Origin of the sequence: Kocuria sediminis (genome assembly GCF_009735315.1) — a bacterium.
In the GTDB taxonomy this organism is placed as follows: Bacteria; Actinomycetota; Actinomycetes; order Actinomycetales; family Micrococcaceae; genus Kocuria; species Kocuria turfanensis.
In genome coordinates this window covers 56,003-167,178 of record NZ_WOGU01000007.1, presented here as the reverse complement: position 1 = coordinate 167,178, position 111,176 = coordinate 56,003, and the positions used below count along the sequence as shown (strand labels likewise).

General features: G+C 69.9%; 115 protein-coding genes and 2 riboswitches (2 of these 117 running past the window's edge). Of the genes, 61 read left to right on the top strand and 54 right to left on the bottom strand.

The features are described 5' to 3' along the window. Both GMA12_RS10205 and GMA12_RS10200 read right to left on the bottom strand, forming a co-directional pair. Nucleotides 1-47, bottom strand: partial view of a hypothetical protein gene (locus GMA12_RS10205; RefSeq protein WP_156269413.1) — the 5' end (the start) only. The gene continues 109 nt to the left of window position 1, outside the view; only the first 47 of its 156 coding nucleotides appear in the window; it begins with the start codon at nt 45-47; its stop codon lies off the left edge, out of view. Between the two features lie 82 nt (nt 48-129). Next, entirely contained in the window at nt 130-768 is a 639-nt protein-coding gene (locus GMA12_RS10200) for a hypothetical protein (protein WP_156269412.1), read from the bottom strand. Nucleotides 769-928: 160 nt separating this feature from the next. Between GMA12_RS10200 and GMA12_RS10195 the strand changes: the two genes are divergently transcribed. From GMA12_RS10195 to GMA12_RS10185, 3 genes are read left to right on the top strand one after another with little or no spacing between them, the layout of a single operon-like run. Next, entirely contained in the window at nt 929-2,065 is a 1,137-nt protein-coding gene (locus tag GMA12_RS10195) for a Gfo/Idh/MocA family protein (RefSeq protein ID WP_156269411.1), read from the top strand. Between the two features lie 7 nt (nt 2,066-2,072). After that, complete coding sequence (locus tag GMA12_RS10190; RefSeq protein WP_162459711.1) at nt 2,073-2,423, top strand: nuclear transport factor 2 family protein; 351 nt, start codon at nt 2,073-2,075, stop codon at nt 2,421-2,423. A 41-nt stretch (nt 2,424-2,464) separates the two neighbouring features. Beyond that, complete coding sequence (locus GMA12_RS10185) at nt 2,465-2,830, top strand: YciI family protein (protein ID WP_156269410.1); 366 nt, start codon at nt 2,465-2,467, stop codon at nt 2,828-2,830. Nucleotides 2,831-2,841: 11 nt separating this feature from the next. Here the strand turns inward: GMA12_RS10185 and GMA12_RS10180 are convergent, their stop codons facing one another. Beyond that, complete coding sequence (locus GMA12_RS10180) at nt 2,842-3,627, bottom strand: hypothetical protein (RefSeq protein WP_156269409.1); 786 nt, start codon at nt 3,625-3,627, stop codon at nt 2,842-2,844. Between the two features lie 127 nt (nt 3,628-3,754). Here GMA12_RS10180 and GMA12_RS10175 point away from each other — a divergent pair, with 127 nt between their 5' ends. Next, the gene (locus tag GMA12_RS10175; protein ID WP_156269408.1) at nt 3,755-4,303 is read left to right on the top strand and encodes a CueP family metal-binding protein; all 549 of its coding nucleotides are present in this window, start codon (nt 3,755-3,757) and stop codon (nt 4,301-4,303) included. A gap of 27 nt (nt 4,304-4,330) precedes the next feature. Here the strand turns inward: GMA12_RS10175 and GMA12_RS10170 are convergent, their stop codons facing one another. Further along, nucleotides 4,331-5,776, bottom strand: a complete 1,446-nt coding sequence (locus GMA12_RS10170; protein ID WP_162459710.1) for an aldehyde dehydrogenase family protein — start codon at nt 5,774-5,776, stop codon at nt 4,331-4,333. A 178-nt stretch (nt 5,777-5,954) separates the two neighbouring features. On the opposite strand from GMA12_RS10170, the gene GMA12_RS10165 reads away from it, so the two are divergent. The 8 genes from GMA12_RS10165 to GMA12_RS10130 all read left to right on the top strand — a co-directional run bounded on the left by GMA12_RS10165 (nt 5,955) and on the right by GMA12_RS10130 (nt 14,004). Continuing rightward, nucleotides 5,955-7,553 carry a GMC family oxidoreductase gene (locus GMA12_RS10165; RefSeq protein ID WP_156269407.1) on the top strand — a complete coding sequence of 533 codons (1,599 nt, stop codon included), beginning with the start codon at nt 5,955-5,957 and terminating at the stop codon, nt 7,551-7,553. Nucleotides 7,554-7,703: 150 nt separating this feature from the next. Further along, nucleotides 7,704-8,579 (top strand): alpha/beta hydrolase, encoded by an 876-nt coding sequence (locus GMA12_RS10160; RefSeq protein ID WP_156269406.1) that lies wholly within the window; start codon nt 7,704-7,706, stop codon nt 8,577-8,579. A 76-nt stretch (nt 8,580-8,655) separates the two neighbouring features. After that, a complete protein-coding gene (locus GMA12_RS10155) occupies nt 8,656-9,156 on the top strand; it encodes a GNAT family N-acetyltransferase (RefSeq protein ID WP_156269405.1) in 501 nt (166 codons plus the stop codon). 59 nt (nt 9,157-9,215) lie between these two features. Continuing rightward, the gene (locus tag GMA12_RS10150) at nt 9,216-10,331 is read left to right on the top strand and encodes an FAD-dependent oxidoreductase (protein ID WP_156269467.1); all 1,116 of its coding nucleotides are present in this window, start codon (nt 9,216-9,218) and stop codon (nt 10,329-10,331) included. 43 nt (nt 10,332-10,374) lie between these two features. Further along, nucleotides 10,375-10,947, top strand: coding sequence for an NADPH-dependent FMN reductase (locus GMA12_RS10145; protein ID WP_156269404.1), 573 nt, complete (start codon nt 10,375-10,377; stop codon nt 10,945-10,947). 57 nt (nt 10,948-11,004) lie between these two features. Next, complete coding sequence (locus GMA12_RS10140; protein ID WP_156269403.1) at nt 11,005-11,145, top strand: hypothetical protein; 141 nt, start codon at nt 11,005-11,007, stop codon at nt 11,143-11,145. Between the two features lie 328 nt (nt 11,146-11,473). Next, nucleotides 11,474-12,946, top strand: a complete 1,473-nt coding sequence (locus GMA12_RS10135) for a GH1 family beta-glucosidase (protein ID WP_156269402.1) — start codon at nt 11,474-11,476, stop codon at nt 12,944-12,946. After that, entirely contained in the window at nt 12,943-14,004 is a 1,062-nt protein-coding gene (locus GMA12_RS10130; RefSeq protein ID WP_156269401.1) for a LacI family DNA-binding transcriptional regulator, read from the top strand. Before GMA12_RS10135 ends, GMA12_RS10130 begins: the two co-directional genes overlap by 4 nt. A gap of 30 nt (nt 14,005-14,034) precedes the next feature. On the opposite strand, the gene GMA12_RS10125 is transcribed toward GMA12_RS10130, so the two are convergent. After that, nucleotides 14,035-15,036, bottom strand: a complete 1,002-nt coding sequence (locus GMA12_RS10125) for a LacI family DNA-binding transcriptional regulator (RefSeq protein WP_156269400.1) — start codon at nt 15,034-15,036, stop codon at nt 14,035-14,037. Nucleotides 15,037-15,215: 179 nt separating this feature from the next. Between GMA12_RS10125 and GMA12_RS10120 the strand changes: the two genes are divergently transcribed. Genes GMA12_RS10120 through GMA12_RS10095 form a run of 6 tightly spaced genes read left to right on the top strand, consistent with a single transcriptional unit; the run spans nt 15,216 to nt 20,336 of the window. Then, nucleotides 15,216-16,184 (top strand): asparaginase, encoded by a 969-nt coding sequence (locus GMA12_RS10120; protein WP_156269399.1) that lies wholly within the window; start codon nt 15,216-15,218, stop codon nt 16,182-16,184. A 28-nt stretch (nt 16,185-16,212) separates the two neighbouring features. Continuing rightward, on the top strand, nt 16,213-17,100 hold the full coding sequence (locus GMA12_RS10115; RefSeq protein WP_156269398.1) for a polysaccharide deacetylase family protein: 888 nt from the start codon (nt 16,213-16,215) through the stop codon (nt 17,098-17,100). Between the two features lie 27 nt (nt 17,101-17,127). Beyond that, nucleotides 17,128-18,468 (top strand): MFS transporter, encoded by a 1,341-nt coding sequence (locus GMA12_RS10110; protein WP_156269397.1) that lies wholly within the window; start codon nt 17,128-17,130, stop codon nt 18,466-18,468. Next, nucleotides 18,465-19,244, top strand: coding sequence for an SDR family NAD(P)-dependent oxidoreductase (locus GMA12_RS10105; RefSeq protein WP_156269396.1), 780 nt, complete (start codon nt 18,465-18,467; stop codon nt 19,242-19,244). Before GMA12_RS10110 ends, GMA12_RS10105 begins: the two co-directional genes overlap by 4 nt. Before the next feature lie 20 nt (nt 19,245-19,264). Next, a complete protein-coding gene (locus GMA12_RS10100; protein WP_156269395.1) occupies nt 19,265-20,017 on the top strand; it encodes an SDR family NAD(P)-dependent oxidoreductase in 753 nt (250 codons plus the stop codon). Nucleotides 20,018-20,033: 16 nt separating this feature from the next. Further along, nucleotides 20,034-20,336, top strand: coding sequence for a hypothetical protein (locus GMA12_RS10095; protein WP_156269394.1), 303 nt, complete (start codon nt 20,034-20,036; stop codon nt 20,334-20,336). 55 nt (nt 20,337-20,391) lie between these two features. Here GMA12_RS10095 and GMA12_RS10090 read toward each other — a convergent pair whose 3' ends face one another. After that, nucleotides 20,392-20,706, bottom strand: a complete 315-nt coding sequence (locus GMA12_RS10090; protein WP_156269393.1) for a hypothetical protein — start codon at nt 20,704-20,706, stop codon at nt 20,392-20,394. Nucleotides 20,707-20,955: 249 nt separating this feature from the next. Here GMA12_RS10090 and GMA12_RS10085 point away from each other — a divergent pair, with 249 nt between their 5' ends. Beyond that, nucleotides 20,956-22,059 carry an oxidoreductase gene (locus tag GMA12_RS10085; RefSeq protein WP_156269392.1) on the top strand — a complete coding sequence of 368 codons (1,104 nt, stop codon included), beginning with the start codon at nt 20,956-20,958 and terminating at the stop codon, nt 22,057-22,059. A gap of 118 nt (nt 22,060-22,177) precedes the next feature. On the opposite strand, the gene GMA12_RS10080 is transcribed toward GMA12_RS10085, so the two are convergent. Together GMA12_RS10080 and GMA12_RS10075 are read right to left on the bottom strand one after the other, a co-directional pair. Further along, complete coding sequence (locus GMA12_RS10080; RefSeq protein WP_156269391.1) at nt 22,178-23,185, bottom strand: SDR family oxidoreductase; 1,008 nt, start codon at nt 23,183-23,185, stop codon at nt 22,178-22,180. 91 nt (nt 23,186-23,276) lie between these two features. Continuing rightward, nucleotides 23,277-23,753, bottom strand: a complete 477-nt coding sequence (locus GMA12_RS10075; RefSeq protein ID WP_162459709.1) for a DedA family protein — start codon at nt 23,751-23,753, stop codon at nt 23,277-23,279. Between the two features lie 132 nt (nt 23,754-23,885). Here GMA12_RS10075 and GMA12_RS10070 point away from each other — a divergent pair, with 132 nt between their 5' ends. Continuing rightward, nucleotides 23,886-24,287, top strand: a complete 402-nt coding sequence (locus GMA12_RS10070) for a hypothetical protein (protein ID WP_156269390.1) — start codon at nt 23,886-23,888, stop codon at nt 24,285-24,287. Here GMA12_RS10070 and GMA12_RS10065 read toward each other — a convergent pair. Together GMA12_RS10065 and GMA12_RS10060 are read right to left on the bottom strand one after the other, a co-directional pair. Next, nucleotides 24,284-25,171, bottom strand: a complete 888-nt coding sequence (locus tag GMA12_RS10065) for a GmrSD restriction endonuclease domain-containing protein (RefSeq protein ID WP_156269389.1) — start codon at nt 25,169-25,171, stop codon at nt 24,284-24,286. The two genes, GMA12_RS10070 and GMA12_RS10065, sit on opposite strands and share 4 nt — an antisense overlap. A gap of 99 nt (nt 25,172-25,270) precedes the next feature. Next, the gene (locus GMA12_RS10060; protein WP_156269388.1) at nt 25,271-26,029 is read right to left on the bottom strand and encodes a zinc metalloprotease; all 759 of its coding nucleotides are present in this window, start codon (nt 26,027-26,029) and stop codon (nt 25,271-25,273) included. A gap of 225 nt (nt 26,030-26,254) precedes the next feature. On the opposite strand from GMA12_RS10060, the gene GMA12_RS10055 reads away from it, so the two are divergent. The 7 genes from GMA12_RS10055 to GMA12_RS10025 all read left to right on the top strand — a co-directional run bounded on the left by GMA12_RS10055 (nt 26,255) and on the right by GMA12_RS10025 (nt 32,866). Further along, nucleotides 26,255-26,950 carry a dienelactone hydrolase family protein gene (locus tag GMA12_RS10055; RefSeq protein WP_162459708.1) on the top strand — a complete coding sequence of 232 codons (696 nt, stop codon included), beginning with the start codon at nt 26,255-26,257 and terminating at the stop codon, nt 26,948-26,950. 215 nt (nt 26,951-27,165) lie between these two features. Further along, nucleotides 27,166-27,726, top strand: coding sequence for a TasA family protein (locus GMA12_RS10050; protein WP_156269387.1), 561 nt, complete (start codon nt 27,166-27,168; stop codon nt 27,724-27,726). A gap of 89 nt (nt 27,727-27,815) precedes the next feature. Further along, the gene (locus GMA12_RS10045) at nt 27,816-28,406 is read left to right on the top strand and encodes a signal peptidase I (protein ID WP_370831093.1); all 591 of its coding nucleotides are present in this window, start codon (nt 27,816-27,818) and stop codon (nt 28,404-28,406) included. Between the two features lie 196 nt (nt 28,407-28,602). Beyond that, a complete protein-coding gene (locus tag GMA12_RS10040; protein WP_156269385.1) occupies nt 28,603-30,408 on the top strand; it encodes an Ig-like domain-containing protein in 1,806 nt (601 codons plus the stop codon). 137 nt (nt 30,409-30,545) lie between these two features. Continuing rightward, nucleotides 30,546-30,896: a hypothetical protein gene (locus tag GMA12_RS10035; RefSeq protein ID WP_156269384.1), complete on the top strand. Its 351-nt coding sequence runs from the start codon at nt 30,546-30,548 to the stop codon at nt 30,894-30,896. 19 nt (nt 30,897-30,915) lie between these two features. Then, nucleotides 30,916-31,617, top strand: a complete 702-nt coding sequence (locus GMA12_RS10030; RefSeq protein WP_156269383.1) for a response regulator transcription factor — start codon at nt 30,916-30,918, stop codon at nt 31,615-31,617. Further along, nucleotides 31,610-32,866 carry a sensor histidine kinase gene (locus tag GMA12_RS10025; RefSeq protein ID WP_156269382.1) on the top strand — a complete coding sequence of 419 codons (1,257 nt, stop codon included), beginning with the start codon at nt 31,610-31,612 and terminating at the stop codon, nt 32,864-32,866. Before GMA12_RS10030 ends, GMA12_RS10025 begins: the two co-directional genes overlap by 8 nt. A gap of 9 nt (nt 32,867-32,875) precedes the next feature. Here GMA12_RS10025 and dgoD read toward each other — a convergent pair whose 3' ends face one another. From dgoD to GMA12_RS10010, 3 genes are read right to left on the bottom strand one after another with little or no spacing between them, the layout of a single operon-like run. Next, entirely contained in the window at nt 32,876-34,024 is a 1,149-nt protein-coding gene (gene dgoD, locus GMA12_RS10020; RefSeq protein ID WP_156269381.1) for a galactonate dehydratase, read from the bottom strand. Nucleotides 34,025-34,037: 13 nt separating this feature from the next. Beyond that, complete coding sequence (locus GMA12_RS10015) at nt 34,038-34,664, bottom strand: 2-dehydro-3-deoxy-6-phosphogalactonate aldolase (protein WP_156269380.1); 627 nt, start codon at nt 34,662-34,664, stop codon at nt 34,038-34,040. Next, nucleotides 34,661-35,743 (bottom strand): 2-dehydro-3-deoxygalactonokinase, encoded by a 1,083-nt coding sequence (locus GMA12_RS10010; protein WP_162459707.1) that lies wholly within the window; start codon nt 35,741-35,743, stop codon nt 34,661-34,663. Before GMA12_RS10010 ends, GMA12_RS10015 begins: the two co-directional genes overlap by 4 nt. A 113-nt stretch (nt 35,744-35,856) precedes the next feature. Here GMA12_RS10010 and GMA12_RS10005 point away from each other — a divergent pair, with 113 nt between their 5' ends. The 3 genes from GMA12_RS10005 to GMA12_RS09995 all read left to right on the top strand — a co-directional run bounded on the left by GMA12_RS10005 (nt 35,857) and on the right by GMA12_RS09995 (nt 37,646). Beyond that, nucleotides 35,857-36,630: an IclR family transcriptional regulator gene (locus GMA12_RS10005; RefSeq protein WP_156269378.1), complete on the top strand. Its 774-nt coding sequence runs from the start codon at nt 35,857-35,859 to the stop codon at nt 36,628-36,630. Between the two features lie 106 nt (nt 36,631-36,736). Next, complete coding sequence (locus GMA12_RS10000) at nt 36,737-36,967, top strand: hypothetical protein (RefSeq protein ID WP_156269377.1); 231 nt, start codon at nt 36,737-36,739, stop codon at nt 36,965-36,967. A gap of 61 nt (nt 36,968-37,028) precedes the next feature. Beyond that, nucleotides 37,029-37,646, top strand: a complete 618-nt coding sequence (locus GMA12_RS09995) for a maleylpyruvate isomerase family mycothiol-dependent enzyme (protein WP_156269376.1) — start codon at nt 37,029-37,031, stop codon at nt 37,644-37,646. A 66-nt stretch (nt 37,647-37,712) separates the two neighbouring features. On the opposite strand, the gene GMA12_RS09990 is transcribed toward GMA12_RS09995, so the two are convergent. From GMA12_RS09990 to GMA12_RS09980, 3 genes are all read right to left on the bottom strand, one after another. Continuing rightward, the gene (locus tag GMA12_RS09990; RefSeq protein WP_156269375.1) at nt 37,713-37,877 is read right to left on the bottom strand and encodes a hypothetical protein; all 165 of its coding nucleotides are present in this window, start codon (nt 37,875-37,877) and stop codon (nt 37,713-37,715) included. Between the two features lie 231 nt (nt 37,878-38,108). After that, complete coding sequence (locus GMA12_RS09985) at nt 38,109-38,540, bottom strand: DUF1801 domain-containing protein (protein WP_162459706.1); 432 nt, start codon at nt 38,538-38,540, stop codon at nt 38,109-38,111. Nucleotides 38,541-38,717: 177 nt separating this feature from the next. Beyond that, entirely contained in the window at nt 38,718-39,560 is an 843-nt protein-coding gene (locus GMA12_RS09980; protein WP_156269374.1) for a hypothetical protein, read from the bottom strand. A 549-nt stretch (nt 39,561-40,109) separates the two neighbouring features. Here GMA12_RS09980 and GMA12_RS09975 point away from each other — a divergent pair. Further along, nucleotides 40,110-41,450 carry a serine hydrolase domain-containing protein gene (locus GMA12_RS09975; protein ID WP_156269373.1) on the top strand — a complete coding sequence of 447 codons (1,341 nt, stop codon included), beginning with the start codon at nt 40,110-40,112 and terminating at the stop codon, nt 41,448-41,450. A 78-nt stretch (nt 41,451-41,528) separates the two neighbouring features. On the opposite strand, the gene GMA12_RS09970 is transcribed toward GMA12_RS09975, so the two are convergent. The 4 genes from GMA12_RS09970 to GMA12_RS09955 all read right to left on the bottom strand — a co-directional run bounded on the left by GMA12_RS09970 (nt 41,529) and on the right by GMA12_RS09955 (nt 43,639). Continuing rightward, entirely contained in the window at nt 41,529-41,843 is a 315-nt protein-coding gene (locus tag GMA12_RS09970) for a DMT family transporter (RefSeq protein WP_162459705.1), read from the bottom strand. Between the two features lie 10 nt (nt 41,844-41,853). Continuing rightward, a riboswitch (guanidine-III (ykkC-III) riboswitch) is annotated at nt 41,854-41,921 on the bottom strand. Between the two features lie 72 nt (nt 41,922-41,993). Then, complete coding sequence (locus tag GMA12_RS09965; protein WP_156269372.1) at nt 41,994-42,488, bottom strand: SRPBCC family protein; 495 nt, start codon at nt 42,486-42,488, stop codon at nt 41,994-41,996. A 32-nt stretch (nt 42,489-42,520) separates the two neighbouring features. Then, entirely contained in the window at nt 42,521-42,847 is a 327-nt protein-coding gene (locus GMA12_RS09960; protein WP_156269371.1) for a GYD domain-containing protein, read from the bottom strand. 180 nt (nt 42,848-43,027) lie between these two features. Beyond that, complete coding sequence (locus GMA12_RS09955; protein WP_156269370.1) at nt 43,028-43,639, bottom strand: hypothetical protein; 612 nt, start codon at nt 43,637-43,639, stop codon at nt 43,028-43,030. A 102-nt stretch (nt 43,640-43,741) separates the two neighbouring features. On the opposite strand from GMA12_RS09955, the gene GMA12_RS09950 reads away from it, so the two are divergent. Beyond that, nucleotides 43,742-44,743: a GlxA family transcriptional regulator gene (locus GMA12_RS09950; protein WP_156269369.1), complete on the top strand. Its 1,002-nt coding sequence runs from the start codon at nt 43,742-43,744 to the stop codon at nt 44,741-44,743. Here GMA12_RS09950 and GMA12_RS09945 read toward each other — a convergent pair. Beyond that, on the bottom strand, nt 44,715-45,359 hold the full coding sequence (locus tag GMA12_RS09945; RefSeq protein ID WP_156269368.1) for a GNAT family N-acetyltransferase: 645 nt from the start codon (nt 45,357-45,359) through the stop codon (nt 44,715-44,717). The two genes, GMA12_RS09950 and GMA12_RS09945, sit on opposite strands and share 29 nt — an antisense overlap. A gap of 219 nt (nt 45,360-45,578) precedes the next feature. Further along, nucleotides 45,579-46,169 (bottom strand): GNAT family N-acetyltransferase, encoded by a 591-nt coding sequence (locus tag GMA12_RS09940; protein WP_156269367.1) that lies wholly within the window; start codon nt 46,167-46,169, stop codon nt 45,579-45,581. Nucleotides 46,170-46,313: 144 nt separating this feature from the next. Between GMA12_RS09940 and GMA12_RS09935 the strand changes: the two genes are divergently transcribed. The 4 genes from GMA12_RS09935 (at nt 46,314) to GMA12_RS09920 (ending at nt 49,488) form a co-directional block, all read left to right on the top strand. Beyond that, nucleotides 46,314-46,919: a TetR/AcrR family transcriptional regulator gene (locus GMA12_RS09935; protein WP_156269366.1), complete on the top strand. Its 606-nt coding sequence runs from the start codon at nt 46,314-46,316 to the stop codon at nt 46,917-46,919. Between the two features lie 25 nt (nt 46,920-46,944). After that, nucleotides 46,945-47,670: a VC0807 family protein gene (locus GMA12_RS09930; protein WP_156269365.1), complete on the top strand. Its 726-nt coding sequence runs from the start codon at nt 46,945-46,947 to the stop codon at nt 47,668-47,670. Nucleotides 47,671-47,862: 192 nt separating this feature from the next. After that, on the top strand, nt 47,863-48,414 hold the full coding sequence (locus GMA12_RS09925) for a hypothetical protein (protein WP_156269364.1): 552 nt from the start codon (nt 47,863-47,865) through the stop codon (nt 48,412-48,414). A gap of 36 nt (nt 48,415-48,450) precedes the next feature. Next, entirely contained in the window at nt 48,451-49,488 is a 1,038-nt protein-coding gene (locus GMA12_RS09920; protein ID WP_162459704.1) for an FAD-dependent oxidoreductase, read from the top strand. A 53-nt stretch (nt 49,489-49,541) separates the two neighbouring features. Here GMA12_RS09920 and GMA12_RS09915 read toward each other — a convergent pair whose 3' ends face one another. Further along, nucleotides 49,542-49,868 carry a GYD domain-containing protein gene (locus tag GMA12_RS09915; protein WP_156269362.1) on the bottom strand — a complete coding sequence of 109 codons (327 nt, stop codon included), beginning with the start codon at nt 49,866-49,868 and terminating at the stop codon, nt 49,542-49,544. 358 nt (nt 49,869-50,226) lie between these two features. On the opposite strand from GMA12_RS09915, the gene GMA12_RS09910 reads away from it, so the two are divergent. After that, nucleotides 50,227-50,460, top strand: a complete 234-nt coding sequence (locus tag GMA12_RS09910; protein WP_156269361.1) for a hypothetical protein — start codon at nt 50,227-50,229, stop codon at nt 50,458-50,460. A 207-nt stretch (nt 50,461-50,667) separates the two neighbouring features. On the opposite strand, the gene GMA12_RS09905 is transcribed toward GMA12_RS09910, so the two are convergent. Both GMA12_RS09905 and GMA12_RS09900 read right to left on the bottom strand, forming a co-directional pair. Then, nucleotides 50,668-51,699, bottom strand: coding sequence for a CNNM domain-containing protein (locus tag GMA12_RS09905; protein ID WP_156269360.1), 1,032 nt, complete (start codon nt 51,697-51,699; stop codon nt 50,668-50,670). Then, complete coding sequence (locus GMA12_RS09900; protein WP_156269359.1) at nt 51,696-53,105, bottom strand: hemolysin family protein; 1,410 nt, start codon at nt 53,103-53,105, stop codon at nt 51,696-51,698. Before GMA12_RS09900 ends, GMA12_RS09905 begins: the two co-directional genes overlap by 4 nt. Before the next feature lie 466 nt (nt 53,106-53,571). On the opposite strand from GMA12_RS09900, the gene GMA12_RS09895 reads away from it, so the two are divergent. Both GMA12_RS09895 and GMA12_RS09890 read left to right on the top strand, forming a co-directional pair. Further along, nucleotides 53,572-54,057 (top strand): GNAT family N-acetyltransferase, encoded by a 486-nt coding sequence (locus GMA12_RS09895; protein WP_156269358.1) that lies wholly within the window; start codon nt 53,572-53,574, stop codon nt 54,055-54,057. Nucleotides 54,058-54,164: 107 nt separating this feature from the next. Continuing rightward, nucleotides 54,165-54,437, top strand: a complete 273-nt coding sequence (locus GMA12_RS09890; protein ID WP_156269357.1) for a hypothetical protein — start codon at nt 54,165-54,167, stop codon at nt 54,435-54,437. A 357-nt stretch (nt 54,438-54,794) separates the two neighbouring features. Here the strand turns inward: GMA12_RS09890 and GMA12_RS09885 are convergent, their stop codons facing one another. Beyond that, nucleotides 54,795-55,751 carry an NAD(P)-dependent oxidoreductase gene (locus GMA12_RS09885; protein ID WP_156269356.1) on the bottom strand — a complete coding sequence of 319 codons (957 nt, stop codon included), beginning with the start codon at nt 55,749-55,751 and terminating at the stop codon, nt 54,795-54,797. A 476-nt stretch (nt 55,752-56,227) separates the two neighbouring features. Between GMA12_RS09885 and GMA12_RS09880 the strand changes: the two genes are divergently transcribed. From GMA12_RS09880 to GMA12_RS09830, 11 genes are all read left to right on the top strand, one after another. Further along, nucleotides 56,228-57,307, top strand: coding sequence for an Ldh family oxidoreductase (locus tag GMA12_RS09880; RefSeq protein WP_156269355.1), 1,080 nt, complete (start codon nt 56,228-56,230; stop codon nt 57,305-57,307). Continuing rightward, on the top strand, nt 57,304-58,350 hold the full coding sequence (locus GMA12_RS09875) for a DctP family TRAP transporter solute-binding subunit (protein WP_156269354.1): 1,047 nt from the start codon (nt 57,304-57,306) through the stop codon (nt 58,348-58,350). Before GMA12_RS09880 ends, GMA12_RS09875 begins: the two co-directional genes overlap by 4 nt. Next, nucleotides 58,347-58,961 (top strand): TRAP transporter small permease, encoded by a 615-nt coding sequence (locus GMA12_RS09870; RefSeq protein WP_162459703.1) that lies wholly within the window; start codon nt 58,347-58,349, stop codon nt 58,959-58,961. Before GMA12_RS09875 ends, GMA12_RS09870 begins: the two co-directional genes overlap by 4 nt. 5 nt (nt 58,962-58,966) lie before the next feature. Beyond that, on the top strand, nt 58,967-60,247 hold the full coding sequence (locus GMA12_RS09865; protein WP_156269353.1) for a TRAP transporter large permease: 1,281 nt from the start codon (nt 58,967-58,969) through the stop codon (nt 60,245-60,247). Nucleotides 60,248-60,278: 31 nt separating this feature from the next. Beyond that, entirely contained in the window at nt 60,279-61,583 is a 1,305-nt protein-coding gene (locus GMA12_RS09860) for an enolase C-terminal domain-like protein (protein ID WP_156269352.1), read from the top strand. A gap of 27 nt (nt 61,584-61,610) precedes the next feature. Continuing rightward, nucleotides 61,611-63,101 carry an aldehyde dehydrogenase (NADP(+)) gene (locus GMA12_RS09855; protein ID WP_156269351.1) on the top strand — a complete coding sequence of 497 codons (1,491 nt, stop codon included), beginning with the start codon at nt 61,611-61,613 and terminating at the stop codon, nt 63,099-63,101. Then, the gene (locus tag GMA12_RS09850; RefSeq protein WP_156269350.1) at nt 63,098-64,366 is read left to right on the top strand and encodes a fumarylacetoacetate hydrolase family protein; all 1,269 of its coding nucleotides are present in this window, start codon (nt 63,098-63,100) and stop codon (nt 64,364-64,366) included. The genes GMA12_RS09855 and GMA12_RS09850 overlap by 4 nt, the downstream gene beginning before the upstream one ends. Continuing rightward, the gene (locus GMA12_RS09845) at nt 64,363-65,067 is read left to right on the top strand and encodes a GntR family transcriptional regulator (protein ID WP_156269349.1); all 705 of its coding nucleotides are present in this window, start codon (nt 64,363-64,365) and stop codon (nt 65,065-65,067) included. The genes GMA12_RS09850 and GMA12_RS09845 overlap by 4 nt, the downstream gene beginning before the upstream one ends. A 29-nt stretch (nt 65,068-65,096) precedes the next feature. After that, nucleotides 65,097-65,849, top strand: a complete 753-nt coding sequence (locus GMA12_RS09840) for an SDR family NAD(P)-dependent oxidoreductase (protein WP_156269348.1) — start codon at nt 65,097-65,099, stop codon at nt 65,847-65,849. A 62-nt stretch (nt 65,850-65,911) separates the two neighbouring features. Next, the gene (locus GMA12_RS09835) at nt 65,912-66,763 is read left to right on the top strand and encodes a fumarylacetoacetate hydrolase family protein (RefSeq protein ID WP_156269347.1); all 852 of its coding nucleotides are present in this window, start codon (nt 65,912-65,914) and stop codon (nt 66,761-66,763) included. Between the two features lie 91 nt (nt 66,764-66,854). After that, entirely contained in the window at nt 66,855-67,151 is a 297-nt protein-coding gene (locus GMA12_RS09830) for a putative quinol monooxygenase (RefSeq protein ID WP_156269346.1), read from the top strand. 96 nt (nt 67,152-67,247) lie between these two features. Here the strand turns inward: GMA12_RS09830 and GMA12_RS09825 are convergent, their stop codons facing one another. The 8 genes from GMA12_RS09825 to GMA12_RS09790 form a co-directional block, all read right to left on the bottom strand. Then, complete coding sequence (locus GMA12_RS09825) at nt 67,248-67,442, bottom strand: hypothetical protein (RefSeq protein WP_156269345.1); 195 nt, start codon at nt 67,440-67,442, stop codon at nt 67,248-67,250. A 238-nt stretch (nt 67,443-67,680) separates the two neighbouring features. After that, complete coding sequence (locus tag GMA12_RS09820) at nt 67,681-68,631, bottom strand: helix-turn-helix domain-containing protein (protein WP_156269344.1); 951 nt, start codon at nt 68,629-68,631, stop codon at nt 67,681-67,683. A 132-nt stretch (nt 68,632-68,763) separates the two neighbouring features. Next, on the bottom strand, nt 68,764-69,762 hold the full coding sequence (locus GMA12_RS09815) for a 2-hydroxyacid dehydrogenase (protein ID WP_156269343.1): 999 nt from the start codon (nt 69,760-69,762) through the stop codon (nt 68,764-68,766). Next, nucleotides 69,759-70,958, bottom strand: a complete 1,200-nt coding sequence (locus GMA12_RS09810; protein ID WP_156269342.1) for a pyridoxal phosphate-dependent aminotransferase — start codon at nt 70,956-70,958, stop codon at nt 69,759-69,761. The genes GMA12_RS09815 and GMA12_RS09810 overlap by 4 nt, the downstream gene beginning before the upstream one ends. A 217-nt stretch (nt 70,959-71,175) precedes the next feature. Further along, the gene (locus GMA12_RS09805; protein WP_156269341.1) at nt 71,176-71,676 is read right to left on the bottom strand and encodes an NlpC/P60 family protein; all 501 of its coding nucleotides are present in this window, start codon (nt 71,674-71,676) and stop codon (nt 71,176-71,178) included. A gap of 5 nt (nt 71,677-71,681) precedes the next feature. Continuing rightward, a riboswitch (cyclic di-AMP (ydaO/yuaA leader) is annotated at nt 71,682-71,867 on the bottom strand. 477 nt (nt 71,868-72,344) lie between these two features. Continuing rightward, nucleotides 72,345-73,280 (bottom strand): alpha/beta fold hydrolase, encoded by a 936-nt coding sequence (locus GMA12_RS09800; protein ID WP_156269340.1) that lies wholly within the window; start codon nt 73,278-73,280, stop codon nt 72,345-72,347. Nucleotides 73,281-73,555: 275 nt separating this feature from the next. Next, nucleotides 73,556-74,341 (bottom strand): TIGR03084 family metal-binding protein, encoded by a 786-nt coding sequence (locus tag GMA12_RS09795; RefSeq protein WP_156269339.1) that lies wholly within the window; start codon nt 74,339-74,341, stop codon nt 73,556-73,558. Nucleotides 74,342-74,783: 442 nt separating this feature from the next. Next, entirely contained in the window at nt 74,784-75,995 is a 1,212-nt protein-coding gene (locus GMA12_RS09790) for a matrixin family metalloprotease (RefSeq protein WP_156269461.1), read from the bottom strand. Nucleotides 75,996-76,835: 840 nt separating this feature from the next. Between GMA12_RS09790 and GMA12_RS09785 the strand changes: the two genes are divergently transcribed. From GMA12_RS09785 to GMA12_RS09760, 6 genes are all read left to right on the top strand, one after another. After that, nucleotides 76,836-77,471 carry an excalibur calcium-binding domain-containing protein gene (locus GMA12_RS09785; RefSeq protein WP_162459702.1) on the top strand — a complete coding sequence of 212 codons (636 nt, stop codon included), beginning with the start codon at nt 76,836-76,838 and terminating at the stop codon, nt 77,469-77,471. A 42-nt stretch (nt 77,472-77,513) separates the two neighbouring features. Then, nucleotides 77,514-78,197, top strand: coding sequence for a class F sortase (locus GMA12_RS19290; protein ID WP_370831051.1), 684 nt, complete (start codon nt 77,514-77,516; stop codon nt 78,195-78,197). A 291-nt stretch (nt 78,198-78,488) separates the two neighbouring features. Further along, a complete protein-coding gene (locus GMA12_RS09775; RefSeq protein ID WP_206064671.1) occupies nt 78,489-78,968 on the top strand; it encodes a hypothetical protein in 480 nt (159 codons plus the stop codon). Beyond that, a complete protein-coding gene (locus GMA12_RS09770) occupies nt 78,965-79,495 on the top strand; it encodes a hypothetical protein (protein WP_156269338.1) in 531 nt (176 codons plus the stop codon). Before GMA12_RS09775 ends, GMA12_RS09770 begins: the two co-directional genes overlap by 4 nt. Nucleotides 79,496-79,991: 496 nt before the next feature. Beyond that, a complete protein-coding gene (locus GMA12_RS09765) occupies nt 79,992-80,342 on the top strand; it encodes a transcriptional regulator (RefSeq protein WP_156269337.1) in 351 nt (116 codons plus the stop codon). Nucleotides 80,343-80,364: 22 nt separating this feature from the next. After that, the gene (locus GMA12_RS09760) at nt 80,365-81,438 is read left to right on the top strand and encodes a DUF4192 family protein (RefSeq protein ID WP_156269336.1); all 1,074 of its coding nucleotides are present in this window, start codon (nt 80,365-80,367) and stop codon (nt 81,436-81,438) included. A gap of 305 nt (nt 81,439-81,743) precedes the next feature. Here GMA12_RS09760 and GMA12_RS09755 read toward each other — a convergent pair whose 3' ends face one another. From GMA12_RS09755 to GMA12_RS09735, 5 genes are all read right to left on the bottom strand, one after another. Then, nucleotides 81,744-82,151, bottom strand: a complete 408-nt coding sequence (locus tag GMA12_RS09755; protein WP_156269458.1) for a very short patch repair endonuclease — start codon at nt 82,149-82,151, stop codon at nt 81,744-81,746. Between the two features lie 427 nt (nt 82,152-82,578). After that, nucleotides 82,579-83,904 carry a DNA cytosine methyltransferase gene (locus GMA12_RS09750; protein ID WP_156269335.1) on the bottom strand — a complete coding sequence of 442 codons (1,326 nt, stop codon included), beginning with the start codon at nt 83,902-83,904 and terminating at the stop codon, nt 82,579-82,581. A gap of 10 nt (nt 83,905-83,914) precedes the next feature. Continuing rightward, complete coding sequence (locus GMA12_RS09745; RefSeq protein WP_156269334.1) at nt 83,915-84,679, bottom strand: DUF6339 family protein; 765 nt, start codon at nt 84,677-84,679, stop codon at nt 83,915-83,917. Then, nucleotides 84,676-85,629: a hypothetical protein gene (locus tag GMA12_RS09740; RefSeq protein WP_156269333.1), complete on the bottom strand. Its 954-nt coding sequence runs from the start codon at nt 85,627-85,629 to the stop codon at nt 84,676-84,678. The genes GMA12_RS09745 and GMA12_RS09740 overlap by 4 nt, the downstream gene beginning before the upstream one ends. After that, on the bottom strand, nt 85,626-87,494 hold the full coding sequence (locus GMA12_RS09735; RefSeq protein WP_156269332.1) for a hypothetical protein: 1,869 nt from the start codon (nt 87,492-87,494) through the stop codon (nt 85,626-85,628). Before GMA12_RS09735 ends, GMA12_RS09740 begins: the two co-directional genes overlap by 4 nt. 635 nt (nt 87,495-88,129) lie before the next feature. Here GMA12_RS09735 and GMA12_RS09730 point away from each other — a divergent pair. Beyond that, nucleotides 88,130-88,462 (top strand): transposase, encoded by a 333-nt coding sequence (locus GMA12_RS09730; RefSeq protein WP_156269331.1) that lies wholly within the window; start codon nt 88,130-88,132, stop codon nt 88,460-88,462. Between the two features lie 243 nt (nt 88,463-88,705). Next, a complete protein-coding gene (locus GMA12_RS09725) occupies nt 88,706-88,882 on the top strand; it encodes a hypothetical protein (RefSeq protein WP_156269330.1) in 177 nt (58 codons plus the stop codon). Between the two features lie 268 nt (nt 88,883-89,150). Here GMA12_RS09725 and GMA12_RS09720 read toward each other — a convergent pair whose 3' ends face one another. From GMA12_RS09720 to GMA12_RS19545, 4 genes are all read right to left on the bottom strand, one after another. Continuing rightward, nucleotides 89,151-91,505 carry a DUF262 domain-containing protein gene (locus GMA12_RS09720; RefSeq protein ID WP_156269329.1) on the bottom strand — a complete coding sequence of 785 codons (2,355 nt, stop codon included), beginning with the start codon at nt 91,503-91,505 and terminating at the stop codon, nt 89,151-89,153. A gap of 693 nt (nt 91,506-92,198) precedes the next feature. Next, nucleotides 92,199-94,064, bottom strand: coding sequence for an ATP-binding protein (locus GMA12_RS09715; RefSeq protein WP_156269328.1), 1,866 nt, complete (start codon nt 94,062-94,064; stop codon nt 92,199-92,201). Beyond that, complete coding sequence (locus tag GMA12_RS19550) at nt 94,048-94,524, bottom strand: ABC-three component system middle component 2 (RefSeq protein ID WP_370831042.1); 477 nt, start codon at nt 94,522-94,524, stop codon at nt 94,048-94,050. The genes GMA12_RS09715 and GMA12_RS19550 overlap by 17 nt, the downstream gene beginning before the upstream one ends. Then, the gene (locus GMA12_RS19545) at nt 94,521-95,594 is read right to left on the bottom strand and encodes an ABC-three component system protein (RefSeq protein WP_156269326.1); all 1,074 of its coding nucleotides are present in this window, start codon (nt 95,592-95,594) and stop codon (nt 94,521-94,523) included. The genes GMA12_RS19550 and GMA12_RS19545 overlap by 4 nt, the downstream gene beginning before the upstream one ends. 588 nt (nt 95,595-96,182) lie before the next feature. Here GMA12_RS19545 and GMA12_RS09700 point away from each other — a divergent pair. Both GMA12_RS09700 and GMA12_RS09695 read left to right on the top strand, forming a co-directional pair. Then, nucleotides 96,183-97,526: a hypothetical protein gene (locus GMA12_RS09700; protein WP_156269325.1), complete on the top strand. Its 1,344-nt coding sequence runs from the start codon at nt 96,183-96,185 to the stop codon at nt 97,524-97,526. A 470-nt stretch (nt 97,527-97,996) separates the two neighbouring features. After that, entirely contained in the window at nt 97,997-98,179 is a 183-nt protein-coding gene (locus tag GMA12_RS09695; protein WP_156269324.1) for a hypothetical protein, read from the top strand. A 71-nt stretch (nt 98,180-98,250) separates the two neighbouring features. Here the strand turns inward: GMA12_RS09695 and GMA12_RS09690 are convergent, their stop codons facing one another. Then, nucleotides 98,251-98,409, bottom strand: coding sequence for a hypothetical protein (locus GMA12_RS09690; RefSeq protein ID WP_156269323.1), 159 nt, complete (start codon nt 98,407-98,409; stop codon nt 98,251-98,253). 25 nt (nt 98,410-98,434) lie between these two features. On the opposite strand from GMA12_RS09690, the gene GMA12_RS09685 reads away from it, so the two are divergent. Continuing rightward, nucleotides 98,435-98,923 carry a hypothetical protein gene (locus GMA12_RS09685; RefSeq protein WP_156269322.1) on the top strand — a complete coding sequence of 163 codons (489 nt, stop codon included), beginning with the start codon at nt 98,435-98,437 and terminating at the stop codon, nt 98,921-98,923. Nucleotides 98,924-99,057: 134 nt separating this feature from the next. On the opposite strand, the gene GMA12_RS09680 is transcribed toward GMA12_RS09685, so the two are convergent. The 10 genes from GMA12_RS09680 to GMA12_RS09635 form a co-directional block, all read right to left on the bottom strand. Further along, nucleotides 99,058-99,894 (bottom strand): hypothetical protein, encoded by an 837-nt coding sequence (locus tag GMA12_RS09680; protein WP_156269321.1) that lies wholly within the window; start codon nt 99,892-99,894, stop codon nt 99,058-99,060. A 212-nt stretch (nt 99,895-100,106) separates the two neighbouring features. Beyond that, a complete protein-coding gene (locus GMA12_RS09675) occupies nt 100,107-102,455 on the bottom strand; it encodes a DUF262 domain-containing protein (RefSeq protein WP_156269320.1) in 2,349 nt (782 codons plus the stop codon). Further along, entirely contained in the window at nt 102,452-104,242 is a 1,791-nt protein-coding gene (locus GMA12_RS09670) for a DUF262 domain-containing protein (RefSeq protein ID WP_156269319.1), read from the bottom strand. The genes GMA12_RS09675 and GMA12_RS09670 overlap by 4 nt, the downstream gene beginning before the upstream one ends. Before the next feature lie 152 nt (nt 104,243-104,394). Further along, nucleotides 104,395-104,913, bottom strand: coding sequence for a hypothetical protein (locus GMA12_RS09665; RefSeq protein ID WP_156269318.1), 519 nt, complete (start codon nt 104,911-104,913; stop codon nt 104,395-104,397). Between the two features lie 61 nt (nt 104,914-104,974). Further along, nucleotides 104,975-105,961, bottom strand: coding sequence for a PH domain-containing protein (locus GMA12_RS18905; protein ID WP_240898751.1), 987 nt, complete (start codon nt 105,959-105,961; stop codon nt 104,975-104,977). Nucleotides 105,962-106,240: 279 nt separating this feature from the next. Further along, entirely contained in the window at nt 106,241-106,870 is a 630-nt protein-coding gene (locus GMA12_RS09655) for a hypothetical protein (RefSeq protein ID WP_156269316.1), read from the bottom strand. A 599-nt stretch (nt 106,871-107,469) separates the two neighbouring features. After that, nucleotides 107,470-107,733, bottom strand: coding sequence for a hypothetical protein (locus tag GMA12_RS09650; RefSeq protein WP_156269315.1), 264 nt, complete (start codon nt 107,731-107,733; stop codon nt 107,470-107,472). A 28-nt stretch (nt 107,734-107,761) separates the two neighbouring features. Further along, nucleotides 107,762-109,216: an amidase gene (locus GMA12_RS09645; protein ID WP_156269314.1), complete on the bottom strand. Its 1,455-nt coding sequence runs from the start codon at nt 109,214-109,216 to the stop codon at nt 107,762-107,764. Next, the gene (locus tag GMA12_RS09640) at nt 109,213-110,442 is read right to left on the bottom strand and encodes an amidohydrolase (RefSeq protein ID WP_156269313.1); all 1,230 of its coding nucleotides are present in this window, start codon (nt 110,440-110,442) and stop codon (nt 109,213-109,215) included. The genes GMA12_RS09645 and GMA12_RS09640 overlap by 4 nt, the downstream gene beginning before the upstream one ends. A gap of 58 nt (nt 110,443-110,500) precedes the next feature. Further along, on the bottom strand, nt 110,501-111,176 hold the 3' portion of the coding sequence (locus GMA12_RS09635; protein ID WP_156269312.1) for a hypothetical protein. 56 nt of this gene lie beyond the right edge of the window; only the last 676 of its 732 coding nucleotides appear in the window; its start codon lies off the right edge, out of view; the stop codon is at nt 110,501-110,503.

The following is a 111,176-nucleotide window of genomic DNA, read 5'->3' as shown; positions in this document are numbered from 1 at the left end:
TCGGCCTGGGACGGCTTGTTCTCGGCGGGGTCCGGGGTCTGCGTCATGACGGTCCTTCTTCCTCAGCAGGGTGATGGTCCGGTGCCACGCTACGCCCGCGCCCGGAGCGCCGACAAGGGGAGCGCGTCGCTACCCCGCCCGGCCGGTGACGACCGCGGCGAACAGCGAGGCCGGGATGAGCCCGACCCGGTGGGCGCGCTCCACCGCGGCGAACCCGTCGGGGATCTGCTCGTAGGGGAAGTGGATGAGGTCGGCGGCGAGCTCCCAGTGGTCGATCATCCCGCCGGCGTAGAGCTGGCAGATCGCCCAGGGGGTGTCCGCGGAGAAGCTCGGCTCGTCGGGCAGCACGTACTCGTCGGCGGGGACCCGCCAGGCCTCGAGGTCGTCCAGGGCCGCCGCGAGCTCCTCGAGGGTGTCGTAGTGCCCCGAGCGGTCGGGGTCCACGGTCCCGTTCGGGTTGGCGAGCTCGACGTCGTAGCCGCCCTCCGCCGCGGCGAACACGGACGTGGGCCCGGGCTCGCCGCCCACCCCGGCGTCCAGCGGCAGCTGGGACGGCAGCCACTCCCAGCCGTCGCCGAGCTGGTCCATCTCCAGGTCCCGGTAGGCCACCCAGCCGCGGGAGACCAGCAGCTCGTGGGCGTCGTCGTCCCACGTGCCCTGCGGGGTGCCCTCGATCTCCACGCCGCGGGCGCCGGCCGCGGCGTGGAACTCCCGCCGCTGCTGCTTCTTCTTGGCGGCGGCCTTCTTGCGGGCCTTGCTCTTGGGCACGGGACTCTCCTGGCGGTCGGGGACCGGCGACGGTCCTGCGGGGGCGTGCTCCCATGATGACCCACCCGGCCCGGACCGTGCGCGGGCGTTCCGCCCGTCCCCGCCCGCCGCTAGTCTGGCCGGGACCGCCCGCCCCGTTCCCGACCGTGAAGGACATCCCATGACGTCTCCCCGGACCGACCCCTCGACGAACGGCCCCGTGCGCTACGCGGTGGTCGGCCTCGGCCAGATCTCCCAGCAGGCGTTCCTGCCCGCCATCGCCCGGACCGGCAACTCCGTGCTGGCCGCCCTGGTCACCGGCACCCCGGGAAAGGCCCGGGAGCTCGCCGCCGAGTACGGCGTGCCCGCGTACTCCTACGAGGACTACCCGGCGCTGCTGGCCTCCGGGGACGTGGACGCCGTGTACGTGGCCACGCCCGTGTTCCGGCACCGGGAGTTCGCCGAGCCGGCCCTCGAGGCGGGCATCCACGTGCTGGTCGAGAAGCCGATGGAGACCTCCGTGGCGGACTGCCGGGCGATGATCGACGCCGCGGCGCGCGGCGGGGCCCGGCTCATGGTCGCCTACCGGCTGCACCACGAGCCGGGCACCCTCGAGCTGATCACCCGGGTCCGGGACGAGGCCCTGGTGGGCGAGCCCCGTCTGTTCACCGCGGTGTTCGCCCAGGACATCGACGAGGCCAACCACCGCGGCCACTCGGGGTTCTGGGGCGGGCCGATCCCGGACATGGGCAGCTACCCGCTCAACGCGGTGCGCAACCTGTTCGCGGCCGAGCCGGTCGAGGTGCACGCGATGGGCGTGCGGACGTCGGGCCGGGGCTTCGACTTCGACGACACCGTGGCGGTGACCCTGCGCTTCCCCGGGGAGCGGCTGGCGCAGTTCACCGTCAGCTACGCCACCGAGGCCACCGAGCAGTTCACCGTGGTGGGCACCGGTGGGGCGCTGGCGGCCCAGCCGTGCTTCGGCTTCGGCCCCGAGGTGGGCATCAGCTACACCGTGACCCGCGACGGCCGGACCGAGACCCGCACCCACGACCCGGTGGAGCAGTTCGCGGGCCAGACCGACTACTTCTCGGCGTGCATCCTGACCGGCGCCGCGCCCGAGGCCGACGGGGAGGAGGGGCTGCTGGACATCCGCGTGCACGAGGCGGTGCTCGCCTCCCTCGAGACGGGCCGGCCGGTGCGCCTGGAGCCGGCGGACCGGGCCGTGCGCCCCTCCGCGGACCAGGTGCGCACCCTGCCGCCCGTGGCGGAGCCCGACGACGACGAGCTCGTGGCCCAGCTGCCGCAGAACGGCTGAGGGCCCGGTGACGCAGGCACCGACCAGCGCGGAGGTGGTCCGCGAGCTCTTCGACGCCTACCTCGTACAGGACGAGGAGCGGGCGCGGGAGCTCGTCGGCGACGGGTTCCGGTTCACGTCCCCGCAGGACGACCACATCGACCGGGACGCCTACTTCGCACGCTGCTTCCCGACGGCCGGCCGGGTCGCCCGGCAGGAGCTGCAGGAGGTGGCCGAGGTGGCGCCCGGGCTGGTGTTTGTCCGGTACGAGTACGAGCTGCGCGCCGGCGGGACGTTCCGGAACATGGAGGCGATCACGGTGCGCGAGGGCCGGGTGGTGGACGTCCAGGTCTATTTCGGGGGCCCGCCCCGACCGTAGACTCCGAGGACCATCCGACGCCCCAGGGAGGCTCGCCCACCATGAAGCACTACCTGCTCAGCATCGAACAGCCCGACGGCGGACCGGCGGCTCCCGAGGTCCTCGAGCCCGTGATGCGCGACGTCGCCGCGTTCAACGAGGAGCTGAAGGCCGCGGGGGCGTGGGTCTTCGCCGGGGGCCTGGACCGGGCGGAGGCCTCCGTCGTCGTGCGCTTCCACGGCGCGGACGTGGTCACGACCGACGGCCCGTACGAGCGCGAGGACGAGCACGCCGGAGGGATCTGCATCGTCGCCGCCCCCGACTACGACGCCGCCATCGAGTGGGGCCGGAAGCTGGCGCGGGCGACCACCCTGCCGGTCGAGGTGCGGGAGTTCCAGGGCGCGCCGGAGGAGCACCTCCCGGGCTGAGGGGCCGGGGGTCAGCTGCCGATCCGGCGGGCCTGCTCCTCCCACGCGGCGTGGGCGTCCCGGGACCCCGTGTGCCGGTGGAGCTCCCGCAGCGCGCGCAGCGCGGCGTTGCGCTCCTGGGCCAGGGAGTCCGCGGCGGCCTGCGCGGCGGCGTCCGCCCGGGCCTGCGCCCGCGCGGCGGAGATGGCACCCATGATCGCCTCCACGGCCGCGGACCCGCCCGCCAGGTAGGCGGCCCGGACCTCGGGGTCGGCGTGGAAGAGGTACCGGTCGTCCCGCTGCCCGTGGTGGGTGTCGAACTCGTCGTCGGTCAGGTCCGAGATCATGGCGGCCACCCGGTCCAGCCGGGCCTCGACCTCCTGGTGCAGGGGTGTCCGTCCGGCCGCGTCCCGGACCGACCACAGGGCCCGGCCGTGCAGCCGGAGACGGGCCGGGTCCCAGTCCGCCCGGGGGGCCTCGGCCAGCCGGGCGGCGACGAACGCCGCGTCCGCGGCCCGCTGCTGGGGCGGCAGGAGCCCGAGCTGCCGGTGCATCCAGGCCGCGCGCATGTCCTCCGCCCCGGCCCGGCGGGCGAGTTCCACCGGCCGGTGCCTCACCCGCCGTCCGGCCGCGCCCGGGCGCAGGGCCCGCAGGGTGGTGCGCACCAGCAGCACGACGAGCAGCAGGCCGGCGAGGACCAGCGCGGTGGCGGCCACGATCCGCAGATCGGTCAGGACGGACGACACGACGGACACGACGGTGGCCCCGGTGACCAGCAGCGCGACGCCGGAGCCGTCGCTGCCCTCGGTGCTGTTCATGGCGGATCCCCCCGAATCCCGCAACCGCTTGACCCCGCAGTGTAGTCGCTCCCACCGGCAGGCGGCTGGGGAGAACCCGGCCCGGATCGCGGTCCGCCCGCCGGGGGCCCTCGATAGGGTGGGCGGCATGAGGTCCTGGGTGCTGTCCGTGTCCGCCGCCGTCCTGCTGCTCGCCTCCGGGTGCGCGGGCGGGAGCGCGGAGGGCGAGGCCCTGCTGCGCGAGCACGGGCTGGAGGGCGCGAGCGCCGAGGAGGTCGTGGAGCGGCTCGACCGCACCCACGAGGACCGGGCGGCGGGACTGGCGGGCTCGGTGACCTACGACGAGGTGGTCCTGACCGACGACGGGTCCGAGGCCGTGCTGCCCCTGCCGGAGGACCGGTTCTACCTCGCGGTCGCCCCGTGGACCACCACCACCCACGAGTGCTTCCACCACAGCCTCTCCGGCTGCCAGGGCGAGCTCGTGGGCGAGGAGTTCGACGTCCGCGTCACCGACGACGCCGGCCGGGTGCTCCTCGACCGGACGCTCACCAGCTACGAGAACGGGTTCGTGGGCCTGTGGCTGCCCAAGGACATCACCGGCACCCTCGAGATCACGTCCGACGCCGGGACGGCGACCCAGCAGGTCAGCACCTCCGCCGACGACCCGACCTGCCTCACCACGATGCGCCTGGCCTGACCCCGGCTCCCCGCCGGGCGGACCCGCTCAGGAGGCGATCACCTTCGGCACGCCGAGGGCCTTGAGGCCCTCCACGCCGAACTCCACGCCGAACCCGGAGCTCTTGATCCCGCCGAAGGGCATCCGGGGGTCGACGGCGCCGTGCTTGTTGATCCACACGGTGCCGGCCTGGAGCCGGGCGGCGACCTCCCGCGCCCGGTCTGGGTCCGAGCCCCACACCGAGGCCCCCAGGCCGACGTCGAGGCGGTTGGCCATGCGGACGGCCTCGTCGACCGAGGAGTACTTCACGATCGGCAGGGCCGGGCCGAACTGCTCCTCGGTGACCAGGGGGTTGTCGTCGTCGACGTCGGCCACGAGCGTGGTGGGGTAGAAGTACCCCGGCTGCCCCGCGGCCGGCTCGCCGCCGATCAGCACCCGGCCGCCACCGGCCCGCGCCTGCTCCACGAGGTCGGCGACGATCTCGAACTGCGCCCGGTTCTGCAGGGGACCGAGGACGTTGCGCTCGTCCCGCCCCTGGCCCATCGGCATGGCCGCCGCGACCCGGGTGAGCGCCTCGCACACGGCGTCGTGGACGTCCTCGTGGACGTAGAGGCGCTTGAGCGCGGCACAGGTCTGGCCGGTGTTGATGAACGCGCCCCAGAACAGGCCCTCGGCGATGGCCTCGGGGTCCGCGTCCGGGAGCACGATGCCGGCGTCGTTGCCGCCCAGCTCCAGGGTGAGCCGGGTCAGGGAGTCGGCGGCCGAGCGCATGATGGCCTTGCCCGTGGCGGTCGAGCCGGTGAACATCAGCTTGTCCACGCCCGGGTGCTGCGACAGCGCCTCGCCGACCTCCCGGCCCCCCGCCACCACGGTGAGCACGCCCTCGGGCAGCACCTGGTTGAGCACGTGGGCGAGCCCGAGCACGGACAGCGGGGTGTACTCGGAGGGCTTGGCCACCACGGTGTTGCCCATCCGCAGGGCCGGGGCGAGCTGCCAGACCGAGATCATCATCGGCCAGTTCCAGGGGCTGATGGCCCCGACGACGCCGATGGGCTCGTAGCTGAGCACGGCCCGGCCGGACTCGTCGTCGAAGAGCGTCTCGGGCTCCAGCGGCAGCGCCGCCGTCGCGCGCAGCCAGGCCACCGCGCCGCCGACCTCGAACAGGGCGTTCGGCCCGTTCTGCACAGGCTTGCCCTGCTCGCGCGAGAGCAGCTCCGCGAGCGCGGCGGCGTTCGCCTCGACGGCGTCGGCGGCCCGGAGCAGCAGGGCCACGCGCTCGGCGTCCGGGACGGCGGCCCACTCCGGCTGCTTCCGGCGGGCCCGGTCCAGGGCACGGTCCAGGTCCTCGACCGTGGACTCCGGGGCCCGGCCCACCAGCTCCCCGGTGGCCGGGTCGAGGATCTCCCGGCCGTCCGGGGCGGTGACGGCCGCCAGCAGCTCGTCGAGGCCGAGGGCGGTGGGGGTGTCGGTCGTGGCGGCGGGTGCAGTGGTCACGGTGGCTCCTTTGGAAGGACGGATGCGGTGCTGCCCCCATGGTGACCCGGGACACACCGGGCCGGCTTGACCGTGCGGGCACGGCTGTTGACCCACAGCGCGGATTCCCGCGCTGTGGATCAAGGGCCGTGCGCGCCGGGACAACTCCCCGTCACGTGCTCCGGATCACACTGGGGCCATGAGCAACGAGACCGCCAAGACCTACGTCGTCGTGGGCGCCGGCACCGCCGGCAGCATCCTCACCCGCCGCCTCCTGGGCGCCGGCCACGAGGTGATCCTCCTGGAGGCCGGGGGCACGGACCTCAACCCGGCCATCCACCAGGTGTCCCGCCTGGGCGAGCTGTGGCACTCGCCGGAGGACTGGGACTACTTCACGGTGCCCCAGCGGCACGCGGACGGCCGGGTGATCCACTGGCCGCGCGGGCGCGTGCTCGGCGGCTCCCACGCCCTCAACGCCACGATCTGGGTGCGCGGCGCCGCCCAGGACTACGACGCCTGGGCGGCGGACGGCTGCCCGGGATGGGGCTGGGAGGACGTGCTGCCCTGGTTCCGGGCGCTCGAGACCTACGTCCCGCCCGCCGGGACGGTCCCCGGCGGCAGCCGCGGCACCGACGGGCCGGTGCCCGTGGTGCAGGACTACCCGCTCAACCCGGTGTTCGCGTCGATCATCGAGGCGGCCGAGGAGGTGGGCGTGCCGTACAACGAGGACTACAACGGCGGCACGCTGGACGGGGTCTCCCAGCAGCAGATCAACGTCCGGGACGGGCGGCGGTTCAACACCTGGATGGCCTACGTCAAGCCGGTGGAGGACCACCCGCGGCTGAGCCTGCGCACCGGAGTGCTCCTGCAGCGGGTGCTCGTCGAGGACGGGCGCGCGGTCGGCGTGGCCGTGCTGCCGCTCACCGATCCGGGCGCCGCGCCCGAGGAGATCCGCGCCGACGAGGTGGTCCTGTGCGCCGGGGCGCTCGACTCGCCGAAGATCCTCCTGCGCTCGGGGATCGGCCCTGCCGCCCACCTCGCCGACGTCGGCGTCCCGGTGGTCCACGACCTGCCCGGGGTCGGCGCGAACCTGCACGACCACCTGCTGGCCCCGGTCATCGCCGAGGCCACGGCCCGGACGATCGAGCACCCCGAGTCCGACTGGTCGGTCACCCAGACGCACCTGTTCTGGCGCTCCCGCCCGGACCTGGACGCGCCCGACACCCAGCCGATCCACTTCTCCGTCCCGATGTACGACGAGGGCATGGAGGGGCCGATGAACGCGTTCACGCTGCACGCCGGGCTGGTCCGCCCCCGGTCCCGCGGCACCGTGCGCCTCACCGGGCCGGGGGTGTCCGACCCCGTGGAGCTCGACCCGAACATCTTCGACGACCCGCGCGACCGCGAGGCGCTGCTCGCCTCCCTGCGCCAGGCCCGCGAGATGGTGCGCACCCGCCCCCTCGCGCAGGACTGGGGCGCCGAGGAGCTCTACCCCGGCCCCCAGGTGCGCACCGAGGAGGAGGAGATCGCCTACCTCCACCGGTTCGTGACCACCTACCACCACCAGGTCGGCACCTGCCGGATGGGCACCGGCCCGGACGCGGTGGTCTCCCCGGAGGACCTGCGCGTGCACGGCATCGACGGCCTGCGGGTGGTGGACGCCTCGGTGATGCCGCGGGTGCCCAGCGGCAACACCAACGCGCCCACGGCGATGATCGCCGAGCGCGCCGCGTCCCTCATCACCGGCGGCAGCACCACCCTCGCCGCCGCGGCGGCCGCCGTGGGCGCCGAGGGCTGACGGCCGGCGGACCGGGCCGCCGCGCCGGCGCCCCGGTCCGGGCCGGCCCGCCTACACTGGCCGCGACGGGCCGCCCGGACCGAGGGCGGCCCGCCGGCGCGGCGGTGCCGCGCCGGAGGAGTGGGCCGCCGGGCCCGGAGGGGACGATCGATGAGCCTGCGGATGGACCTGACCGCCCGGGCGGTGGCCGCGCGCGCCCGCCTGAGCCCGTTCCGGGACGTGGACCAGCTGCGGGGCCGGCCCTATCCGGAGCCCGCGGCGGTGCCGAAGGACCTGCGGCGCTCGCACGAGCTCACCCGCGAGGAGGTGGCCGGGCGCCCCGTGCTGCGCCTGACCCCGCGCGCGGGTGCGGACGGGTCCCACCTGATCTACCTGCACGGCGGGGCGTTCGTGAACCCGCTGCTGCCCGCGCACTGGTGGATCATCCGCGAGGTCGTCAAGAACACGGGCACCACGGTCACGGTGCCTCTCTACCGGCTCGCCCCGGAGGGCTGCGCGGACGAGGGCTACGAGTTCCTCGCCGCGGCCTGGGCCGACCTCGTGGCCCGGCCCTCCGTGGACCGGATCGTCGTGGCGGGGGACTCCGCCGGCGGGTGCCTGGCGATCGGGCTGGCCATGCTGCTGCGCGACACCGGGCTGCGGGCCCCCGACCACGTCGTCGGCTTCTCTCCGGCCCTGGACGTCACCGCGACCCACCCGGCCGTGCGCGAGATCGATCCGCACGACCCGATGCTGAGCACGGACGAGGTCGTCCCGCTGTGCCAGGCCTGGGCCGGGGACCGCTCGCTGACCGACCCCCTGGTCAGCCCCGTCCACGGGGACGTGGACGGCCTGCCGCCGGTGCACCTGGTGCAGGGCGGGCGGGACATCCTCGCCGCCGACGCCCTCGGCTTCGCCCGGGCCCTGCAGCGCGCCGGCAACCCCGGCCGGCTGCTCTACGAGCCCGGCGCCTTCCACGTCTACGTGGGCGCGTGGTGGACCCCCGAGGCCCAGCGGGCCATCCGGCACGTGCGCTCGCTGCTCTGAGCACCTTCCGCCGGATCCGCCCCGGGCCGGACGCCGGTACGGGTCCGGCCCGGGGCGGTCCGGTAGTCTGCCGGTCATGTCACAGATCCGGAAGTCCCGCCCCGAGGACGTGCCCGCCATCCTCGGGATGGTGCGGGACCTGGCCGTGTACGAACGCGAGCCCGACGCCGTGCGGATGACCGAGCAGCAGCTGGCGGAGGCCCTGTTCGGGGAGCACCCGGCGGTCTTCGCCCACGTCGTGGAGGACGAGGGCCGCCTGCAGGGCTTCGCCCTGTGGTTCCGCACCTTCTCCACCTGGGAGGGCGTGCACGGCATCCACCTGGAGGACCTCTACGTGCGCCCCGAGGCCCGCGGCGCCGGCCACGGCAAGGCGCTCCTGCAGGCCCTGGCCCGGCACGCGGTGGCGCAGGGCTGGGCCCGGGTCGAGTGGAGCGTGCTGAACTGGAACGAGCCGTCGATCGGCTTCTACCGCAGCCTCGGCGCGCTGCCCCAGGACGAGTGGTCCGTCTTCCGGCTCACCGGGGACGCCCTGCACCGGGTCGGCGCCGCGCGGGAGCACGAGCCCGACCGCGCCTGACCGCCCCGGCCCCGTCGGTCCGGAATAGCGCACGACCGCCCGGCGTTCCTCGATCAGTGATGCGTCAACGAACGGGGAGTGCCGTGCTGAAGGTCGTGGTCGTCGGGGCCGGGCAGGCGGGGCTGTCCGCGGCCCATCACCTGCGCCGCCGTGGGCTGGTGCCCGAGGAGGACTTCGTGGTGCTCGACGCCAACCCCGGGCCCGGGGGAGCGTGGCGGCACCGCTGGCCCTCGCTGACCTTCGGCGGGGCCCACGGCATCCACGACCTGCCGGGCATGCCCCTCGGGGTCCCCGATCCGGCCGAGCCCGCCTCCGCCGTGGTCACCCGCTACTACGGCGAGTACGAGCGCCGCTTCGGACTGCCCGTGCACCGTCCCGTGGCCGTGCGCCGGGTGGAGTCCGTCTCCGACGGCGGGCCGCTCGACGTGGTCGCGGACACCGGGACCTGGCGGACGCAGCTGCTGATCAACGGCACCGGCACGTGGGACCGCCCGCACTGGCCGTACTATCCCGGCCGGGAGCTCTTCCGGGGGCGGCAGCTGCACACCCACGACTTCCGCTCCGCGGGGGAGTTCCGCGGCCGGCACGTGGTGGTCGTGGGCGGAGGCACCTCCGCCGTGCAGTTCCTGCTGCAGCTGGACGCGGCCGGTGCCACGACGACGTGGGTCACCCGCCGCCCGCCGCAGTTCACGCCGCGCCCCTTCGACGCCGAGTGGGGCCGGGACGTGGAGCGACGGGTCGATGCGCGGACCCGGGCCGGGCTGCCCACGCAGAGCGTGGTCTCGGCCACCGGCCTGCCCCTCACCCCGCAGTACCGGGCCGGGATCGAGGCCGGCGTCCTGGTCTCGGCCGGGCCGCTGCGGGAGCTCACTGCCGACGGGGTCCGCCTGGCCGACGGCCGGGAGGTCCGCGCCGACGCGATCCTGTGGGCCACCGGCTTCCGGCCCGCGCTGGACCACCTCGCCCCGCTCGGGCTGCGCGAGCCCGGCGGCGGGATCCGGACGGACGGAGTGCGGGTGCTCGCCGACCCGCGCGTGTTGCTCGTCGGCTACGGGGCCTCCGCCTCGACCCTCGGCGCCACCCGGGCGGGACGGGCGGCCGCGCAGGAGGCCGTGCGGCTGCTGGACGCCGGCGCGGCCCGGCGCCGGGAGCCCGTGCCCACCACCGGCGGCTGATCCGCCCCACACCAGTGCCCCACCCCAGGTAGGAGGAACCGTCATGGTCCGCATCGGCATCATCCTCGGCAGCACCCGTCCCCGCCGCAACGGGGAGGCCGTGGCGCAGTGGGTGCTCACCCACGCCGCCCGTCGCGACGACGCACAGTTCGAGCTCCTCGACCTGCGCGAGCACGACCTGCCGCACCTGGACGAGCCCGTGCCGCCCTCGGCGGGCCGGTACCAGCACGAGCACACGAAACGGTGGGCGGCCACGATCGACGGCTTCGACGGCTTCGTCGTCGTCACCCCCGAGTACAACCACGGCGCTCCCGGGGTGCTGAAGAACGCCTTCGACCACCTCTACGCCGAGTGGAACAACAAGGCCGTGGGCTTCGTCTCCTACGGCTCCGCCGGCGGGGTGCGTGCCGTGGAGCAGCTGCGGCAGGTCGCCGGGGAGCTCATGCTGGCCGACGTGCGCCAGCAGGTCGCCCTGTCCCTGCGCACCGACTTCGAGCACTACAGCACCTTCGCTCCGGCGGAGCACCACCTGCGCACGCTGTCCACGATGCTGGACCAGGTGATCGCGTGGTCCACCGCGCTGGCGCCGCTGCGCGCCCCGGCCGGCGGCGCCTGACGAGCGCGGCGTCGTCGTAGGCTGAGCACATCCAGCCGTCTCGACGAAGGAGCACCCGTGAGCGACCAGCCGACTTCCAGCCCCGACCCGATCGAGGACGCGGCCAAGATCGACGACGCCGACATGACCACCGAGATGACCCCGGTGCCGCACGAGCACGGCGACGCGAAGAACGAGGAGTCCGACCCGGAGGACTGATCCCGCACGTCCGTTCCCGCACGGCATCCCGTCCGTGCGGCGGCCCGGGAACGCCCCCGGAGAGCAGCCGCTCTCCGGGGGGCGTTCCCGTGTCCGCCGGTGGGCTCCCGCAGGAGGTGGGGGCGCTCGCCCCAGCGTGCCGGGCACAGTGCGCCGCCCGACCCTCGGGTCGCGAGGATGCTTGACACCGTGATGAGCGCCACGCACAGTGGACGGCGGAGTGGGAGCGCTCCCATGAACCCGGCGCCCCACCCGTCGTCCCGCTGCCGCTCCTCGTGGCGACCGGATGCCACCCCGTTCCCGGACCCGTGCAAGGAGCAGTCACAGGATGAGCACCACACCGCTGTCGTTCCCCGACCACTTCGTCTGGGGCGCGGCCACCGCCGCCTACCAGATCGAGGGCGCCGCCCAGGAGGGCGGCCGGCAGGACTCCATCTGGGACGTCTTCGCTCGCGTTCCCGGGGCCGTCGTCGACGCCCACAACGGGGACGTCGCCTGCGACCACTACCACCGGACCGCGGAGGACGTGGCGCTGATGCAGGAGCTGAACCTGCAGGCCTACCGCTTCTCGACCTCGTGGGCCCGGTGCGTGCCGGACGGCGTCACGCCCAACCCCGAGGGCATCGCGTTCTACTCCCGCCTGGTCGACCAGCTCCTCGCGGCGGGGATCCAGCCGTGGCTCACCCTCTACCACTGGGACCTCCCGCAGGCCCTGGAGGACCGGGGCGGCTGGACGAACCGGGAGACCGCCCACCGGTTCGCCGAGTACGCGGCCGTCATGCACGAGGCCCTCGGGGACCGCGTGCGGATCTGGACCACCCTCAACGAGCCGTGGTGCTCGGCCTTCCTGGGCTACGCGGCCGGGGTGCACGCCCCGGGCCGGCAGGAGCCCCGGGCGGCGCTCGCCGCGGCCCACCACCTGCTGCTCGGGCACGGCCTGGCCGTGCAGGAGCTGCGGCGGCGCGACCCGGAGGCCACCCTTGGGATCACCCTGAACCTCACGGTGCCCGATCCGCTGGACCCGGCCAGCGCGGCCGACCGCGACGCGGCCCGCCGCATCGACGGGCAGTTCAACCGCATCTTCCTGGACCCCCTGTTCCGGGGGGAGTACCCGGCCGACGTCCTCGAGGACGTGCGCCACCTCGGCCTGGCCGACCACGTCCGGGAGGGCGACCTCGGCGTCATCGCCGCACCGCTGGACGTGCTGGGCATCAACTACTACCACGGGGAGGCCGTGACCACGGCAGCGCCGGACGCCCCCTCCGCGCCGGAGGGCCACGCCCCGCTGAGCCGTCCCGTCTCCTCCCCGTACGTCGCCGCTGACCGCGTGCAGTCCGTGCCGCGGGGCCTGCCGGTCACCGGGATGGGCTGGGAGGTGCAGCCCGAGGGGCTGCGCCGGCTGCTGAACCGGGTGCAGGACGAGTACACCGGCCCCGCCGGCATCCCCGTGTTCATCACGGAGAACGGTGCGGCCTACGACGACGCCCCCGACGCCTCGGGCTTCGTGGACGACCAGGACCGGCTGCACTTCTTCGACGCCCACCTGCGGGCCGTCAAGGACGCCCTCGACGACGGCGTGGACGTGCGGGGATACCTCGCCTGGTCCCTCATGGACAACTTCGAGTGGGCGTGGGGCTATCACCAGCGGTTCGGCCTGGTCCGGGTGGACTACGAGACCCAGCGCCGCACGCCCAAGGCCAGCGCCCGCTGGTACGCCTCCGTGGCCGCGGCCAACGCGCTTCCGGCGGCGCCCTCGCAGGAGTCCGGGCCGCTCGAGGGCGTCGCACCGTCCGGTCGATGAGTGCGGCGCGGAACCGGCCGGGCCACCCCGGCACAGGGCGGCCCAGCCCCACCCTGGAGGACATCGCCGCCGCGGCGGGCGTGTCCCGGTCGACCGCCTCGCGTGCCGTCAACGGCGGTGACCGGGTGAGCCCGCAGGCGCGGGCGGCCGTGGACGCCGCCGTCGTGGAGCTCGGCTACACGCCCAACCGCGCGGCCCGGAGCCTGGTCACCCGGCGCACCTCCTCGATCGCCCTGGTCATCCCGGAGCCGGACGTCCGGGTCATGGCGGACCCGTTCTTCGCCGTGATCCTCACGGGCATCACCGACGCCCTCCGGGAGACCGACGTGCAGCTGGTCCTGCTCATGTCCCGCACCGGGGACGACTCCGGGCGGGCGCTGCGCTACCTGCGCGGCGGGCACGTGGACGGCGCCATCGTGGTCTCCCACCACCGGGACGATCCGTGGGCGACGTCCCTGCCGGGGACCGGCCTGCCCACCGTGTTCATCGGCCGCCCCTGGGAGGCCCCACCCGGGGTCCCCTACGTGGACACCGACAACTACCAGGGCGGCCGGCTGGCCGCCCAGCACCTCGCCGCCGGCGGCCGCACCCGGGTGGGCACGGTCGCCGGCCCGGCGGACATGACCGCGGCCGCCGACCGGCTCGCCGGATGGCGGGAGGGACTGCGCGAGGCCGGCCTGGCCGAGGGGCCGGTGGTGCACGCGGACTTCACCACGGCCGGGGGTCAGGAGGCCGCGCTGCGGCTCTTCGAGGAGGCCCCGCAGCTCGACGGCGTCTTCGCGGCCTCGGACCTCATGGCCCTCGGGGTCCTCGAGGCCGCGCGCCGGTGCGGCCGGTCGGTGCCCGAGGACGTCGCGGTGGTCGGCTACGACAACCACGCCCTCTCCGCCACCGCCGTTCCTCCGCTGACCACCGTCACCCAGCCGATGTCGGCCATGGCCGGCACGGCGTGCCGGCTCCTGCTCGAGGAGATCGACTCCCCGGGGGCCCGCCCGGCGCCGGTCGTCCTCCCGGCGGAGCTGGTCGTGCGGGGAAGCAGCGGCCACCGCGCCGAGTAGCGCCGACGCCGGCCCGGGCAGTCCAGGTGGCTACGTGCTGGTGCGCACGATCAGCTCCGGCGGCAGGCGGCGGCTCTCCACGGCCCGGCCGTCCAGGACGTCCATCAGCATCTCGAAGGCGCAGCGGCCGATCCGGTGCATGGGGGAGCGCACGGTGGTGAGCCCGATGCTCTCGGCCAGGGGCGTGTCGTTGAAGCCCACCAGGGCGATGTCCCCCGGCACCTGCAGGCCCTGCCGGGTGAGCACCCCGAGGGCGCCGATCGCCGCGAAGTCGTTCACGGCGAAGACGGCCTCCGGCAGGGTGTCCCCGGCCAGCAGCCGCTCCGCGGCCCGGGCGCCCGCCGGGGCGTCGAAGCCTCCGCCCACGACCTGCTCGGCGGGGATCGAGACGCCGTGCTCCCCGAGCACGTCGAGGAAGCCCGCGCTGCGGTCCTTCGACGTGGAGGTGCGCGGATCGCCGGCGATGAGCCCGAACCGGGTCCGGCCCGTGGCGAGCAGGTGCTCGGCCACCATGCGCCCGCCGGCATAGTCGTCGCAGGTCACGGAGTGGTGCGGTGGGGAGCGCCGGTTCATCAGGGTGAAGGGGACCCCGCGCTCGGCGAGCTCGGCGAGATAGGGGTCCTCGAACCGGGCGTCGCCGAAGATCAGCCCGTCGGCGCGGCGGTCCAGCAGCTTCTCCGCCTTGACCCGGTGCGCGGGCGCCTCGTCGAGGGAGTTGGAGACCACCGTGAAGTACCCGTGCTCGGTCGCCGCCTCGTCGACACCCTCGTACATGGTGGCCAGCACGTAGTCCTGCAGCCGCGGCACGATGACCCCGATCAGGTGCGACTTGGCGGTGCGCAGGGACGCCGCGTAGGGATTGCGCCGGTAGCCCCGCTCCCGGGCGAGGGCGAAGATCCGGTCCTTGGTCTCCTGCGAGGCCCACTTGGAGTCCGGTCCCTTGGGGTCGTTGAGCACCCGGGAGACGGTCGAGGCGTTGAGGCCCAGCTCCTCGGCCAGTGCCTTCAGGGTGATGGCTGTGCGCGCGCCCATGGTCAGGCACCTCCTCGGCTCCCCAGAGTAGTAGATGTTAATTCTGTGTGAATGTGTTGCCAGTCACGTCCGGCACTGTCTACTGTCGTCCCCAACACCTTACGCAAACGATTGCCGCACACGTTTGCTCCCTCGTGTCGTCCCGGGCAGGGGTGACGGACCGACCGGAAGGACACTCCTTGGCTCACGTTCAGCTCCTCGGCACCGGGGGCACCATCGCCTCCCGCGGCAACGGTGCCGGAGGCTCCGTGGCGACCGACACCGCGGCGGACCTGATCGGCACCGGCTACGGAGCGCTGGGCGTCACGGCCCGCGACGTCCTCACCACCGGCAGCTACCGGCTGGGCCTGCAGGACCTGCGGACCATCGCGGAGCACGTCCGGGAGGCGCTCGCCGATCCGGGCACCGACGGGGTGGTGGTCACCCACGGCACGGACACGCTCGAGGAGACGGCGTTCCTGCTGGACCTCGTCCACGACGACGACCGTGCGGTGGTGCTCACCGGCGCGCAGAAGGCGGCGGACAGCCCCGATCCGGACGGGCCCCGCAACGTGGGCGAGGCCGTGCTCGCCGCCGCCGACGCACGGCTGCGCGGCACCGGAGCGCTCATCTCCTTCGACGGCACGGTCCGCTCCGCCCGCGGGGCGCGCAAGGCGCACACGACGGCGAGCAGTCCGTTCCGCGGCGGGGTGGAGGTCGCGCACATGGCCGGCACCGAGCTGGTCGTCACGGCCGCCCCGGCCCGCCGGGAACCGCTGCCCCTGCCCCCGGCGGCCTTCGACGACGTGCGTGCGGAGATCGTCACCGCCTATCCCGGTGCGACCCCGGACCTCTTCGACTTCGCCGTGCGCTCCGGCGCCGAGGTCGTGGTCCTGGCCGGGTCCGGGGTCGGCAACGCGGGCCCCGGCTTCGCCGAGGCCGTGGGACGCGCCGTCGACGCCGGGTGCGCGGTGGTGCTGAGCACCCGCGCCCCGTGGGGGCCGGTCGTCCCGCTCTACGGCAACGGCGGCGGGACCGACCTCGTCGCCGCCGGCGCGATCCCGTCCGGTGACCTCAACCCGTTCCAGGCGCGCATCCTCGCCGCGCTGCTCGTCTCCCTCGGCATCGCGCCCGACCGCATGCCCGAGGCCTTCCGAACCCACCTCTGAACACCACCCGCACCACACAGGAGGAAACATGTCCAAGAAGATCTACGTGTCCGTCGGCATCGACGTCGACGCCGTCGGCGGCTGGCTCGGCTCCTACGGCGGCGAGGACTCCCCGGGGGACATCTCCCGCGGTCTGTTCGCCGGCGAGGTCGGCGTGCCCCGGCTGCTCCAGCTCGCCCAGCGCCGGGAGATGCCGGTGACCTGGTTCTGGCCCGGCCACTCCGTCGAGACGTTCCCGAAGGAGTTCGACGCCGTCGTCGCCGCCGGCCACGAGATCGGCGTGCACGGCTACTCCCACGAGAACCCCATCGCGATGACCCGCGAGCAGGAGACCGAGATCCTCGACTACTGCACCGACCTCATCGAGCGGCGCGCCGGCAAGAAGCCGGTCGGCTACGTGGCGCCCTGGTGGGAGTTCTCCGGGGTGACCAACGAGATCCTGCTCGAGCGCGGGTTCCTCTACGACCACTCGCTCATGCACGACGACCACACCCCGTACTACGTCCGGGTCGGTGACACCTGGACCAAGATCGACTACGACGCGGCCTCGGCCCACGAGTGGATGAAGCCCCTGGTGCGCGGGGAGGAGACCGACCTCATCGAGATCCCCGCCTCGTGGTACCTGGACGACCTCCCGCCGATGATGTTCATCAAGTCCAGCCCGAACAGCCACGGATTCGTGTCCCCGCGGGACATCGAGCAGCTGTGGAAGGACCAGTTCGACTGGGTGTACCGGGAGATGGACTACGCCGTCTTCCCGCTCACCATCCACCCCGACGTCTGCGGGCGCCCGCAGAACCTGCTGATGCTCGAGCGCCTCTTCGACCACATCCAGGGCCACGACGGCGTCGAGTTCGCCTTCATGGAGGACGTCGCCCGCGACTTCGCCTCCCGCAATCCCCGCAACGCCGGCTGATCCGGCTCGTCCGAAGGAACCACCGCCATGTCCTCACTGCGCTCGAACACGACGCCCTCCGGCGTCGAGCCGTGGAACGTCAAGATCACGCCGAAGACGATCCGCCAGGTCTCCGTCGTCTGCTTCATCGCCTGGGTGGCCTCCGTCTACGACTTCACCCTCTTCGGCACGCTGCTCCCGGTCATCGCCGAGGAGTTCGGCTGGTCGGTGGCCGAGTCCACCGCCATCAACACCTATGCCACGATCGGCGTCTTCCTCGTCGCCCTCGCCGTGGGCACCATCATCGACCGGATGGGCCGCAAGAAGGCACTGATCGTCCTGATGCTCGGCGGCGCGCTGGCCTCGGGGTTCACCGGCGCCGCCATGGGCGCGGTCAGCCTCGTCATCATCCGTTCCTTCTCCGGCTTCTCGATGTCCGAGGAGGTCGTCAACGCGGTCTACCTCAACGAGATGTACAAGGAGGCCAAGAGCCGCGGCCTCATGTACTCCCTCGTGCAGGGCGGGTGGCCGGTCGGCGCGCTCGTCTCCGCCGGTCTGTCGGCGATCACGCTGCCGATCATCGGCTGGCGGTGGTCGTTCGTGGTCGCCGCGGTGCTGTCGGTCATCGTGGTGCTCCTGGCCCTGCGCCTGCCGGAGTCCCCGACCTTCGCCGCCATGCGGGAGGTCCGGCGTCGCCGGGCGGCCGGCGACGTGGCGGGAGCACACGCCCTCGCCGCCGAGCACGACCTCGAGGAGGGGGCCCACCACCACACCGGCGTCAAGGACGTCTTCACCCCGGAACTGCGCCGGCACACGACCTGCCTGTCCCTGGCGTGGTTCTTCAACTGGTTCGCGATCCAGGTGTTCTCCGTCCTGGGCACCACGATCCTGGTCGAGGCGAAGGGCGTGTCCTTCGACAACGCCCTGATCATCCTCGTCCTCTCCAACGCGGTGGGCTTCGTGGGCTACGTCTTCCACGGCTGGCTGGGCGACAGGATCGGCCGCAAGCCGACCGTGGTCCTCGGCTGGATCGCCGGCGGCGTCGTCAGCCTCGCCATGCTGCTGGGTCCGGGCACCTCCGGCTACATCATCCCGCTGTACGCCATGACGCTGTTCTTCCTCACCGGTCCCTACGCGGCCCTGCTGTTCTACATGGGCGAGTCCTTCCCGCCGCAGGTGCGCGGCATGGGCGCGAACGTGGCCCACGTGATGGCTCCGCTCGGCGGCATCGCCGGCTCCGGGCTGCTCACCATCCTGCTCACCGCCGGGGTGGACACGGTCTGGGCCGCGATCATCACCGGCTCCGGCGGTCTGATCCTCTCGGCGCTGTGCATGGCCGGGACCCGCACCCTGAAGGACGCCCACCTGAAGACCACGGTGATCGCATGATCCGCGACGACGGTCTCGAGGGAAAGGTCGCCGTGATCTCCGGCGGCGGCAGCGGGATCGGCCGGGCCCTGGCGGCGGCCTATGCCCGGGCCGGGGCGCACAGCGTCATCGGCTATCTCCCCGCGGACCCCCACGACGCCACGGACACCGTCCGCGCTGTGGAGGCCGCCGGCGGCCGGTGCACGGCCGTGCCCATGGACGTGCGCCGCTTCGAGGACACCGAGGCGCTCGCCCAGGCCGCGCTCGACGAGTTCGGCCGGCTGGACATCGCGGTGGCCGCCGCCGGGATCCTGCGCCGTGCCGCGCTGGCGGACATGACCGACCAGGCGTGGGACGACATGATGGCCGTCGACCTCTCCGGGGTGATGCGCGTCTTCCGCTCCTGCAGCGCCCGGATGACGAGCGGCGGGGCCATGGTCGCGACGTCGTCGATCGCGGGCGGGGTCTACGGCTGGGAGGAGCACTCCCACTACGCCGCGGCGAAGGCCGGGCTGCTCGGCCTCTGCCGGTCCCTGGCCGTGGAGCTCGCGCCGCGCAAGATCCGGGTCAACACGGTGATCCCGGGGCTGATCGAGAGCCCGCAGTCCCTGGACTCCGTGAACTCCCTGGGCCGGGAGGGGCTCGACGCGGCGGGCTCGATCATCCCGTGGGGGAGGGTGGGCAACGTCGACGAGGCGGCGCGCACGATCCGCTTCCTCACCAGCGACGACTCGGCCTACGTCACCGGCCAGCAGCTGATCGTCGACGGCGGACTCACCGTCCGCTGGCCGAGCTGAACCGTCCAGGAAAGGCAGACATGCAACAGCAACTGACCGGCAAGGTCGCCGTCATCACCGGCGGCGGCAGCGGCATCGGCGCGGCCATCGCCCTGCTCTTCGCCCAGGAGGGCGCCGACGTGGCCGTGCTGGACCGCGACGGGCAGCACGCCCGGGCGGTCGCCGAGGAGGCCGGAGCGTTCGGCGGGCGGACCGCAGCGCTCGCCGTGGACGTCACCGACGGCGAGGCCGTGCGGGCGGCGATGGACCGGGTGGCCGAGGAGCTCGGGGGGATCGACGTCCTGGTGAGCGCCGCGGGCATCCTCGACGAGACGCCCCTGCTGGAGATGAGCGAGGCGACGTTCGACAAGGTCCTCGCCGTGGACCTCAAGGGCGTGTTCCTGGCCGCCCGCTGGGCCGCGCCCCACATGGTGGCGCGCGGCGGTGGGCGGATCATCAACATCGCCTCCCAGCTGGGCATCAAGGGCGGCACCGGTCTGACGCACTACGTCGCCGCCAAGGCCGGGGTCATCGGCATGACGAAGGCCATGGCGCTGGAGCTTGCCGAGCACCACGTCCTGGTGAACGCAATCGCCCCGGGGCCCGTCGTCACACCGCTGATCGAGGGGCTGTCCGAGGACTGGAAGGCGGCCAAGCAGGCGGAGCTGCCCATCGGCCGCTTCGGTCAAGCCCACGAGATCGCGCCCACCGCGCTGCTGCTGGCCTCCTCGCCGGGCGGGGACCTCTACACGGGGCAGACGCTCGGGCCCAACAGCGGCGACGTGATGCCGTAGCCCGAAGGAGTCCCCCATGTGCGCAGGATGCCCGGGTGGCCGGGCCGTCTCGCCGGCCACCGCCCACCTCAACCTCCACGGCGGCAAGCGGGCGGTGCTCGCCGCGCTGCGGCGGGAGGTGGGCCCCCGGGCCACGATCACCCTGTTCGGGGACCGGTGGCTGCTGCGGTCGCGGACCGGGGCGCAGCAGGTCCTCCCGGACCTCGAGCACCTCGTGGCCGAGCTCGCCGAACGCGGTCTGCTGGACCGGAGCGCGGTGCCGGAGGACGCGGCGGGGGCCGATCTCGTGGCTGCCCTGGTCACGGCGCCCGGCCCCTGAGCGGTCGACAACCCACTGCCGGCGGGGCCGGCCTCCGCGCGGAGGCCGGCCCCGGTCAGGCCGCCGCGCCGAAGGCGGCGGCGCGGAGGCCGGACAGGTGCGGCGCGTGCTCGGCCAGCTCCTGGAGGTAGCCCAGCTCGGCGAGATCGCGCAGGGCGGCGTCGAGCTGCTCCGGGGTGAGCTGGGCGTCGCGGGCCACGGCGTCGAGCGAGGGGGCCTCCTCGGCCGTGACGTGCTCGGTCAGGGCGTCGAGGACGACCACGGCGTCGACACTCACGTGCTCGTCGTGGATGGCTTCGGCGAGCAGCCGCTCAGCGGCGTAGAGGCTGGCGGCGAACATGTGGGGAAGTGGGGTCTGCATCGTGGACATCACACTTGCAACAATAATGCTCCTCCATGAAAATCCGCTGAATCCGGGCGAGGGGCCGGCCTCCCGGCGGAATGCCACGCCCGGCACGGGCGTTCGCTCCACCGTGGGGCCCAGACCGTGGGGCCCAGGAGGTGCTGGCGGCCCCACCCACGACCGTGTCGACGGCTCGAGGCCGTGGAGTTCGACACCGCACAGACCCAGATCGCACAGATCCAGATCTCACCACCCGAGACATCGAAGGAGATGCCCATGCAGGAGTTCGCCCCGCTCTGGTCACCCGTCCGGATCGGCGCCACGGAGGTGGCGCACCGCGTCGCCCTGGCCCCGATGACCCGCATCAGCGCCACCGAGGACGGCCGGGCCACCGACCGGATGGTCTCCTACTACGAGACCTTCGCCCGCGGCGGCTTCGGGCTGCTGATCACCGAGGGGATCTACCCCGACACCGCCTACAGCCAGGGGTACCTGCACCAGCCGGGCATCGCCACCGTGGAGCAGGCGAAGTCCTGGGCCCCCGTCGTCGACGCCGTGCACGCGGCCGGGGCGCGGATCTTCGCCCAGCTCATGCACGCCGGCGCCCAGACCCAGGGCAACCGGTACGTGGACTCCACGGTGGGGCCCTCCGCGGTGGCGCCCAAGGGCGAGCAGCTCGGCTTCTACCGCGGCGAGGGCCCGTTCCCCGTGCCCGAGGAGATCACCCCGGAGCAGATGGACAGGGTCCGGGACGGCTTCGTCACGGCCGCCCTGCACGCCCAGGACGCCGGCTTCGACGGGGTGGAGATCCACGGCGCCAACGGGTACCTGCTGGACCAGTTCCTCACCGACTACCTGAACCGGCGCACCGACAAGTACGGCGGCTCGCCCGAGAACCGGGTGCGCTTCGCCGTGGAGGTCTGCCGCGCCGTGCGCGAGGCCGTGGGGCCGGAGATGACCGTGGGGATCCGCATCTCCCAGGCCAAGGTCAGCGACACCGAGCACCGGTGGAGCGGGGGCGCCGAGGAGGCCCGGGTGATCTTCTCGGCCCTGGGCGCCGCGGGCGTCGACTTCATCCACACCACCGAGCACCGGGCCACCGCCCCGGCCTTCGGTGAGGACGGCGAGTCGCTGGCGGCGCTCGCCAAGGAGCACTCCGGGGTCACCGTGATCGCCAACGGCCACCTCGACGACCCGGACGCCGCGGCCGCGCTGCTGGGCACGGGCGCGGCCGATGTCGTCGCCCTGGGCAAGGGGGCCCTGGCCAACCGGAACTGGCCGCACCTGGTGCGGGAGGGCCGGGAGCCGGTGCCGTTCGACGGCGCCGTGCTCGGCCCGCTCGCGGACATCAAGGACGAGGAGCTGTCCCTGCGGGGCTGATCGCTGACTTCAGCACGGCACCGGGCCGGGCGCAGGGCGCGCCCGGCCCGGCCCCGTCCCCGGAACGTTCCCCGGAACGCTCCCCGGAGCGGGGACGGGCGCCGCCCCGGGCGAGGATTCAGCGGCCGTCCCGGCGGTCGAGGACGAGGGCGACCGTGGCGAGGGCGGCACCGGCCAGCAGGGGCTTGGCGCGGGGGTGGGTCTGCAGCCAGGTGTAGGCGCTGAAGCCGTGCGCCCGGGAGCCGAAGTCCCCCTCGGCACGGTTGTCGTCCTCCCGCGGGGCGTACAGGGTGCCCGGAGCGCCGCCCGGGGCGGGCGTCGAGGTGGTCTCCAGCGGCACGGCCCGGGACAGCGCCGCGTCCATCAGCCGCGGCGCGAGGGCCTGGACGGCGGACATGATCCGCCCCGCCCCGCCGGCGTACAGGTCCCGCACCGGGTGCTCGGCGGCGTAGAGCACGCAGTCGGCCACCACGGAGGGCTGGTAGACCGGCGGCGGGCCGGTGGGCTCCACGTCCAGGGTGTGGGCCGCGCTGGTGAAGAACGGGGTGTTGATGGTGGCCGGCTTGACGCTGGTGACCGAGATCGGCGCGCCCTCGGCCATGAGGTCCCGCCGGAGGGCGTCGGTCATGCCCTCCACCGCGTGCTTGGAGGCGGCGTAGGCGCTGTGCCGGGGCAGGGCGACCCGGCTCTCCACGGAGGAGACGGTGATCAGGGCGCCGCCGCCCGTCTCGCGCAGGCGCGGCAGCGCGGCCAGGGCACCGTGCGCCTGGCCGAGGTAGTTGATCTCCATGAGGCGGCGGAACTCCTCGGGCAGGGTCTGCTCGAAGGGGGCGTGCACGAGCACGGCCGCCACGTTGACCCAGGTGTCGATCCGCCCGTAGGCGGACACCGCCGCCTCGGCGACGGCCTGGACCTGGTCGAGGTCGACGACGTCGCACACCACGGAGGTGGCCCGGCCGCCGCGGTCGGTGATCTCCTGGACGAGGGACTGGAGTCCGGGCTCGCTGCGGGCCGCCACGACGAGCGCCGCCCCCTTCTCGGCCAGGCGCAGGGCGGAGGCGCGGCCGATGCCGCTGGAGGCGCCCAGGACGACGACGACCTGGTCCGCGATGGGCTTGAGCTGCATGATCGGGGCTCCTGTCGGTGGGTGTGGATCCACCGTAGAGAGTCGCCGCGGGAGACAGCAAGTGTGCTGATGAAATGTGCCAGGGAGACGTCTACCGGTCCGCGGCGCGCCGGGCGCTGCAGCGGACATGGGCCGCACGGGCGGCGGCCAGCAGGGCCAGCAGGGCGACGACGAGCACGACGGCCCACGGCTCCCGCAGCCAGGCCCAGACCACGGCCATCCCGACCGTCCCGTAGATGATGCCCCAGATGAGCGTGCCCACCAGCATCGCGGGGATCCAGCGGCGCAGGGGCATGCCGGTGACGGCGGTGGTGAGGATGACGGCGGTCTGCAGGCCCACGGTGAGGAAGCAGGCGGGCACGGCCAGCACGCCCCAGCGGTGCACGAGCCGCTGGGCCCGCCGGTAGAGGGCGGTGTCCATCAGCCGGCGGACACGGTCGGAGCGCCGGCTGCCGCCGGTGGCCGCGGCGCGGCCCAGGGCGAAGACGGCCGTGGTGCGCACGATGCCCACGGCCCAGAAGAACAGGATCGCGGCACCGAGGGGGAGGGACTCCATCCAGGCCTGCACCGGTCCAGTCTAGGGAGCGGAGCTGACAACACCCGACGACAGGATGTCAGCACGGACCGCCCCGCCCTGGGATACCCTCGCCTCAGATCCGGCCCTTCCGGGGCGGTCACCAGCACAGGAGGACGCACGAGCATGAGCGTGGAGATCGACGACCGGGGCACGGTGACCTCCGGCGGGCGCCCCGTGGACTACGCGACGGCCTACGGCTGGGCCGTCGACTCGCCCGAGACGATCACCGACCTGGTCCACGACACCAAGGCGTTCGTGACCGTGATCGCCGCCGCCGAGCACGCGGGCCCGGAGGAGCAGTCGGCCGCCGTCCGGGAGGCCTTCGCGGCCGGGGTGCCGCGGGCGCCGGGCGCCACCTGGTCCGCCGCGGCATCGCAGGAGAGCGCGCCGCAGGGGACCGCGTCTCCCGAGCCGGCGGCGCCGGAGACCGGACTGCAGGAGCCCGCGGCCCCGGAGGCCGAGCCGCAGGAGCTCCCGACCGAGGAGATCACGCCGCAGGAGCCGGCAGCCGAGCAGCACCGCTAGTCCTCGCAGGCCACGCCTGTCTCTCCGCCGCGGTCCAGCGCCGGGCGGTAGCCGGGCTCGTCCGCGCGCAGCGGTGCGGCACCGGCCTCGCGCACGGCGTCGCAGTCCGGGTAGTACACCTTGTCCGGGGCGGACGGTCCGGGGGCGGACGGTCCGGGGGAGGGCGCATCGGCCCGGGCCGCAGGGGCGTGGTCGGGCAGGTCCTGCTCGGGGCACCCGGCCAGGACCTCGGCCATGGCCGCCTTCTCCTCGGTGGTGACGAAGAGCTCGTAGCGGGTCTTCACCGCGATCTGACGGGCCACGTACGGGCAGCGGAACGCCTCGTTCGGCGGCAGCCATCCGGCGGCGTCCGAGGCGGACTTGTCCCCGTTGGCGGGCCCGTCCACGGCCAGCAGGTTCAGCGGGTCGTTGGCCAGCGCCTGCCGCTCGTCCGCGCTGAGCCGGTCCGCGCCGGTGACCCACGCGTTCTTGAGCGCCACCACGTGGTCGATCTGCACGTCGGCGGAGGTCAGCGGACCGCGGCGGAAGTCGATCGTCGTCCCCGTGTAGGGGTCCTCCAGCGTCCCGGAGAGGACGGTGCACCCGTCGTCGCCGAGCACCACACCGGTCAGGTCCCGGGCCAGGACGTCGTTGCGGGTGTCGCAGCCGTTGCCGTCGGGGTCGGCCCAGTCCCCGAACTGCGCGAGCCGGTCGTAGTCGTCGCCGGTGCCGGCCTCCTCGACGGGCAGCGCCTCGAGGGCCCGCCCGGCCGGGGAGGCGTCCACGGTGGTCCGGGCCGGGGCGGTGCACCCGCTCAGCAGGGCGAGGGCGAGCAGGGCGGCCACCACCCAGCGGGCCGGGTGCCGGCCGGCCCGGCGGGCCGAGGGGTCGTGCGCGTGCTGCATGGATCTCCTGGGAACGGCGCGCCCTCACCGGACGCGGATGGAGGTCCATTCTCCCTCGTCAGCCGACCTGTCACAGGCTGGAGTGCCCGCCGGCCGGGATCACAGCTGCGGGACGCACCGGCCGGAACCGAGCTCGGCGAGGCCGGCCCGGTCGCCGGCGGCGAGCGTCGTGGCCTCACCCGCCGGGTGCATCATCTGGGCGGGGTCGTCCACGTGGGCGAGCCCGACCACGTGCGCCAGTTCGTGCACGATCGTCGCGCGGACGTGGTGGGCGCCGCCGGGCGCCTGCAGGATGCGCGTCAGGCCCGGGGCGTCGAGGGTGACCTGCCCGGTGACGTAGACGAGCGGTTGCCCGGGCGCTCCCCGGGGCGTGCTGCCGCCGAGGCCCACGACGTCGCCGGCCAGCGCCGGGACCTCGTCCGGGTCCGACCAGGCGATGAGCACCGGCGCCCACCTCCGGCCGTACCGGTCGGGCTGATAGGGCTCCCGCTGGGCGTCGGGACCCTCCGTCGTCGTGCCGTCGTGGACGAACTGCAGGCCGGTGGCCGCGGAGATCTCGGCCACGGCCTCCTCCACGAGCTGCTGCCCTCCGGGCGGGGCGCCGTCCGGACGCACGACCCAGTGCACCGGCCGGCAGGGGTCATAGGCGACCATCTCCTGCTCCGGGTCGGGCGAGTCCATGAAGCGGTAGCCGCCCTCCTCCGCGACGACCGGCGGGGCGCCCAGCGGGGCCCGGGCTGCCTCCACCCCGGGCGGCGGCGCGGAGGCGTTCGGCAGGTACGGGCGGAGGACGGGCAGGGCGTAGCGGTCGACGAGGCCGGGGGCGCACCAGAGCATGATCAGCAGCACGATCCCCATCGCCGGGCTCGTCCGCCACACCCGGCTGCGTCGCCGGGGAAACCGGTGCGGCGTGGTGCCACAGTGCTCGCGCATCGTCCCCGACTCCAGTGCTCGGTCCGTCCGGCCCCACCGACCGTACTGAAGTGTACGAAAGCAAACGAGGATGCCGGCCTTCCCGTCAGAACATGACGGACCGCCTGCCTACACTGGCCGGGTCCGGCACCCCGACGAAGGAGCACCGCAGTGGAGCAGACCCCGCACCAGAACGTCACCTTCCCCTCGGCCGGAGGCCAGGCCCACGGCTACCTGGCCCTGCCGGAGGCCGGCCGCGGCCCCGGCGTCATCGTGGTCCAGGAGTGGTGGGGGCTGACCGACCACATCCGCGACGTGGCCGACCGGCTGGCGGCGGAGGGCTTCGTGGCCCTGGCCCCGGACCTCTACGGCGGGTCCATCACCCACGACGCCGAGGAGGCCGCCGCGATGATGGCCCGGCTGCCCGAGGAGGAGGGCGCCCGCCTGCTCGGCGGAGCGGTGGACTTCCTGCTGGGACGCGAGGCCGTCACGAGCGCCACCCTGGGCACCATCGGCTTCTGCATGGGCGGCGGATTCGTGCTGGCGCTCGCCGCGGACCAGGGCGAGCGGATCAGCGCGGCAGTGCCGTTCTACGGCGTCGGCCAGGGACTGCCGGACGCCTACCAGGGGCTGCGCGCGGCCGTGCAGGGCCACTACGGCCGGCAGGACAGGTCATACCCGGTCGAGAAGGCCGAGGCCCTGGAGGAGCAGATCCGACGGGAGTCCGAGGCCCCGGTCGTGGAGTTCCGCTTCTACGACGCCCCGCACGCCTTCCACAACGACGAGAACCGGCGCAACTACCGGCCCGACGAGGCCAGGCTGGCCTGGGGACGCGCGGTCGCGTTCCTGCGCGAGCACGTGCGGTAGTCGTCGACGACGGCTGTCCCCCGAGGCGCCCACACGGGGAGACGCTGGGGCGGCCCTCTGTTGCCAGGCTGTGGAAAACGGTCTCCGCCGCGTGAAGACGTGGTGGAACTGCGGCCTCCGCGAGGGGAACCTGTGGCCGGACGGTGGAACGGCGCTCCGTAGCGTGGAGCACAACAACTCGCCGCAGCGCTCCACCTGAACGAAGGGCTCTCCCCATGACCGCCACCGCCGTCGCCGCCGTCTCCCGCCCCCGCCGCTACCGCGTCCTGGTTCCCCTGGCCGGCCTCGCCGCCGCCGCCGCGCTCGCCGTGGGGTCCGGTGCGGACTTCACCTCCAACTCCGTGAACTCCGCCAACGCCTTCACCACCGGCACGCTGACCCAGACGAATTCCAAGGCCAACAGCGCCATCTTCAACGTCGACAACCTCAAGCCCGGCGACACGGTCAACGGCTCGGTCACCATCACCAACTCCGGCAGCCTGGGGGCCGGCTTCAAGCTGAAGGAGACCGCGACGAACGGCTTCACCACGAAGTCCAACCTCAGGCTCACGATCACCGAGTCCGGTGCGAGCGCCCCGGTGTGGACCGGCACCTTCGGCGAGCTCACCGCCGCCGGCCCGCTGACCCTGGGTGACTGGACCCCGGGCCAGGCCAAGACCTTCGTCTTCAGCGTCACGCTCGCCCAGTCCGCCGACAACACCGAGCAGGGCAAGACCGCCACCGCCACCTACAGCTGGGACGCGGTGCAGGCGGCCGCGGAGACCTACAACCGCTGATCCACCCGCCGGGACGGTCCGGGAGGACCGCCCCGGCGTCCGTTCTGTTCACCGACGACGGCGGGGCGATCCCGCAGCAGGAGGCCACCGTGCGCGCACTGCGGACCGTGACCCGGGTGCTCTCCCGGACCGTCCTGAACCTGGCGTCGCTCGTTGTGCTGGCGCTGGCACTGGCTATGCTCGTGCCGGGCGTCCTGGGCTACGAGCGCTACGTCATCACGGGCGCCTCGATGTCCGGGACCTTCGAGAAGGGCACCCTGGCCATCGAGAGCGAGGTGCCGGTCGCGGACCTGGCGGTCGGGGACGTCATCACCTATCTGCCGCCGCCGGACTCCGGCCTCACCGGGCTGGTCACCCACCGGGTGCTCTCCGTCGAGCCCTCCGAGACCGGTCCCGTGTTCCGCACCCAGGGGGACGCCAACGCCGACCCCGACCCGTGGACCTTCCAGCTGCCCGGCCCCACCCAGGCGCGGTTGGAGTACGCCGTCCCCCACCTGGGCTGGGTGTTCATCGCCCTGTCCGACCCGCAGACCCGTCAGCTGGTCATCGGGGTCCCCGCCGCGGCGATCGCCCTTCGGTGCCTCGTCGAGGTCGTGCAGGTGCTGCGCCGCCCCCGGACCCGCGCCGGTCGCCCAGCGGGCACCGCCTCCCGGACACGAGGCTCCGTTCCCGCCGCCTGACACCGGAGAGGGAAACGCCCCGGGACGAACGAGCGCTTCGACGCCCTGGTCCCGGTCGCGTGCTCCTCCACCGCGGAGGTGTTCCCCAACTGTGGGCGGGGCCGCCGGAATTGTTCCGATGCTGTTGCCCGCCGCTCTCTAGCGTGGGAACCGACCACTCCACCTCGACCGCCGCCTCCGGGAGCCACTGATCGCCATGACCGCACGGACCGTCCTGACCGCCGTCCTCGTCGTCGTGCTCGGTGCGCTCCTGGGTCTGTCCGCCACGGTCGCGCACTCCTCCGCCGCCTTCACCAGCGCCTCCCGCACCGGCCAGAGCACCGTCCGGGCCGCCGCCGACTGGACGCCCCCGAAGGTCACGATGACCGCCCCGGCGTCCACGGTGACCGGCACGGTGACGCTGAGCGCCACGGCCACCGACGCCGAGTCCGGGATCACCGGCGTGGAGATCCAGTACCAGCCCGCCGCCGGCGGGACGTGGGAGACCGTCTGCGCCGACACCGCGGCGCCGTACAGCTGCTCCTGGGCCACCGCCGGTGTGGCGGACGGTTCCTACGCCCTGCGGGCGGTGGCCACGGACCAGGCCGGCTACAGCGCCGCCTCGAGCAGCGTGAACACGCTCGTGGCCAACACCTCGACCGTGTTCCTCGCCGACCCCGGGGACGCCCTGCGCGGCTCCGTGCAGCTCACCGCCACGGTGGTCCACTCCGGCACCTCCACCCCGGCCGTGAGCTTCGAGTACATCGCGAGCGGCTCGACCAACGGCAAGTGGAGCACGGCGTGCACCGCGCCGTCCGGCCAGTACTCCTGCTCGTGGAACACCGCCGGGCTGACCGGCGACTACGACCTGCGCGCGGTGGCCGTGACCGGGAGCACGACTACCGTGTCCGCCACCCGCACCGAGGTCCTGGTCGACAACACCGCGCCGACCGTGACCATGACCGACCCCGGGTCCCCGCTCAGCGGCACCCGCACCTTCGCGGCCACCGCCGCTGACGCGCACTCCGGGATCGCCCAGGTCGAACTCCAGTACGCGCCGACCGGCAGCAGCGCCTACCAGCAGCTGTGCGTGGTCGCCGAGGAGCCCTACAGCTGCCGCTTCGACACGACGCGCCTGGCCGGCGGGACGTACAGCTTCCGGGCGGTCGCCACCGACGCCGTCGGGAACAGCACCACCTCCACCGCGGTGACCAACCGCACCGTCGACAACACCGTGTCCTCCGCCTCGCTGGAGGACCCGGGCGCCTACCTCAGCGGGATCCAGACGCTGAGGGCCGTCGCCAACTCCACCGCAGGCATCAGCTCCGTGCAGATCCAGTACGCGCCGACCAAGGGCGCCACCTTCACCACCATCTGCACCGACACCACCGCCCCGTACAGCTGCGACTGGAGCACCGCCTCCGTGGCCGACGGCACCTACGACCTGCGCGCGGTCCTCAAGGACACCCAGAACCGGGAGACCGTCTCCGCCGTCGTCGCCGCCCGGCAGGTGGACAATGCTCCGCTGCGCGGGGCCGACGTGCAGACCGCCAACGGCGGCACCACGGTGGGCCGGCTCGACGCCCGGGACACCATCACCTACACGTACACGGGACAGATCGCCCCGGCCTCGGTCATCCCGGGCTGGGACGGCGCCCAGGCAACCTCGGTGGTCGTGACGCTCAACGGCACCAGCACCGGTTCCGTCCTCACCGTGGGCCGCACCGCCGGCGCGGTGAGCAACCTGGGCTCGGTGAACCTGCGGCAGACCTACATCCGCAGCGGACGGACCGCCACGTTCAACGCCACGATGACCACGAGCACGGTAGTCGTCAACGGGGTCACCCGCAGCACGGTCACCGTCACGCTGGGCGCGGCCATCAGCGGCGCCGGCAGCCTGCGCACCACCTCCACAGGGGCTGCCATGGTGTGGACGCCCTCGGCGGCGGTCGTGGACCTGGCCGGCAAGCCGGCCTCGACGAGCCCGGTCACCGAGACCGGCGTCCTGGATCGGGAGTTCTGATGCGGACCGTGCCGAGGACCACGTCGCGGGTCGCGTCCGGGGGAACTCCGCCGACACCGCCGCGGGTCACGTCGCAGACCACGTCGGGGCTGTCACCGAGAGTCGGGCCGGGTTCGGCGTCGAGGAACCGGACCGCGGTGCCGGCCGCCCTGGTGCTTGCGGCCGTCCAGCTCGGCCAGGCCGTGCTCCTGCGCATCGAGGCCGGTTACCTCAGCGTGCTGCTGGTGCTCGGCGCCGCCCTGTGCGCCGCGGCCGCCGCGGGACTGCGCCGGCGCTGGGACTTCACGGCCCGCTTCGCCCTGGTGACGCTGGCGGCGCTGACCCTGCTGGCGGAGGGCCTGCTGCTCGTGCTCGGGCTGCCCGGCGTCGGCCACGCCGTGGCGCGGGTCGGCCTTCCGGCCACGGCAGGGGCCGCCCTGCTGGGCGCCGTCGTCCTCCTCGTGACGCTGGAGCGGGACCGGCGCGCAACACTGCGGGCATTCCCATGAGAATGGATATTCTTTTGCCATGGCACACACCCTTCTGCTGGTGGAGGACGACGACGGCATCGCCCTCCCGCTGACCCGCGCCCTCGAGCGGGAGCAGTACGCCGTGGAGCGGGTGGGCACGGCGCAGGCCGCGCTCGACCGGATCGCCGCCGCACATCCGCCCCTGGTCGTCCTGGACCTCGGCCTGCCGGACGGGGACGGGCTGGACGTGTGCCGTCAGGCGCGCGAGGACGGATTCACCGGTGCCGTGCTGATCCTGACGGCCCGCGGCTCGGAGATCGACCGGGTGGTCGGCCTCGACGTGGGCGCCGACGACTACCTGGCCAAGCCGTTCAGCCTGGCCGAGCTGCTGGCCCGCGTCCGGGCGCTGCTGCGCCGGCAGGCCGCCGCACCGGCCCCCGCGGCCCAGGACGCGGCGCCGTCCCACGGGTTGCGGGTGGACCCGCAGTCCCGGCAGGCCTTCGTCGCGGACACCGCCCTGCCGGTGACCGCGAAGGAGTTCGACGTCCTGGCCGAACTGGACGGCGTGCGCGGCAGCGTGGTGACCCGCGAGCAGCTGATGGACCGGGTGTGGGACGAGAACTGGTTCGGCTCCACCAAGACCCTCGACGTCACCGTCGCCCGCCTGCGCCAGAAGCTGCACACCTCCGGCGCGCCGGCCCAGATCGTGACCGTGCGCGGCATCGGCTTCCGGCTCGAGGAGGACCCGGCGGATGCGTGAACGGCTGATCGCGGCGCTCGTGGGGCTCACGATCGCCGTGATCACCCTGTTCGCCGTGCCGCGCGCCTACATGGTGGCCGACGAGGTCCACAGCACCGTGACGCGCCACACCGAGCACTCCGCCGGCCTGGTGGCGGCCGTGCTCACCGAACGTTCCCGTGCGGGCGGCGCGATCTCCGACGCCGACCTGGCCGGGCTCGTGGGCGCCGGGGAACGGCTGGTGCACCGTGACCCGGACGGCGCCGTGCTCGCCACCGCGGGCACGATCGGGGACCACGCCGCGGATATCGTGGCGACCCGCACCCTGCCGGACGGCACCGTGGTGGAGCTGACCCGCACCGGCCCGGCCGTGACCGACCGCATCACCGACGCCGTGATGCCCGTGGTGCTCCTGGGTCTCGCCCTGGTGGGCCTCGCCGTCGTGGCCGCCGTGGTGCTGTCCCGCCGGCTGGCGCAGCCCTTCCAGCGGCTGGCCGACGCCGCCCGGCAGCTGGGCGACGGCACCTTCCGCCTGCCGCGGCTGGACTCCTCGCTGCCGGAGGCCCGGGCCATCGGCGCGGCCCTGCACGCCAGCTCGCGGCAGCTGGAAGCCCTCCTGCGCCGCGAGCGCCAGTTCGCCGCCAACGCCTCCCACCAGCTGCGCACCCCGCTCACCGCCCTGCGCCTGGAGCTGGAGGACCTCACTTACTGGCCCGAGACCACCCCGGCGGCGGCCGAGCAGCTGCACCGGGCGCTGGGGGAGCTGGACCGGCTCGGGAGCACGGTGAGCGAGCTGCTCGATCTCTCCCGCGGCCGCCGCCTGGACCGCCCGGTGCCGGTGGACCTGGCCCTGCTCACCGCGGAGACCGCCGAGCGCTGGAACGCCCAGGCCGGTGCGGAGGGCCGGGCCGTCAGCGCCATGGCGCCCCAGCCGGCCCGGGCCCGCACGAGCCCCGGCCCACTCCAGCAGATCCTGGACGTGCTCATCCACAACGCCCTCGTGCACGGCGCCGGTGACGTCCGCGTCCGGACGCACGACGCCGGGACGCACTGGGCGCTCGCGGTGCAGGACGAGGGCCCCCGCCCCGCCGACCGGCGCATCTTCGACCGCCACGTCACCACCCGCGCCGACGGCGAGGGCATCGGCCTGGCCGTGGCCGCCGAGCTGGCCGAGGCCCTCGGCGGGAGTCTCACGCTCGAGCAGACGCCGACGACCACCTTCCTGCTGCGCCTGCCGCAGCATCCGGCGCGCGTGCCGGCCGCCGGCTGAGGCGCCGGCTCACCACTCCGCGAAGGAGCCGTCGGCGTGGCGCCAGACCGGGTTGCGCCAGCGGTGGCCCTCCCGGGCCCGTTCCAGGACGTACTCCTCGTTGACCTCGATGCCCAGTCCGGGCCCGCCGGGGATGCGGACCATGCCGTCCTCGTAGTCGAAGACCGACGGGTCGGCCAGGTAGTCCAGCAGGTCGTTGCTCTCGTTGTAGTGGATGCCCAGGCTCTGCTCCTGGATGAAGGCGTTGTAGCAGCCGGCGTCGATCTGCAGGCACGCCGCGAGGGCGATGGGGCCCAGGGGGCAGTGCAGGGCCAGGGCGACGTCGTAGGCCTCGGCCATGTGGGCGATCTTGCGGGCCTCGGTGATGCCGCCGCAGTGGGAGGGGTCGGGCTGGATGATGTCCACGGCGCCGGAGGCGAGGACGTCCTTGAAGTCCCACCGGGAGAACAGCCGCTCGCCCAGGGCGATGGGCGTGGACGTGCTGCGCAGGGGGTCGAGGAAGCCGCCGACGTTCTCGCTGAGGACGGGCTCCTCGATGAACATCAGCCGGTAGGGCTCGAGCTCGCGCAGCAGCACCTTGGCCATGGGCTTGTGCACGCGGCCGTGGAAGTCCACCCCGATGCCGATGTCCGGCCCTACCGCCTCGCGGACCGCCCGCACGCTCTCCAGGCACAGGTCGACCTTGTCCCAGCTGTCGACGTACTGCAGCTCCGCGGTGCCGTTCATCTTCACGGCGCTGAAGCCGCGCTCGACGGCGGCCCGGGCCGCCGCGGCGGTCTCGGTGGGGCGGTCCCCGCCGATCCAGGAGTAGACGCGGATGCGGTCGCGGACCTTCCCGCCGAGCAGCTCGTGCACCGGCACCCCGAGGGCCTTGCCCTTGATGTCCCACAGGGCCTGGTCGATGCCGGCCAGGGCGCTCATCAGGATGGGCCCGCCGCGGTAGAACCCGCCGCGGTACAGCACGGTCCACAGGTCCTCGATGTTGCGGGGGTCCTGGCCGAGCAGGTAGTCCGAGAGCTCCTCGACGGCGGCGGCCACGGTCGCCGCCCGGCCCTCGACGACCGGTTCGCCCCAGCCCACGACGCCCTCGTCGGTCTCGATCTTCAGGAACAGCCACCGCGGGGGAACGGTGTAGGTGGTCACGCCGGTGATCTTCATGGGGTCTCCTCGCTCACTTCTCGGGGTGCTCGCTCGCCGAGCGCCAGGCCCGGACGAGGGCCTCGGCGCGGGCGGACAGGTCGGGCCCGGACACGCCGGGCCGGTAGAGGGACGAGCCGATGCCCGCCCCGCCGGCCCCGGCGGCCACCCAGTCCCGGAGGTTCTCGGCGTCGACCCCGCCCACGGGCAGGAACTCGACGTCCGCCGGGACCACGGCCCGCCAGGCCGTCATCCCGGCGATCCCGACCGCGTCGGAGGGGAAGAGCTTGAGGCTCCGGGCGCCGGCCCGGATGGCGGCGAAGGCCTCGGTGGGAGTGGCCACGCCGGGGTAGCTGCGCATGCCGAGGCGGACCGTCTCGGTGATGACCTCCGGGTCCATGGCCGGGGACACGACGAGGCCGGCCCCCGCGGCACGGGCGGCCCGGACCTCCTCGACCGTCAGGACGGTGCCGGCGCCCACGGCGCAGTCCTGCGGGAGGTTCTCGCGCAGCACCCGGACGGAGTCCAGGGGGTCGGGGGAGTTCAGCGGGACCTCGAGGGCGCGGAAGCCCGCCGCGTACAGCCGGTCCCCGACCTCGGGGGCCTCCTGCGGGGTGAGGCCCCGCAGAATGGCGACGAGGCCGGTGGGAGTGTGAGTCATGCCGTTCCTTTCGCGGGGGGATCGAGAAGGCCGGCGGCGAGCGCGATGCTCCGCAGGCCGTGGGTGACGACGTCGCCGCCGACCACCGGGGCGTCGACGCCGAGCTGGTGCAGGGCGCGCTGATAGCGCCGGCACAGCTCCGGCTCCCCGCACAGCAGAACCTCGGCCGGCCGGTCGCCGGGCGAGCCGCCGGAGCCGGCGGCCAGCCAGTCGCGCACGCAGGAGGCCACCTCGGCGCCGATCATCAGCCCGGAGATGTAGTCGTCCACCTGTTCGGCGGCCAAGCGCCCGGTCAGCGGCAGGGTCCGTGCGGAGAAGAGGGTGGCCAGGATCCCGCCGCCGGGGTCCGCGCTCAGCGACGTCCGGACCCCGCGGTCGAAGGCCTCCAGATCGGGTGCGTCGGGGCGGCGGGCCAGCCGGCCGAGGATGCTGTGCCGGGTGACCAGGCCGTAGACCTCACCGGTCATCACGGTGAGGAAGTCGAGGACTCGGCGTCCCTCCACGCGCACCCACTTGGTGTGCGTGCCGGGCAGGACCACGACCGTCCCGTGCTGCTCGCGGGTGTCCGCGTCGCCCTGGGCGGACTCGAGCACGCCCAGGATCTGGGTCTCCTCCCCGCGCATCACCTGGGGCAGCTCGCCGTCCGTCAGCAGGCCCGGCACCACGTGCACGGGCCCACGGCGGGTGGAGATCGCCGTCAGCGCCCCGGCCAGGGCGCCGAGGTCCTGGGGCAGGCGCTGATACGGCACGTCCGCCCAGCCCTGGTTGCTGCCGACCATGCCGGAGGCCAGCACGGGGACCGACGGGTGCGCCTCCAACCACGGCCCGCACATCCGCTCGAACTCCTCCTCGAAGGCCGCGCGACGGTCCTGCGCGGTGGCCAGCCCGTCGGTGACGGCGAGGATGCCCCGGCCCGCCGGTGCGGTGTCGAGGACGGGGCCGGTGCTGTCGAGCAGGTAGGCCCGCGCCGAGGTCGTCCCCCAGTCCAGGGCGACGAGCCGGGAGGCGCCCGGGCCGGCCGCGGACGGGTCGGGGGTCGACGGGTCGGGGCCGGTGGGGTCGAATGAGAGCTGGGGCACACTCGGAGTGTGCGACATGCATCTCACTATGTCGAATGGCGTCGTACATATCGGGACATGGCGGTGTCGCCCAGGTCCGGGCAACGGCAGGATCGCCTCCTAGACTTCCCTGCATGACCTCCGAGAGCAGCCCGCCCCGGGCACCCGTTCCGCAGGGGACCCTCACCCTCGCCCGCGGCCTCGACATCCTGCACGCCGTCGCGGAGGGCGCGCACGACCTGAAGGGCGTCGTGGACGCCACCGGCATCGGGCGCAGCACGGCGCACCGGCTGATCCAGCTGCTGGAGCAGCGGGGCTTCGTCCGGACGGTCCACGGCACGTCCTACACGCTGGGGCCGCAGCTCATCGACTACGGCTTCCGCGCCCTGCACCAGCAACCCCTGCCGGTCCTCGCGCGCCCGGTCCTGGAGCGGCTGGCGGCCACGGTGCAGGACACCGTGCACCTGGCCGTGGAGGACGCCGGGCAGGTGCTCTACCTCGACAAGATCCCCGGCTCGCGGGGAGCCGAGATGCGCTCGCGGATCGGGCACCGGATGCCGCTGACCCGCACGGGCATCGGCAAGTCCCTGCTCCTGGACGAGCCCCACCGGTGGGCGGAGCAGTACACCGCGGAGCACCCGGGGGCGCACTCCCCGGAGGAGCTCGCCGCGTTCCGCCGGACGATGCAGGACTACGCCGGCCAGGACAGCACGATGGACCTGGAGGAGAACGAACCCGGGATCCGCTGCGTCGCGGCCCCCGTCCGCGACGCCCGCGGCGCGGTCGTCGCGGCCATCAGCGTCTCGGCCACGCAGCCGTACATGCCCGCCGAGCGCATGCAGGCGCTCGTGCCGGTCGTGCGGCAGGCGGCGCAGGCCATCGGGCGCGAGCTCGGCCGCAGCGCGTGACCCGGGCCGCGCCCGCGGGCGGGCACGCGCGGTCCCGGTTCCCCGGGCGGCACCGTCAGGGCGGGTCGGTCGCCGGGGCCTCGGGCGCGGTCCCTAGGGTGGAGGAATGAACGACGGGAAGACTCCGCAGCCCGCCGGCTCGCCCAAGGAGCAGCTGCTGGCGGCCGTGTGCCTGGGCGGTCTCCTGCCGCTGCTGTCATGGCTGCTGGACAGCCACCTGGTGGCGCTCGTCTGCTCGCTGGCGCTGAGCTTCGTGATCTCCGGCCTGCTGCGGCAGCGCGCGCTCCTGCGCCGCGGCACCGACCCGCACACCGACCCGGAGCCGCCCACGACGTAGAGCGGGCACGGCGCCGAACGGCCTCGTCCGGTGGCGTCCCGCCGAGAGCAGAGGAGTCCGCATGACCGAGATCTGGCCCGTGGTGCACGCCGAGCGCCAGGCGCTGGCCCGGGACCTGGAGCACCTGCCGGGGCCGCAGTGGGCCACCCCGTCGCTGTGCCCCGGCTGGGACGTCCACGACGTGCTGGCCCACCTCGTCGACGACGCGAGCACGACGCGGCCGGGCTTCCTGTGCCGTCTTGCCGCCGCCGGCCTCGACTTCGACCGCTGCAACGCCCGGGGCATCGCCCGGCAGCGCCGTGCCGATCCGCGCGCGACCCTGGCCGCCTTCCGCGCGGTCAGCGACCGGACGACGAGCGCCCCGGCGGCGCCGGCCACCCGGCTGGTCGAGGCGTTCGTGCACGGGGAGGACATCCGGCGGCCCCTCGGCATCCGTCGCGACTATCCGCCCGCGTCCGTCGCCGAGGCCCTGCGCCACCAGCTGCGGACCAGCGTGCGATTCGGCGGGGGAAAGGAGCGCGCCCACGGGGTGCGCCTCGTGGCCACCGACGCCGGACTCGAGGCCGGCACGGGCCCGGACGTGCGCGGGACTGCCGTCGCCCTGCTGCTGGCGGTGTCCGGGCGCGCGGTCGAGCAGGGGGAGCTCACCGGCCCGGGTGCCGCGGCCCTCGTCCGCTGAGTGCGGCGTGCCCGCCCCGGCTGCCGGCCCGCAGCGCGGTTGCCGCCGTCCGGGGCGGCCGTGGGGTCAGCTCCGGCGCAGCGGGCGCTCCAGGATGCCGGTGGAGACCGCGACGAGGACGGCGCCCCCCACCAGCAGCGCGGCCCACCCGTACGCCTGGGCTCCCAGAGCCAGCACCACGCCGTTGGCGATGAACAGCGCCACGGCCACCACCGTCAGCCACTGCGCCACCCGGTCCTCCCGCACTTCCCGAACCCCCGCCACTGCGATCCCCTTCGTCGTCTCTTCCACGGCTGCGATCGCAGCCCGGTTCACCCCCAAGTTAGGTGCCGACCGGGTTATATGTCTCTGGACTTAAGTCCAGAGCTCCGGGCACCCGCGGAAACATCGGGCCTGGTCAGCGGGAAGACGCGAACATGACGAAAGATTGCTCCACGGCCTCGACGGCGCCGTGGCCTCGCCTCAGTCCGAGGAGCCGCCGTCGCGGGCGCGCCCGCCGAAGGTCCCGCGGGTGACGGCGCGGTACGAGGCGGCGACGATGTCCTCGAGCACGCCGAGGTCGATGCCGTCGAGGTCCTTGACATAGAGGCACCCGACGCCCGTCGTGTGGGGGCCCAGCCGGGCCAGCTGGTCGGGGTAGGCGCTGACGCCGTCGAACAGGTAGATGGTGGTGGCGGCCCGGCGCGGGGCGAAGCTCGCCGCCGGGGCGTCGCCCTCGTGGCCGCTGGCGTAGCGGTAGTGGTACTCGCCGAAGCCGACGATCGTGCCCCACATCGTGGGGGTCTCTCCGGTGGCCCGGGCGAACAGCGGGAGCAGCCGCTCGGCGTCGGTCCGTCGTCTCCGGGGCGTGACGCCTTCGAGGAACTCCTCGACCGGCTGGGGGGTCTTCTCCACGGTGACTCCTCGGACGGGGGCGGTGCGGGGCGGGCCGCCCCGGGCCGGCGGCGTCGCCGGTCCCAGGGTCACCGTACGCCGCGCGGCGGACGCGGAAGGGCCGGCCGGACGGAGACCAGGGGCGGCAGACGTGGTGGCCACGTCTGCCGCCCCTGGTCTCCGGGCGCCGGGTCCTGCTTACGGGGCGGCGGGGGCCGCTCCGGCGTCCGTGCCGGCGGCGCCCTGCTGGGCCGCCCCGGGGTCGAGCTGGCCGGTGTCGGCGCCCGTCTGGCCGCCGTCCAGCGGCTGGCTGCCCGTGCCGGCGGCCGCGTCGTCGGAGGTGGTCGTGTCGTCGCCGGTCACGGCCCCGCTGGTCGGGGCGGTCTCGCCGGGCACCACCTCTTCCGCCGTGGGGGCCGTGGTCGGCACCTCCGCCGGGTCGGCACCCTCGGCCGGGGCCAGCTCTCCGGTGGCCGGCGCCTGCTCGTCGGCCGGGGCAGGGGGCGTCACGCTGCGCACGGCCACGGACTCGGAGCCCGTCACGGTGCGCTGGATGGTGCCCGTGCCGCCGGAGAGCTCGGTGCCGGTCAGCGCCTGGATGCCGAAGACCGCGGCGACCGCCAGCCCGATGATCACCCCGGTGCTCACGAGCACCTGCTTCAGCGGCAGCCGGAAGCGCTGCCCGGGGGCCTCGTCCTCCACGGCGCTGCTGCCGTGGGTCTCGGGGATCCGCAGGCCGTCGCGGGTGAGGATGCGCTTGGTCACCACGGTGCGGACCTTCTGCAGGCCCTGTCGGCTCCGCTCGAGCGAGGTGGAGTAGATGACCACGGCGATGCCGGAGACGATGCTCGTCAGGGCGGCGCCGAGGACGGTGCCGACGACGCTGAGATGGCCGCCGATCACGGACATGGTCGCGGCGGTGGCGGCGCCGGCGAGCAGGCCCGGGACGTTCAGGGCCGAGCTCTTCTTCTCGGGCTTCTCGTCGGTGGGGGCCTGCTCGTCGGTGGGCGCGGTGCTGGTCTGTGGTTTCTCGAGGGTCATGCTGATGTCCTGGTCCGGTCGCGGGCTGGGGGGCCGGATCCCCGCGACGTCGCTCGGGTCGGCCGCATCCATTATCCCGGTTGACCTGGGATAACACAGCATGAGTGGGCATCCTCACACCCTGGGCGCGAGCCGGGCGCAACGTGGCGTCACAGCGCCTGGTCAGCGCCGGACCGGGCGCTGACCGTGGTGGTGCCGCCGCCGGAGGCGGCGCCATCGGGCCCGCCGAGGCCGCCAGGTGCGTCATCTTCCGATGCCGGGTAACGATCCGGGACGGGGGCAGAGGCCGGTCCCCGAGGCAGTCCTACGCTGGACGGAGCGGTCCGCCCGGGGTCGGTCCTGGGCCGGGGCGCATGATCTGCGGGGCCCGGCACCGGCCCGCCCCGCCCTCGATCCCGGTGTCCGCGCGGGTGGCCAGGAGCTGCCGCCGCCGTGGTGCGCGCCGCAGGGGTCGGCATCGTCGCCCACGACGACAGAGCCCGAAGCACCGCCGCCAGGGCGGAGGGGCCGCGCAGACGGCGTGCTCCGCCGACCGGGAGGAGAACACCGATGTCATCACCCATCCGATCCACACGCCGCCCGTTCGTCGCCGCGCTGGCGGCGGTGCTGCTCCTCGGGGCCGGCGGCGCCGTCGGCGTGCCGTCGGCCGCCACAGGACCCGCGACTGGACCCACGGCCGGACCCGCGCCCGGATCCACGGCGCTCCCCGCGCCCGCCGCTCCGGAGGCCTGTGTCACCGACGTCGACCGCGTCGTCAGCACCGATCCGTCCCCGCAGGCGGCGGAGCCGCTGCCGCCGGAGCTGACCGCGAGGCTGGACGCCGCCGCCCGGCGATCCTTCGGCCAGATCTCCGCCCCCGGAGCGGTCGTCGGGGTCGCCTCCCCGGAGGGGACCTGGACGCAGGCCTACGGGGTGGCCGACCCGGCGACCGGGGAGCCGATGGACGTCGGCGTGCACACCCGCATCGGCTCCGCCACCAAGCCCTTCACCGCCACCCTGGTGCTGCAGCTGGCCGAGGAGGGCAGGTTGTCCCTGGACGACCCCATCGGGGACTACGTCGAGGGCATCCCCAACGGGGACCGGATCACGCTGCGCCAGCTCGCGGACATGACCAGCGGCATCGCCAGCTACTCCCGCAACGAGGCATTCCAAAGAAGTCTCTTCGCGGCCCCGGAGACGGTCTACACGCCCGAGGAGCTCGTCGCCTACGGCGTGGCGGAGTCCCCGCTGTTCGCCCCGGGGGAGCAGTTCGACTACTCGAACACCAACTACGTCCTGCTGGGACTGGTCGTCGAGCAGGTCACCGGACAGCCGGTCGGGGAGGTGATGGAAACCAACATCTTCGACCCGCTGGAGCTCGACGAGACCGTCTGGCCCGGCGCCTCCACCGAGCTGCCCGAGCCCTTCGCCCGCGGCTTCACCCTGCAGGGCGACACCGCGACCCCCGAAGCCCCGGCCGACGCCACCCACTGGAGCCCCACCTGGGCCTTCACCGCGGGGAGCCTGATCTCGGACATGGACGACCTGCTGACCTTCGGCCGGGCCCTGGGCACCGGACAGGGTCTGCTGGAGGCCGACAGCCAGCGGGAACGTCTCACGTCCTTCGCACCGCCGGAACGAGGCTACGGACTGGGCTTCGGGTGCATCGACGGCTGGGTCGGGCACACCGGGGAGCTGCCCGGCTACAACACCACCGTCTACTACGACACCACCACCGACACCACCGTGGTCGTGCAGGTCAACAGCGACATCGCCTCCGGAGACTGCCCCGAGTCCCCGGTGCTGGCCGACGACCCGAGGACGCTGCCGTGCTCGGGGCCCGCCACCCGCATCTTCGCCGAGCTCTCCACCGCTCTGGGCCACACCTTCACACCCAACCCGCAGCAGTGAGCACGGGCGCTGCCCGTCCGGCGCGGTCGTGTGTCGCGGCTGCCGTCCTGCGGCGGCGACGGGCACCGCGGTGCGGCCTCAGTGGGTCAGCTTCAGCCCGAGGACACCGCCGATGATCATCAGCAGGAACACGATCTTGAGCGCCGAGACCAGCTCGTCACCGGTGGCCATCGCGTAGGCGACGGTGAGCACCGCGCCGATGCCCACCCACACCGCGTAGGCGGTGCCCACGGGCAGGTCCCGCATCGCCCAGGCCAGACCGGCCATGCTCGCCGCCAGGGCTCCGGCGAACACCGCGGACGGGCCGAGCCGGGTGAAACCCTCGGACCTGCCCAGGGCGGTGGCCCACACCGCCTCGAGAATCCCGGAGAGCACCAGAACGAACCATGACACGACAGCCTCCTGCGGGCCGTCTTGTCGCTCGCCGGGTACAGCACCCCTCGTCCGGGAGCCCGGGATCCCGGGCTCGTTCCCACCGTCTCACCCCCGGACGCCCGGGGCAACGTCAGACGGATCACCACCCGCGTGCCCGCGCGGACAGCTTCACGACGACCGCGCCGTCTCGGCCTCGACCAGGCGCTTGAGCCGCCGCAGGCTCTCGCGCAGCCCCTCGTGCATCGTGGTCATCCGGTCCGGGTCCCGGCCCAGGGTGCCGATGATGAACCAGCCGATCCGGCCGACCGGGCGGGCCACCTCGTAGGACTCCGTCACCCGGGTGCCGGTGCCCTCGGGCTCGAAGCGGTAGCGCCACACGATCGTGCCGGCGAACGGCTCGGTGCGCGCGAAGGCGAACTCCCGGCCGGGCTCGGCGGCCATCACGATCGGTCTGTTGTGCCAGGAGAACCTCGAGTCCTCCGGGGCCCGGTTGCGGGCCCGGAACCGGGCGCCGACGTGCGGGCCGCCGTCGTCGAGCCAGACCACCTCGTCGACCTCGGGACTGTACTCGGGGGTGCGGGTGACGTCGGCTACGACGTCGTAGACCGCCTGCGGCGGCGCCTCGATGTGCACGGACTCCTCGGCACGGCCCAGGGTCTGCATGGTGGTCCTCCGTGGTGGGATGGCGGGGCAGGTCAGGTGCCGGGCGGCCGGTAGTCGACCTGCGCGGCACGGCGCAGGGCGTCCAGGGTGTCCTCGACGCTCATCAGGACGGTCGTCTCCCACGAGCTCATGGCCCCGCCCCCGTTGATGGCCAGGGCCAGTGCGGCCATGGAGACGTTGTCGGGCGCCTCCCACAGGAGGTAGCCGTCGTGCGCGCCGAAGGCGTACCAGAATCCGTGCAGCGTGCCCCCGACCGAGGCGATGTTGGTCCGCGCGGCCTCCCGGCGGTCCTCCGGGTGGGCGATGAGCCGGGCCCAGGTCTCCGGGGTGTACGTGAACTTCGACAGATACAGCGGCATCGTCCCGTCCTTCCGGTGTCCCGGGTGGAGTCGCGGATCCACCCGGGGAGTGCGTCGACCGTAGGCACCCGGCGACGGCACGCCCAAGGGCGGCGGCCGGATCGTCGCCGGCCCGTGACTCTTCGCGCCTTCGTGTCGGCGGAGCTCGGTGCGGCGAGCGGTGGGCAGCGGGCGGTCCGATCAGGCGAGCGCGAGCACGAGCATCCCGACCCCGAGGGCGAGGTCCAGGGCCGCGCACCACTCGGCCAGCGACCGCGAGACCACGGCGTGGCGGCGCCAGTGCACGACGTCCCACACCCCGTGGCCGATCAGGCCGGCGGCGATCAGCACGCGCCCGGCCTCCGGGGCGAGCCACAGGGCACCGAGTCCGAGCGCCATGAAGCCGACGGCGGCGAACGGCTGCCAGCGCCAGGGCCCGGGCCGCGAGAAGGCGCCCCGGGCGGCGCCGACGGCGACGGCGCCCACCGCGACCGCGGTCATCGCGGCCAGCTCGAGGACCGGCCCCGACGAGACGAGCCGGGCGGTGACCACGGCGGCGACCAGGACGCCCAGCACCGGCCAGGACCAGCCGGGACGGACGAGGGCGGCAATCACCACATACGCCGTCGTCGCGAGCACCAGCACCAGGAGCACGGCCGTGATGCTGTTCGGATCGTCCGTGGCGAGGTTGAACGCGGCGAACGCCACGCCGAGGATCGTGGGCCACCGCCGTGCCAGCGCCCGCACGAGCCGGGACGCCGGTGCGGTCGGCGTCGTGGACGAATGGGTCGCGGACGGGGAACGGGAGCTCATGCCACGACGGTAGGACCGGCCGGACGTCACGCCCCGTGCTCCTGCTCCGCCGCGTCCGGATTCCTGGGATACTCGTCCCACCGATGCTGACGGGAGACCCCGATGGCCGATCGTTCCACGGCGGTGCTCGCCTACGAGGGGGCGGAGCTGCTCGACATCGCCTGCATCACCTCCCCGCTGGCGCTGGCCAACCGGATCGGCCGGTTGCCCGATCCCTACCGGGTGCAGGTGCTGAGCCTGCACGGGGCTCCGATCCGCTGCCAGACGGGCCTGACGCTGCAGGCCGACGGCGCCCTGGAGCGCGTCCTCGGGCCGGTCGACACCGTGATCGTCGCCGGCGGTGTCGGCCACCACCGGGCCGCCGCCACCGCGCCCCTCCTGCGGCACGTGCGACGCCTGGCAGCCACCAGCCGGCGGGTCGCCTCCGTGTGCACGGGTGCCAGCGTCCTGGCCGCCGCCGGTCTGCTCGACGGGCGGCGGGCCACCACGCACTGGTACTTCGCCGCCGACCTCGCCCGCCGCTATCCGCAGGTCACGGTGGACCCGGACCCGATCTACATCCGGGACGGGCGGATCGCGACGGCGGCCGGGGTCACCAGTGCCCTGGACCTGACGCTGTCCTTCATCGAGGAGGACCACGGGGTGCCGCTGGCCCGCCAGGTGGCCCGCAACCTCGTGACCTACCTGCAGCGGCCGGGCAACCAGGCGCAGATGAGCCTGTTCACCGGGGTGCCCGGGGAGGGCAACGACGTGGTGCAGGCGGCGATCGGGTTCATCAGCACCCATCTGGACGAGGACCTGTCCACGGCCGCCGTCGCCGGCCACGTCGGGGTCAGCCCCCGCCACCTCACCCGGCTCTTCGACGCGCACCTGGGCCGGCCACCGGCCCGTTTCGTGCGGCAGGCCCGCACCGACGCCGCCGCCCGACTCCTGGAGTCCAGCGCGCTGCCGGTCGCGGCGATCGCCCAGCGGTGCGGGTTCGGCTCCGCCGAGGCGCTGCGGCAGAGCTTCGTGAACCAGTACGCGCTCTCGCCCACCGAGTACCGGGCCCGATTCACCCGCCCGTCCCGTCCGGTCAGCGCGCGGCCGGCGGCCGGCGCATGAACCAGGTCGGCAGCCCCAGGGCCGGGGCCTGCCCGACCACCTCGTACCCGAAGCGGCGGTAGAACACCACGTTGGCCGGCTTGTCCGTCTCCAGGTAGCCCACCTGCCCGGTCGCGTCGAGCCGGCGGCAGTGCTCCCGCAGCACGGCGGTCCCGAGTCCTCGGCCCTGCAGGTGCGCGTCCACCGCGACGGGCCCCAGGTGCACGTGGGGCTCCGCGGGGTCGTGCGCGGCCCACACCCCGGTCCAGGCCCGCACCCGCAGCGCGGTCCGCGGGCCCAGGCGCGCCAGGTGCGGGAGCATCCGGAGCAGCCGCCGGGTCGTCAGCCGGCAGGTTCCCGGCGGGGCCTCGGCCGCCACCGCCACGAGCGCGCCCTGCCGGGTCACGCCCAGCAGGTGCAGGGCCGGCGACGCCGCCAGCAGGGCGCGGATCACCCGGGCGTGGCAGCGCAGCCGCCGGTCCGGGTCCGGGCCGTAGGCGGCGTGGTGGACGGGGTTGTCCCGCATGCCGCGGGCGATCAGCCCGACCGCGGCCGGCAGCTCCACCGGCCGCAGTGCACGGACCTCGGCCCTGGGGTCGCCGCTCCGGGCGGGACGCTCCCCGCGGGTGGTGCTCATGGCCGTCTCCTCGTCTCACGGTGTGCTCGGCGGAGCCGGGCGCCCGGCGTGGCGGGCGCTCCCGGTCCACGGCACCGACGGTACGGAGCGTCCCGGCCGCTGGCATCCGTCCGGCGGCGACGGACGGTGTCGCCGCCGGACGACCCCGGCCGCCTCCTCCGGGCGACCGGCGCGGAACCGGAGCCGGTGACCCCGCGTCCTGGTCCCTCCGGGCGCCGGTCAGCGCAGCGACCGGCGCATGAGGACGCGGGGGAACCCGTTCAGCGTCGAGGTGGTGTCGGCGGCCCAGGTGAAGCCGGCGCGCTCGAACATGGCGCGGGTGCCGACGTAGGCCATCGTGGTGTCGACCCTCCGATCCCCGTTGTCGACCGGATAGCCCTCGATCGCCGGCGCCCCGTGGCCGCGGGCGTGCTCCACGGCGCCGTCGAGCAGGGCGCGGGCCACACCCCGGCCGCGTCGGCCACCGCGCACCCGGAAGCACCACACGGTCCAGACCGGGAGGTCGTCGACGTGGGGGATCGTCCTGCTGTGGCTGAAGGTGTGCAGCTCGGCCCGCGGGGCGACGCCGCACCAGCCGACCACGGTGTCGCCGTCGTAGGCGAGGACGCCGGGCGGGATCGGGCGGGCGCACAGCTCCTGCACCTTCCGGGCCCGCTCCCGAGCGGTGAGTGCGCGGTTCTCCCGGGACGGCAGCCGGTAGGTGAGGCACCAGCACACCGTCGAGTCGGGGTTCCGGGGGCCGAGGACGGTGGCGACGTCGTCGAACCGCTCGCTCGTGGCCGGCCGGATGGTGAACGGGGTGGTGTCCATGGCCCATTCTCGCGCGGGCGCGGGCCGCGGGGCATCCACCAGCGGGAAGGAGACGATCCCGCCGTGCCGGTGTGGCCGGATCGTGATCTGCAGACCCTGGTCTCGATTGACCGGGCGTACGAGAATTTGACCATGCGGTCAGACATGGAACGGGACAGCCTGGGAACGTTCACGGAGCGGGCCCGGCGCGAGCAGATCCTGGCGTGCGCGGTCGGGGCGATCGCGGAGCTGGGCTACGCCCGGGGCTCCCTGGCGGAGATCGCCCGCCGGGCGGGGGTCAGCAAGGGCGTGGTCTCCTACTACTTCCCGGGCAAGGACCACCTGCTCGAGCAGGTGGTGGCCGACGTCTACACCCGGGCCGGGACGGCCATCGCCGCGGCGACCGCCGGGCGCAGCGGGGCGGCGTTCCTGCGGGCCTATCTCGAGGCCAACCTCGGCTTCCTGGCCGCCCACCCGGCGGACATCCGGGCCGTGACCGAGATCGTGATGAACCTGCGCGGACCGGACGGCGCTCCCCGGTTCGCCCCGACCGGGGAGGACCCCGTGCTCGGCCACCTGGAGCAGATGCTGCGGGACGGCCAGCGGGCCGGGGAGTTCCGCGACTTCGACGCCCGCAGCATGGCCGTGCTGCTGCGCGGGGCCGTGGACACCGCCTCCGGACGGCTGGTCACCGATCCCGGCTTCGACCTCGCGGCCTACACCCGGGAGCTCGTGGCCACGGCCGAGCTCGCCACCCGCAGAGCGCGCTGAGCGCACCGTCCCCGAGGAGGACGCCATGAGCAGTGCACGATCGTCAGCCCCCGACGACGCCCCCGACGACGCCGTCGGCGGCGCGCCTGATGTCGCGCCCGACGACGACGCCGCGTCACCGGGCCGGTGCAGCAGCGCCGCCTGGTGGCTGGGGGTGGACCTGGTCCTGCCCTTCGCCCTCTACTACGGGTCCCGGCTGGCCGGGGCGGACGCGTGGACGGCCCTCATGCTCGGCGCCGTCGGGCCCTTGGCGCGGGTGGTGATCACGGCCGTGCGCGCCCGGCGGCTGGAGCGGCTGGGCCTGTTCACGCTCACCGTGCTCGCAGCGGGCACCGTCGTCGGACTGCTGAGCCCCGACCCGCGGCTGCTGCTGGCGCGGGAGAGCTGGCTGACCGCCCTGGTGGGGGGATGGATCCTCGCCTCCCTGCTGGGGGAGAAGCCGGTGCTCTACGAGGCCACGCTGCGCCTGATGCCCGCCGAGGCCGCCGCGGGGTGGCGCCGGGACTGGGAGACCAGCCCCGGCTTCCGCCGGCTGCTGCGCCGGATGACCGCCGCCGTCGGCGCCGCGTTCCTGCTCGATGCCGCGGCCCGGGTGGTGATGGCCTACACGCTGCCCGTCGACGTGGTGCCCGCGGCCAGTGTCGGGCTGCTCGTGCTGCTGCTCGTGGCCGTGATCCAGGGCGGAAAGGCCTACGGCCGCCGGCACCTGGTCCCCGGCACGGGCCAGGGCGCTTCCGGCGACCGGGTCTGAGCCCGCAGCCGCCCCGTCGTCGCCCTCTGTCCGCGGCCGCCCCGGAGGCGACGGGCCGCGTCGCCTCCGGGGGACCCGCGGGGCCGTCGGGCGGCGATGGAGGTGCCGCCTCCGGCCCGATGTTCGCGGAGGCGGTGCTCCGTAGCGTCGAGGTCAGCTCGAACTGACCGCCGCTCGTGAAAGGAGCACCCCGTGCAAGCCCTGCGCCGCCTGGCCCTGCCCGTTCTCGTCGTCCACCTGTGGGTGACGATGACCCTGTTCGGGGCCATCGTCCTGGAGACGTTCATGGTCTACCCCAACGTCTTCGCCGATCCGCCGGCGTCCCTGGAGCTGACGATGGAATTCCTCGCCGTCAGCGGCCCGGCCGACTTCTTCCCGCCCCTGGGCTTCGCCGCCTGGGTCCTGGGTGCGGCCGCCCTCGTCCTGAACTGGCGGCTGCCCGCCGTCCGCTGGTGGGTGCTGCTGAGCCTGGCCATGTTCGTGGCCGAAGGGGTGGTCTCGATGCTCTACTTCTGGCCGCGCAACGACATCATGTTCGTCGAGGGCGCCGCCGTGCACTCCGCCGAGCACCTGCGCCAGGTCGCCGCCGAGTTCACCACCTGGCACGGCCGCTCCCGGATGGTCTTCAACACGGTCGCGGCCGGAGCCGCCTTCACCGCGTGCGCCGCGGCCTACCGGCACCGGATCCTCGCCCGGGCGGCGGCCGGGGAGCACCACCCGCAGACATCGCCGGCGCGGGCGTAGACACTGAACAGGACACCACCGACCGGAGGAGGCGCCGTGCAGGGATCAGCCGTCGTCCTCGGGGCCGGCATCGCCGGCCTCGCCACCGCCCGCGGGCTGCTCCGCGCGGGCTGGACGGTCCACGTGCTCGAGCGCTCGCCGGGCCTGCCGGGCACCGGCACGGCCCTGGGCATGTGGCCCGAGGCCATGCACGCCCTGGACCGGCTGGGGGTGGGGGACGAGGTCCGGAATGCCTCCGTCGAGCAGCGCGGCGGGCGGCTCCTCCGGCCGGACGGCACCGAGATCGCCCGCCTGGACCTCGGCCGCCCGGTCCGGCTGGTGCCCCGGCCTGCCCTGCTGGGAGCACTGGCCGCGGCGATGCCCCCGGGAGTCATCGCGTGGAACACCCCGGTCGCCGAGCACGCCGAGCTGCCCGCGGCCGACGTCGTCGTCGCCGCCGAAGGCATCCACAGCCCCACCCGCACTGCCCTGTTCGGCGCCGCCCCGCGGCCGCTGGGCACCGTCGCCTTCCGCGGCACCGTGCCCGGCCCGGCGGACGGGGTCACGGAGACCTGGGGGCCCGGGCGGCTCTTCGGCATCACCCCGCACGACGCCGGGAACACCAACTGGTTCGCGAGCATCCGCGCCGACCTCCTGCCCCCGGGAACGTCCTCGGACGGCGCCGCCCAGCTGCTGCGTGAGCTGTACGGGGACTGGCACGCGGAGGTGCGGCGCGTGCTGGACGTCCTCGAGGACGCCCCGATCGACCGGCGCACGCTGCTCGACGTCGCCCCGCCGCCCTCCTACGTCAGCGGACGGACCGCGCTCCTCGGCGACGCCGCCCACGGCATGGCCCCCAATCTCGGCCGGGGCGCCTGCGAGGCCCTCCTGGACGCCACGGCCCTCGTCGAGGCGCTGACCGCGGCACCGGACGTGGCCGGTGCCCTGCGCCGGTACGACGACGCCCGCCGCCGGCCGGCCACCCGCACGGTGCGCCTGGCGCGCCTGGCCAACACCGTGAGCACCGCGCAGCACTTCCTGCCCGTGCGCAACGCGGTCCTGGCCGCGGCCTCGGGCCTGAGCCGGTTGGGGTAGTCGCCGGCGACCGGCCGTGCGGGCGACCGCGTGGACCGGTGCACCGGGACGGTTCAGGTGCCGGGCGGCCGGTACCGGACCTGCTGGGCCCGGTGCAGGGCGTCCAGCGTCTCCTCGACGCTCATGAGCACCGTGGTCTCCAGCGAGCGCAGGGCCCCGCCCCCGCTGATGGCCAGTGCCACTGCGGCCATGGACACGTTGTCGGGGGCTTCCCAGAGGTTGTACCCGTCGTGCTCGCCGAAGGCGTACCAGAATCCGTGCAGCGTCCCACCGACCGATTCGATGTAGGCCTGAGCGGCCCGGCGGCGGTCCTCCGGGTGCTGGATCAGCCGGGCCCAGGTCTCCGGGGTGTAGCTGAACTTCGACAGATAGAGCGGCATCGTCCCGTCCTTCCGGTGCCCGAGGGTCTCCGGTGGCTGTTCCGCCGGGGTCCCCGAGTGCGGCTGCCCCGACCGTAGGCACCCGGCGGGAGGCGGCCCAAGGGCATCGACCAGATCGTCGCCGGTCCGTGACTCATGTCGTCTCCGTGTCCCTGTCGCACATCGTGAGGTCAGTCTGCCGTCGGTCGCTCGTGAACCGACCTCGGTGACGACCGGCCGGGCTCGTCGTGACGAGGGGAGTAGGGCCATAGCCGTCCGCGCAAGAGGGGACGTCCTGCCGGTCTCTTCCACCGAAAAACATGCCGCTGACGTGGGACGATAATGTCCGACCCCCGTTTCCCCACGTCTGGAGATCCCCATGGAAATCATCCCTGAGGGCCGGCCCCTCCATGTGCTGGCCGTCCTGCTCGGCATGCTGCTGGGCGTCAAGGCCCCGCCCGGGTCTCGGCGCTCGCTCGCCGGGTGGACGCTGGCCGCGGTCGCCGCCACCGCCTACGCGGCTCTGGTCGCGCGGGACCGGGACCGCAACGCCCAGTGGTGGTTGGCGCGCACAGCGTACGACCGTTGGGGTGCCTCGTGCCCGTGCTGCTGACGCCTCCCGATTCCCTGCGGGTCCCCGCCGACGGCGAGCTCGGAGGCTCGCTCTCCAGCGAGCTTGGACCGTCCGGCCCAGCAATGGCCGAGGCCAGGCAGAGCCGTCCTGGACACCTTCTGACCGGCGCCGCTGCGGTGACGCGGTCCCCGGCACGGTCGTCGGAACCGCACCGGGGACCGCGTCACCCCAGGTCGGAGCCCTGGATCAGCCCGGCCGGCCCGCCGGGGTGAGCTCCATGGGCAGCACGCGCCGCAGGACGTCGGAGAGGGTGATCACCCCGACGAAGCGGCCGTCGTGCCGCACGGCGGCGAGCTGCTCGCCGGCCTCCCGGATCCGGGCCAGGGCCTCGTAGACCGGGGTGTCGGCCTCGAGCACGAACGCCGGGCGGGACAGCTCCCGCACGGGCCGGCCCGGCGGCTCGAGCAGCGTGTCCCGGACGTGCACGACGCCGGGAGCGCCGACCTCGGGGTTCCCCACGAGGATGCGCAGGTGCCCGGTCCGGGTGGCGGCCTCCTGCACGTCGGCGGCCGTGGCTTCTGCGGGCACCGTGGTCGGCGGACCGTCGTGGGCGATCAGCGCCTCGACGGTGAGCTTCTCCAGCTCCAGGACGCCGGAGACCTGGGTGCGGAAGGAGGAGTCGAGGGCCCCGACGGAGGCGGAGTGCTCCACGAGGTGCTGGATCGTCTCGGCGTCCTGGCCGCCGACGGCCGCGCGGTCCACCGGGGTGACCCCGCTGGCGGCGACGAGCCGGTTGGCGATGGCGTTGACCCAGACCAGCAGCGGGCGCACCAGCCAGATGAAGCCGCGGGAGGGCACGCCGATGAGCTTGGCCGAGGTCTCCGGGTTGGCGATCGCCCAGGACTTCGGCGCCATCTCGCCCACCACCAGGTGCAGGAAGGTGACGAACAGCAGCGACAGGGCGAAGGCGGCGCCGTCGGCCAGTCCCTCGGGGGCGCCCCAGGCCGCGAACACGGGGCTCAGCCACGCGTCGACGGCCGGCTTGGTCACCGCGCCCAGGGCGAAGGTGCAGGCGGTGATGCCCAGCTGCGCGCCGGCGAGCATGATGGTCAGCTCGTTGATCCCGCGCAGCGCGGCGCGGGCGGAGCGGTTGGTCGCGGCCTCGGCCTCGAGCCGGTGGCTGCGGGCCCCCAGCAGGGCGAACTCGATGACCACGAAGAACGCGCTGAGCACGATGAGCAGCGCGGTGGTGACGGTGACGATCAGCGGGTCGGTCATCGGTCCTCCTCCCGGGTGGTGTGGGTGGTGCCACCGGCCGGGGCGGCGCCCGCGGCGGTGGTCTCCACGAGCCGCACGAGCAGCTCGCTGGGCACGTGCCGGGACAGCTCCAGCACCTCGACGTCGAGGACCCGGTGCACGGGGTCGTCCAGGACGAGGTCGCGGGGGTCGTCGGGCAGCTCCACCCGCATCACGTCCCCGGCGGCCGGCAGCTCACCGCGGTGGGCGATGAGCAGGCCGGAGATGGTCTCGTAGTCGCCGTCGGGCAGCTCGTGGCCGACGGCGCGCTCGACCTCGTCGACGTGGATGTCGCCGTCCATCCGCCAGGTGTCCTCCTGCTCGGCGGTGATGACGGCCGGGGGTTCGTCGTCGTGCTCGTCGGTGATCTCCCCGACCAGCTCCTCGGCCAGGTCCTCGACCGTCAGGACGCCGGCGAAGCCGCCGTACTCGTCGATGATGCAGGCCAGCTCCTGGCGCGACTCCGTCAGCCGGGCGAGCGCGTCGGGCAGGGACATGAGCGTGGGCAGCACCAGCGGGGGCGCCATGATGGCGGCCACGGTGGCGTCGTCGGGCGCGCTGCTGCGCAGCAGATCCGCGAGCTGGACGACGCCGAGGGGCTCCTCGGTCTCGGAGATCACCGGGTAGCGGGTGTGCTCGGCGGCCATGAGGGCGCGCAGCTCGCCCACGGTGGTGTCCGGGGTGACGGCGCCGACCTGGGAGCGGGGGATCATGGCGTGCTCGACGTCGCGGTCCGGGAAGTCGATGATGCGGTCGATGAGCACCGAGAGTCCCTCGGGCAGGTCGCCGCTCTCCCGGGAGTCGGCCACGATGCGCTCGAGGTCCTCGACGGTCGCGGTCGTGTCGACGTCGTGCACCGGCTCCACGCGCACCAGCCGCAGCAGGGCGTTGGCGGCGTGGTCGAACACGGTGATCAGCCAGCCGAACAGGGACAGGTAGATCGTCGTGGAGCGGGCCAGGGCCCGGGCCATCGGCTCGGGGTTCGCGATGGCGAGGTTCTTCGGGTACAGCTCACCGAAGATCATCTGCACGACGGCGGCCACGACCAGGGCGGCCACGGTGCCCACCGAGATGCTCAGCGCCGCGGGGACGCCGGTGCTGCCCAGCAGCACGGCCAGGGACTCCCCGACCAGTGGCTCGGCGACATAGCCGACGAGCAGGCCGGTGACGGTGATGCCCAGCTGGGCGCCCGAGAGCATGAACGAGGTGCGGCGGGTCACCTTCAGCGCACGCTGGGCGGCCTTGTCGCCGGCCTCGGCGCGCGCCCCCAGACGGGCGCGGTCCACGGACATGTAGGCGAACTCCTGGGCCACGAAGTAGCCGTTGGCGGCGATGATCGCGAGGATCACCACGATGCCCAGGAGCAGGGTGAGGAGCGCTCCGATCATCGGGGGCTCACCCCTGGGGAGGACGAGCCGGGCCGGAGCCTGCGGCGGTGGTCAGCTGTTGCGGGAAAAGGACAACTGTCGCCCGGGTCGTCGGACGACCCGGGTCTCGCAGGCGATGGGCCCATGACGGTGGAACACACACTCCAGTGGTCGGGGATGCAGATGCGCCGATCAGTCTATTTGCCCGCGCACGGCCGGACGGGCCCCAGCGTCGGATTCGAAGTGGATCCCCAGGTTCGGCCGCGCGTGCCCATGCTGCGCGCGTCGGGTCACAACCGGCAGTCCAGGTCCCGGTGTCACCCCGCGGCCGTGGTGCCACGGGCCTGATCTACGCTGGAGGCGTGATGTGCCCCGCCGCCGTGCGCACCCGCTCCTGAGCGTGCCGAGGCCCCGCCGCCTCGGGAACGAGCCCTCCCCGTGACCCGGTTCCGGATCACGGGTTCCCTCACGCTCCAGGAGACGGACCATGCACCTTCGCACCTTCCGCGCCGACGACCTCGAGGCCCTGATCGACCTCACCGTCCGCGCCTTCCGACCCATTCAGGACGGCATCCGGGACCAGCTGGGCCCCGAGCTGTTCGCCCGGCAGAACGGCCAGTGGCAGCAGGACTACCGCGACACGCTGACGGAACTCACCGGTCCGGAGCACCGGCACCGGTTCCTCGTCGCCGACCTCGACGGCGAACCCGCCGGCTACGCCGCCTGGGACGTCCACCCCGGCCCCGCAGGCCCGCAGGGGGAGATCATGCTTCTCGCCGTGGACCCCCGGCACCAGCGGTGCGGGCTCGGCCGCGCCCTGATCGACGCGGCCTGTTCGGCCATGCGCGCCGCCGGGTGCGTCGTCGCCTGGGCGAGCACCGGCGGCGACGATGCGCACGCTGCCGCCCGGGCCGCCTATGCCGCCGGAGGCTTCACCCCGCTGCCCACCGTGTTCTACAGCCGCGTGCTGTAGGCCGCTGCCGTGCCCGTCCGGGGAGCACAGCGCCGCCCGGACGGTCACGAGCTGCCGACCCGGAATTCACCATTGCGCACCCGCCGTGCGAGGCGCACAGTGTCTGCATGACGACGGGGAGACAGCTCGGGTTCGTGCTGGCGGTCGTGGTCGCCGCTGCCGCGCACCTCGTGGCCGGGTACTTCTACGTGGCCAGCGGGCTGATGGCCCCACTGTGGGCCGTGGTCCTGCTGCTCGTCTGGTGGGTCGTCCTCACCGGCGTCGGCGTGCGGCTGGTGCAGCGCCGGTCCTTCCTGGTGCTGCTCGTGCCCGTCGTGGCCGCGGTGACGTGGTTCGGGCTGATGTGGTTCGGCGGGGAAGTCCTCGGCTGGACGCCCTGACAGCGCGGTCCCCCCTGAGCGACCGGCGCGGCACATCCACGACTGCCGCACGAGTCCGACACTCCGGGAGCGGAGATGGCTGGAGGCGGACGTGCCCCCCAGCACGGTCCGCCTCCAGCGCTTCCCCCTCAGGGTGAGGCCGGCCGCGGCGCCACCTCGTGGACCCCCTTGTCCGACGGGCGGTGCGACACGGCCACGGGTGACCAGAAGTGCCTCTGGTCAGGCACTGGTCTTTCCCCACGACCACCATGAGGGATCGGCCGCCGGGCCCGCAAACAGGCCCCGAATATGACGCACTCCACAGGCAACATTGGGTTGCGCCCGGAAATCGCCCGGTGGCACCGTCCGTGCGGTCGGTCAGCGGGCGGTCCGCTCCCGGCCGACCCGATTGGTGAACTCGCCGCCCTGCGTCAGCGCCCGGAGGTTCTCGAGCAGCAGCCGCGCGGCCCCGATGGGCCGGCCACCGGCCATGTGCGGGGTGATGGTCAGCCGGGGCGCCGACCACAGGGGGGACTCCGCGGGCAGGGGCTCCTGGGCGGCGACGTCGATCGCCGCGCCGGCGATGGAGCCGCTGCCGAGGGCGTCCAGCAGTGCGTCCTCGTCGACCGTCGATCCCCGGCCCACGTTCACGACGAGGGCGCGCGAGGGCAGGGCGTCGAGTCGCTCACGGTTCAGCGCCCGCTCCGTCGCCGGGTCGTGCGGCAGGATCAGGACGAGCACGTCCGTCTCCGGCAGGTGCTCGGGCAGCTGCTCCGGGGTGACGACCGGATATCCGCCGCGCTCGCCGGCGCTGCGGGCCACGCCGGTGACCTGAGCGCCCAGGGCGGTGCACAGACCGGCCAGGTGCTGCCCGATGGCGCCGAACCCCCAGATGAGCACGCGCGCGTCCAGGAGCGTGGTGACCCGATCCTCGGGGTGCAGCGGTTGCAGGCCGCCCAGCCGCGGATCCCAGGAGTGCTCCTCCTGGGACCGGGCCGCAGCCGGCAACTGCCGTACCAGATGCAGCATGAGCGCCAGCGCGTGCTCGGCCACAGGCAGGGTGTGCAGGCCGACGCCGGCGCAGATGACGGCGTCCTCGCGGAACCCGGCCTCCAGCACGCTGTCCGGACCGGCCGCCAGCGCCTGGACCAGCCGCACGCGGGAGAGCCGGCGGGCCGTCTCCTGCAGGGCGTCGAGCGGGGTGCCCCAGACGACGAGGACCTCCGCGTCGGCATGCTCCGCCGGGACGGGGACCGCGGAGTCGTAGCGGACGACCTCGTGGCCGGTGAGGTCCGCGGGGTCGATGTCCGTGGTGTCGGGAATCAGGATCTTCATCGGGCCGGGCTCTCCTGGTCGGGGTCGGGCGGTCCGCCGTGCGGCGGGACGCGCGGCAGGTACTGGGGTCCACGGTACGGGCCGTGGGGTCCAGCATCTCGAAACCCAGGTCCTGGATCATCCGGCGGCCGCCGGGGCCGAGCTCGACGACCAGGACCTCCGCGTCCTGGTGGCGGGCCGTGGTGGCGATCTCCACGGGCTGTTGCCGATGGGGAGGTGGCCGCCTGCATGGTGCGGGCCTCCCCGGAAGTCGTTCGAGGCGTCAATTGCCGTCGTGTTCTTGTGATCCACGGCCCATATCCTGTAGGAATATCCAAAATCCTATAGAGGCGCCCGGGAGTAGTCAACGGTGCAGCGCACGCTGGGCCGCTGAACGCCGTGGATGACCGGCAACTACCGACCGCGCGTCACATCATTGCCTATGAGTCACATCACATATAGGATCCAGCTAATCCATATATTCAAGGAGGGTGACGATGTCCGCATCCGCGGAGTTCGACGTCCAGGGCCTCATTCGCCTGGCTTCCCAGGTCCTCGTGGCGCACGGCGTGCCGGAGACCGATGCCGACCTGACCGCACGCTCGCTGGTCCAGGCGGACCAGCGGGGTATCTACTCCCACGGCCTGCTGCGGTTGCCGCTCTACGCCGAGGCGCTCCGGCAGGGGGGGATCAACGCCGCCCCGGCCATGACCTGGACGCGTGACACCGGCAGCGTCGCGGCCCTGGACGCCGACGCGGCGCTGGGGCAGGTGGCCATGCAGGCGGCCGTGGACTACGTCCTGGAGCGCGGTGCCGCCCACGGCATCGCCGCCGTGGCCGTCAGCAACAGCAGCCACTACGGCGCGGGCGCCTTCTGGAGCGACCAGCTGGCGGCCGCCGGCTTCCTGACCGTGCTGACCTCCACCACGGGCCCCGTGGTGGCCCCCCACGGCGGCACCGAGAAGGTCCTGGGCACGAACCCGCTCACCCTGGGCGCTCCCAGCGCCGGGGAATGGCCGCTGACCGCCGACCTCGCCACCAGCAACGGCGCCTACGGGAAGGTGATCGCGGCCCGCAACGAGGGCACCCAGCTGCCCGAGGGGTGGGCCGTCGACGCCGAGGGCCGGCCGACCACGGATCCCGTGGCCGCGGCCGCAGGATCCATGATCCCCTTCGGCGGGCACAAGGGCTCCGCCGTCTCCGTGCTGCTCGAGGCCTTCTCCGCCTCCCTGACGGACGCCACCTACGCCTTCGAGACCGTCGACATCTGGTCCAACCCCGCCTCGCGGATGAACAACGGGCACCTGCTGATCGGTCTCGACACCGCCGCCTTCGGCGGGCGGGAGCACACGCAGGAGCGGGTGCGGACCCTGCAGGAGCGCGTCCGCGGCTCCGGCCCCGGGGGCCGGCCCGTCCTGGCCCCGGGCGACCCGGAACGCCTCCGCGAGCAGGAGCACGCCGCCACCGTGGCACTCCCCGCGTCCACCGCGGAGCAGCTGGCGGAGCTCGCCGCCCGTCTCGACCTCGATCCCGTCCCCACCACAGCACCGACCGTCTCCGAAAGGACCCAGCCATGACCCGCAAGACCTCGCTCGGCCGCTCGAGCACCTCCCGACGTGGCACGGCCGCCGCCCTCGGCGTCGCCGCCACCGCGACCCTGCTCCTCACCGGGTGCGGCGTCGGGGAGCCGGTGGACCGCAGCACCGTGGCTGCGGCCGACCCCGACGCCACGACCCTCCGCCTGGCCCACGTCTACGACGCCGGCCACCCGGTCGAGGAGTGCGGCGTCAGCACGCTCAAGGAGGAGCTGCAGGGCAGCGGTCTCCAGGTGGACAGCTTCCCAGCTGCCCAGCTCGGTAACGAGGCCGAGTCCCTCGAGCAGGTGGCGAACGGCAGCCTCGACATGGCCATCGCCGGCCCGTCCTTCCTGGGCGTGTGGCACAAGCCGGCCGAGGTCCTGGACGCCGCCTACCTGTTCGAGGGTGTTGACCAGTACGTCGAGACGGTGGAGGGCGAGACGATGACGTCGGTCTTCGACGACCTCTACGAGTCCTCCGACATCAAGGTGCTCTCCAGCTGGTACTACGGCACCCGCCACGTCACCGCCAACAAGGAGATCTCGGGCACCGAGGACTTCCAGGGCCTGAAGATCCGCACCCCGAACGCCCCGCTGTACCTGGAGAACATCAAGGCCATGGGCGGCACCGCCACCCCCATGGCCCTGGACGAGGTGTACCTGGCCCTCCAGCAGGGCGTCATCGACGCCCAGGAGAACCCGATCCCCACCATCGCCACCTCCAAGTTCAACGAGGTCCAGGACTACATCAACCTCACCGGCCACATGGTCCAGGGCGTCCACATCACCACCGGCCGCACGGTCTACGAGGGGCTCACCGAGGAGCAGCGCACCGCGCTGGACTCGGCCATGGGCGCGGCGGCGGACGCCACCCGCCAGTGCATCGAGGAGCAGGAGCAGTCCGTCCTGGAGGAGTGGAAGAACGGCGACGGGATCCAGGTCAACGAGAACGTCGACCGGGAGGCCTTCGCCGCCGCCGCCGAGGAAGCCATGCTCGAGCAGCCCTGGGGCGACGTCTACCAGCAGATCAAGGACCAGCAGTGAGCGAGCGCGCAGAGGCGGACCTCACCCCGCCGCACGAGCACAACCTCGCCTCGGGGCTGCACGTGCCGCAGGAGCCGGACGAGCCCGACTACCTGGAGCAGCGCAGCACGCTCTACCGCGGCCTCGTGGTGGCCGAGCGCGTGGCCTCCTGCTCCTTCCTGGTGGCCACGCTGGGCCTGATCGTCCTCCAGGTGGTCAGCCGATACATCTTCAGCACGCCGTTCACCTGGACCGAGGAGCTGGCCCGCTTCGCGCTGCTGTGGTTCGCGTTCGTCTCGGCCGGGTTCGTGATGGCCCGGCGCATCCACATCGCCGTGGACCTGGTGGCCAGCAAGCTCAGCCGCCGAGGCGCGATCGTGATGGACACCTTCGCCCTCGTCACGGTGGTCGTGGCCTCCGGGATCATGGCCTGGGCCGGAGCAGGGTTCGCCGCCGGTGCGGCCCGGCTCGCCGCCCCGGCGACCTCCCTGCCCATGAGCGTGGTCTACGCCTCGGCGGTGGTGGGCTTCGGGCTGATCTGCCTGCACGCCGTGCTGCACGTCTACCTCAACATCCGGCATCCGGAGCTGGTGCCGGAGGCCATGGAAAATCTCGAGCGGGAAGCGGTGTAGGACCCATGACTCTTCTGCTGATGCTGATCGGGCTGCTGCTGCTGCTGGCCCTGCGCGTGCCCGTCTCCTTCGCGCTGCTGATCCCGTCCCTGGTCTACGTCGTCTCCGAGCCGTCCCTGACCATGGGCACCGCCGTCCAGCAGACGGTCTCCGGCGTGGACAGCTTCGCGATCCTGGCCGTGCCGATGTTCATCCTGCTGGGCAACCTCGCGAACGTCTCCGGGGTCACCGACAAGCTCTACGACGCCGCCGTGGCGGCCATCGGCCACCTGCGCGGGAGCCTCGGCTACGTCAACGTGGCCACCAGCTTCGGCTTCTCCTGGATGAGCGGCGCGGCCATCGCCGACGCCGCGGCCATGGGCCGGGTACAGGTGCCGGCCATGGTCCAGCGCGGCTACAAGCCGGAGTTCGCCCTCGGGGTGACCGGGGCCTCGAGCCTCATCGCCCCGATGATCCCGCCGAGCATCCCCGCGATCATCTACGCGGTGACCGCCGGCGTCTCGGTCGGCGCGCTGTTCATGGCCGGCATCGTCCCGGCCCTGGTGCTCGTGGCCGCCCTGTGCACCACGGTGTGGTTCCTGACGCGCAAGCAGGAGGAGCTCCGGCTGCCCCGCTCGAGCTGGGGCACGCGCGGGAGGACCGCGGTCGCCGCACTGCCCGCCCTGGGCTCGGCGGTCGTGATCCTCGGGGGGATCCTCAGCGGCGTCTTCACCCCCACGGAGGCCAGCGGGATCGGCGTCATCTACATCCTCGTCCTGGCCCTCGCCTACAAGGCGCTGACGTGGCGGAAGATGTACCGCACCCTGCTCACCACCGTGGAGACCTCCGGGTCCGTGCTGCTCATCGTGGCCGCCGCGGCCCTGTTCGGCTGGGTCCTGGCCCGCGAGCAGGCCCCGCAGGTCGCCGCGAACCTCATCCTCGACCTGACCAACCAGCCGATCGTCTTCCTGATCCTGGTCAACGTCCTGCTGCTGATCGTCGGGTGCGTGCTCGAGCCCACCGCCGCGATCCTGATCCTCGTCCCGGTGCTCGCCCCGGTCGCCGAGACCTTCGGGATCGACCCGATCCACCTCGGCATCATGGTGATCTTCAACCTGCTGATCGGGCTGATCACCCCGCCCGTGGGCCTGGTGCTGTTCGTGCTCTCCAGCGTCACCAGGGCCTCGGTGCCCACGGTGATCAAGGGCATCCTGCCCTTCTTCGTCCCGATGGTGATCACGCTGCTGGTCATCACCTTCCTGCCCGTGATGACCGTCGGCCTGCCGACGCTCCTCGGCTTCCTCTGAACCTCCACCGCACGTCGTAAGGAACTCCCTGATGTCCAGAATCGCCTCCGTCCGCACCACCGACGTCCGTTTCCCCACCTCCCTCGAGCTCGACGGCTCCGACGCCGTCAACGTGGACCCCGACTACTCCGCCGCCTACGTGGAGGTGAGCACCGACGAGGGCGAGACCGGCTACGGCCTGGTCTTCGACTGCGGCCGCGGCAACGAGCTGATCACCGCCGCCATGGACAGCTACGGGGAGCTGCTCGTCGGCCGGGACACCGACGAGCTCGTCAACAACCTCGGCGACGCCTCTCGCCGGCTGGTCCACGACTCGCAGCTGCGCTGGCTGGGCCCCGAGAAGGGCGTCTCCCACATGGCCTGCGGCGGCCTGGTCAACGCCCTGTGGGACATCCGGGCCCGCCGGGAGCAGAAGCCGCTGTGGCTGCTGCTGAGCGAGATGTCCTCCGAGGAGCTGATCAGCGCGGTGGACTTCACCCACATCCGCAACGCCCTCACCCCCGAGGACGCCGCCGGGATCCTCGCCCGCGCCCAGGAGGGCAAGGCCGAGCGCATCGCCGAGTTGAAGGAGCGCGGCTACCCCGCCTACACCACGACCCCCGGCTGGCTGGGCTACAGCGACGAGAAGCTCGTGCGCCTGTCCAAGGAGGCCGTCGAGGCCGGCTTCGGGATGATCAAGCTCAAGGTGGCCGGCAGCATCGAGGACGACCGCCGCCGCCTGGGTCTGGCCCGGGAGGCCGTGGGCCCGGACGTGCGCATCGCCATCGACGCCAACCAGCGCTGGGAGGAGCAGGAGGCGATCGACTGGGTCAACCAGCTGCAGGACTTCCACCCCTACTGGATCGAGGAGCCGACCAGCACCGACGACATCCTGGCCCACGCCGCCATCCGCAAGGGCGTCCACCCGGTCAAGGTCGCCACCGGCGAGGCCGTGCACAACCGCATCATCTTCAAGCAGCTGCTGCAGGCCGGGGCGATCGACGTCATGCAGATCGACTCCACCCGCGTGGCCGGGGTCAACGAGAACATCGCCAACCTGCTGCTGGCGGCGCAGTTCGACGTCCCGGTCTGCCCCCACGCCGGCGGCGTGGGACTGTGCGAGCTGGTCCAGCACTTCTCCTTCTTCGACTACGCCGCCGTCACGGGGTCCATGGAGAACCGGATGATCGAGTTCGTGGACCACCTGCACGAGCACTTCGCCGAGCCCGTGGTGGTCGCCGACGGCCGCTACCAGGCACCGGCCCTGCCCGGCATCGGCGCGGAGATGCTGCGCCCCTCGGTCGAGCGCTGGACCTTCTCCTCCGGGGCCGGCTGGCAGGACGTCCTGACCCGCTGACCCCCGTACCTCTTCCAAGGAGTCACCATGAACACCGCCCTCAGTCCCGCCACGACCGCCGCCGAGGTGGACCGCGCCGCCCGGGCCGCCCACGAGGCGTACCTGATCTCCGCCGACCAGACCCCCGCCACCCGAGCCTCTTGGCTCACCGCCCTGGCCGAGGCCCTGCGCGCCCACGACGACGAGCTCGTGGGCCTGGCCGCGGAGGAGACCCACCTCGCCGAGCCCCGGCTGCGCGGGGAGCTCAAGCGCAGCGCCTTCCAGCTGGAGCTCTTCGCCGAGGAGGTCCGCACCGGGGTGGTCCTGGAGGCCGTGGTCGACCACGCCGACCCCGACTGGGGGATGGGGCCGCGCCCGGACATCCGCCGGGTCAACGTGCCCCTGGGCGTGGTGGGCGTCTTCGGCGCCTCCAACTTCCCGTTCGCGTTCAGTGTCATGGGCGGGGACAGTGCCTCTGCCCTGGCCGCCGGGTGTGCCGTGCTGCACAAGATCCACGGCGGGCACAAGCAGCTCGCGCTGCGCACCGCCGAGGTCGTGATCGAGGCGCTCGCCCAGGCCGGCGCCCCGGAGGGGCTGTTCGCCGTGCTCGACGGCCGGGAGGCGGCCACCGCACTGGTGGACCACCCCCTGGTGAAGGCTGTCGGCTTCACCGGCTCAACCGCCGGCGGCCGCGCCCTGTTCGACCGGGCGGCTGCCCGGCCCGAGCCCATTCCCTTCTACGGGGAGCTGGGCAGCATCAACCCGGTGTTCGTGCTGCCGCAGGCGTGGCGGCACCGCGCCGAGGAGATCCTCACCGGCTACGCCGGGTCCTTCACCATGGGCATGGGCCAGTTCTGCACCAAGCCCGGGGTGCTCTTCGTCCCGGACGAGGGTGGGACGGAGCGGGTGCGGGAGACCCTGAGCGCGGCCCTGGCCGACGCCCCGCTGGCGAAGCTGCTCACGCCCGGGCTGCGGGAGTCCTTCGGTCAGGCCCGCGACGAGGTCGCCGCCCTCGAGGGCGTCGAGACGCTCGTGCCGGGCTCGGACGACGAGGTGCCCGCCCCCACCGTCCTGGCCGTCGACGCCGAGCAGGTCCGCAAGGACCCCGAGGTGCTGCACCACGAGATGTTCGGCCCGGCCACGGTGCTGGTGCGCTACCGGGACGCCGCCGAGCTGCCGGAGCTGGCGGAGCTGATGGAGGGTCAGCTGACGGCCACCGTCCACGGCGACGAGGAGGACGACAGCACCGCGCTGGTGGGCACCCTGACCGGCAAGGCCGGCCGGGTGCTGTTCAACGGCTGGCCCACCGGCGTCACCGTGTCCTACGCCCAGCACCACGGCGGTCCCTACCCGGCGACGACGACGAACACCACCTCGGTGGGCACGGCCGCGATCGGGCGGTTCATGCGCCCGGTGTCCTACCAGGACGCCCCCGACGCCGCGCTGCCGCCGGCCCTGCAGGAGGCCAACCCCTGGGGGATCGCCCGCCGCGTGGACGGCCGGTTCGAGCCCGCCGTCACGGAAGGAGCCCGCCGATGACCACCGACGCCACTGACGAGACCACCACCGGGACCACCGTGCTGCCCCGCCTGGACCCGGCGAGCGTGCTGCCCGAGGACCACGAGCGGGCGCTGCTGGTGGGCCGGGTGTGGGATCCCGAGACCGGCGGCCCGCGCCCGGTGCGGGTGGTCGGGGACCGGCTGGTGGACCTGTTCCCGGCCGTCCGGACCGTCTCGGAACTGTTCGATGCTCCCGATCCGGCGGCCGTGCTCGCGGCGGCCGCCACGGATGCGGCCCGCAGCTGGGACCTGGCCCAGGTGCTGGCCGCGACCGCTGAGGGCTCGGACACGGCGGCGACCCTGCTGGCCCCGGTGGACCTGCAGGCGGTCAAGGCCTGCGGGGTCACCTTCGTGGACTCCATGATCGAGCGCGTCATCGAGGAGCGCTGCGGCGGGGACTTCGCCCAGGCCGAGCGGATCCGCGCCCAGGTCCTGGAGGCCCTGGGCGGCAGCCTGGCCGGCCTGAGGCCGGGCTCGGCGGAGGCGGCCCGCGTCAAGGAGGTCCTGATCGCGGCCGGGTTCTGGTCCCAGTACCTGGAGGTGGGCATCGGCCCGGACCCGGAGGTCTTCACCAAGGCCCCGGTGCTCTCGGCCGTGGGGACCGGGGCCCGCATCGGCATCCCGGCCTTCTCCTCCTGGAACAACCCCGAGCCGGAGCTGGTGCTCGTGGTGGACAGCCGGGGCACCGTGCGCGGGGCCACCCTGGGCAACGACGTCAACCTGCGGGACGTGGAGGGCCGCAGCGCCCTGCTGCTGGGCATGGCCAAGGACAACAACGCCTCGGCCGCCCTCGGCCCGTTCGTGCGGGTCTTCGACGAGAGCTACACGCTCGACGACGCCCGCACCGAGACCATCGAGCTCACCGTGCGCGGCACGGACGGCTACGAGCTGCACGGCACCAACAACGTCTCCCGCCTCAGCCGGCCCTTCGAGGAGCTGGTCGGGGCCGCCCACGGGGCCCACCACCAGTACCCGGACGGGTTCGTGCTGTTCACCGGCACCCTCTTCGCCCCCACCGAGGACCGCGACGAACCCGGGAAGGGGTTCACGCACCAGCACGGCGACGTCGTGCAGATCGGCAGCCGGCGCCTGGGAACATTGACGAACGTCGTGGCCCCGACCGAGGACCTGCAGCCGTGGACCTTCGGGATCGGGCGCCTCCTGCACTACCTGACCACCCACGGATCTGCCGCGGAAGGGGTGGTCGAGGACCACCCACTGCCCGAAGGAACCCGCTCCTCATGACCGACAGCCCTTCCCCCTCCGGCCGGGCGCGCACGGACGTCTACGCCGTCCTGCGCGCCCGGATCCTGGACCTCCAGCTGCCCCCGGACAGCAAGGTCAACATCGACGCCATCGCCCGGGAGCTGGGCGTGTCCCAGACCCCGGTGCGCGAGGCGCTGCACCAGCTGGAGGGCGACAACCTCATCCTCAAGACCCCGGGCAAGGGATACCGCACCACCCCCCTGCTCGGCTTCGACCAGCTGCGGGAGCTGTTCGAGCTGCGCCTGCTCATCGAGCCGTGGGCGGCCCGGGCCGCGGCCGTCAACCGGCTGAGCAACCCCGGCCGCGCCCTGGCGGCGGGCCTGCAGGACTTCGTCGCCGGCACCGCGACCGAGGCCAGCACCCGGCACCTGCTGGTGGCCCACGACATGCAGTTCCACGACCTGATCCTCGGGGCCGGGCACAACGACTTCGCCCACCAGGCGATCCGGGCCACCCACTGCCACCTGCACCTGTTCCGGCTCTACCCGGCGGACTGGTCCGGGGAGCAGACCATCCAGGAGCACGGGGCGATCGTGGAGGCCATCCGGGACTGCGATCCCGACGCGGCGGAGAACGCCATGCACGCCCACCTCATGGGCGCCTACCACCGCTTCGCCGGCGCGTTCGCCTCCGAGGACGACCCCGGCCCCCGCCCGGCCACCGACGTGCGGCTCACCTGAGCGGGACCACGGAACAGGAAGGAACACCCATGAACACCTTCGCCGACCTGCGCACGGTCGTCACCGGCGGGGCCTCCGGCATCGGCGCCGCCGTCACGTCCCAGCTGCTGGCCCGCGGCGCCCGCGTCGCGGTCCTGGACCTCACCGTCGACGCCCTGCCGGACGGGGCCGTGGGGCTGCGGTGCGACGTGGCCGACCGGTCCTCGGTGCGGTCGGCGGTGGAGGCGGCGGCCGAGGCGATGGGCGGCATCGACGTCGTCGTCAACAACGCCGGGGTGGGGGCGGTGGGCACCATGGCCGACCACGAGGACGACGAGTGGTTCCGGGTGCTCGACGTCAACGTCATCGGCATCGCCCGCGTCTCGGCCGCCGCGCTGCCGCACCTGCGCCGCTCCCGCACCCCGGCGATCGTCAACACCTCCTCGATCGCCGCCACCCACGGGTTGCCCGACCGGGCCCTGTACTCGGCGAGCAAGGGCGCGGTCGCGGCCCTGACCCGCGCCATGGCCGCCGACCACCTGCGGGAGGGCATCCGCGTGAACTGCGTCAGCCCGGGCACCGCGGACACTCCCTGGGTCGGCCGGCTGCTGCAGGCCGCCGCGGACCCGGCGGCCGAGCGGAAGGCCCTCGAGGCCCGCCAGCCGCACGGCCGGCTCGTCTCGGCCAAGGAGGTCGCCGCCTCCATCCTCTTCCTGGCCGATCCCGCCAACGGCTCCACGACCGGCACCACGCTGCCCGTGGACAGCGGCATGCACGACCTCCTCCTGCGCCCGGCCACCTGACACCGCCGTCGCCGGACCGCCCTGTCCGGACGCCACCGTCCCCTCGAACCGAAGGACTGTCCATGGATTTGATGAGACTCGGCCCCGCGGGCCGCGAGAAGCCCGCCGTGCGCCACGACGGCACCGTCTACGACCTCTCCGGGATCACCGCCGACATCGACGGCGGCTTCCTCGCAGACGACGGCATCGCCGCCGTGCGCCGGGCGCTCGCGGCGCGCTCCCTGCCGGAGCTGCAGGACGCCGCGTCCCTGCGGGTCGGGCCCCCGGTGGCCCGCCCCGGGGCGGTGGTGTGCGTGGGCCAGAACTACGCCGCCCACGCCGCCGAGACCGGGGACCCGCCCCCCAGCACGCCGATCATCTTCTTCAAGCACCCCAACACCGTGGTGGGGCCCGACGACGACGTCGTGATCCCCCCGACCGCCGAGAAGGTGGACTGGGAGGTGGAGCTGGCCGTGGTCATCGGCCGCCGCGCGTCCTACCTGTCCAGTCACGAGGAGGCGCTGGCGTGCATCGCCGGGTACACCGTGAGCAACGACGTCTCCGAGCGGGACTTCCAGATCCACCAGTCCGGCGGGCAGTGGTCCAAGGGCAAGTGCTGCCCCACCTTCAACCCGCTCGGCCCGGTGCTCGTGCCGGCCGAGGACCTGGGCGACCCGCAGGACCTCCGGCTGTACTCCACCGTCAACGGGGAGGCCCGGCAGGACTCCAGCACCGCGGACATGGTCTTCGGGGTCGCCGAGATCATCCGACACCTGTCGCAGTACATGGCCCTGGATCCCGGGGACGTGGTCAACACCGGCACCCCGCAGGGCGTGGCCCTGTCCGGGCGCTTCCCCTACCTGCGGGCCGGGGACACGATGACCATCGGCATCGAGGGGCTGGGGGAGCAGCGGCAGACCGTGGTGGGCCACTGACCCTCCGTCATTTCCCGTCCGTCGGGGACGCTCCGGCGCGCCGGGATTAAACTGGTGGCCCCGAAAGGCCAGATTCGAAGGAGCGTGCGTCATGGCCTTCGTCCAGTTGATCGAATACACCACCTCGAAGCCGGAGGAGGTGGAGAAGCTCGTCGCGGAGTGGGAGCGCAGCTCCCAGGGGAACAGGACCGCCCGGCGGGTCCTGGCGACGCGGGACCGTGACGACCCGAACCGCTTCACCCACATCGTCCACTTCGACTCCTACGAGTCCGCCATGGAGAACTCCAACCTCCCGGAGACCCAGGAGTACGCGAAGAAGCTGACGGAACTCATGGACGGCGAGCCCGTCTTCCGCAACCTCGACGTCCTGGAGGACCACGACCTCTAGACCACCTCAAGACCACACAGGACGAGGGCCCCGGTGCGACACGCACCGGGGCCCTCGTGCTGCCGGGCCGCCATGGTCAGTCCCGGTCCTCCACCGTCACCGCACCCCGCCGATGCCCGGGGCGGAGTCGCCCAGGACCACCAGGCTGCGCCGCAGCGTGTGCACCCAGCCGTCCCAGCCGAGGTCGCTCCACGGCACCCGGTCCTCTGCGGGAATGGCCAGGCGCCCGATCAGCGTGTACACCGACAGCACGGCGGCTGTGGCAAGCATCAGGAACAGGTCCGTCATCATGGTGGGCTCCTTGCCTGTCGTGCGCCGGTCCGATCCGGCTCACTCTCACACTGACAAGCCTGGCCGTCCGGGCCTCCCCGCACGAGTGGCAGAAATGCCTCTCTCCGGTCGATTCCTGCCATTTCCGTCGATGCCTCGTCCGGGCTCGCCAGGCGGCAGCTCGTGGACCTCGATCGCGACCATGACGGAGCACCTCGGCCGCGTCGCCACGGCCGAGGTGGTGCTCACGAGCCGGCGATCACGAGGCGGTGGCGAAGCGGCGGCGGTACTGCTGCGGGCTGAGCCGGCGGATCCGGGTGAAGTGGTGGCGCAGCGTGGCCGCGTTACCGAAGCCCACGTCCGCGGCGATGCGCTCCACGGGCAGGTCGGTCTCCTCGAGGAGCTGCTCCGCCCGGTGCAGGCGCCGCGCGGTGATCCAGGCGTGCGGGGTGGTGCCCGTCTCGTCGCGGAACCTGCGGGCGAAGGTGCGCGGGGACATGGCGGCGCGCCGGGCCAGGGCGTCGACGTCCAGCGGCTCGTCCAGGTGCCTCACGATCCAGGTGAGCAGCGGGTCCAGCGTCTCGGCCCGGTGCTCGGGGACCGGCTCCTTGATGAACTGGGCCTGGCCGCCCTGGCGCTGCGGCGGCACGACCATGCGCCGCGCCACGGTGTTGGCGGCCGCCGAGCCGAACTCCTGGCGCCACAGGTGGAGGCAGGCGTCGAGGCCCGCCGCGGTGCCGGCGCTGGTGAGGATGGTGCCGTCCTCCACGTAGAGGACCTCGGGTACCACCTGCGCGGCGGGAAACCGCTCGGCCAGCTCCGCGGTGTGCATCCAGTGGGTGGTGCAGCGGCGGCCGTCGAGCAGCCCGGCCGCCCCCAGCACGAACGCGCCCGAGCAGATGGACAGGATCCGGGCCCCGCGGTCATGGGCCGCGTGCAATGCCTGGATCACCTCTGCCGGGACGTCCCGGTCCCGGGAGATGGCCGGGAGGACCACGAGATCCGCCGCGGCCACCCGGTCCAGCCCGTGCTGGACGGCCACGTCGAAGCCGGCGATCGTGCGGACCGGCCGCCCGTCGGGGCTGCACACGGCGAAGTCCATCACCGGGAGCCCGTCCCCGGAGCGGTCGATCGCCCAGGCCTCGCAGGCCACCCCGAGCTCGAAGGGGGAGACCTCGTGGAACACGATGACGGCCACGTTGCTGATCATGGGTCCATGGTCCCACTCCTGTGGCAGAGAATCGATGGAACACAGGAAAATGCCATCACGCGAGGGTGTCGACGTCTGGTCCGGTGCGGGCCCGGACGCCCCATGCGACGGCGGATGACGTCCGGCAGCTGATCAGCGCGGTCCTGTCCTGACCGACGGCCGGCCCTGCTGCTCACCGATCGGTGTGGGCGGTCGTTGCCCGCCGAGCACGGCGAGCACGTTGTCCGCGGCGAGGACCGCCATCGCGGTGCGCGTCTCCACGGTGGCGGAGCCCAGGTGCGGCACCAGCACCACGTTGTCGAGCTCCAGCAGCTCGGGGTGCACCTGGGGCTCGTGCTCGAAGACGTCCAGTCCCGCACCCGCGATCCGGCCCTCGCGCAGCGCGGACGCGAGCGCCGCCTCGTCCACGATCGGCCCGCGCGCGGTGTTGACGAGGTACGCCGAGTCCTTCATCGCCGCCAGCTGCTCGGCGCCGATCAGGTGGCGCGTGGCGGGACCGTAGGGACAGTGCAGCGACACGACGTCGGAGACGGCCAGCAGCTCGTCGAGCTCGACCCGCCGGGCGCCCAGCTCGGCGGCGATCGCCGGATCGATCTCGCTGCGCGACTGGTAGACGATCTCCATGCCGAAGGCCTTGGCCCGGCGCGCGGTCGCCTGGCCGATGCCGCCCATGCCGACGACGCCGAGGGTCTTGCCCTGCAGGCTGCTGCCGAGCAGGAAGAACATGCCCCACTTCCAGGCCTGGCCGGAGCGGATGAGCCGTTCCCCCTCGCCGAGCCGGCGGGTCGCCATGAGGATGAGGCCGAGCGCGATGTCGGCGGTGGCCTCCGTGAGCACCCCGGGGGTGTTGGTGGCCACGACGCCGCGCTCGGTGCAGGCCAGCACGTCGATGTTGTCGTAGCCGACGGCGACGTTCGCGACCACTTTCAGCTGCGGGCCGGCGGCGTCGAGCAGCTCGGCGTCGATGCGCTCGGTGAGCAGGCTCACCACGGCGTCGGCGCCGGCCACGCGCCGCAGGAGCTCCTCGCGGCCGATCGACTCCGGGCCCGGCCAGGCGTCGACCTCGTGCTCGGCGCGGAGCTTCTCGATCGCGGCGTCGGGCACCCGTCCCGTGACGACGACCCGGCTCATGCCGACTCGATCCACTGGCGCAGGCGGTCGAGGCCGACGCGGATGTCGTCGACGTCGATGCCCGAGTAGGCGAGCCGGATGTACTGTCGCTCCTCGCCCGGTTGGCGTCGGCCGAAGTGCTCCCGCGTGCAGAAGGACACGCCGGTCTGCTGCAGGGCCGCCGTGGCGAAGTCGCCGACTTCGGTGCAGCCCATGCGCTCCATGGCGGCGGTGACGTCGGGGAACAGGTAGAACGTCGAGTGCGGGACGGCCACGTGCATGCCGGGCGTGGCGTTCACCAGCTCACAGGCGGCGTCCCGGCGCTCGCGCAGGACGTCGAGCATCTGCTGCACGGGTTCCTGGGGGCCGCGGAGGGCTTCGATGCCGGCCCACTGCACGTAGTGGGTGGTGCACGACTCGTCGTTGGTGTTGAGCGTGCTGAGCACCTTGGCGATCTCGGGCGGTGCGACGGCGCAGCCGAGGCGTGAGCCGGTCATGGCGAACTTCTTGCTGAACGTGTAGAGGATGACGGTGCGCTCGGCCATGCCGGGCAGTGACGCGATCGAGTTCGAGACCCCCTCGTAGCGCGTCTCGAAGTAGGCCTCGTCGGAGAGCACCCAGAGGTTGTGCTCCTGGGCAAGCTGCGCGACGGCCTCGCGCTCGGCCGCCGTCGACTCGGCCGAGATGGGGTTCTGCAGGTCGTTGTAGATGATGGCGACCGTGTGCGGGGTGATCGAGGCGCGCACCTGGTCGAGGTCGATCGCGAAGCCGCTCTCCGTGGGGAGATAGCGGTACGGCACGGACGTGCCCCCGAGGTACTCGATCTGCGACTCGTAGATCGGGAAGCCGGGGTTCGGGTAGAGCACCTCCTGGCCGGGGTTCATGACCGCCTGCAGGAACTTCGTGATGACGGGCTTGCCGCCGGGCATCACGACGATGTTGTCGGGGGTGAGGCCGATGCCGCGACGCGAGCCGATGTCCTCGGCGAGGGCCTCCCGCAGCTGCGGAATGCCGGGGCCGGGGCAGTAGCCCGTGTAGCCGTCGGCGATAGCCCGGTTCATGGCCTCGACGATGTGCGGGGCCGTCGGGATGTTGATGTCGCCGAGGTGGAAGGGGTACACGCGGTTCCCCTGTGCCTTCCAGGCGGCCGCGGCCTGGGCGACGCTGAAGGCCGTTTCGGTCCCCAGCCGGTCGAGCCGGTGTGCGAGTTGCCGCATGCTGTTCCACTCCTCGTCGAGTCGGCGATCGATCCACTGCTGGATCCGCACTGAGCATACGACTCATATATCAGTCTGGGAAGAGTAGTCCCGGAGGGATGTCCCCGTCGGTCCAGTCGCGGGGTGTCCCGCATCCAGAGGTTGTGCCCGTGGAGCGCGGAAGTGCGGTTCCCGCCGGGACGGCCGGGAACCGCACTTCCCCCTCACGGGCCTGGGGTCAGCGCACGCGGATGTAGACGGGACCCGAGCCGACGTTAACGGTCTGGATGACCGTCTGGTTGCCGTTCCAGCCGCCGTGGACGGCCTTGCCGCCGCCGATGTACACGGCGATGTGGGCGAAGCCCATGCCGCCGTTGGCGTAGTAGACCAGGTCACCGGGCTGGGCCTGGGCGGCGGAGACCCGGGTGCCGAGGTTCAGGTAGGAGACCGGCCACCCGTGGTGGTTGATCCCGGCCGCGCGCAGGGACTTGGTGACCAGGGAGGTGCAGTCCTGCGTCACGCCGAGCTGGCTCCTGGCGGCGGCGGCGATGGTCGCAGCCTTGCCGGACTGGGACTGGATGCTGAGGAGCTGCTGGGGGGCTGCGGCCGGGGCGGCCTGGGCCGGGGCCACGCTGCCGAGCGCCATGGCGCCGGCGGCGACCGCCAGGGTCGCCGTGCGCCCCAGGGGGAACGAGCGCTGGGCGCGGTGGCGGGGCGTGCGGGAGTGGAAGATGGGCATGAGTGATGTCCTCCCTCTTGCCTGCGAGGTGAGCTGTCGGATGCGGGTGGGAGACACCCGGTCGCAGGGTGGAGGCCCTGGCGACTTAACCCCTAGGTCCCGGGGGAGGGGCCGTTTCTGGTTCCCCCGCTTCTGCCGAGCGATGTGTTCAGGGGGCCCCGGGCACCGGCAGAATTCGGCGATGTGCACGGGGGTGCCGATCAGTGGGGGAATCGGCACGGAGAGAAAACTAATCGAAAAGTAACGAGAAAGTCTCGTTTTGATCACGGGCGCGTCTCGGAATCTGTTGCGATTCGGTTGTGGGCCTTCGCGCTCGCGCGAAGTTGCGTGGTGAGGGGTGCCGACGGGGATCCTCCAGGAGGCGCATCTCAGGACAAAAGTGGGCTTGACCTGGGGCTCTGTTCCATTCGTGTCCGCCGGAGAGTCCGCCCCTGCCCTGGGGCGGGGTGTCCGGGGTGACACGCGCGTTATGGCGCGAGAAACCGCGGGGAATGCTTCGCGGAGCATTAGGCAGCCAGCGTGAGCGGCACCTTGGTGGGGGCGGAAAGGACGACCTTTTAGTGGGCCCCAGGGTTCACACGGGAATTCGCTAAAAGAAAATATTGCGTTAGTAATGACCGCCCGGGGGAGGGGGGCGGTTTTTCGCGGACGCTTCCGGCGTGCCGGCCCTATCGCCCGTCCTCGTCGACCTCGGCGGCGTCGAGCAGGTCGTCCAGGACCCGATCGAGTCGGGCCACGAGGGAGAGGTGCCCCTCGCGCTCCAGCAGGTGCGCCCGGGCGCCCGGCACGTGCGCGGCGAGCCACTCCCCGTGGGTCACCGGGACGGCGCGGTCCTCCCGGCCGTGCCAGATCCGTGTCGGCACGGCGATCTCCTCCACGGCGAAGCCCCACGCGCGGTCCACCGCGAGGTCGTCGTCGCGCCAGCCCACGATGCCCTGGCGCAGGGAGTGCTCGGCCGCGCCCATGACGTAGTCGGCGAAGTCCCCGGTCATCACCGCCCGGTCCACCGGCGGGAGCATGGCGCGCAGCAGCTCGACGACGTCGCCATCCGGCGCCGAGGCGGCCGCGGTCATGGCCTGCACCTGTTCCGCGAGGTAGGCCTCGAGCGCCCGGCGTCCCTGCCGGGCGGCGGTGAACTCGGCCGCGCTGTCCTCGTCCATCCCGGCGACCGGGTCCAGTCCCTCGGCGCGCGGCGGGGCGTAGCCGGCCAGGGAGGCGACCGCGCGGCAGCGGCCGGGCAGCAGCGCGCCGCAGGCCAGGGCGCGCGGGCCGCCGCTGGACCAGCCCAGGGCGAGGAATTCCTCCGCACCCAGCTCGTCCAGGACGCACCGGGTGTCGGCCACGGCGCCGGCCACCGTGCCGGGGGCCGTCTGCTCCGGGAGCGGGTCCGAGGCGCCGTAGCCGGGACGCGAGACGGTGAGCACCTGGAGCCCGCGGTCCGCGGCCGCGCGCTCGAGCGGCCCGAACGGGACCGCGGCGCTGGGCGCGCCGTGGTGGAAGACGACCGGCAGGCCGCCGGGCGGGCCGGTGAGCCGGAACTCCAGGCGGCGCCCGTCCGGCGCGGTGACGCTGCGGTTGCCCTGGTCCTCCGAAAGTGTGCTCATGCCGTCCCCGCTCTTTGGTGGCCGCCGTTGTGCCGCTGTGGCGACTGGTGGCCCTCACGCTAGGACTCGGCAGTGCCCGGGACCAGGGCGGCGGCGGCATGTGACGGGTCGGCGCCGGGTGCGACGGCAGTGCGGTCCGCTCGGCGTGGGTGTCCTGCTCCACCGCTCGGCCGAGCTCGTCACGACCGCTGGCTGTGTCACCCGCAGCGTCGTCGTGATCCGGTGCTCCGCGGGACCTCGCCGCTACCCGGTCCGGCGCTTCCTTTCCATGCGGCCTACGCCAGCGGCGCCCGCCCCGGGCCCGATCGGCCGGCGAAGGCCTGGACGATGTCCAGCCAGGCGTCGGCGTCGGGGCCCTCCGCGACGAGGCTCCCGTCCTGGCGGTGCCGCCGCCGGGTCGCGAGCAGGGCGAAGTCCAGGGCCGCGCCGTGGACGCGCTGCGCCGCCTCGGCCGGTCCCCAGGTCCAGGTCTCGTCCTCGTAGGTGAGCTCGACGCGAAACGGCTCGGCCGGCGGGTCCAGCCGGCGCTGGCGGAAGGCGTAGTCGCGGGTGGCCACGCCCAGGTGCGCGACGTGCCGCAGCCGGTGCGAGGCGACCGGGGGAACCCCGAGGGCGTCGCGGACGTCCTGGCCGTGGGCGAAGGTCTCCATGATCCGTGCGCTGGCCATCATGGGCGCCCCCATGGGCGGGCCGATCCACGGAATGCGCTCGCCCTCCGGCACGGCGGCGAGCCGCTCAAGCACGCGGCGCCGGCTGTCCTGCCAGGACGCCAGGATCTCGGCCGGCGGACGTGCCGCACCCTCCTGGGCGCCGCGGTCGACGACGTCGGCCTCCGCCGCGAACCGCTCCCGCAACCGGGCGAAGACCTCGGGCTCCTCGAGGGCGGTCAGCACGGTCCGCTCCGTCCAGGTGAGGTGGGCGACCTGGTGGCGAATCGTCCACCCCTCCGCCGGCGTGGGAAGGTCCCAGTCCTCCGCGGACAGCGGCCGCAGCCGTTCTTCGAGCAGGTCACCCTCCTGGCGCAGGTCGGCGAGCAAGGTCGCGAGGTTCGTGCGGGTCATGGGCTCATCACGGTGCGGAGCTCTTTCTTGAGGATCGTGCCGGTCGCGTTACTCGGCGGGTCTGTGGGGAACTTTACGTCGGTGGGCCCCTTATGGACGGCCAGGCTTGTGCGACCCCGTGTGCATCGGCTCGGCGGACATGAAGGAAGCTCCAGCCGCAGTTAGATACGCCCTGCCGGTCTGGCCCCACGCTTGTGGAGAACCCCAATGACGGAGGCCACAACGACGCCGGGGTGCTGGGAGTGCACGCTTTCATCTTCGGCGGGGTGCAGGTTCTCCTCGCCGGAAATGTGATGTTCTTCCAGGTGTCGAAGATATGGAAGGTGCCATCCTCTTTGATCCGGCGATGCCGTTCGTCTCAAGTCCGCCTGCGGAGGTGCTGGCTTGGGCGGTCCCTTCCGGCTTACGCCAAGATCCGTGCATCAGCGGGGCTTATGTGCAGCTAGAGCTGTGGGACGCATTGGCCGGCGCCGAGCCTGGCCAGCCCGGCCCGGTCTCCGGCGCTGAGTGTGGTGTTGCGCTCGGTGCTCTGTCCGTACATGAGCTGGGTGGGGTCCTCGACGTGGCCCAGGCCGAGAACGTGGGCGAGTTCGTGCATGATCACGGCGCGGACGATGTCGGCTCCTCCCGGGTGTTGCAGCGTCTGCTGCAGGTCCGGGGTGTCGAGGGCGATGAGGCCGGTGACATAGGCGTACGCGCTGTTGTTCACCTGCATGGAAGTGCTGCCGCCCAACCCAGCGACCTCGCCGGCCAGCTGCGGGTACTCGGTGGGGGTGGACCAGGTGATGAGCACCGGCACCCAGCGCTCACCGTAGCGGTCGGGTTGGTAGGGCTGTCGGTCCTGGCGGGGTGCTTCGGTGGTGGCCCCGTCGGAAACGAACTGCAGTCCGGTGGCCGCGGAGACCTCAGCCACCGCTTGCTCCAGGAGTTGTTGCCCGCCGGCAGGCGCCCCATCGGGACGCACGACGTAGTGGATGGGCCGGCACGGGTCGTAGGCGACGACCTGATCACCGGGGGTCTGGGTGGCCAGCAGGCTGTATCCGCCGGTGTCCGGCACCGACGGGGGCGTCCCGAGAGGACGGTCGGCGGATTCCACCCCGGGAGGAGGGCCGTAGGCGTTGGCGGCCCCCGCCGACGCCGCGTCCTTCACGTCCTGGGACGGCGCCGGAACCTCGAGGTCGGACGGACCGACGATGACGTCCTCCTCCGGTACAGGAGCCACGGGGGACACGTCGACGGGCGGACCAGGCTCTGCCGGTCCGGTAGCACCCGAGGCGGGGCCCGGTTCCCCCGGTGGGGGGGACGGCAGGGCGGGAGCGGAGGCGCTGAGCTGCCGGTCCTGCAGATAGGGCAGCAGGACGTACCCACCGACCACGGGCACGCCCACGAGCAGTGTCAGCACCAGGCAGACGCTCCACCAGGAGGTCCGACGGGGATCAGGGGGCGGGGCCGGGGGGTCCCAGCGGCGCCAGTCGGAGGCCGTCGCCCCAGGATCCACGCTCCGGCCGGCCGCACGGCGCCGCCGCCGGGGATCGGCCGGGGCGGAGAGCCCTTGGCGCTCCAGGGCCTCGTCAATCACCCACTGCGGGGTGCGCCCGGACGGGGACGTGGGCAAGGGCGGCAGAGGCTCGGGCAGGCCGCGGTGGGAGGTCATGGGCGGTGTTTTCTGTGCTCGGTGGGGATGGGGAAACCATCCAGCCGGTGGTCCCTGTGTACTGCTCGTCGTCGTGGCTGTCACGGGTCACGACACCACAGCCCTGCGCCGCCAGCGCGACGGCCTCAGGCAACGGAGATGATCCCGCGATTCCTTGACCTCCGATGCGATGGTGAAAGAAGGTCGTCAAAGAGATACCACGTGGTAGCACCTGCAAATCATAGGAAGTCGGGCCGTTTCACTGTTGCTGGCTCGAACCGACATCCATGCACGTCACGGCTCGCCCCCAGCGATTTGATGCCTGACATACGAGGTGTAGGTGATTGATCTTCGGAAGTATGAGGCGGTTGCCTGTCCTGCGCCAAAGGGATAAGGGGTTACCGCGGTTCACCAGGTGGTGGCGTGCAGTCATCGCCGGTCTGGCGGAAACGTGTGTCCTCCAGCTCCTGCGCCCGGCAATCCGCGCGTGCCGCTCCTGCCGGCCGAAACCCCCAGGGCGCTTCTGGATCACCGAGCGGATAAGAGCCCCAAGGCGCGTTGATACGTGCGACGGCTCCCGCTGGCTCGGGTAGCTCGAGGTGGCGGGAACGCATGGGGCCATTGCGGGCGTGCCCATGGGATGGTGGACATGTCCCCTTTTAGGTGGACCTTTTGTGGGCTTCACGGCATCGGGGGAGTGGGGTCCCGCAGCGCCGATTCCTGGAGTGGGGTCCGGAAAGGCCTGTGTTTGCGGGGTTTTGGGCGCTTCGGTGACCGGGGGGCTCGTGATGTCCCTACAAGAGGCGATACCGATCCATAAGATCCAGGTACATCCATTTGCTTTCGTTCAAAGGGGACACCATGAAGAAGATCACCGCAGGGATGGCCGTGCTGGCCGCTGCCGGGTTCACCGGCCTGTCGATGGCCCCGGCCGCCGCTATTCCCTTCGCCAGCTGCGATGACGCAGCCGCTGCTGGCTACGGCCTGATCCTGCGAGGATCGCCGGCCTACAGTGCGAACCTCGACCGTGACGGCGACGGGCGTGCCTGCGAAGCCAATGGCTCCGGGACTGGCGTGACCACCCCCCAGGTTCCTGGCTCCGGAACCGGGGTGACCACCCCGGAGGTCGTCACCCCCACGGACACCACTGGTTTCGACAACTGCACCGAGGCTCGCGCCGCGGGCCGGGTGAACATCCCGGTCGGGGACCCCGCCTATGCTCCCCACCTGGATCGTGACCTCGACGGCATCGGGTGCGAGCAGGGCGGCGACGACGAGGCCGAGACCGGCACCGACGTCATCGTCGACTACGTGCCCGAGTCCTGGGGCAACGGTCAGTACAACCAGGTCGGTCAGGTCCCCGTCGGTGGCGCTGACACCGGTGTCGCCGTCGAGTCTGAGAACACCGTGCCCGGCCTGGCCGTGGCCGGTGGCCTGACCCTGGTGGCCGCCGCCGGTGCGAGCCTCATCGCCCGCCGCCGTACGGCTCAGGTCTGAGCCCGAGGGCCACGCTGAGCTGACCGGAGAAAGATCTCTTCCGTGATCAGTGATGCCCGTGAGCGCCGCTCCGGCCTTCTGGCCGGTGCGGCGCTCACGCTGCTGTTGGCCACCGGCTGCGCCGACGCCGGGCCTGCCGACGCCCACCCGCCAACAACGACACCCTCCACAACAGCTGCCCCCGCTCCCTCGAGAACCACCATCTCACCGTCGGGGGCGCCGACACCGTCGGCGTCCCCCACGCCGGTGTCTTCTGCGACACCCGACGCTGACGAAGAAGCCTCACCAGTGTCTGTGCGCATCCCCGCCACAGGAACCGAGTCGCCGCTGTTGCACCTGGGTTTACGGGCTGACGGGAGTCTGGAGGTGCCCCCCGGGGAACCGGGATCACCGGCGGCCTGGTACAACCAGTCCCCAGTCCCGGGCGAGCCAGGACCGGCGATCCTGCTGGGCCACGTCAACGCCACCGATGGAGGCCCCGGTGTCTTCGCCGGCCTGCGAGAGCTCAACCCCGGGGACACCATCGAGGTCACCCGCCACGACGGCACCACCGCGGTGTTCGCCGTCCAGCGCGGTGAGCAGTACTCCAAGACCAACTTCGACACCCAGGCCGTCTACGGCGACACCGACGGTGCTGAACTGCGCCTGATCACCTGCGACGGGTACAACCTGTTGACCGGCCAGTTCGAGGACAACTACGTCGTCTACGCCCAGCTCCTGCCCTGACTCCACAAAGGTCATCCCGAAATTCCCTGTTCCACCGGTGGCGCCACTGACAGGGCGGGAATCCACGGACAGCCTCGGTGCCGACCTGACCCCGAGCACAGCCCACCAGGTCACCAGGCGCTGATAGGCCAACTGATCCTCGGAGGACCTGAATCCGGGATGTCTGCAGAGCCTGCGTGGGTGTCACGGAGGGCGGGCAAGCAGCTGCTGCAATCGGTGGCGCGGTAGAAAGGTACAGCGCCCCTGGTATCGCGATCCACTCGGGCCCCACCTACGCCGCTTCTCCGGGCTATGCACCTCAACTGGACCGAGACGGCCACGGCGTCGCCGGCGAAAGCTGAACCGCACCCTAGATGGGCAAGCCGCCACAACAATCCCAACCGGCAGGGTGGGCCGTTGACGTTGTCGGCGTTGAACGCGGCGGACACCGTGGTCTATGCCGCCACCGCCACCAGCGACGGCATCGACGGGGTGGAAGGGGCCCGGCGCACGGTTGCCCAGTTCCGCCGGCACCGCCAGCAGCTGGGCGCCCCGGACACCCTGACCGAGGCCGGCATCGTGGTCGGCGGGGTGAAGGGGACGATTATGAGCCGGGCGGCGGTGGCCAGCCTCGAGGAGCTGCGCGCCACGGGGTTGTTCCTGGAGCCGTTGACCCCGGACCGGGCCGTTGTCCAGAAGGTACGCATATCGGGGGAGTGGTACGGCCTATACCGCAAGAGCTTCCGGGTGCTGGATGCCTATACAGCGATCGCGAAGAAGGTGCTGCGATGACCGACAAGGCCGAGCGTCCCGCCTCGCTGGCCCGTCGCCGGCCGCGCCCGGCCCCGGATGAGCACATCGACTCGGTCGACTACACACCTCGACCCACCGCCACAGCCCAGCCCACGGTGCAGCAGGTGTCGACCCCGCCAGTGCAGACGGCACCGGCGGCGGAACCCGCGGCCGGTGCGACCAAGCGGGGGAGGGGCCGGTCGCGCCGGGAATCCACGATCCAGCTCGGGGTGCGGGTGGCCCAGGACGTCTCGGATTTGATCGAGGAGCTCACCGGGCACGACAGCACCGCCCGCGCGGTGATCGAGAACGCGGGGCGCGCCTATGCCCAACAGATCAACCGAAAATACCCGATCCTCGGTGGGGGAGGGGCGGTGCTGCGAGCGGCTTTCCCATGGTCGGCGAGGCATGACCCCGGCTCACCGGTGAAGGTGGGTCGGGTTCCTGGTTCTTTGGACAGGCGGCGGGATGGGGTGGGTGGTTCCGTGGGTTGTCGAACGACGCGGGTGCCCGCACCCCTTCCGTAAGGAGCCAGGGCCAACCCCCGCGAGTCCTGTTCCCGAGCGCCAAATGCACGACCAGCGCTGTCCAGGCTGGACGCGGGGGTCCGGACAGCCCAGTACCGGACAGGGGTGTCAGCCCGTCACTGGTTGCTCACGATGCGGGGGAGGTATCGTGACGGCCCCTGTGCACGAGCCTTCCCGGGGGTTGCCCTGCGGTGTCGCAGCGGCGGCCGCCAACACAAGGAACAACTGCCGCCGACTGCCCGGGAAACCGGCTGCTGTCCGGGCGGCCTGCTGGGCGGCCTCATTAGCAGGGCTGTGGGGCGATGAGGGTGCCCACCGGGGCGCTCGGGCCTCCCCGTCTGGCCGGGTGGGGCCCGCTGAGGCACGTCGCCGAGTAGCAGGCAGACGCCCAGCCAGAGGTGAAGGCGGGACATCAGCAGTGGGTCCTCGCTGGGCTTCAGTCGTGCTCCGCCCCGCACTGTTGAATTTCCTAGATGGAAATATTAGACTTTCCAATATGGAAAAGTATGGTATTCCGTTGGATGCCACCGCCGGGCAAGACGTCGCCCCAGTGCTGGATGAGACGATCCACAGTCCTCATCGGCTGCGGATCTGCGCGCTGTTGCACCAGCTCGGCACCACCGAGTACCAACTGCTGCGCGAAAGCTTGCAGGTCAGCGCCTCGGTGCTGAGCAAGCACCTGAAGAAACTTGAAGAGGCCGGTTACGTGGACCTGTCCACCCGGACGATCGGCACCCGCCCGCACGGTTGGGCCACACTGACCGCCTGCGGGGCCCGCGCCTACCGATCGCACCTGGCCTACCTCGAGGAACTCATCCAGATCGCCGATTCGCAGGGCAAGCCCTAGTTGCTTCACCGCGGGAGGAATTATGTTCGGCCCCAAGATCGTCATTAGCAGCCACCCCGACATGATCGCCACTGTTGCCGGAACCCTCGGGCACATGCCACACGACTCGATCGTTCTGTACTTCTACGGGGGCGCGCGCCCCGGCCCGGTCCACCGCTACGATGCCCCCGTGCCGGACCATATGGCGGAGTTCGGGATCTCCATGGAACAGCTGTTCCGCGGCCAACGATTGGATGCCACGGGCGTCTACATCTACATCTTCAGCGACGACCTGGACCGGGACCAGGCCCGCCATATCGGTGTCGATGTGATCGGGGGCGGACTCTCCTCCATCACGGGCGTCGACGTTTCCGACGCGGTCCGAGTAACCTCCGCTACCTGGGAATCCCTGATCCACATCAACTCGCAGGGCAACGCTGAGCAGATCGCTCAATCCGTCGACCTCATCGCCTGGGCCAGTGACGAGCAGATCGTCTCGGCGCCTCGTAGGGGATCCGTCGAGCCGCCTGCCGATCTTGCCGATGAGGCCTCAGCCGCTCGCGTTGCACAGTACCGCGCCGATTACGTCTTCCTCGCGGAAGCGCACGGAGAAGAACTGTGGGAGCAACGGCATCCGGCCGGGAGGGAACTGGCCCGGTTGTGGGAGCAGCTGATCGCCGGGGACCACGGGGAAGCGGCGGAGCGGCTCGCCGCCACCCTGGTGTATCCATCCGCAGCGCGCTTTGCCCTCTGTGTGATGACGGCACTCCCGGGAAGCGCCAACTTCGAGCTGACCTGGCTGCGGACGCTGGGCGTGACGGACGTGCCCGGGGGAGTGGTCAATGTCGGCTCGGCTCGAGCGCGCGCTGTGCATGACGGTTTGCACGCTGTGGCAGGATGCACGCCCGTTATGGACCGTGCCCATGTATTCGTTCTGCTAGGACTGCTCGCCTGGATGGGCGGCCACGGCACCGATGCCGTCGACTGGCTGGACATGGCCGGCGAGGTCGAGACCGTCGACGAGAACGGTGTCAGCAGGGCTCCGCTAGTGACCATCGTGATGACGACGATGAACGCCCTCGGCGTCCACCCAGCCGCCAATAGACAGCAGATGTAGCCGGTCGTGGAATATCAGGCCGGTCTGGTCGGTTCCTGTCTGCGCAGACCATAGGGGTGAGGATGTCATTGCTCCGGATTGGACGTGCCGGCGCCGGGCCGACCGGGTCGTTCGGTCGGGTCAGATGTCATCGGCAGCCTCAATCTCACCACCATCACCGCGTGCATGCTATTCCACGGGTGCCAGACGATGGCTGATGAGGTTCTGGGTCCCGGGCGCGGCAGCCTGAGTGCAGCCACGATCGAGGGTGGGAATGAAAGCGTTTCAGGACGACGGTTCCTTCGTCTCTCAGATAACGTCGGGCGTCACGGATCCGCTTCGACAGGAAGACCAATTCCGCTTTCCGGCTTACGGACAACTCGTTCGACCACGTCCGCTGCTAGCTCCATGTCCTCGTGCTCCCAGAAGCGGAGGACCGTCCATCCGTTGGCCGATAAATATGTATCAGTTTCACGATCCCGCGCCATGTTCTTGTCAAGCTTGGCCACCCACCAATCTCGGTTGGAGCGGGGCACTGTCCCGTGGACAGGGCACGAGTGCCAAAAACATCCGTCGATGAAGACCGCCACACGCCGCCGGGTGAAAAGCACGTCCGCACGCCGGCGGGGCATCCCTGGCAGGGGTGCATCCACCCGGTATCGCAATCCACGAGCGAACAAGAGTCTTCGCAAGCACAGCTCGGGTGCGGTGCCCCGCCTTACCTGCCTGGACATTCGCAGGCTCGTCGATGGATCGGTCTCGTAGTTTTGCACAATCCCACTCCCGTTCGGCCGCCTCAATTAATGCCCTATTCGTGCATATCACTGCCCCCGTTGTCTTTGGCAATCTGAAGTGACCCCCATCGGCCGGACTGGGGAGTCCGGCCGATGGGGGTCACTTCACTTCTGTGTGGCCCGTTGGTCGTGTTAGCCCTGTTAAATAAAGCGTCGGTACTAACTAAGAACCTAAACTCGGAGCGTCTTTGCGTGTCTGCAAAGGTGGTTTCAGTGCTAATAATAGTCGCATACAAAAACCACTGAACGTGAAAAACGATGCCGGGCGTCCCTCAAAAACTCCAATTATGCCTTCCGAACGTTCTGCCCCGCTGCTGCAAAAGGCGCTGCAGCAGCGGGGCACGGTGTTGCGGGACCGCACAAGCTTTTAGCCGCCGTCTGCCTCTCCACCAAGGGCTGCCAAAGTGGCAGCGAAGCCAAGCAACGACGGCACTGCGTTGCCAATCCAACGGCTGACTTCTGCACGTGCAGGAGGCTCGGCTGGATTGGTCACGAACCTAAACCAATCCGGGAACCCTTGAACTCGCGCCGCCTCACGCGGAGTCAGCACCCGTCGCTGTGTGGGGTGTATAAAGCGTCCTCGCCCTGGTGTGAGGAAGCCCCCGGTGATTGTCGGTGCGGGAAGATGGCCATGCATCCGGCCGTATGTAGCGGGGTAGGTCGTACCTTCGCGGTGGCAGTCGGGTCTGATCACATTCGGCAGGTTGTGCAGATCATTATCATGTAAGTAGTTGACCCTCATCCGGTTTTCCGGACTCATCAGTGGAACTGAGTTCATCACATCGGCGTCGTCGATCGGCCTGTCTTCGAGGTCACGCAACAGCCAAGAAACTGGAAGCGGCTCCCTGGCAAGTACTTCATTCAACACCCCAAACTTCAGCGGAGAAGTGTCCCGAGACGCCACCATAAAGAAACGCTTCCGCGCCTGTGGCCAGCCAAATTTGTCAGCTGCTAACACTCCTGACGAGATTTGGTAGCCCGCACTGCGGAGCAACGCCATGGTGGTCTGCACGACTCCGTGCTTGTCCAAGACCACGTTAGGCACGTTCTCAATCACGACGTGCCGAGCTCCCAAGGCGACGGCGACGGCTGGTACCGTCAAGTAGAGCAGATTCTTAGGGTCATCGTGCCGCGAGTGATTGTTGAGTGATGAGTGCCCCTGGCAAGGCGGCCCCGCGAGCAGCAGATCAACGTTACCGACCAGGCCTCGTAAACGGTCATCTGCCACCGTGGGCTCAAACGCAAACCGTGCGACTTCTCCCCCTCCTGCAACCCGGAAATCAACCAGGCCACGCACGGATTCCGGAACAATTTGCCGGGGATTGAGATTGGCTTTATATACCTGTAATGCTCGTTTATCAATATCAGCTGCGAGTAACGGCAGGCCACTGTGTCCCACCGCGGAGATGGCTTCCATGGCACCTACAGATAAACCGCCGACCGAAGAGAAGAGGTCCACCACGCGGACACGCTCTGCCCCGCGGACCCCCTGCACTCGTTCTCCACGAATGAAAGCACTCCACCATGCCGCGAACGCATCTGTCTCGCGTGGCTGGACTAGTGAACGCTGGCTCTCGATGGCGCTGCGTTGGCGGAGGGTGGCCGTTCGGACAACCGTGTCAGCATCCACCTCGTAGTCCAGTTTGACTCCGTTGGCCAGTTCGAGTTCAAGTTGGTCAGGCGCAAAAGTCATGGTTGCAACTCTACTCTCCGCCCTCCGCGTCGTCGAGCGCACCCAATGTCGCGATCGTCCTTGCCGTCTCCCGGTCTACCAGCTCGCGAGCTTGCACCTGGTCTAACACTTCGAACAACACGTTGGCGCGAACACGCCTCATGTTTTTCACGACCGGACGCACCAAATCAGTCTTGAGCTTCCCCTGATTCACATCTGTGAGCATCTCGTGTACGACTAAGGGAGCATTGCCGTTAGCTACGCGCAAAATATGGCTTTTCCATACATCGGCGGCACCGAACCTGGCCATGGCGAACGGGTCGGGATCACCGGCGGCAGTGCCCCCTATGTTAGTGATGCGTGCTCGGTTGAACATTCGATGCGGCACGCAATCGCGACCGAGTCCATTCGAAGCTGCTCCAAAATACGCCAACATCGCTGTTGCCGACTGGGCGGGCTGTCGCCAGACGATGAAGTCGTATAGGTACACTGAGGCGTATCGCCAGAAGTCGCGATCAGTGAGAATCCGCGCTGGAAGGCTCTGCAGGCCCTTATAAAGGGTGACTGCCAGGTTTCCTTCTAAAGCATCTGATTTCGTGCTGGATGTCGCGCTGTCTGGCTTTTGGTTGCGCCACTCCTGCAAAATTTTCTCTAGGGTGTCGTTTACCTGCTCCACCCAGTCCTCAGAGTTGTCTCCGCGGTACTTCGGCTCTAGATCGTGCGGCGTAAGTTGACCGCTGCTCCGACCCTCGACGTAGGCAACAACGTCTTTTTTAGAAACGATTGGATAGGTCATCGACTCTCCTTAAGGGCAACGATTGACGCCTTGCGCGCGTCAAAGGCGGCTTCAAGGTGCGCTCTGAGCCGGCTCGGCTCGTCGGCAAGATTCAGAATCGTAGCCATATCCGTCTTGAGGGTGCGAGCCAAGTTCTGGAAAAAACGAAGGGCCGCTGGGTAAGTTTCCAGAGCCTCCGGGGTAGGTTCACAGCTCTCGGACAACTCTCTCAAGATTGCGGACGCAACAACTTCGGTCGCGTGGATAGCTAGTTCGATCTGCATTTGGAGGGCCGACGTGTCTGTCGGGTTCGCCAACAGCAGGTTGAGCACCTCTGTGTCGACGTAGACTCGCACGGCGTCTGACAGCTCGGCCTCGTCAAGAACACCCTCTACATGCACGTAGCGAAGGCTGCCCTCCGGCAGTCCGTGGTGTTCACGGATTGCTTGGGTGAGTTCCTCGGGGCTGAAGCTGGTTTCGTTTTGCTCAACACTCACGCGAAAATCTCGGCGAGCCAGCCATGTGCCAGCCATGTACGGCTGAAGTGGTTTACGCACGAGACCGTGTAGCAAGACCACTGCGACGGTCAGCATAAAACCGGCACGGTCGTTGAAAACAAGGTCTGCCTTCGACCGGTCTAATAACAGCTCAGAGTCGTAGTCCGCGACGCGCAAGTACTGCTTCTCGACGACATACGTCACGCGGTTCGTCCGCCCGGTTGCCAGCACAATTAAGCCACAGTCAACTACGGGGATCGGCGTTTGTTCGACCGCGGCTCGGATCTCCGCGGGCGTCGGCAGCGTGACGGCGAGGCGAGCCCCGGCCAATTCCTCCTCTGGCAGAACGATCGCACCAGCTTCGTGCTCAACATCTCCGACGAGAAGCCGCACATTTTCTAGCGGTACGTCGGCGTGGTGCAAGTCGATGAACGGGCGAATTAATGCGCTCTCAGAGCGAATCGGCGACGTCACTGGTCGCTCCAATCGCTTACACGCATAACGGTCGGCTGCATTGAAATTGTCCACAGGTTTGGGTACGGGTCTGACTCAGCGACGAATGTGATCTTGTCAGCCTTGCTGATGACGCCCCGCCACGATCCATCGTCTTCTTGCACAAAGGAATGCTGCTTGCCGACGGGGCGCACCTTTACTGGCCATCTCGATTGGCTCTGACTCTCGTCCTCAAAGATATAAAGCTGACACGCCACACGCGCTTCGCAAGCACTGCGCTCGGCTGCGTCTGCCACTCGCACGGTGAACTTTGTTTTGATCCGTACTTGATCATCATCAAGAACCTCGGGCGCGGGTCGACCTTCAGGGAACTGCAACTCGATGCGTTCTCCGCCGGCAGGCGGCGGGCTGGTCGGTCCGCGCTTTGAACCCATGAAGCCGAGCATCAACCTCGAGAAGTGTCCTAAGGACTGGTTTCGCTTAGATGGCGGTGGAGCGATGGCTTTGGCCATGTCGGTGACCGAAGTTCTAATCTTGGTCATCACAGCACGTGCCACCTCCGTGGCCTCCTGCGAGAGATCACCGGCTGTGTTGGTGGTCCATCGATCATGGGATGACGGTTCGGTCTCTCGCAGCAGCACATTAGCCTTGTCGCTTGCTACGAAAACTCCCCGCAACGCTACCCTTCGACGCGTATACGACTCATACCGGATGACCATACGTGGCCCGCGTACCAGGGCGACCAGCGGCGTGCCTTCCGTCTCTTCCCCGTCCTCGTCCACCGGCGTGCCGTCGGGCACTACGAGAGCTAGAGATCCAAGATCTTGGCCACCAGAACCGGATCGGTTTCGCCAATTCTTTGATGCCAGGCGCTCACGGTTGGGGTCCCCAGGCTCGTCTAGCTTTGTGGCAATCCGGAACGCCCGAAGGAACTGCGCAACAAACGGATTGCCGGCCGGCTTCGGCACCTTGGCTTCGCCGGATGGAAGAATGACCTCTACATCGAGACGATGCTCCTCTAGCGCTGGCCACCACCACTTTTCTAGCTCTGTTAGCAGCTCGGCCGGCTCAATGGCCGGATCCACGATCAAAAATGAGGTGCCGAGTTCGTCAAGCTTATCCGGATCCCGAGGCTGGAAGCCGAGCCGATTAGCTACTAAGTTCGCATCTTGATCACTAAACGGAGTGGCAACCTTCTGCACCGCTGGCCCGGCCGCGTGATGATCTGAAAAGCTCGCTCGGCCGTTGTACATCGTCTTCCCGACCTGCAGGTTAGGCCACCAGGTAAATCCCACCAGGCGTGTGCGCACCGGGTCGTCGTCATGCTGCTCGAATGTGGTGTGCGCGATAACTGAATGCGTCCTGCTAGCACGCTCAAGGGCGCTTTTGCCGAACCCGTAAGATCCTCCAGCATCTGCTGCCTTCGTCGAGGCCCCAATGTAGTACATCGCCATGAAGAGATGACTTTCCTGGAAGATGCTCGGGTCTCCGTGTAGACCGTGTGTGCCGTAGTCCTCTACATACAGTAGTCGTAGGGCTTGTGTGGGATCGTCCAATGAGTCAAGGGCGTTGCCCGACTGCAGAGGGTCTTTCGAGTGCTTTACGTATTCCGCTCGACGCTTGCGCATGCCCTTCAAGTCAAGCGCCTCAATCGCGTCAGCTTTTTCATCACCGAAAAGGGAGACGAAACGGAACACGACACGGAAAGGTACGTCGGGGTTCTGCTGCTGGAATCGCATCGCAGCATCATATGAGTTCTGCACAGCCTCCCGCGCCAACAGGGCGGTATCGGACAGTGACTGGCCACGGAAAAGCTTGCTCATCACGCTGCCGTCAGCGCCTCCGCTAAGATCGGCCGTTGGCCAGACCCAGTCCACGGTCTTCACCGGTTTGTCCCTTCACCATCCGACTCCAACCGAAGCCGAGTCAATCACCATTACTTTTTCAACTTAAAGGTTTTGTCTTGTCCGGACGTGGCGTCCGCAAATCTGTCTTTCAAAGCGCGAACTTCTAGTTCAAGAGCCTTCACGATCTGGGCGACGTCCGCCTCGGTGTAGTCATAGTTGGACTTATTCGACAGGTTGCCGATCAACCTGATCGCATTCAACGCCTTGTTGGTACGAGCCTCTGTAAGTGCGACGAATCGCTCACGCCGGTCTCTCATTGGAGCCTCCGGTTTGATCAGTGGTCTAAGTAGCCTGCCCTAGGCGCCTACATTTTGTCAACGTATGCAGCATGTAGCCCCCTTGTACGATGATCACAAGTATATGCAAGTACGCTTGGTTCCATCCGCAAGTGGCGGCTTCAGCGTCAGGGAGCTCTACTGTGAACTGTGCGGGCTTCTGATGGTTCAGCGTAGGCCTCATCAGGCGCCCCTGCCTGGACAGATGTACGCTTTCCTGTCTGCACTGACTGGCCATCAGCTCGCATCCAGCCCCCGACTCCTTAGTACTGCAGTCGGGCTTGCGCAAGGCTTGGTGATGGGTTCGCCATAGAGTGATGGGCGCTGATGTGGTGATGGCTGACGTCCAGGAGTGGGTCGAAGGCCTGGACCGAGGACCGCTCCCGCTGCGCTGCCGCGGGCATCCCGCCCGAACGGGACTTCGCCACGAAGCCGGAGTTGGCCGCGACCATGCTGGAACGGGCGGTGGCCGCGCACGTGCCGGCGGCCTGGGTGGCTGTCGATACGGTCTACGGCCAGGCCTGGGCCTTCCGCCGAGCCGTGGAGGAGACCGGGCTGCACTACGTGCTGGAGGTGCCGGCCAGCCAGGCCGTGTGGCCGAAGGTCGGGCCCCTGGCCTTCCACCAGGTGCGGGCCTGGCAGCTCATCGCGTCCTTGCCGGGAAGGCCGTGACGGGTGCTTGATGCCAGGGACGGCGCCAAGGGGCAACGCCGGTCTCCCTGGGCCTGGGCCTGGGCCTGGGTCCGGGTCCGGGTCATCGGGATGCTTGACTTTGAAGGTGAGTACTGGTTGTTGACCCGCCGATCGCTAATGGACCCGACTGAGCTGGCCTATTACCTGTGCTTCGCCCCGCCCAAAGTGAGCCTGGTCGAACTCGCCCGGATCGCCGGGACCCGGTGAGCCATCAAAGAAACCTTGCAGACCTCCAAGGGTGAGGCCGGACTGGACCACTACCAGGTGCGGCAGTACACCGGGTGGTACCGGCACATGGCCCTGGCCATGCACGCCCACGCATTCCTCACGGCCACCCGCGCCCGGGCGGCGGTAGAAAAAGGGGCCACCACTCCAGCAACAGCCAGCTCATCGTCTTGAGCCTGTCTTCAATCCGGCACCTGCTCGTCCTGCTGATCTGGGGTGCGCCGTCGGCACCATAGAGCGTCCTGGACCGCTCCTACTGGCGCCGCAAACACCAGTACCGCGCCAGAAAACACCACTACAGAGCAAGTGGACATGCCCCACAAGCGCGACTGTAGTATCAGGCGGCGAAGTAAAAATATCCGGATGTTGCCAAATGTGGCAAGGAAGCAATCAGGCCGAGCTCAACGGCCGATAAAAGGACTGGAACTAGAATTTGAGCCTTTCAGCACAGGGCAAGAGAATCTAAGGTGGTCGGATCAACGAGAGCGTACGATGGTTGCTCATGACTGCGCAGCCAAAGTCCGTTTGTCGGTGTCAATCGAATTTCAAAAATTGGATCGCCGGAGGCGCCTTCGTTAAGGAGTGTCGCCGTAAGTACGTCGCTGTCTTCAGGGTCGACACTGAGTAAGACACGGCCACTGTCTGCGATCCATGAAGCCAAGAATGCCCGAAGCGCGTCACTCACACTTGGAGCCAGTCGGTTCGTAGCTTCATCAAGAAATTCCCTGATGGGCCCAGCAACTGCCCCACCGGTAGCATTCAGTGTAGGAGTAAGCGCATCACCCCTGTTTGCAATAAAACTCCACCGGAATGCCTTCATCGCCTCCCCAGACGCCTTGAACTGGACGCCTTCATCCTCAAGGCGCCTCACATACTCCTCTGCGGGGAGGCCGTCAGGTCGTGCACTCTGCTCGTGTCGACCGTTGGCGTCCATCACACGCCATGCGAACTGAATCGGTGTTGTCGCAACAAGACGCTTCACATCTGCGACAGTTGATTGCACAACCTCAGCCAGGTCACCGAAAGATACCCATTTTCCAGCCGGGATTTGAGCAATGACATCGGTTAATTGGGCGACGTCAAGCTTGCTGTCCGACTCGCTTCCGAGGTTAATCGGCGGGATCCAGGTTCGTGCAATTAAGTCACTTAAGTATTCTCCGCGGTCAAGTATTTCTTTCCTGCACCACTCGTCTTTCGCGACAATCCATTTGTTCAGTTCAATATTGCTCTTTTCGATGAGCAGCTGACGCTTGCGTTCAAATGCGTGGTCGCTCAGTTTCGAGTTGTAGCCCGAGAGCGTCAGATTCGCCAGGGTGTGCACGTATGTTTCGTGCACGGCTTCAGGCGACGCAAAGTCACCCAGGTCCTTGGCTAGCTCCTGCCGCCACTCCGGGGTCAAATTTTGGGGCAAAATATGCTCAATGCTCGCCTTCATAAGCCCTGCAGGCTCGTTTCCAACTAGCTCTTCTTCAAGCCAGGAAAGCAGAGTCTTGCGCTGGCGAGCACTGCCAGACCGGTAAAAATTGACTGAAACGACGGCCTTGCTCACAACCTCATCAGAGGCGAAATCTTTATTGTCCCTCGAAAAATAATCACGCAGCGCTTCCGCGGGATCATTTGCGTCAAGCGATTTGGACGCCCGCATAAGAATCCGCGACAGCGCATTGTGGGGTGCGCGGACAAGGAGTCGACGAACGAGGAAGGACTCGATCACAGCAAGTGCCTCAGCAGTCTGCCCGTTCGTCGTCCTGCCGCTCTGGCGCAGACTCAGCAGAGCAAGGACCAATGGATCGATGGATTCGATCCCGAAGTCAACAAGCCGCTGCAATCCACGTCGGACCTGCGGATCACTCTCCTTGCTCGGGAGCCGCATGACTTCAAGCAGAACTGACAGCTGATTGAATCGCTTAACCTCGTCACGAAGCTCTGCCGGGCTAAGCATTTCGATGCGCTTCACCTGCTTTCTGAACGTGTCGTCCTTCTTCGCCTCAGTATCCGACCACGTCAGTTCCAGCCAGAAAAGGTGGGCGAGGTCATCGCGAGACAGGCGCTCCTGCATTGGGAACCAGAAAGCTGAGTGCACCTGTTCTGCGTGGCCACCAAGACGAGAGAAGAAAAAATTCCGGAGGAGATCACCTTGAGTGAGTTTAAGTCCAGTGTTATTCAAGGACTCAAAAATGCTGTAAACGTTGTCTTGCGCCTCAGCGGTGATTACAACAAATCGGAGACCATCAAGGGTTGCCGACCTGATGTCGTCGATTGCAACATCTGTGTTAAGCGATACAGTTCGTGAAAGCTTTGTTCGGAAGTATTTATATGCGGCAACGAGATTGCTGTCCGATGAGAAGTTCGGGTTTTCTTCCATGATAGCGATAAAATCGCTACGATCGCCCTGTGTCGGCCAAAGGCGAAAACGTTCAGGGTGTGACTTCTTGTACCGATGGATGAGAACCCCGTCCGCGAGTTCATCAGCATCTGTGGTTTCATTCCGAAATTCGCGGTAAACATCACGTGTTGCAGCGAGCAACATTGTTAGAGTCGTGAGGCGTTGCTGACCATCCACGACAAGGAATGTGAAGTCGTTAGGGATGTTGTGGCCGCTATGCAGAACAAGGGTCCCCAGAAAGTGCTCAGTTCCGGGCTCTGACTGTCGAGCGATTGCAAGATCACGAATGTCCGTCCAAAGCTTTTCGAACTGTACCTCGTCCCAATCAAACGTTCGCTGGTACAGCGGAATTTCATAACGCGTGCTATCGCTTCCAAGTACTCCACGAAGAACCTGCTTGCCGACCTGCATTCGATACCTCCGCTCACGCCGACCGCTGGCGGCGCGGTCAATCTCCGCCAATTCTAGTGGCTCATCTTTGACTTGGTGGGGCGGATGGCCTCGTTGCAACACAGATTGTCTGTCATCCCTAGTGGCCCGTCGGCGAACTGCTTGAACGCTTGATGGGGTGGGATCATGGGTTATGGCAAATCATCCTGCGGCCCCGCTGCGGTTGCGGGAAGGCGACCGGGAGAGGCTGGCCCGGCTGGTGCAGTCCACCTCGGTTCGGGCGGGGCTTGCCCAGCGGGCGCGGATCGTGCTGTTGGCCGCCGACGGCCACGATACTGGCGTGTGTGCGTATGAGAACGGCAAAGTGTTGGCGCCTGGTGTAGCCACTTGAGAGGCGCTATTAGCCCAATCGAGCCAGTTCCCTCCAACCCTCGAATGCAGTAGGGGTCCCTCAGTGGGCATATCACCCGGGGGTCAAACGGGCATTAGTAGTCAGCTAACCTCCTGTGTCGGTTCTCATGGTCGTCCGCACAAATACCTAAGGTCGCCTGCACGGTTGCTGGCCGACCGGCTTCCGCGCGGCGGTATATCGCGGTCAACACGATCATTTTCAGCGCATCGAGGACTGGCCCCGGCCCGGCACAGCATCTAGATCTCGTCGCCGACTGATCCGGATCGGCGCGTTTCTTCAAAAATGCGGGTGCAAGACCTGAACTAGTTCTGTGGCGGATAGAAGCCGGTTCGCTGTGTTGTCGCAGCCGTGCCACCGAAGAAGTACTCGCGGCTGCCCTCCGGGAGCGGTGAGATCGGCGACTTGTTCTCGAGAATTAACGACTGACCGCCGAACTGATTCTGGAGATAAACGTAGAACGCATCGACGACGTTCGTGCTGATCGTTTCTTCTTCCCCACGGAGCTCCGGGTCTCCTGGCTGCCGGTATGTGACGATCGGCGAATCAAGAATTACGAATCCTGGGTGTCGGTAGTCGCGGCGGAGACAGTACTCCGCAAGAGACACGTTGAAAAGCGCACGGAGAATCGATCGAACACCCTTGCCTCTCACTCGGCGGAGGCGTTGGTCGACGAACAAGTCGCGCTCACTTGTGGAGTAGTGCACGGTGCTGTCGTTGGAGAAAGACCATTGCCGGAGTATCTCCTGTGCCACCGTGTCGAACTGATGCAGGTCACCTGACACGATGGGAACCTCGGTTGAGGTTTTTGGTTTGTTAACTTGCGCTGTCGCTGTCCGTAGTGCGAGAAGGTTCAATAGTCGATCGTGGCTGTCGATCTGACGCTCTACGAGAGACCTAGTCTTAAGAAGTGGTGGCAACTCCCCGCCCGGCGTCTCGATGGCGGTGTCGAGGCGGCGAATCTGAGTCGTGAGCTGCGCGTTATCGTCCCTGAGCGCACTAGCGCGCACGGTGATTTCTTGACGTTCGAACCGGATGGAGCTGATTGTCTCGTCGAGGTTCGCACGCAGCGACATGATCTTGTTCTGTTCGGAAGCGATGGCGGCGGCGAATGTCGCCGGCTCTTCCGTGGTGAGCGGTGATTCAGGCCAGTGCTGATGCGCTGGCTCTGCTCCACAAAACGGACAGCTTCCGTCTTCCTCGACCGCGAGCACGTCGGATGCCTGAGCAAGCATTTCAAGGCGCGAGAGGTCAGACTCGTACTGAGTATGAAGGAGTCCAAATCGCGCTTCTAGGCTGCCGAGTTCGTCTTGGCGCTCGACAAAACTAGCCAGGGTTTTCGTGTTCGCTGCGCGACGCAGCACGAGCTCGTCGCGCTGAGAACTAACGTCGTTCATCGTCCTGCTCGCAGCAATTAGTGACTCGTTCAGACGCGCGAGTTGATTGTGAAGCTGATCAACAGGCGGAGACGCGGCAAGCTCCTGCTCCAGGTCCGCGATAACTTGATCGAGTATTTCTAGTTTGTTGGCCGAGATCTTCTTTAACTCGGCGGCCTTGGGAATCGGTGTCAGCCCGGAGTCATCTTGGCCCTCGATGAACATGCGGAAGATTGCGGATTCCACGGGGCGATCGTGGTACTGCCCAAATTCAATGGGCGACCGCTTGGTAAGAATGGTCTCTTCATCTACCGCAGTGAGACGGAAGACGTCCCGCCATTGCAGTGGACGAGTCTCGTTGTACTGATTAGTTCGAACCACGGACTCGTCAAGGTCGGTAAGCGAGAGCAAGTACCGCGAGGCGCTTCGCGGATCCTTCGATACGTGCTTCGGCGCCAAGTACTCCGGCGCCAAATTCGTCGTCAGCTCGCGAAGGTCCTCTTCGACTAGACCGATGCGCCCACCGTTGAAGTCACGAACAAGCGTGACGATGTTGCCCTCCGTTGTTCGAACGCCAAGGTGCACGTACTGGTATCCCTTGGCCTCGTCTGGTAGCTCAATCGCCTGCGCGATCCCGAACGCATAGCTGAGAAGGTCGAAAATATGGGACTTGCCCGTGTCTGAGGCACCGTGAATTACCGTGAGCCGATCACCGAACTCGATGGTGGCCGGGGCAACACTATTCCCAACGGCGGTGAGGTGAACGAGGTGGAGTCGACTAACCATGGTGCTCATTCCCGTTCAATTGCTCAAACTCCTCAGCCCAGCTTCCAAACACGACAGCAAGCCTGGCCCTAATATCATCGTCGTCAAGGCTCCCGAACGTATCGGCCGCCCAAGCACACCGTGCCCGCAAGTGCGTGAGGTAGAGCGCATCCATCGAGTCAAGGAATGGGCGAGCGTCCTCGCTCGCGCGGTAGTAGATCCCGGCGGTTGTCAGATCTTGGACGATCAGTCCACGCGATCCCATGATAGTGATGCCCTCACGAATGAGCTGCCGCTTAACGCCAAGCTCACCGACTCGACCAGGAACCTCCGGGTGAAGGCTACTTGCACCGGCGAAGTCACTGCTGTGGAGCACCACGTGATCGAGGAGAACGATTCGGGCGAGATCGGCGCGCTTTGGATATAGGGCGGTGAGAAGCGCTACGACTCGAATGCCGATCTCAAGTGGGCTGTTCAGTAACTGAGTCATATGTCAGCGACCCAGGTGAGTCGGTCGTCGTTGGCGAGCTGATGGCAGACGCCCCGTCTATCGGCTGGCTCAGTGACTTGAATAAGGGCGTTGGCACTCAGTTGTGCGTTTACCGCTTGCTCCAGCGTGTGACGGAGGCGCTCCAATCCATCTGAATGTTCAGCTTCGGCGGTCTCAATAACTGCGTCGAACAGCTCGTTCTGTAGCCCTTCAAAGGTGTTCGGGAGCACTCGGTCGCGCGCAAAATTGCGAAGTGCCTCAGCTCGGAAGAAACTCTCGCGCTGTCGCTGGAGGTGCGCACCAGCCTTGGTGTGCACCTCGGCGGCCGCGATGCTGTCGACTGTTAGGTACCGCTCCTGGTACGCGTCGACAAGCTTCGTCAGATATACAAGTTCATCAGGGTGGACGGTCTGCGGCGGATTTTCGGAAGTGGGCCGAGCAGGAAGCCCGCCTCCAAAACGAGCGGGGTAGTACGGGGTTGCCTTGTGCTGATCTAACAATGCCAAGACTTCAACCGCGCCAAACATCGAGAAATCAGTCGCACTGGCAAGCGCGTGTACGGCACTTCGAGTTTTTTCGTCGAGTTCCTTGAACGGCTTCGCCACGCTGGACTCGACCTGCTCGAGAAACTTCGCACGTAGCTCTGTCGGCGTCGAGATCAGGTGCGCCAGATTCGTGCCCATGCCACGAGGAGCAATAAAGCTATAACTCGACGGCAGCGTGTAGAGAGGTGTATGCACAGGAAGAAGGAAGACCTTCAGCATTTCCGGCCACGCGTTTGAGGGCGTCAGGCTTCTGTCGTAGTGCTTTCCTTGGAAGCAGTCCCACTCATCCTCAAAGCCTCGATCAGTCTTGAATCCCGCGACGTCGACCCCTCGGTCGCCTGAGCCGCCGAAACGCCGGACTGCGACGTACTTGGGGGACAGACTCGTCGCCCACTCCTCAATGAAGACTTCCCACTCGTCCGGATCATAGGTCTGAATGACCTTCCGCGGGGCAATACGAGGTCCGTGCTCGGCGTGAGCTGCGGTCAGGACTGTGGGCAGGGTTGGGGGCCGGAGGTCACTCACGCTGATCGCGTCCCTTAATCCCATGTGCCTAAGTTAGCGGACACGCGGCATCCGGCCCATCGCGACATTGGGCGATGCCCGTATGAGGATCCTGCCTAGCCTTAGATGCTCACAGCGATGACGCCCAGCGCGCCCAGGATCAGAAGTCCCGCGTAGACGAGGGCAGCAACTCTCATCAGATCTGCCGGCCGCTGCAGGTGAAGCAGAGCTGGGCTTGCCGCATCGTAGGACTCCTCAAAGTGGAGCTATCCAACCAATTCCTCTGGAGTGAGGGCCTGATCGTCAGACCTATCACCGCTCGCCACCGCTTGTTTATCTGCTCATAGGTGGACACGGAGCATGCGGCTCGTCCCCATAAGAGCACCCGCCCAGACGACCTCTTCGATCTACCGGCAGGCGGTCACGACCGCTAATCTTGTGCCACCGGTGGCGCCCCGTGCCGTCGGTCTCCAAGGCCCAGGCGTCGACCGCGTCTGCCGGGGCCGCTACGAGGACAGGAACTCGCGAGTTCACTGGGGCATGCCAACCTCTGCATGGGGTGTGTGCGAACGCGGGCGTGTGCACTCCGTGATGCCGAGGAGGCTCATCATGTCCCGTTACCGCGCGTCCCGCACCGTGCTCACCATGGCGAAGAAGCTCCGCCGTTGCACTGACGCCCAGCACATCAAGATCGTCCGCGTCGTCGAGAGGGCCGCCAGGGCCACCCGCACTCCGTACGCCAGAGCCCTGCTGGCGCTGCGCGAACTGGAAGCGGACGGCCACTGGGTCGATCGTAGCCAGCTGGAGACCTTGATCCCTGCCTCCGGTAAGGACCGGGATCTGGCCGAGGTGCATATGGGCGCCATGGGGGAGTCCACCAGCCTGGAGTCCCAGGGCGGCTACGCAAGCGCAATGCAGATGCCCACGACATATCCCTCAGCAGATGATCCGCGCAGTCCGAGCCATCTGGAGAACCGCCCGCTCACAATGATGCGCTGGTGGCTGTCCGGCCGCTCACTGGGAATCTACGGCGCCCAGCGTGAGGACCAGGCGCTGTTCGTCCGCGAGTTGATGTCCCAGCTGATGGGCGAATCGGTGCGCTTCGTGGTCCCGATGCGGAAGTTCGCCAGGCCCGACTACAAGACGCTACTGGCGGTCACCGAGATCGTCGACCTCTCGGAGCACTCGGACGGCATGACCGGCTTCCTGGGTCAGATCCAGCGCAGCCAGTCCGGCGATGCAGAGGTAGCTCTCCTTGTGGACGCAAGCTACGGGCTCACCGAGGAGGACCGGGCAGCACTGGTGTCAGTGGTGACCCGCCCTGGGCTGGGGATCAGGGTGATCTACACGGAGTCCTACGCGCTGCGCGGGTGGGACGAGCTGATGAATGCTGCGCTGGACTACGCCGAATCGGTCTTCCTCGGACCGGCCCGTAGCGTCGACCTGGAGGCCGTCGGCGTGCCCGCCGATTACCGGGTGCCGGAGGGGAAAGGCGCCGGAATCTACTGCAGCGACGGCGGCTACATCGTCCGGTTCGGCGCCGCGAGTCCCACCCCGGCCTACGAGCTCGCGCATCGCGCCAACCAGCTGTGGGGTCCGTGCGGTTCCCGGCCTCCCTGCGCCACGATGGCCCTGCTGACCGAGCCGGGCGACGTGATGTTCTTCTGGGGCGACGAGTCGGACCAGGGCTGGACTGTGGTCACCTCCAGGATCGGGACCGGAGTGGTCCGCCGGGACACTGAGGCCGGACCGCGGTACCGGTTGTTCTCCTTCGGATACGGCCTGCGCGAGACCCGCCGTGAGCTCGCTCAGGACGGGATCAACGACGAGATGGCGACCGACTTCGTTCGGTCCCTCGGTCCCCGTGACGTCCACTTCACCGAGGGCGCGGTCCGCTTGGACGTGAACAGCCTCGAGCGCGACGGAGACGTCATCTGGATCGACGAGGACTGACCTCGCCAAGATCGTGAGTCCCAGGAGCCTTCCCGGTTCCTGGGGCTCACTTCCACCCCATGCGTCTCGGAGTAGCTCAGAGGCGGAAGGGGTGTCCGGGCATGGCGCGGATAGTCTGAACGCTCTTGCACCCATCTTTCAGGAGCCCCACATGCGCCGCTACCGCGCCCTGCTCGTCCTCATTCCGATCGCCGCCTTCGCTCTGACCGGATGTGGCCTCGGCAGCAACTTCGCCGATGACTTGGAGGGGCAGTGGAGCTGCCAGAGCGCGGGCAGCGGCGGGTTGCGCACCAACCTGTTCGACTCCACGCTGACCACCTCTGACTCCAGCTTCGACATCGGGTTCGAGAAGATCGGGGGAGAGCCTGCGGTACACGCTGACCGACGACGCTGGGTTCGGTGCGACGGACACCTACACCGGATCCATCGGCCACACGGACGAGGGCGAGTTCTTTATCAACGACAACACCATGGGCAACGACTACGTGCTGAACCTCCCGGACAGCCTCGCCGACATCGAGGGGGACTCCCAGGCGATCCAGTGGAAGAGCAACGGCTTCCAGGTGGTCCTGGAGCACCCGAGCGAGAACGAGATCGTGCTGCGCTCCGACGCCCCCGAAGGAGCTATGCGCTGCCTGAAGGCCGGCGCCTGACACCGGATGCGCGGAAGCCCCGAAGCCGGACGGGTCGACGTCGGCTTCGGGGCTCGTGCTGTTTGAAGCGTTCAGGCCACCTTGGCTTGGGCGTAGACGAGGTCGCTGCGCAGCGCGACGTCCCAGCTGCCGCGGTCGTTGATCAGGTAGGCGACCTTGATGCGGCCGTCGGCGTTCACCCGCTTGAGCTGACCGCCCTCGTTGCGCCCCCGGTCCGCTGCACGGTTCACCGTCGCCGCCTGCGTCGCAACGCTCGTGCTGACCGGTTGCGCCGCACCAGAGCGGCCCGAGACCGCGGCCCCACAGGGAACCGACACCACCGAGGCTACGGCCACGACCTCTGACGGGAACCGCGAGGAGCCGGTAGACGAGGAGGAGGCCGTCACCGAGGAAGGCCAGGGAATCCTCGACGTCGAGACCAGCGCCTACCCTGCGGCCTGGGCCGCTGAGAAAGAGCGGGCCCTGCCCGACAAATGGAACGTCGACTCCTGGGAGCGAGCCAGCGGGGGGGTCTTCTGGGCCAGCCTTGTGCGCGATGTCCGAGCCTGTGAGGTGGGCGAGCTGATCTTCGTCTTCGAAGGCTCAGCCATCGAACCCGACATGGAGCAGGCCGCCTACCACGCGGTTCAGGAGGTCATGTATACCTTGGGTTCTGACGACGAGTCGATCACCTCCGTGGCGATCATGGATACGTTCGAAGGCCGGCTCTTCGAGTGGGTCACCAGGTCCGTGCTGACCAGCTGAGTGCCACACCGGGCCGTGCACGTGGGAGCCGTGACGACGATGAACGAGTGCACCGCCCCCGACATCCCATTCAAGATGCTGCGTGCCGATGGTGCGCAGTGGAAATCCGGTGCTCCCAGGTAGCGGTACGAAGCTTACCGACCGCGTTTTGCCTCGTCGGGGTCGTTCAGCAGCTCGCCGTCGACGATCAGGGGATTGCTGGCATGCGCCGTTTCTGGGCGGTGTCCTGGTTTGGTCAGCTCGAGGCTTGCGAGATGCTTCTGCAGTTTCCGCGCCATGGGGAGGAAGGTGCCAAGTGTGAGGCCACCGGAGAGCACCGATCCGACGAGGGGGATGGCTTTGGCTACTCCACTGGCGAAGATCTTCTTCGTCATTTGTGCTCCGAGGTAGCTGGCGACCTTCTTGACGACGGGGTAGATCACGCCCTTGGTGAGCGCCTGTTGCGGTAGCTTCTTCGCAGCCTGGGCAGCGATCATGGCTGCTGCTTTCGCTACTCCGCCTTGGGCGATCTGGACGCCGACCATGACGCCGAGGAAAAGCGTGAGGATGCCCTCTGTGGCTTCGTCCATCTCATCGTCGTCTCCGTTGAAGAGATCAGGCCAGCTATAGATGTACGCCAGCTTCTGGGAGATCCGGAGCATGTGGCCCAGATACTGGGCGACGTCGGCGGGTACCGTGCCGATCATGGCGAAACCACCGGGAACTCCGGCAAGCGCTGAGAGGCCGGTGACCTTGCTGGTCTCGTAGCGGATCGAAGTGTTGGCGGCTTCGGTGATGATTTCGAGCAGTATGCCCGCCGCAGCAGGGCCGTCGGCGATCGCTCGCTCGATCTGACCCTCTGTGCAGTGGCGCTTCAGCGCCGTTCGGAGATAGGCAGCCCGATCGATCCGTACGCCCGGCAGCTTTGCCGCGGCGTTCAGCGCCTGGGAGAACGTTGACCCAGCGGTCGCGATCGTGTTGCTGTCGTCCATGGGCCGAGAATACTTGGGGCTACCACGCGCCGTTGATCCGACACGATAAGGGCCGCGCCATGAACCGGGACATCGAAGCCCTCATCGCTCTAGACCCTAGGGACTGCGGGCTGGGGTGACACCCATATCCTGCCGCCGGCAATCCCCGTCACGATGCGCCACTTTGGAGCGAAGGACGCAAACGCTTCGGATGCGGCGTCCTGCAATGACCGTCAGAGGCCCTCAACTGCCAACGCGCGCACCAGTCGCACACAGAGCTGTATCCGGTCCTCGCTATCCACTAGCCGGCCGCCTTCGGGCTTCTGCTGGACCAGAACCCGCAACTGGTCGGCAGAATCGAACGCCGTCAGGGCCTTGGCGACCTTGATTTCGACGGGCTCACGGTTGTCTGGAAGGACGAGTTCGAAGGCGTCGTCATCACAGCGAATCTCGATGCGGGACCTCTTGAGCGTGAGGCCTGGGTCGTCGCGGTGCCACCAACTTGGTTCCTCGGCATCAGAACCAAGCGAGCCGTCGACCCAGGCCGCATGGAGCAGCGCGTCGCTGAAGTAGGCGTTGTAGTTGCTGCCGTGAAGCATCCGGAGGCGCTGATAAGCGAACCCGCCGGTCGTGCTGTCGTAGGTGCCGTGGTAGTAGCCACCGCCTTTCGAGCTGCGGGCGCCGGAGTAGCGGACGAGGTAGTAGCGCCAGTCGTAGAAGTTGCGGGACTCGCGTTCAGCGAGCCACTGGGCGCGGATCGCATCGAGAGCGTCGCTTGGCTGGTTCGTGCCGGTCGCCGCCCGCGTGGCGACGTCGTCCAGCAGAGCCGCCAGCGGCTCGCGGATGTTGGCGAGATTCGCCCGAGACCCCGTGGTGAGCATGTCAGTCCAGGAGTCGTCCTTCTGGGAACTTCCGAGCTGGCGGCGACTTCCCTGCCAGCCAACATCGCGTGAGTAGTCCCCTTTCGTGAGCAGCGCAGCGCCGAGCAGGTCGCGCAGTTCCGGTTGGCTCACGGCTGCGAATGCTTCAGCCCGTGCTTCTAGCGTGGCTGCATCGAGCTCGAACGCCATGATGCGTCCGCGAACCAGTGGGTGGTCTTCGAGTTGATGTACGGCGTCAACGGTTTCTGGGTGCTCGTCCAGAAAGGACCACTTGAGGAGCTCATCAGCAACCCAATCGCTTCGGAAGGTCCCTGAATCCTCCAGTTGGCCGTGAACGATCAGTTTCTCGGTCTGTGCGACGTAGGCAGGCATGCGATTGAGGTCGAGGAATGCTGCAGTGACATTGCGTAGAGAACGCAGGCGCTTGGCGATCTCCTCTTGACTGTTCTTGTCGTCGGCCTGTCGCGCGAGCAGGAGTCCGAAGAGGAGCAGCGTCTCTTGTGCCGTGAAGTCGGACCCGTACCGGATGATGCAGCCACCGAATAGGTCAGGAGTTGTGGAGAAGAGCGGAATCGGTCCTTCCCCGAGCCCGCCGGCGGTGAACAGCTTGCTGAACTCGGCGCTCGGGTCGAGAGGAACTTTGATATGGGTGACGGGATCGGCGCCAATCCACGTGTCGAAGGCGTGGAAGAAGAAGTTTCGATTCCGAGCGGCATGTTCGTTGTCGGGGTCGGCGAAGGCGAGTCGGGCTCGCTCCTCGATCGGCCAAAGCCTTCGTGCCTGCTTGTCGTGCCACTTTCGGGCAGACTTCCCGTCGCGCCACTCGCAGATTTTGATAATGAAGGTGAGGTAACGCTCAAACTCGTCGTCGATCTTGTAGTCGCTCGACGCTCGCTTCTCGTACTCCCAGAGCAGGTCGGCCCACACCCCGTCGATGCTCTCGACGAGGTGCTGGTGCCGGTCAGGGTCGGCTGACTTGATGATGCTTTCGAAGTCCGCCTTGAAGACCTCAAACGTCGTCAGTGGCTTCCCTCGCGAGTTCATCTTGATATAGAGGTCTTCGCCGTGGGCGATATCGATTACGGGGAGGAACAGGAACCAAATGGCACTGTTTTGGACGTCGGTGGGGCGAGCTGCGAGCCGGTCCCATACGGCGTCGATTTCGTCGGCGTGCGGGTCGAGCCGTCGATGGATTGCGTCGAGGATGACGAGCATCGACGAGATAGTCGGGTCGTGGCGCCACGGGTAGACATACCACGGCTGGTCTTTGATCCAGGCCGATGGAGAGGCCGGCCCGCCTGGATACGGGTTGTTGGCGATTGTCTGGGTGAAGTCCCGTGCTGTCGGCCGGGTCGCGTAGGAGAAGCACAGCCAAGGGGCGGCCGGGTCGAGTTTGTCTGCGCGCGAAGCGACGTACCAGTGCAGCAAGAACAGGGTAGTGAGGCGTTGTTGGCCATCGAGTGGCTGCAGGACTCCGGCTCGAACGTCGCCGTACACGAAGTCGAGACCCATGTGCCTGTCAGTCGTGGCGGCTTCGATGACCTTGTCGAGGAAGCGGTCCCGGAGGGCGCTGACCTCCTCGTCAGCTCGGCCCTGCGCGAAGTCACGCTGGATGACCGGGATCTCGATCTCGGTGATGCCGGGACGGTCTCCGACGGGTTCGTCGAATAGGCCGAGGAACGTGGTGGGGTAGCCCTTCATGCGTGGACCTCGTCAGCGGGAGAGCGCTCGACCATCAGGAAGCGCTCCACCTTGTCGATCAACGAAGTGAGGTAGTTGGCCTGATCCTGGGGACCCCACAGGGAGAGTTGCTGGTCGGCCGCGGCCGTGTAGTACTTCAGGAAGACGTTACGGGTGCAGGGCAGGATGTAGGCCCCATCCTGGTCGAGCCCGATCACTTGTTCGCGCTTGAGAGCGAAGACCGCGTTGTTCAGCTTGCTGTTGAGGTCGCGTTGGAGCAGCGCCAGATTGCCGAGTCCGTGCGTGTCCCCATCGGTGGCGTCAGTGCCAGGAGCGCTGAACAACGCCAGGACCTGCCGGAAGATCCAGTCGAAACTCTGCTCATCGGTCTTACCGTCGGCCATGGCCAGATGGGCGTTGATCTTGGCGATGATTTCATCCACGTCGGCCCGCTGATCTGGTGGCCAGTGAGACTCTTTGACCTTCTTCTTGTGCGTCCGTAGCCAGTCTCGACGTTCGGTCTCCTTCTCGAAGGCTTCGGAGTTCTGTGCGTGGATGTGTTCCAGCGACCAGTTATCGACGTAGGCGTGGAAAGAGAAGCGGCTCCCGACGTCGCTGCTGCCGAGCACGGTCTCGACATTCATGAGGAGCAGGACGTCGGTGCACTTGCCGTTGTCTTTCCCGTAGCGCAAGAGGGAGACCTTGTCAGCTGTGAGATCAAGGCGCTTGCGTGTTCGGTCAACGAGCGCCTTTCGGAAGGCCGAGTGCGTCCGGGATCGGGATAGGTCGATGAGTTCCTGGATCGAGTCGCCGACCTGGATGAGGTAGCCGATTCGGTGGTAGAGATCACGGTCTTGGAACCACCCTGTCAGCAGTCCGTGGCGCTCGACGACGTCGCGCCAAAAGGCGGCCGCTCCTCGCTCGGCGATGTCCTCCCGGACTTTGCTGAAGGTCCAGTAGCGGGGCCGTTCCCTTAGACCCGCCTTCGGCGTCATGGACTCGAAGAGGAAGTCGATGTGGGTCGACCTCTCGGTCGATGAGCGCGTGAGGAATGCCCAGAACTGCGGATCACGAAGATCCCTCTCGAACCCGTCCCATTGGGCAGCGGTCTCTTGTTGCCGCCCCGACTTGCCGCCGGCTGCGCCGCTGTTTGATAGCACCAGAGCCTTGACCAACTCCGAGTCCGTCAGCGGGATGCGATCACGGTTCAGGCGCGTAAAGAGTGCGGTGGCGTCGGTGCCCGGTGGCGCCTCGTACCAGATGACGTAGACCCAGTTAGCAAGCGCCGTGTGGAGATTGATGGCGGCCTGTGTGGCGTTCGGCTGTTCGTCGAACCACTCTCCGATGACGTCGTACGCCTGGGCGATGTGGTAGTAGTCGATGTTCTCGTCACGACGCGAGAAGTCGAGGGTCTCCAGGAAGTCGCGGCTACCGTGTCGGGTTTCGTAGGTCAGCAGGTAGTCCAACTTGGAGTCGGCGATCTTCGTGGCGACGTATTTCGTGATCAGGAACAGGGTTGTTAGGCGCTGTTGGCCGTCGACGAGTTCCCAGCTCCCGCCATCGCGCTTCAACACGACGATCGGCTGGAGGTAGTAGTCGGAGGGCTCTCCCCTGCCGGCTTCGCGCTTGTGGGTCTTGATGTCCTCCAAAAGTTGGCGCACTTCGTCGCGTCCCCACCGGTAGCCGCGCTGGTACGCGGCGACGAAGAACTCTCCCTGGATGAACGGCTTGTCGTCGTCGCCCTTCATCACGAGCCGGGGCTCAATCGTCGCCTCCGATAGAGCTGATGGGTTGGCGTGTTCTCCCACGAAAAAAGACTCTAGTGGGATGTCCCGACAGATCGGGGACGGTTGCGATGACGCGGGTCGCGGCGACGGTGGGGCCCAGCGCACGCTTTACATATGGCCGGCTACCGGACACCTTCCACGAAGATGACCTCGTAGTAGGGGTTCCCAGAGGGTCACTGGGCGCAGACGGGAGGGTCGGGCAGGTGGCGGTAGATAGAGGAGCAGCTCTTCTGCATGATCGGTGTTCCCGCGTGGTCGACGGCCATGATCCAGTCCATGTGATCCTCGGTCTCGTCGTAGTAGGCGAGGGTGCTCATCACGGCGTTAATGCCACGGTCCGCCAGGTCCTCGAGGTAAGGGTCGTCGTGACGGCCGTTCATCTGGAGCTGGAGCACTCCGATGCTCTGGGCGTCCATCCCGTAGGTCTCGCACGCCCACTCGGCCTTGTCCTCGAAGCACAGGTCTGACCACGAGTCCCGGCCCACCAGCTGCAGGTAGGTGGATTCCATCTGGTCGGCCCACTCGCCTGCGTCACCGGCGAACTGCCCGTTGCCAGGGGAGTCGGCGCTGGACTGTCGGTCGTTCTCGCCGTACTCCCCGGTGATGGCGGCCAGCAGCATCCACAGGATGACGATGCTGCCGATCACGATGACTCGGCCGCGGAAGTTCATCTCGTCCCAGGCTTGGCGCATCAGGGGATCTCCTCGGTTGCGGTGACACACATGGCTCATTCTTCTGCACCCGCAGTGCTATCTAGAGTCGGCCGAGCAGCTCCTTCTTCTTGGCCGTGAACTCTTCCTCCGTCAGCACCCCGGCGTCGCGAAGCTGCCCGAGCCGAGCGAGCTGGGCGAGCACGTCCGGCCCAGCGGGCGCAGCGGGGGCCGGAGCAGAGGCCTTGGCAGCGTGGGTGTTGCGCAGCTGGCGGTAGAGGTTAGCAATGTTTTCGCCCTGCCCAGATTCCAGCTGGGTGATCTTACCTTTGGCCCCAGAGACGGTGAACTCCAGTGACTCCGTACCCCATCCCTTGCTCAGCGACAGAGACGAGATCGCGCTGAGCTGGAACTCCTTCACTGACTCCCGGAGGATGCCCTTTTCCAGGAAGACCAGGCGCTTGTCGGTCAGCACGATCAGGGACTGCAGTTTCTCGTAGGTACCCTGACCCAGAGCGAGGACCTGTTCCTCTGAGTCCAGGATGTTGCGCAGATGGGAGATCTCACGACGGGCGAGCATCCGTGAGAGCCCGCTCAGCTTTTCCAACGCCTCCATGATCCCGCGGTCGTCGCCGGCTTCCTCGCCAGCAATGGCTGCGGTAGGGGCTCTGACGCGGGCATTAGCAGGGGAGCTGCCAGAAGGCCGGGTAGAAGACCTGTCGATGGCTATGACCGGGGTTCTGTCGGGTGCTTTGCTAGGAGGTCTCGCAGGGATTTTGGTAGCGGCGCCCACTCTTTCCGCGACACCTTTGCCCAGGGTTGCTGAGAGCTCGTTGAGTATCTCCTGATGTTTGGTGCCCATGGCGTCCACGGTCACTTCGGCCACGGCGCCGGCGGAGTGCTCGCTGATCGCGACGGTGATACGAGCTGGATTGCGGTTCTTGCTCCAGGACGCCTTCGTCCGGCCCTCGATGTGCCCGAGCGGACCGGAAGGCGAAGCGCCCATCTGCTTTAGACCTGCCCGCAGCGCTGTGTCCGCCTGCGTCACCGGCAGACGCACCACCCACTGGATCATCACCTTGATACCCATCGCGTTCTCTCTCCCGTGTCCGTGTGCTTTCGTGTCTATTGTCGCGTCGGGTGCCCGCACAGCGTGACAACGGAACTGGCCGGCCTCCTCACCGCGTGTATGGCGAAGTTTTCGTCGGCGACACCTGACGCTGCGGCACAACTGCGGCATCAAGCAGGAGACGCTCGCCACGCGGACGGCTCTTGAGCATGCCTCACACGTGTTGGTTGGGGAATGGGGACTGATGTGCTTGCGTCTTGATCGGTAGGTGGCCAGGTAGATGAGCATGGCCATCGCCGCTTATTCAGTTACCGGTTTCAGGTAGTTCGCGGAAAGAAGATCAGCGCCGGTGCTGCGGTCCACACACAACACGTCAGGGTGGCCGGCCTCTACCTCACCGATGCTGGACCAGAAGCAGTGGTACTCCTCGGTCCGCTGGCCGCGGGCACCAATTGGTTCACCGGTGTCGGACACCACTTGCAGGATCGCCTTCGCTTCCACACAGGTAATCCCGTGGAGATTCTCGTAGGTGTACCGCTCACCCACGCAGGCTGCCTCAGCTGAAGGTGATCCATCATCAGCGGCGACATTCTCATCGCTAGGGCTCAGCGTGGGGGCGGGGCCGGCCGTGAAGGATTGGAGGATGGGAAGGATCTCGGTGCGGAACCGTGGGCTGGCGGCAAACTTCTCTGCTTCTGCCGCCAAATCAACCTGTTCGTAAGGTCCCAGCGTCTGGCCGCCGGTGAAGGACAACTGGTACAGGTTCCCCCAACGCAGATCAAAGAGAGTGGTGTCCGCCCCTGTGCCCGCTGCTATCCCGTACACCAGGCTGGTGCTAGACCCGTCATGTCCAGGGGTGCCGGCTACGACAACCTGCACGGGATTCCCGAGTCCATCCACCATTCCCGGAACCGGTCCCTGCGAAGCCATTGCCTCCACCGGCGGAGGGCCTGCCGGCGCCGTCCATGTGCGCACAGACAGCGTGAGCACGGTGTCCCCGTCAGTGTCGTGGACGGTCCACCCGTAGCGCCTAGAGTCCTCGTAGGTTTCCTCTAGCTGGGCGCGGACAGTCCAACCGGTGGGGTAGCGAAAGCTCAGGGCCCCGTCTGGCGAAGTGAACGACTGCTCCAGGGCCACCGCGGTCTCGTTCTGGACACTGGCGGACGGGCTGGTCGTCGGAGTTTCTGGGCCAGTGTTGACCGTTGGCGTCGGAGACGACGTAGAAGGTGCGGAGGCTAGGGAGTCATTCGAGGATGGCGTAGCGGATTCGCCGCTAGTACACCCGGCTAATGCCAGAGCACATGCCAGGACGGCAGAAAGCCGCAGACGGTGGGGGGTGTTCATCATGGGAGTGAGTCTTGCATGGCGCCCGTCCCAAGATATGGCGTTTACATTCGTTACGATGCTGGCGTCCGTCCGCCGGAAGGTCGCCATGTCACCCCGCACCAAGCGCATGCTCGGACAGAAACTCATCCACGAGTTCACCGTGTGGGCAGTTGCGGCCATTTTCGTTGTGATCGCCATGACGATTATGTACCAGGTAATCGTCGCGGGTCGCCCGCCAGCAGCACCACCAGCAGTGTGCGCCGCAGCGTCGAGGACGGGATGTGCTGCAGGCGCTGGCCCAGGATGCGTTGGTGCACGTTCTTGCAATCTCTCCCGACATAGCCCGACATCAGGTGCAGTGCTCCGAAGACCACGCCGGTGCCGGGCAGCCCAACCTCGTCGGCGAGCACGGACAGGCCTGGGCCCAGTAGCGCGCCGCCGGGGATCGCCACCGGTGCGGGGAACACCGTGTGGCGGTGCCGGGAGGCGGGAGGGTCAGAGCGCCGGCGCCCGGTCGGTGTGACGGGTCGCGACGTCGTAGGCGCGGGCGGCGCGCAGCAGCTCGACGTCCCGGCCGTGGGCGGCGACCAGCTGCAGCCCGACCGGCAGCCCGGCCGAGCTGAATCCGCCCGGCACCGAGACTGCGGGGCACCCGGTGGCCGAAATCAGCGTGGCCGAGCGCATCCACTCCACGTAGGTCTGCATCTCCACCCCCGCCACGGTGCGCGGCCACCGTTCCTCGGACGGGAACGGCAGCACCTGGGAGGTGGGGCACAGGAGCAGGTCGTAGTCGCCGAAGAACGCCCGGATCGCCTCGTGCAGGCGGGTGCGGGCCAGGGCGGCGTCCATGAGCTGGGGGCCGGTGAGGGCCAGGCCCTTCTCCACGTTCCACACGACCTCCGGCTTCACCTGCTCCCGGTGCTCGGCGACCAGGGTGCGCAGGTTCACGGCCATGTCGAAGGCCCGGGTCACGTCGAACACCTCGTCGGCGTCGCGCAGGTCGGGCACGGCCTCCTCGACCACGGCCCCGAGCTGCTCGAACACCCGTGCCTGCTCGCGAAGGACCTCCACGATCTCCGCCTCCACCGGCACACCCAGGCCGAAGTCCGTGCTCAGCCCGATCCGCACCCCGGCCAGCGGCCGGGCATCCGGGTCGGGCAACTCCTCGGCGGCCAGCGTGCGGAAGGCCGCCCGCTCCACCGGGCAGGCCAGCGGGACCCGCGGGTCCGGTCCCGCGAGCACGGACATCGCCAGGACGATGTCGTCCACGCTGCGGGCGATCGGCCCGGACCGGCCCAGCCACGCCCAGGCGTCGGGAGAGGGGGCCAGCGGCAGCACCCCGGCGGAGGGCCGGAACCCGACGACGTTGCAGAACGCCGCCGGGTTGCGCAGCGACCCGCCCATGTCCGAGCCGTCGCCCAGCGGCTGGATCCGGGACGCGATCGCCGCGGCCGCCCCGCCGCTGGAGCCCCCGGCGCTGCGGGCGCGGTCGTAGGGGTTGTGGGTGGTGCCGAAGAGCTCGTTGAAGGTGTGGGAGCCGGCGGCGAACTCGGGCACGTTGTTCTTGCCGGTGCTGATCACCCCGGCGGCGCGGAGGCGGGCGATGATCAGGTCGTCGTGGTCGGGCACCTGTTCGGCGAACACCGGCGAGCCCAGGGTGGTGCGGATCCCGGCGGTGGCGTGGGTGTCCTTGTGCGTCATCGGCACCCCGTGCAGGGGCGGCAGCTCGTCGGCGGGCGTGGTGGCGCTCAGCTCGTCCGCCCGGGCGGCGGCCTGCTGGGCCGCCTCTCGGACCTGAGTGACCACGGCGTTGATCGCCGGGTTCACGGCGTCGATCCGGGCGAAGTGGGCGTCGAGGACCTCCCGCGCGGACACGCTCCGCTGCCGGATCGCGGCCGAGAGCTCCCGGGCGGAGAGCTCGAGCAGGGAGGTGTCCGCGCGGGCGCTCATCGGGCGACGCCCACGCGGGAGAGGATCGCCGTGACCGCGGCGGTCACACCCGTGGTCAGGGTCGGCTCCAGGACCGGGGCGAAGAAGGGCGAGTGGTTGGTCGGCACCGGCTTCCCGCCGTCGAGCACGTCGTCGGGCGTGCCGCCGAAGAACCAGTAGACGCCGGGCACGCCGATGGCGTCGGGCAGGTGCCCGAAGTCCTCGCTGCCCATCTGGGCGGGACGGTCCAGCACGTTGTGCTCGCCCAGGGCGGCCCCGAGCGCCTGCTTGAGCGCGGCCGTCTCCGCGGGGTCGTTGACGAGCAGGGGGAAGGTGTAGAGCTCCTCGATGTCCGGGGTCGGGGCGCCGGAGGCGTCGGCCTCGGCGAGGATCACGCGGCGCAGCGCGGCGAGCACCTTCTCCCGGACCGCGCGGTCGAGGTTGCGGACGTTGACGGTGAACACCGCCGTCGGCGGGATGATGTTCTCCTTCAGCCCCGCGTGGAAGGTCGCGATGGTGATGACGGCGGACTGCTGGGCGGGCACCTCGCGGGAGACGATGCTCTGCATCCGCACCACCATGTGGGCGGCCAGCACCACCGGGTCGATCGTGTCCTCGGGGCGGGAGCCGTGCCCACCGCGCCCGTGCACGGTGACCCGCCAGCTGTCGGCCATCGCCATGGCGGGGCCGGTGCTGATCTCGACCTGCCCGGCGCGGCCCGGCCACACGTGCTGGCCGTAGACGACCTCCGGGCGCGGGGCCCGGTCCCACAGCCCGTCGTCGAGCATGGCGCGGGCGCCCTCGGCGGTCTCCTCGCCGGGCTGAAAGAGGAACACGACCGTGCCCGCCCACGCGTCGCGGTCGCCGGCGAGCAGGGTCGCGGCGCCGATCGCGCTGGTGATGTGGGTGTCGTGGCCGCACGCGTGCATCACCGGCACCTCGGTGCCGTCCGGCAGGGTGCCGCGGGCCGTGGAGGCGTAGTCGAGGCCGGTGTCCTCGGCCAGGGGCAGGGCGTCCGTGTCGGCGCGGAAGCCGACGACAGGTCCCTCGCCGTTGCGCAGGACGGCGACGACGCCGGTGCCCCCGCACAGGAACGTCTCGCAGCCCAGCGCCTCCATGCGGGTGCGGATCAGCTCGGCGGTCGCGTGCTCCTGCATGGACAGCTCCGGGCTCCGGTGCAGGTGGCGGTAGAGCTCGTGCAGGTCGTCGCGGAGCGCGGTGGGGACCTCGGGAACGGTGGTGGTCATGACGTCCTTTCGTGGGGAGGGGTGAGGGCGGCCCGCCCGGGGCGGGCGGGGCGTGGGGTCACAGCAGGGCTTCGTCCCCGGGGCCGGCGTGCAGGGTGCTCCGGTTGCGCAGCATCCAGGCCAGGACCATGGTCAGCAGCACGACCACGGCGGTCGCGAAGTTGCGGAACGTCGGGCCGAGGACGGGCACGAGCAGCAGCTGGACCACCGCGCCGACGGCGAGGGCGATGATCGTGATGCGCGGCTGCTTGACGTAGGCGGCCAGCTGGACGATCACGGCGCCGATGATGGCGGGGAAGATGTAGAGCTGGGCGACCTCGGTGATGGCGGCGGGGACGATGCTGACGAGCCAGGTGCCGAGGATGCCGACGAAGATCAGCAGCGAGAAGATGTGCACCACGGCGGCGCCGCAGATCGCCATCACGGCGGCCAGCTCGGAGCGACGGGTGCCGGGCTTGGCGCCGATGGCGGCCTGCGCCACGATCGCCGAGGGCAGCAGCTTGTTGGCGATGTTGCCGATCATGAAGGCCTGGTACATCGCGGCCGGTCCGAGGACCGGGAAGTAGGTCAGGGGCTCGACGATCGCGAGCACGGCGAAGACCGCGGCCACGGCCAGGTAGGCCGTGACCACGGTGGAGAGCGGGATGTCCAGGTCGCTGAAGAACAGCAGGTAGGCGGGGCCGGCCAGGGAGAGCAGCAGGCCCATGATCATGGTGATCCGGCCCCATCGGGAC

Bases quoted from the DNA above. Each gene is read 5' to 3' on its own strand.
- dgoD (WP_156269381.1), bottom strand. From the start codon at position 34,024: ATGAAGATCACCGGCGTGACCACCTACACCGTTCCCCCGCGGTGGCTG.
- GMA12_RS09775 (WP_206064671.1), top strand. From the start codon at position 78,489: ATGCACCTCAACTGGACCGAGACGGCCACGGCGTCGCCGGCGAAAGCT.
- GMA12_RS10115 (WP_156269398.1), top strand. From the start codon at position 16,213: ATGTCCAAGAAGATCTACGTGTCCGTCGGCATCGACGTCGACGCCGTC.
- GMA12_RS10000 (WP_156269377.1), top strand. From the start codon at position 36,737: ATGAACGACGGGAAGACTCCGCAGCCCGCCGGCTCGCCCAAGGAGCAG.
- GMA12_RS10135 (WP_156269402.1), top strand. From the start codon at position 11,474: ATGAGCACCACACCGCTGTCGTTCCCCGACCACTTCGTCTGGGGCGCG.
- GMA12_RS10145 (WP_156269404.1), top strand. From the start codon at position 10,375: ATGGTCCGCATCGGCATCATCCTCGGCAGCACCCGTCCCCGCCGCAAC.
- GMA12_RS09770 (WP_156269338.1), top strand. From the start codon at position 78,965: ATGACCGACAAGGCCGAGCGTCCCGCCTCGCTGGCCCGTCGCCGGCCG.
- GMA12_RS09950 (WP_156269369.1), top strand. From the start codon at position 43,742: ATGGCCGATCGTTCCACGGCGGTGCTCGCCTACGAGGGGGCGGAGCTG.
- GMA12_RS09960 (WP_156269371.1), bottom strand. From the start codon at position 42,847: ATGCCGCTGTATCTGTCGAAGTTCACGTACACCCCGGAGACCTGGGCC.
- GMA12_RS10180 (WP_156269409.1), bottom strand. From the start codon at position 3,627: ATGAACAGCACCGAGGGCAGCGACGGCTCCGGCGTCGCGCTGCTGGTC.
- GMA12_RS09700 (WP_156269325.1), top strand. From the start codon at position 96,183: ATGTCCCGTTACCGCGCGTCCCGCACCGTGCTCACCATGGCGAAGAAG.
- GMA12_RS09720 (WP_156269329.1), bottom strand. From the start codon at position 91,505: ATGCAGGTCGGCAAGCAGGTTCTTCGTGGAGTACTTGGAAGCGATAGC.
- GMA12_RS10125 (WP_156269400.1), bottom strand. From the start codon at position 15,036: ATGGGCGCGCGCACAGCCATCACCCTGAAGGCACTGGCCGAGGAGCTG.
- GMA12_RS09885 (WP_156269356.1), bottom strand. From the start codon at position 55,751: ATGAAGATCCTGATTCCCGACACCACGGACATCGACCCCGCGGACCTC.
- GMA12_RS09745 (WP_156269334.1), bottom strand. From the start codon at position 84,679: ATGACCTATCCAATCGTTTCTAAAAAAGACGTTGTTGCCTACGTCGAG.
- GMA12_RS09850 (WP_156269350.1), top strand. From the start codon at position 63,098: ATGACCACCGACGCCACTGACGAGACCACCACCGGGACCACCGTGCTG.
- GMA12_RS09665 (WP_156269318.1), bottom strand. From the start codon at position 104,913: ATGCGCCAAGCCTGGGACGAGATGAACTTCCGCGGCCGAGTCATCGTG.
- GMA12_RS09655 (WP_156269316.1), bottom strand. From the start codon at position 106,870: ATGGCTTCGCAGGGACCGGTTCCGGGAATGGTGGATGGACTCGGGAAT.
- GMA12_RS09825 (WP_156269345.1), bottom strand. From the start codon at position 67,442: ATGATGACGGACCTGTTCCTGATGCTTGCCACAGCCGCCGTGCTGTCG.
- GMA12_RS09640 (WP_156269313.1), bottom strand. From the start codon at position 110,442: ATGACCACCACCGTTCCCGAGGTCCCCACCGCGCTCCGCGACGACCTG.
- GMA12_RS10195 (WP_156269411.1), top strand. From the start codon at position 929: ATGACGTCTCCCCGGACCGACCCCTCGACGAACGGCCCCGTGCGCTAC.
- GMA12_RS09965 (WP_156269372.1), bottom strand. From the start codon at position 42,488: ATGCAGACCCTGGGCCGTGCCGAGGAGTCCGTGCACATCGAGGCGCCG.
- GMA12_RS10065 (WP_156269389.1), bottom strand. From the start codon at position 25,171: ATGCAGCACGCGCACGACCCCTCGGCCCGCCGGGCCGGCCGGCACCCG.
- GMA12_RS10175 (WP_156269408.1), top strand. From the start codon at position 3,755: ATGAGGTCCTGGGTGCTGTCCGTGTCCGCCGCCGTCCTGCTGCTCGCC.
- GMA12_RS09840 (WP_156269348.1), top strand. From the start codon at position 65,097: ATGAACACCTTCGCCGACCTGCGCACGGTCGTCACCGGCGGGGCCTCC.
- GMA12_RS09645 (WP_156269314.1), bottom strand. From the start codon at position 109,216: ATGAGCGCCCGCGCGGACACCTCCCTGCTCGAGCTCTCCGCCCGGGAG.
- GMA12_RS09910 (WP_156269361.1), top strand. From the start codon at position 50,227: ATGGAAATCATCCCTGAGGGCCGGCCCCTCCATGTGCTGGCCGTCCTG.
- GMA12_RS10185 (WP_156269410.1), top strand. From the start codon at position 2,465: ATGAAGCACTACCTGCTCAGCATCGAACAGCCCGACGGCGGACCGGCG.
- GMA12_RS09955 (WP_156269370.1), bottom strand. From the start codon at position 43,639: ATGAGCTCCCGTTCCCCGTCCGCGACCCATTCGTCCACGACGCCGACC.
- GMA12_RS09715 (WP_156269328.1), bottom strand. From the start codon at position 94,064: ATGAGCACCATGGTTAGTCGACTCCACCTCGTTCACCTCACCGCCGTT.
- GMA12_RS09785 (WP_162459702.1), top strand. From the start codon at position 76,836: ATGAAGAAGATCACCGCAGGGATGGCCGTGCTGGCCGCTGCCGGGTTC.
- GMA12_RS09980 (WP_156269374.1), bottom strand. From the start codon at position 39,560: ATGACCCTCGAGAAACCACAGACCAGCACCGCGCCCACCGACGAGCAG.
- GMA12_RS10015 (WP_156269380.1), bottom strand. From the start codon at position 34,664: ATGACTCACACTCCCACCGGCCTCGTCGCCATTCTGCGGGGCCTCACC.
- GMA12_RS09755 (WP_156269458.1), bottom strand. From the start codon at position 82,151: ATGTCCAGGCAGGTAAGGCGGGGCACCGCACCCGAGCTGTGCTTGCGA.
- GMA12_RS09675 (WP_156269320.1), bottom strand. From the start codon at position 102,455: ATGAAGGGCTACCCCACCACGTTCCTCGGCCTATTCGACGAACCCGTC.
- GMA12_RS10005 (WP_156269378.1), top strand. From the start codon at position 35,857: ATGACCTCCGAGAGCAGCCCGCCCCGGGCACCCGTTCCGCAGGGGACC.
- GMA12_RS09830 (WP_156269346.1), top strand. From the start codon at position 66,855: ATGGCCTTCGTCCAGTTGATCGAATACACCACCTCGAAGCCGGAGGAG.
- GMA12_RS09800 (WP_156269340.1), bottom strand. From the start codon at position 73,280: ATGAGCACACTTTCGGAGGACCAGGGCAACCGCAGCGTCACCGCGCCG.
- GMA12_RS09940 (WP_156269367.1), bottom strand. From the start codon at position 46,169: ATGGACACCACCCCGTTCACCATCCGGCCGGCCACGAGCGAGCGGTTC.
- GMA12_RS10100 (WP_156269395.1), top strand. From the start codon at position 19,265: ATGCAACAGCAACTGACCGGCAAGGTCGCCGTCATCACCGGCGGCGGC.
- GMA12_RS09890 (WP_156269357.1), top strand. From the start codon at position 54,165: ATGACGACGGGGAGACAGCTCGGGTTCGTGCTGGCGGTCGTGGTCGCC.
- GMA12_RS10160 (WP_156269406.1), top strand. From the start codon at position 7,704: ATGAGCCTGCGGATGGACCTGACCGCCCGGGCGGTGGCCGCGCGCGCC.
- GMA12_RS09815 (WP_156269343.1), bottom strand. From the start codon at position 69,762: ATGAGCCGGGTCGTCGTCACGGGACGGGTGCCCGACGCCGCGATCGAG.
- GMA12_RS10150 (WP_156269467.1), top strand. From the start codon at position 9,216: ATGCGTCAACGAACGGGGAGTGCCGTGCTGAAGGTCGTGGTCGTCGGG.
- GMA12_RS09895 (WP_156269358.1), top strand. From the start codon at position 53,572: ATGCACCTTCGCACCTTCCGCGCCGACGACCTCGAGGCCCTGATCGAC.
- GMA12_RS09810 (WP_156269342.1), bottom strand. From the start codon at position 70,958: ATGCGGCAACTCGCACACCGGCTCGACCGGCTGGGGACCGAAACGGCC.
- GMA12_RS10050 (WP_156269387.1), top strand. From the start codon at position 27,166: ATGACCGCCACCGCCGTCGCCGCCGTCTCCCGCCCCCGCCGCTACCGC.
- GMA12_RS10030 (WP_156269383.1), top strand. From the start codon at position 30,916: ATGGCACACACCCTTCTGCTGGTGGAGGACGACGACGGCATCGCCCTC.
- GMA12_RS09820 (WP_156269344.1), bottom strand. From the start codon at position 68,631: ATGATCAGCAACGTGGCCGTCATCGTGTTCCACGAGGTCTCCCCCTTC.
- GMA12_RS09855 (WP_156269351.1), top strand. From the start codon at position 61,611: ATGAACACCGCCCTCAGTCCCGCCACGACCGCCGCCGAGGTGGACCGC.
- GMA12_RS10060 (WP_156269388.1), bottom strand. From the start codon at position 26,029: ATGGGGATCGTGCTGCTGATCATGCTCTGGTGCGCCCCCGGCCTCGTC.
- GMA12_RS10025 (WP_156269382.1), top strand. From the start codon at position 31,610: ATGCGTGAACGGCTGATCGCGGCGCTCGTGGGGCTCACGATCGCCGTG.
- GMA12_RS09835 (WP_156269347.1), top strand. From the start codon at position 65,912: ATGGATTTGATGAGACTCGGCCCCGCGGGCCGCGAGAAGCCCGCCGTG.
- GMA12_RS09905 (WP_156269360.1), bottom strand. From the start codon at position 51,699: ATGACCGACCCGCTGATCGTCACCGTCACCACCGCGCTGCTCATCGTG.
- GMA12_RS09760 (WP_156269336.1), top strand. From the start codon at position 80,365: ATGTTCGGCCCCAAGATCGTCATTAGCAGCCACCCCGACATGATCGCC.
- GMA12_RS09915 (WP_156269362.1), bottom strand. From the start codon at position 49,868: ATGCCGCTCTATCTGTCGAAGTTCAGCTACACCCCGGAGACCTGGGCC.
- GMA12_RS09790 (WP_156269461.1), bottom strand. From the start codon at position 75,995: ATGACCTCCCACCGCGGCCTGCCCGAGCCTCTGCCGCCCTTGCCCACG.
- GMA12_RS10040 (WP_156269385.1), top strand. From the start codon at position 28,603: ATGACCGCACGGACCGTCCTGACCGCCGTCCTCGTCGTCGTGCTCGGT.
- GMA12_RS09795 (WP_156269339.1), bottom strand. From the start codon at position 74,341: ATGACCCGCACGAACCTCGCGACCTTGCTCGCCGACCTGCGCCAGGAG.
- GMA12_RS10110 (WP_156269397.1), top strand. From the start codon at position 17,128: ATGTCCTCACTGCGCTCGAACACGACGCCCTCCGGCGTCGAGCCGTGG.
- GMA12_RS09805 (WP_156269341.1), bottom strand. From the start codon at position 71,676: ATGCCCATCTTCCACTCCCGCACGCCCCGCCACCGCGCCCAGCGCTCG.
- GMA12_RS09860 (WP_156269352.1), top strand. From the start codon at position 60,279: ATGTCCAGAATCGCCTCCGTCCGCACCACCGACGTCCGTTTCCCCACC.
- GMA12_RS10165 (WP_156269407.1), top strand. From the start codon at position 5,955: ATGAGCAACGAGACCGCCAAGACCTACGTCGTCGTGGGCGCCGGCACC.
- GMA12_RS09945 (WP_156269368.1), bottom strand. From the start codon at position 45,359: ATGAGCACCACCCGCGGGGAGCGTCCCGCCCGGAGCGGCGACCCCAGG.
- GMA12_RS10090 (WP_156269393.1), bottom strand. From the start codon at position 20,706: ATGTCCACGATGCAGACCCCACTTCCCCACATGTTCGCCGCCAGCCTC.
- GMA12_RS10105 (WP_156269396.1), top strand. From the start codon at position 18,465: ATGATCCGCGACGACGGTCTCGAGGGAAAGGTCGCCGTGATCTCCGGC.
- GMA12_RS09930 (WP_156269365.1), top strand. From the start codon at position 46,945: ATGAGCAGTGCACGATCGTCAGCCCCCGACGACGCCCCCGACGACGCC.
- GMA12_RS09750 (WP_156269335.1), bottom strand. From the start codon at position 83,904: ATGACTTTTGCGCCTGACCAACTTGAACTCGAACTGGCCAACGGAGTC.
- GMA12_RS09935 (WP_156269366.1), top strand. From the start codon at position 46,314: ATGGAACGGGACAGCCTGGGAACGTTCACGGAGCGGGCCCGGCGCGAG.
- GMA12_RS09845 (WP_156269349.1), top strand. From the start codon at position 64,363: ATGACCGACAGCCCTTCCCCCTCCGGCCGGGCGCGCACGGACGTCTAC.
- GMA12_RS18905 (WP_240898751.1), bottom strand. From the start codon at position 105,961: ATGGGTATCAAGGTGATGATCCAGTGGGTGGTGCGTCTGCCGGTGACG.
- GMA12_RS09975 (WP_156269373.1), top strand. From the start codon at position 40,110: ATGTCATCACCCATCCGATCCACACGCCGCCCGTTCGTCGCCGCGCTG.
- GMA12_RS09900 (WP_156269359.1), bottom strand. From the start codon at position 53,105: ATGATCGGAGCGCTCCTCACCCTGCTCCTGGGCATCGTGGTGATCCTC.
- GMA12_RS09765 (WP_156269337.1), top strand. From the start codon at position 79,992: ATGGAAAAGTATGGTATTCCGTTGGATGCCACCGCCGGGCAAGACGTC.
- GMA12_RS09865 (WP_156269353.1), top strand. From the start codon at position 58,967: ATGACTCTTCTGCTGATGCTGATCGGGCTGCTGCTGCTGCTGGCCCTG.
- GMA12_RS10155 (WP_156269405.1), top strand. From the start codon at position 8,656: ATGTCACAGATCCGGAAGTCCCGCCCCGAGGACGTGCCCGCCATCCTC.
- GMA12_RS09695 (WP_156269324.1), top strand. From the start codon at position 97,997: ATGGGCAACGACTACGTGCTGAACCTCCCGGACAGCCTCGCCGACATC.
- GMA12_RS09880 (WP_156269355.1), top strand. From the start codon at position 56,228: ATGTCCGCATCCGCGGAGTTCGACGTCCAGGGCCTCATTCGCCTGGCT.
- GMA12_RS09875 (WP_156269354.1), top strand. From the start codon at position 57,304: ATGACCCGCAAGACCTCGCTCGGCCGCTCGAGCACCTCCCGACGTGGC.
- GMA12_RS10095 (WP_156269394.1), top strand. From the start codon at position 20,034: ATGTGCGCAGGATGCCCGGGTGGCCGGGCCGTCTCGCCGGCCACCGCC.
- GMA12_RS09680 (WP_156269321.1), bottom strand. From the start codon at position 99,894: ATGGACGACAGCAACACGATCGCGACCGCTGGGTCAACGTTCTCCCAG.
- GMA12_RS10070 (WP_156269390.1), top strand. From the start codon at position 23,886: ATGAGCGTGGAGATCGACGACCGGGGCACGGTGACCTCCGGCGGGCGC.
- GMA12_RS10130 (WP_156269401.1), top strand. From the start codon at position 12,943: ATGAGTGCGGCGCGGAACCGGCCGGGCCACCCCGGCACAGGGCGGCCC.
- GMA12_RS10080 (WP_156269391.1), bottom strand. From the start codon at position 23,185: ATGCAGCTCAAGCCCATCGCGGACCAGGTCGTCGTCGTCCTGGGCGCC.
- GMA12_RS19550 (WP_370831042.1), bottom strand. From the start codon at position 94,524: ATGACTCAGTTACTGAACAGCCCACTTGAGATCGGCATTCGAGTCGTA.
- GMA12_RS09995 (WP_156269376.1), top strand. From the start codon at position 37,029: ATGACCGAGATCTGGCCCGTGGTGCACGCCGAGCGCCAGGCGCTGGCC.
- GMA12_RS10085 (WP_156269392.1), top strand. From the start codon at position 20,956: ATGCAGGAGTTCGCCCCGCTCTGGTCACCCGTCCGGATCGGCGCCACG.